General features: G+C 70.1%; 112 protein-coding genes, 1 tRNA gene and 2 pseudogenes (2 of these 115 cut by a window edge). 68 read left to right on the top strand and 47 right to left on the bottom strand.

Features of this window, described 5'->3' with window-relative positions; genetic code table 11:
- Both HJG52_RS07625 and glpK read right to left on the bottom strand, forming a co-directional pair.
- Positions 1–159, bottom strand: the start of a protein-coding gene (locus tag HJG52_RS07625) for a glycerol-3-phosphate dehydrogenase/oxidase (RefSeq protein ID WP_171242849.1). Its footprint begins 1,557 nt before the window's first position; only the first 159 of its 1,716 coding nucleotides appear in the window; it begins with the start codon at positions 157–159; its stop codon lies beyond the left edge, outside the window.
- A 10-nt stretch (positions 160–169) separates the two neighbouring features.
- Positions 170–1,708 carry a glycerol kinase GlpK gene (gene glpK / locus HJG52_RS07620; protein ID WP_171242848.1) on the bottom strand — a complete coding sequence of 513 codons (1,539 nt, stop codon included), beginning with the start codon at positions 1,706–1,708 and terminating at the stop codon, positions 170–172.
- A 171-nt stretch (positions 1,709–1,879) separates the two neighbouring features.
- On the opposite strand from glpK, the gene HJG52_RS21565 reads away from it, so the two are divergent.
- Entirely contained in the window at positions 1,880–2,416 is a 537-nt protein-coding gene (locus tag HJG52_RS21565; protein WP_171242847.1) for a MarR family transcriptional regulator, read from the top strand.
- A gap of 2 nt (positions 2,417–2,418) precedes the next feature.
- Here HJG52_RS21565 and HJG52_RS07610 read toward each other — a convergent pair whose 3' ends face one another.
- The 3 genes from HJG52_RS07610 to HJG52_RS07600 all read right to left on the bottom strand — a co-directional run bounded on the left by HJG52_RS07610 (position 2,419) and on the right by HJG52_RS07600 (position 4,531).
- Entirely contained in the window at positions 2,419–2,937 is a 519-nt protein-coding gene (locus tag HJG52_RS07610) for a MaoC family dehydratase (RefSeq protein ID WP_171242846.1), read from the bottom strand.
- A 72-nt stretch (positions 2,938–3,009) separates the two neighbouring features.
- Positions 3,010–4,053 carry a hypothetical protein gene (locus HJG52_RS07605; RefSeq protein WP_171242845.1) on the bottom strand — a complete coding sequence of 348 codons (1,044 nt, stop codon included), beginning with the start codon at positions 4,051–4,053 and terminating at the stop codon, positions 3,010–3,012.
- Positions 4,043–4,531 (bottom strand): SigE family RNA polymerase sigma factor, encoded by a 489-nt coding sequence (locus HJG52_RS07600; protein ID WP_171242844.1) that lies wholly within the window; start codon positions 4,529–4,531, stop codon positions 4,043–4,045. Before HJG52_RS07600 ends, HJG52_RS07605 begins: the two co-directional genes overlap by 11 nt.
- A 180-nt stretch (positions 4,532–4,711) precedes the next feature.
- Here HJG52_RS07600 and HJG52_RS07595 point away from each other — a divergent pair, with 180 nt between their 5' ends.
- Entirely contained in the window at positions 4,712–5,086 is a 375-nt protein-coding gene (locus HJG52_RS07595; protein ID WP_171242843.1) for a YciI family protein, read from the top strand.
- Between the two features lie 73 nt (positions 5,087–5,159).
- Here HJG52_RS07595 and HJG52_RS07590 read toward each other — a convergent pair whose 3' ends face one another.
- Positions 5,160–5,750: a PadR family transcriptional regulator gene (locus HJG52_RS07590; protein ID WP_171242842.1), complete on the bottom strand. Its 591-nt coding sequence runs from the start codon at positions 5,748–5,750 to the stop codon at positions 5,160–5,162.
- Between the two features lie 67 nt (positions 5,751–5,817).
- Here HJG52_RS07590 and HJG52_RS07585 point away from each other — a divergent pair, with 67 nt between their 5' ends.
- From HJG52_RS07585 to HJG52_RS07565, 5 genes are all read left to right on the top strand, one after another.
- Positions 5,818–8,658: an ABC transporter permease gene (locus HJG52_RS07585; protein WP_240977730.1), complete on the top strand. Its 2,841-nt coding sequence runs from the start codon at positions 5,818–5,820 to the stop codon at positions 8,656–8,658.
- Between the two features lie 4 nt (positions 8,659–8,662).
- Positions 8,663–9,502 (top strand): ABC transporter ATP-binding protein, encoded by an 840-nt coding sequence (locus HJG52_RS07580; protein WP_171242840.1) that lies wholly within the window; start codon positions 8,663–8,665, stop codon positions 9,500–9,502.
- Positions 9,503–9,611: 109 nt separating this feature from the next.
- Positions 9,612–10,463 carry a PHP domain-containing protein gene (locus tag HJG52_RS07575; protein WP_171242839.1) on the top strand — a complete coding sequence of 284 codons (852 nt, stop codon included), beginning with the start codon at positions 9,612–9,614 and terminating at the stop codon, positions 10,461–10,463.
- Positions 10,460–11,077, top strand: coding sequence for a MarC family protein (locus HJG52_RS07570; RefSeq protein WP_171242838.1), 618 nt, complete (start codon positions 10,460–10,462; stop codon positions 11,075–11,077). Before HJG52_RS07575 ends, HJG52_RS07570 begins: the two co-directional genes overlap by 4 nt.
- Before the next feature lie 10 nt (positions 11,078–11,087).
- On the top strand, positions 11,088–12,026 hold the full coding sequence (locus HJG52_RS07565) for a RecB family exonuclease (protein ID WP_346767615.1): 939 nt from the start codon (positions 11,088–11,090) through the stop codon (positions 12,024–12,026).
- On the opposite strand, the gene HJG52_RS07560 is transcribed toward HJG52_RS07565, so the two are convergent.
- Both HJG52_RS07560 and HJG52_RS07555 read right to left on the bottom strand, forming a co-directional pair.
- A complete protein-coding gene (locus HJG52_RS07560; protein ID WP_171242837.1) occupies positions 11,964–12,899 on the bottom strand; it encodes a hypothetical protein in 936 nt (311 codons plus the stop codon). The genes HJG52_RS07565 and HJG52_RS07560 overlap by 63 nt on opposite strands.
- On the bottom strand, positions 12,892–13,818 hold the full coding sequence (locus HJG52_RS07555; protein WP_171242836.1) for a helix-turn-helix domain-containing protein: 927 nt from the start codon (positions 13,816–13,818) through the stop codon (positions 12,892–12,894). The genes HJG52_RS07560 and HJG52_RS07555 overlap by 8 nt, the downstream gene beginning before the upstream one ends.
- Positions 13,819–14,089: 271 nt before the next feature.
- On the opposite strand from HJG52_RS07555, the gene HJG52_RS07550 reads away from it, so the two are divergent.
- Positions 14,090–14,869 carry a ParA family protein gene (locus HJG52_RS07550; RefSeq protein ID WP_346767614.1) on the top strand — a complete coding sequence of 260 codons (780 nt, stop codon included), beginning with the start codon at positions 14,090–14,092 and terminating at the stop codon, positions 14,867–14,869.
- 126 nt (positions 14,870–14,995) lie between these two features.
- Here HJG52_RS07550 and HJG52_RS07545 read toward each other — a convergent pair whose 3' ends face one another.
- Complete coding sequence (locus HJG52_RS07545) at positions 14,996–16,549, bottom strand: DEAD/DEAH box helicase (RefSeq protein WP_171242835.1); 1,554 nt, start codon at positions 16,547–16,549, stop codon at positions 14,996–14,998.
- 245 nt (positions 16,550–16,794) lie between these two features.
- Here HJG52_RS07545 and HJG52_RS07540 point away from each other — a divergent pair, with 245 nt between their 5' ends.
- Positions 16,795–17,487: a ferritin-like fold-containing protein gene (locus HJG52_RS07540; RefSeq protein WP_206069975.1), complete on the top strand. Its 693-nt coding sequence runs from the start codon at positions 16,795–16,797 to the stop codon at positions 17,485–17,487.
- A 90-nt stretch (positions 17,488–17,577) separates the two neighbouring features.
- Here the strand turns inward: HJG52_RS07540 and HJG52_RS20680 are convergent, their stop codons facing one another.
- The 3 genes from HJG52_RS20680 to HJG52_RS07525 all read right to left on the bottom strand — a co-directional run bounded on the left by HJG52_RS20680 (position 17,578) and on the right by HJG52_RS07525 (position 18,993).
- Complete coding sequence (locus tag HJG52_RS20680) at positions 17,578–17,853, bottom strand: GlsB/YeaQ/YmgE family stress response membrane protein (RefSeq protein WP_346767613.1); 276 nt, start codon at positions 17,851–17,853, stop codon at positions 17,578–17,580.
- Between the two features lie 191 nt (positions 17,854–18,044).
- Positions 18,045–18,269: a DUF3107 family protein gene (locus tag HJG52_RS07530; protein ID WP_171242832.1), complete on the bottom strand. Its 225-nt coding sequence runs from the start codon at positions 18,267–18,269 to the stop codon at positions 18,045–18,047.
- 61 nt (positions 18,270–18,330) lie between these two features.
- Positions 18,331–18,993, bottom strand: a complete 663-nt coding sequence (locus HJG52_RS07525; RefSeq protein ID WP_171242831.1) for a TetR/AcrR family transcriptional regulator — start codon at positions 18,991–18,993, stop codon at positions 18,331–18,333.
- A 108-nt stretch (positions 18,994–19,101) separates the two neighbouring features.
- On the opposite strand from HJG52_RS07525, the gene moeB reads away from it, so the two are divergent.
- From moeB to HJG52_RS07500, 5 genes are all read left to right on the top strand, one after another.
- The gene (moeB, locus tag HJG52_RS07520; protein WP_171242830.1) at positions 19,102–20,313 is read left to right on the top strand and encodes a molybdopterin-synthase adenylyltransferase MoeB; all 1,212 of its coding nucleotides are present in this window, start codon (positions 19,102–19,104) and stop codon (positions 20,311–20,313) included.
- A 5-nt stretch (positions 20,314–20,318) separates the two neighbouring features.
- Entirely contained in the window at positions 20,319–20,672 is a 354-nt protein-coding gene (locus tag HJG52_RS07515) for an MGMT family protein (RefSeq protein ID WP_171242829.1), read from the top strand.
- A gap of 146 nt (positions 20,673–20,818) precedes the next feature.
- Positions 20,819–23,971, top strand: coding sequence for a PD-(D/E)XK nuclease family protein (locus HJG52_RS07510; RefSeq protein ID WP_171242828.1), 3,153 nt, complete (start codon positions 20,819–20,821; stop codon positions 23,969–23,971).
- Positions 23,968–27,426 (top strand): UvrD-helicase domain-containing protein, encoded by a 3,459-nt coding sequence (locus HJG52_RS07505; RefSeq protein ID WP_346767612.1) that lies wholly within the window; start codon positions 23,968–23,970, stop codon positions 27,424–27,426. Before HJG52_RS07510 ends, HJG52_RS07505 begins: the two co-directional genes overlap by 4 nt.
- Before the next feature lie 36 nt (positions 27,427–27,462).
- On the top strand, positions 27,463–27,936 hold the full coding sequence (locus HJG52_RS07500; protein WP_240977193.1) for a hypothetical protein: 474 nt from the start codon (positions 27,463–27,465) through the stop codon (positions 27,934–27,936).
- A gap of 94 nt (positions 27,937–28,030) precedes the next feature.
- Here the strand turns inward: HJG52_RS07500 and HJG52_RS07495 are convergent, their stop codons facing one another.
- The gene (locus tag HJG52_RS07495) at positions 28,031–29,686 is read right to left on the bottom strand and encodes a phosphotransferase (protein WP_171242827.1); all 1,656 of its coding nucleotides are present in this window, start codon (positions 29,684–29,686) and stop codon (positions 28,031–28,033) included.
- Positions 29,687–29,817: 131 nt separating this feature from the next.
- Here HJG52_RS07495 and nudC point away from each other — a divergent pair, with 131 nt between their 5' ends.
- Positions 29,818–30,654 carry an NAD(+) diphosphatase gene (nudC, locus tag HJG52_RS07490; protein ID WP_346767611.1) on the top strand — a complete coding sequence of 279 codons (837 nt, stop codon included), beginning with the start codon at positions 29,818–29,820 and terminating at the stop codon, positions 30,652–30,654.
- A gap of 111 nt (positions 30,655–30,765) precedes the next feature.
- Here nudC and HJG52_RS07485 read toward each other — a convergent pair whose 3' ends face one another.
- Positions 30,766–31,032 (bottom strand): mycoredoxin, encoded by a 267-nt coding sequence (locus HJG52_RS07485; protein ID WP_171242825.1) that lies wholly within the window; start codon positions 31,030–31,032, stop codon positions 30,766–30,768.
- Between the two features lie 111 nt (positions 31,033–31,143).
- On the opposite strand from HJG52_RS07485, the gene HJG52_RS07480 reads away from it, so the two are divergent.
- The 3 genes from HJG52_RS07480 to HJG52_RS07470 all read left to right on the top strand — a co-directional run bounded on the left by HJG52_RS07480 (position 31,144) and on the right by HJG52_RS07470 (position 34,199).
- Positions 31,144–31,572 carry a PPOX class F420-dependent oxidoreductase gene (locus HJG52_RS07480; RefSeq protein ID WP_171242824.1) on the top strand — a complete coding sequence of 143 codons (429 nt, stop codon included), beginning with the start codon at positions 31,144–31,146 and terminating at the stop codon, positions 31,570–31,572.
- Positions 31,573–31,636: 64 nt separating this feature from the next.
- Positions 31,637–33,829, top strand: a complete 2,193-nt coding sequence (locus tag HJG52_RS07475; protein WP_171242823.1) for an ATP-dependent DNA helicase UvrD2 — start codon at positions 31,637–31,639, stop codon at positions 33,827–33,829.
- Between the two features lie 130 nt (positions 33,830–33,959).
- Positions 33,960–34,199: a hypothetical protein gene (locus tag HJG52_RS07470; RefSeq protein ID WP_171242822.1), complete on the top strand. Its 240-nt coding sequence runs from the start codon at positions 33,960–33,962 to the stop codon at positions 34,197–34,199.
- Positions 34,200–34,350: 151 nt separating this feature from the next.
- Here HJG52_RS07470 and HJG52_RS07465 read toward each other — a convergent pair whose 3' ends face one another.
- Positions 34,351–34,518, bottom strand: coding sequence for a hypothetical protein (locus HJG52_RS07465; RefSeq protein WP_171242821.1), 168 nt, complete (start codon positions 34,516–34,518; stop codon positions 34,351–34,353).
- A gap of 1 nt (position 34,519) precedes the next feature.
- Between HJG52_RS07465 and HJG52_RS07460 the strand changes: the two genes are divergently transcribed.
- The 5 genes and pseudogenes from HJG52_RS07460 to HJG52_RS07445 all read left to right on the top strand — a co-directional run bounded on the left by HJG52_RS07460 (position 34,520) and on the right by HJG52_RS07445 (position 37,298).
- Positions 34,520–34,807, top strand: coding sequence for a WhiB family transcriptional regulator (locus HJG52_RS07460; protein WP_171242820.1), 288 nt, complete (start codon positions 34,520–34,522; stop codon positions 34,805–34,807).
- A gap of 178 nt (positions 34,808–34,985) precedes the next feature.
- Positions 34,986–35,117, top strand: a complete 132-nt coding sequence (locus tag HJG52_RS21240) for a hypothetical protein (protein ID WP_277352078.1) — start codon at positions 34,986–34,988, stop codon at positions 35,115–35,117.
- A 152-nt stretch (positions 35,118–35,269) separates the two neighbouring features.
- Positions 35,270–35,836: pseudogene (locus HJG52_RS07455) on the top strand (HhH-GPD-type base excision DNA repair protein); the annotation flags it as partial.
- Between the two features lie 122 nt (positions 35,837–35,958).
- A complete protein-coding gene (locus HJG52_RS07450; RefSeq protein ID WP_171242818.1) occupies positions 35,959–36,162 on the top strand; it encodes a hypothetical protein in 204 nt (67 codons plus the stop codon).
- Between the two features lie 74 nt (positions 36,163–36,236).
- Positions 36,237–37,298: a YhjD/YihY/BrkB family envelope integrity protein gene (locus HJG52_RS07445; RefSeq protein WP_346767610.1), complete on the top strand. Its 1,062-nt coding sequence runs from the start codon at positions 36,237–36,239 to the stop codon at positions 37,296–37,298.
- Between the two features lie 82 nt (positions 37,299–37,380).
- Here the strand turns inward: HJG52_RS07445 and HJG52_RS07440 are convergent, their stop codons facing one another.
- The 3 genes from HJG52_RS07440 to HJG52_RS07430 all read right to left on the bottom strand — a co-directional run bounded on the left by HJG52_RS07440 (position 37,381) and on the right by HJG52_RS07430 (position 40,144).
- A complete protein-coding gene (locus tag HJG52_RS07440) occupies positions 37,381–38,715 on the bottom strand; it encodes an AarF/UbiB family protein (protein ID WP_171242817.1) in 1,335 nt (444 codons plus the stop codon).
- Complete coding sequence (locus tag HJG52_RS07435; protein ID WP_171242816.1) at positions 38,712–39,818, bottom strand: hypothetical protein; 1,107 nt, start codon at positions 39,816–39,818, stop codon at positions 38,712–38,714. Before HJG52_RS07435 ends, HJG52_RS07440 begins: the two co-directional genes overlap by 4 nt.
- A gap of 167 nt (positions 39,819–39,985) precedes the next feature.
- Positions 39,986–40,144, bottom strand: a complete 159-nt coding sequence (locus HJG52_RS07430; protein ID WP_091756008.1) for a DUF5679 domain-containing protein — start codon at positions 40,142–40,144, stop codon at positions 39,986–39,988.
- 146 nt (positions 40,145–40,290) lie between these two features.
- Here HJG52_RS07430 and HJG52_RS07425 point away from each other — a divergent pair, with 146 nt between their 5' ends.
- Both HJG52_RS07425 and HJG52_RS07420 read left to right on the top strand, forming a co-directional pair.
- A complete protein-coding gene (locus tag HJG52_RS07425) occupies positions 40,291–41,115 on the top strand; it encodes an enoyl-CoA hydratase/isomerase family protein (RefSeq protein ID WP_171242815.1) in 825 nt (274 codons plus the stop codon).
- 72 nt (positions 41,116–41,187) lie between these two features.
- Positions 41,188–41,775, top strand: coding sequence for a M48 metallopeptidase family protein (locus HJG52_RS07420; RefSeq protein WP_171242814.1), 588 nt, complete (start codon positions 41,188–41,190; stop codon positions 41,773–41,775).
- A 22-nt stretch (positions 41,776–41,797) separates the two neighbouring features.
- On the opposite strand, the gene HJG52_RS07415 is transcribed toward HJG52_RS07420, so the two are convergent.
- Both HJG52_RS07415 and HJG52_RS07410 read right to left on the bottom strand, forming a co-directional pair.
- Complete coding sequence (locus HJG52_RS07415) at positions 41,798–42,406, bottom strand: NUDIX hydrolase (RefSeq protein ID WP_346767609.1); 609 nt, start codon at positions 42,404–42,406, stop codon at positions 41,798–41,800.
- A complete protein-coding gene (locus HJG52_RS07410) occupies positions 42,403–43,830 on the bottom strand; it encodes a zinc-dependent metalloprotease (protein ID WP_346767608.1) in 1,428 nt (475 codons plus the stop codon). Before HJG52_RS07410 ends, HJG52_RS07415 begins: the two co-directional genes overlap by 4 nt.
- 61 nt (positions 43,831–43,891) lie before the next feature.
- Between HJG52_RS07410 and HJG52_RS07405 the strand changes: the two genes are divergently transcribed.
- Genes HJG52_RS07405 through HJG52_RS07395 form a run of 3 tightly spaced genes read left to right on the top strand, consistent with a single transcriptional unit; the run spans position 43,892 to position 46,622 of the window.
- Positions 43,892–45,055, top strand: coding sequence for an NAD(P)H-binding protein (locus HJG52_RS07405; RefSeq protein WP_346767607.1), 1,164 nt, complete (start codon positions 43,892–43,894; stop codon positions 45,053–45,055).
- Between the two features lie 5 nt (positions 45,056–45,060).
- Positions 45,061–45,513, top strand: coding sequence for a molybdenum cofactor biosynthesis protein MoaE (locus tag HJG52_RS07400; protein ID WP_171242811.1), 453 nt, complete (start codon positions 45,061–45,063; stop codon positions 45,511–45,513).
- Positions 45,513–46,622, top strand: a complete 1,110-nt coding sequence (locus tag HJG52_RS07395; RefSeq protein ID WP_171242810.1) for a YlbL family protein — start codon at positions 45,513–45,515, stop codon at positions 46,620–46,622. Before HJG52_RS07400 ends, HJG52_RS07395 begins: the two co-directional genes overlap by 1 nt.
- 13 nt (positions 46,623–46,635) lie before the next feature.
- Here HJG52_RS07395 and HJG52_RS07390 read toward each other — a convergent pair whose 3' ends face one another.
- Complete coding sequence (locus tag HJG52_RS07390; protein WP_171243140.1) at positions 46,636–47,190, bottom strand: PPA1309 family protein; 555 nt, start codon at positions 47,188–47,190, stop codon at positions 46,636–46,638.
- 150 nt (positions 47,191–47,340) lie between these two features.
- On the opposite strand from HJG52_RS07390, the gene HJG52_RS07385 reads away from it, so the two are divergent.
- The 3 genes from HJG52_RS07385 (at position 47,341) to HJG52_RS07375 (ending at position 51,825) form a co-directional block, all read left to right on the top strand.
- Complete coding sequence (locus HJG52_RS07385) at positions 47,341–50,424, top strand: UPF0182 family protein (protein WP_171242809.1); 3,084 nt, start codon at positions 47,341–47,343, stop codon at positions 50,422–50,424.
- Between the two features lie 75 nt (positions 50,425–50,499).
- Positions 50,500–50,576: transfer RNA gene (locus HJG52_RS07380), tRNA-Met, on the top strand.
- Between the two features lie 109 nt (positions 50,577–50,685).
- On the top strand, positions 50,686–51,825 hold the full coding sequence (locus HJG52_RS07375) for an FUSC family protein (RefSeq protein ID WP_240977192.1): 1,140 nt from the start codon (positions 50,686–50,688) through the stop codon (positions 51,823–51,825).
- 40 nt (positions 51,826–51,865) lie between these two features.
- Here HJG52_RS07375 and HJG52_RS21235 read toward each other — a convergent pair whose 3' ends face one another.
- The 3 genes from HJG52_RS21235 to HJG52_RS07360 form a co-directional block, all read right to left on the bottom strand.
- Entirely contained in the window at positions 51,866–51,997 is a 132-nt protein-coding gene (locus HJG52_RS21235; RefSeq protein ID WP_171242808.1) for an MFS transporter small subunit, read from the bottom strand.
- 25 nt (positions 51,998–52,022) lie between these two features.
- On the bottom strand, positions 52,023–53,447 hold the full coding sequence (locus HJG52_RS07365; RefSeq protein ID WP_171242807.1) for an OFA family MFS transporter: 1,425 nt from the start codon (positions 53,445–53,447) through the stop codon (positions 52,023–52,025).
- Positions 53,448–53,731: 284 nt separating this feature from the next.
- Positions 53,732–54,700, bottom strand: coding sequence for a LysR family transcriptional regulator (locus HJG52_RS07360; protein ID WP_171242806.1), 969 nt, complete (start codon positions 54,698–54,700; stop codon positions 53,732–53,734).
- A gap of 92 nt (positions 54,701–54,792) precedes the next feature.
- Here HJG52_RS07360 and HJG52_RS07355 point away from each other — a divergent pair, with 92 nt between their 5' ends.
- A complete protein-coding gene (locus HJG52_RS07355; protein WP_171242805.1) occupies positions 54,793–55,227 on the top strand; it encodes an SRPBCC family protein in 435 nt (144 codons plus the stop codon).
- 34 nt (positions 55,228–55,261) lie between these two features.
- Here the strand turns inward: HJG52_RS07355 and HJG52_RS07350 are convergent, their stop codons facing one another.
- A complete protein-coding gene (locus HJG52_RS07350; RefSeq protein WP_171242804.1) occupies positions 55,262–55,486 on the bottom strand; it encodes a hypothetical protein in 225 nt (74 codons plus the stop codon).
- A gap of 103 nt (positions 55,487–55,589) precedes the next feature.
- Between HJG52_RS07350 and HJG52_RS07345 the strand changes: the two genes are divergently transcribed.
- The 6 genes from HJG52_RS07345 (at position 55,590) to HJG52_RS07320 (ending at position 62,384) form a co-directional block, all read left to right on the top strand.
- Positions 55,590–56,843 (top strand): heparan-alpha-glucosaminide N-acetyltransferase domain-containing protein, encoded by a 1,254-nt coding sequence (locus tag HJG52_RS07345; protein WP_171242803.1) that lies wholly within the window; start codon positions 55,590–55,592, stop codon positions 56,841–56,843.
- Positions 56,844–56,904: 61 nt separating this feature from the next.
- Positions 56,905–58,212 (top strand): NAD(P)/FAD-dependent oxidoreductase, encoded by a 1,308-nt coding sequence (locus tag HJG52_RS07340; RefSeq protein WP_171242802.1) that lies wholly within the window; start codon positions 56,905–56,907, stop codon positions 58,210–58,212.
- Complete coding sequence (locus tag HJG52_RS07335) at positions 58,209–58,931, top strand: DUF1365 family protein (RefSeq protein ID WP_171242801.1); 723 nt, start codon at positions 58,209–58,211, stop codon at positions 58,929–58,931. Before HJG52_RS07340 ends, HJG52_RS07335 begins: the two co-directional genes overlap by 4 nt.
- Positions 58,928–60,262, top strand: coding sequence for a class I SAM-dependent methyltransferase (locus HJG52_RS07330; protein WP_346767606.1), 1,335 nt, complete (start codon positions 58,928–58,930; stop codon positions 60,260–60,262). The genes HJG52_RS07335 and HJG52_RS07330 overlap by 4 nt, the downstream gene beginning before the upstream one ends.
- The gene (locus HJG52_RS07325) at positions 60,259–61,590 is read left to right on the top strand and encodes an SAM-dependent methyltransferase (RefSeq protein WP_171242800.1); all 1,332 of its coding nucleotides are present in this window, start codon (positions 60,259–60,261) and stop codon (positions 61,588–61,590) included. Before HJG52_RS07330 ends, HJG52_RS07325 begins: the two co-directional genes overlap by 4 nt.
- On the top strand, positions 61,587–62,384 hold the full coding sequence (locus HJG52_RS07320) for a DUF1295 domain-containing protein (protein ID WP_171242799.1): 798 nt from the start codon (positions 61,587–61,589) through the stop codon (positions 62,382–62,384). Before HJG52_RS07325 ends, HJG52_RS07320 begins: the two co-directional genes overlap by 4 nt.
- On the opposite strand, the gene HJG52_RS07315 is transcribed toward HJG52_RS07320, so the two are convergent.
- Positions 62,381–62,683, bottom strand: a complete 303-nt coding sequence (locus tag HJG52_RS07315) for a hypothetical protein (protein WP_171242798.1) — start codon at positions 62,681–62,683, stop codon at positions 62,381–62,383. The genes HJG52_RS07320 and HJG52_RS07315 overlap by 4 nt on opposite strands.
- Positions 62,684–62,743: 60 nt before the next feature.
- Here HJG52_RS07315 and HJG52_RS07310 point away from each other — a divergent pair, with 60 nt between their 5' ends.
- The 6 genes from HJG52_RS07310 (at position 62,744) to HJG52_RS07285 (ending at position 69,424) form a co-directional block, all read left to right on the top strand.
- On the top strand, positions 62,744–63,163 hold the full coding sequence (locus HJG52_RS07310; RefSeq protein WP_171242797.1) for an HIT domain-containing protein: 420 nt from the start codon (positions 62,744–62,746) through the stop codon (positions 63,161–63,163).
- 35 nt (positions 63,164–63,198) lie between these two features.
- Positions 63,199–63,696: a methylated-DNA--[protein]-cysteine S-methyltransferase gene (locus HJG52_RS07305; protein WP_346767605.1), complete on the top strand. Its 498-nt coding sequence runs from the start codon at positions 63,199–63,201 to the stop codon at positions 63,694–63,696.
- Positions 63,697–63,908: 212 nt separating this feature from the next.
- On the top strand, positions 63,909–65,066 hold the full coding sequence (locus HJG52_RS07300; RefSeq protein WP_171242795.1) for a lytic murein transglycosylase: 1,158 nt from the start codon (positions 63,909–63,911) through the stop codon (positions 65,064–65,066).
- A gap of 150 nt (positions 65,067–65,216) precedes the next feature.
- A complete protein-coding gene (locus tag HJG52_RS07295; protein WP_171242794.1) occupies positions 65,217–66,653 on the top strand; it encodes an NAD(P)/FAD-dependent oxidoreductase in 1,437 nt (478 codons plus the stop codon).
- Between the two features lie 43 nt (positions 66,654–66,696).
- Positions 66,697–67,980 carry a M16 family metallopeptidase gene (locus HJG52_RS07290; protein WP_171242793.1) on the top strand — a complete coding sequence of 428 codons (1,284 nt, stop codon included), beginning with the start codon at positions 66,697–66,699 and terminating at the stop codon, positions 67,978–67,980.
- Between the two features lie 58 nt (positions 67,981–68,038).
- Positions 68,039–69,424, top strand: coding sequence for a M16 family metallopeptidase (locus HJG52_RS07285; RefSeq protein WP_171242792.1), 1,386 nt, complete (start codon positions 68,039–68,041; stop codon positions 69,422–69,424).
- A 33-nt stretch (positions 69,425–69,457) separates the two neighbouring features.
- Here HJG52_RS07285 and hisN read toward each other — a convergent pair whose 3' ends face one another.
- Positions 69,458–70,252, bottom strand: coding sequence for a histidinol-phosphatase (hisN, locus tag HJG52_RS07280; RefSeq protein ID WP_171242791.1), 795 nt, complete (start codon positions 70,250–70,252; stop codon positions 69,458–69,460).
- 419 nt (positions 70,253–70,671) lie between these two features.
- On the opposite strand from hisN, the gene HJG52_RS07275 reads away from it, so the two are divergent.
- From HJG52_RS07275 to HJG52_RS07255, 5 genes are all read left to right on the top strand, one after another.
- Positions 70,672–72,300, top strand: a complete 1,629-nt coding sequence (locus tag HJG52_RS07275; RefSeq protein ID WP_240977715.1) for a peptide ABC transporter substrate-binding protein — start codon at positions 70,672–70,674, stop codon at positions 72,298–72,300.
- Between the two features lie 253 nt (positions 72,301–72,553).
- Positions 72,554–73,486, top strand: coding sequence for an ABC transporter permease subunit (locus HJG52_RS07270; RefSeq protein ID WP_171242789.1), 933 nt, complete (start codon positions 72,554–72,556; stop codon positions 73,484–73,486).
- A complete protein-coding gene (locus HJG52_RS07265) occupies positions 73,479–74,420 on the top strand; it encodes an ABC transporter permease (RefSeq protein ID WP_171242788.1) in 942 nt (313 codons plus the stop codon). Before HJG52_RS07270 ends, HJG52_RS07265 begins: the two co-directional genes overlap by 8 nt.
- Before the next feature lie 20 nt (positions 74,421–74,440).
- A complete protein-coding gene (locus HJG52_RS07260; RefSeq protein WP_171242787.1) occupies positions 74,441–75,484 on the top strand; it encodes an ABC transporter ATP-binding protein in 1,044 nt (347 codons plus the stop codon).
- A complete protein-coding gene (locus HJG52_RS07255) occupies positions 75,477–76,583 on the top strand; it encodes an ABC transporter ATP-binding protein (RefSeq protein ID WP_171242786.1) in 1,107 nt (368 codons plus the stop codon). The genes HJG52_RS07260 and HJG52_RS07255 overlap by 8 nt, the downstream gene beginning before the upstream one ends.
- An 80-nt stretch (positions 76,584–76,663) precedes the next feature.
- Here HJG52_RS07255 and rsgA read toward each other — a convergent pair whose 3' ends face one another.
- From rsgA to HJG52_RS07240, 3 genes are read right to left on the bottom strand one after another with little or no spacing between them, the layout of a single operon-like run.
- A complete protein-coding gene (gene rsgA / locus HJG52_RS07250) occupies positions 76,664–77,698 on the bottom strand; it encodes a ribosome small subunit-dependent GTPase A (RefSeq protein ID WP_171242785.1) in 1,035 nt (344 codons plus the stop codon).
- 7 nt (positions 77,699–77,705) lie between these two features.
- Positions 77,706–79,028, bottom strand: coding sequence for a 3-phosphoshikimate 1-carboxyvinyltransferase (aroA, locus tag HJG52_RS07245; RefSeq protein ID WP_171242784.1), 1,323 nt, complete (start codon positions 79,026–79,028; stop codon positions 77,706–77,708).
- Positions 79,015–79,554 (bottom strand): DoxX family protein, encoded by a 540-nt coding sequence (locus tag HJG52_RS07240; RefSeq protein ID WP_171242783.1) that lies wholly within the window; start codon positions 79,552–79,554, stop codon positions 79,015–79,017. Before HJG52_RS07240 ends, aroA begins: the two co-directional genes overlap by 14 nt.
- Positions 79,555–79,669: 115 nt before the next feature.
- Here HJG52_RS07240 and HJG52_RS07235 point away from each other — a divergent pair, with 115 nt between their 5' ends.
- Together HJG52_RS07235 and HJG52_RS07230 are read left to right on the top strand one after the other, a co-directional pair.
- The gene (locus tag HJG52_RS07235; protein WP_171242782.1) at positions 79,670–80,563 is read left to right on the top strand and encodes an SOS response-associated peptidase; all 894 of its coding nucleotides are present in this window, start codon (positions 79,670–79,672) and stop codon (positions 80,561–80,563) included.
- Positions 80,560–81,201: an alpha/beta hydrolase family protein gene (locus HJG52_RS07230; protein WP_206069966.1), complete on the top strand. Its 642-nt coding sequence runs from the start codon at positions 80,560–80,562 to the stop codon at positions 81,199–81,201. Before HJG52_RS07235 ends, HJG52_RS07230 begins: the two co-directional genes overlap by 4 nt.
- 10 nt (positions 81,202–81,211) lie before the next feature.
- On the opposite strand, the gene HJG52_RS07225 is transcribed toward HJG52_RS07230, so the two are convergent.
- The gene (locus tag HJG52_RS07225; RefSeq protein WP_171242781.1) at positions 81,212–81,757 is read right to left on the bottom strand and encodes a ferritin; all 546 of its coding nucleotides are present in this window, start codon (positions 81,755–81,757) and stop codon (positions 81,212–81,214) included.
- Between the two features lie 239 nt (positions 81,758–81,996).
- Between HJG52_RS07225 and HJG52_RS07220 the strand changes: the two genes are divergently transcribed.
- Together HJG52_RS07220 and rsrA are read left to right on the top strand one after the other, a co-directional pair.
- Positions 81,997–82,644: a sigma-70 family RNA polymerase sigma factor gene (locus HJG52_RS07220; RefSeq protein WP_171242780.1), complete on the top strand. Its 648-nt coding sequence runs from the start codon at positions 81,997–81,999 to the stop codon at positions 82,642–82,644.
- Positions 82,641–82,925, top strand: a complete 285-nt coding sequence (gene rsrA / locus HJG52_RS07215; RefSeq protein WP_171242779.1) for a mycothiol system anti-sigma-R factor — start codon at positions 82,641–82,643, stop codon at positions 82,923–82,925. The genes HJG52_RS07220 and rsrA overlap by 4 nt, the downstream gene beginning before the upstream one ends.
- A gap of 80 nt (positions 82,926–83,005) precedes the next feature.
- On the opposite strand, the gene HJG52_RS21850 is transcribed toward rsrA, so the two are convergent.
- On the bottom strand, positions 83,006–83,080 hold the full coding sequence (locus HJG52_RS21850) for a 50S ribosomal protein bL37 (protein ID WP_371667504.1): 75 nt from the start codon (positions 83,078–83,080) through the stop codon (positions 83,006–83,008).
- A gap of 303 nt (positions 83,081–83,383) precedes the next feature.
- On the opposite strand from HJG52_RS21850, the gene HJG52_RS07210 reads away from it, so the two are divergent.
- From HJG52_RS07210 to HJG52_RS21560, 3 genes are all read left to right on the top strand, one after another.
- Positions 83,384–83,545: a hypothetical protein gene (locus HJG52_RS07210; RefSeq protein ID WP_171242778.1), complete on the top strand. Its 162-nt coding sequence runs from the start codon at positions 83,384–83,386 to the stop codon at positions 83,543–83,545.
- Between the two features lie 118 nt (positions 83,546–83,663).
- Positions 83,664–85,139 carry an HD domain-containing phosphohydrolase gene (locus HJG52_RS07205; RefSeq protein WP_171242777.1) on the top strand — a complete coding sequence of 492 codons (1,476 nt, stop codon included), beginning with the start codon at positions 83,664–83,666 and terminating at the stop codon, positions 85,137–85,139.
- Entirely contained in the window at positions 85,136–86,431 is a 1,296-nt protein-coding gene (locus HJG52_RS21560; protein ID WP_171242776.1) for an HD domain-containing phosphohydrolase, read from the top strand. The genes HJG52_RS07205 and HJG52_RS21560 overlap by 4 nt, the downstream gene beginning before the upstream one ends.
- Before the next feature lie 146 nt (positions 86,432–86,577).
- On the opposite strand, the gene mctP is transcribed toward HJG52_RS21560, so the two are convergent.
- The 4 genes from mctP to HJG52_RS07180 all read right to left on the bottom strand — a co-directional run bounded on the left by mctP (position 86,578) and on the right by HJG52_RS07180 (position 89,750).
- Complete coding sequence (mctP, locus tag HJG52_RS07195) at positions 86,578–88,296, bottom strand: monocarboxylate uptake permease MctP (RefSeq protein ID WP_171242775.1); 1,719 nt, start codon at positions 88,294–88,296, stop codon at positions 86,578–86,580.
- Positions 88,293–88,586, bottom strand: coding sequence for a DUF3311 domain-containing protein (locus HJG52_RS07190; RefSeq protein ID WP_206069964.1), 294 nt, complete (start codon positions 88,584–88,586; stop codon positions 88,293–88,295). The genes mctP and HJG52_RS07190 overlap by 4 nt, the downstream gene beginning before the upstream one ends.
- A gap of 224 nt (positions 88,587–88,810) precedes the next feature.
- The gene (gene sodN, locus HJG52_RS07185; protein WP_171242774.1) at positions 88,811–89,212 is read right to left on the bottom strand and encodes a superoxide dismutase, Ni; all 402 of its coding nucleotides are present in this window, start codon (positions 89,210–89,212) and stop codon (positions 88,811–88,813) included.
- A 157-nt stretch (positions 89,213–89,369) separates the two neighbouring features.
- Positions 89,370–89,750, bottom strand: a complete 381-nt coding sequence (locus tag HJG52_RS07180) for a S24/S26 family peptidase (protein ID WP_171242773.1) — start codon at positions 89,748–89,750, stop codon at positions 89,370–89,372.
- A gap of 207 nt (positions 89,751–89,957) precedes the next feature.
- Here HJG52_RS07180 and HJG52_RS07175 point away from each other — a divergent pair, with 207 nt between their 5' ends.
- Both HJG52_RS07175 and HJG52_RS07170 read left to right on the top strand, forming a co-directional pair.
- On the top strand, positions 89,958–90,947 hold the full coding sequence (locus HJG52_RS07175; protein WP_171242772.1) for a cell wall-binding repeat-containing protein: 990 nt from the start codon (positions 89,958–89,960) through the stop codon (positions 90,945–90,947).
- 120 nt (positions 90,948–91,067) lie between these two features.
- Positions 91,068–92,072, top strand: coding sequence for a cell wall-binding repeat-containing protein (locus HJG52_RS07170; RefSeq protein WP_171242771.1), 1,005 nt, complete (start codon positions 91,068–91,070; stop codon positions 92,070–92,072).
- A 64-nt stretch (positions 92,073–92,136) separates the two neighbouring features.
- Here the strand turns inward: HJG52_RS07170 and HJG52_RS07165 are convergent, their stop codons facing one another.
- The 3 genes from HJG52_RS07165 to HJG52_RS07155 all read right to left on the bottom strand — a co-directional run bounded on the left by HJG52_RS07165 (position 92,137) and on the right by HJG52_RS07155 (position 95,009).
- Complete coding sequence (locus HJG52_RS07165) at positions 92,137–92,973, bottom strand: amino acid ABC transporter ATP-binding protein (RefSeq protein ID WP_171242770.1); 837 nt, start codon at positions 92,971–92,973, stop codon at positions 92,137–92,139.
- Positions 92,973–93,935, bottom strand: a complete 963-nt coding sequence (locus HJG52_RS07160; RefSeq protein WP_171242769.1) for an amino acid ABC transporter permease — start codon at positions 93,933–93,935, stop codon at positions 92,973–92,975. Before HJG52_RS07160 ends, HJG52_RS07165 begins: the two co-directional genes overlap by 1 nt.
- Positions 93,936–94,088: 153 nt before the next feature.
- Positions 94,089–95,009 carry an ABC transporter substrate-binding protein gene (locus HJG52_RS07155; protein WP_206069962.1) on the bottom strand — a complete coding sequence of 307 codons (921 nt, stop codon included), beginning with the start codon at positions 95,007–95,009 and terminating at the stop codon, positions 94,089–94,091.
- 298 nt (positions 95,010–95,307) lie between these two features.
- Here HJG52_RS07155 and HJG52_RS07150 point away from each other — a divergent pair, with 298 nt between their 5' ends.
- The 3 genes from HJG52_RS07150 (at position 95,308) to HJG52_RS07140 (ending at position 98,105) form a co-directional block, all read left to right on the top strand.
- Positions 95,308–96,471: an NAD(P)-dependent malic enzyme gene (locus HJG52_RS07150; RefSeq protein WP_171242768.1), complete on the top strand. Its 1,164-nt coding sequence runs from the start codon at positions 95,308–95,310 to the stop codon at positions 96,469–96,471.
- Positions 96,472–96,549: 78 nt separating this feature from the next.
- Positions 96,550–97,218, top strand: coding sequence for a PIG-L deacetylase family protein (locus HJG52_RS07145; protein WP_171242767.1), 669 nt, complete (start codon positions 96,550–96,552; stop codon positions 97,216–97,218).
- Entirely contained in the window at positions 97,218–98,105 is an 888-nt protein-coding gene (locus tag HJG52_RS07140; protein WP_171242766.1) for a UDP-3-O-(3-hydroxymyristoyl)glucosamine N-acyltransferase, read from the top strand. The genes HJG52_RS07145 and HJG52_RS07140 overlap by 1 nt, the downstream gene beginning before the upstream one ends.
- Positions 98,106–98,120: 15 nt before the next feature.
- Here the strand turns inward: HJG52_RS07140 and HJG52_RS07135 are convergent, their stop codons facing one another.
- A complete protein-coding gene (locus tag HJG52_RS07135) occupies positions 98,121–99,449 on the bottom strand; it encodes a hypothetical protein (protein ID WP_171242765.1) in 1,329 nt (442 codons plus the stop codon).
- A 149-nt stretch (positions 99,450–99,598) separates the two neighbouring features.
- Between HJG52_RS07135 and HJG52_RS21845 the strand changes: the two genes are divergently transcribed.
- The gene (locus tag HJG52_RS21845) at positions 99,599–100,933 is read left to right on the top strand and encodes a lipopolysaccharide biosynthesis protein (RefSeq protein WP_430413328.1); all 1,335 of its coding nucleotides are present in this window, start codon (positions 99,599–99,601) and stop codon (positions 100,931–100,933) included.
- 1 nt (position 100,934) lies between these two features.
- Here the strand turns inward: HJG52_RS21845 and HJG52_RS07125 are convergent, their stop codons facing one another.
- The 3 genes and pseudogenes from HJG52_RS07125 to HJG52_RS21840 form a co-directional block, all read right to left on the bottom strand.
- Complete coding sequence (locus HJG52_RS07125; RefSeq protein WP_171242763.1) at positions 100,935–102,047, bottom strand: glycosyltransferase; 1,113 nt, start codon at positions 102,045–102,047, stop codon at positions 100,935–100,937.
- A complete protein-coding gene (locus HJG52_RS20670) occupies positions 102,044–102,622 on the bottom strand; it encodes a glycosyltransferase (RefSeq protein WP_240977187.1) in 579 nt (192 codons plus the stop codon). The genes HJG52_RS07125 and HJG52_RS20670 overlap by 4 nt, the downstream gene beginning before the upstream one ends.
- Positions 102,623–102,679: 57 nt before the next feature.
- A pseudogene (locus tag HJG52_RS21840) lies at positions 102,680–103,219 on the bottom strand (glycosyltransferase); the annotation flags it as partial.
- 221 nt (positions 103,220–103,440) lie between these two features.
- On the opposite strand from HJG52_RS21840, the gene HJG52_RS07115 reads away from it, so the two are divergent.
- A complete protein-coding gene (locus tag HJG52_RS07115; protein WP_171242761.1) occupies positions 103,441–104,595 on the top strand; it encodes a DegT/DnrJ/EryC1/StrS family aminotransferase in 1,155 nt (384 codons plus the stop codon).
- The gene (locus HJG52_RS07110) at positions 104,595–105,203 is read left to right on the top strand and encodes a sugar transferase (RefSeq protein WP_171242760.1); all 609 of its coding nucleotides are present in this window, start codon (positions 104,595–104,597) and stop codon (positions 105,201–105,203) included. The genes HJG52_RS07115 and HJG52_RS07110 overlap by 1 nt, the downstream gene beginning before the upstream one ends.
- Before the next feature lie 54 nt (positions 105,204–105,257).
- On the opposite strand, the gene HJG52_RS07105 is transcribed toward HJG52_RS07110, so the two are convergent.
- From HJG52_RS07105 to rfbA, 4 genes are all read right to left on the bottom strand, one after another.
- Complete coding sequence (locus tag HJG52_RS07105; protein ID WP_206069960.1) at positions 105,258–105,950, bottom strand: methyltransferase domain-containing protein; 693 nt, start codon at positions 105,948–105,950, stop codon at positions 105,258–105,260.
- A gap of 2 nt (positions 105,951–105,952) precedes the next feature.
- A complete protein-coding gene (locus HJG52_RS07100; protein ID WP_171242758.1) occupies positions 105,953–107,749 on the bottom strand; it encodes a nucleoside-diphosphate sugar epimerase/dehydratase in 1,797 nt (598 codons plus the stop codon).
- Between the two features lie 105 nt (positions 107,750–107,854).
- Positions 107,855–108,454 carry a dTDP-4-dehydrorhamnose 3,5-epimerase family protein gene (locus tag HJG52_RS07095; RefSeq protein WP_171242757.1) on the bottom strand — a complete coding sequence of 200 codons (600 nt, stop codon included), beginning with the start codon at positions 108,452–108,454 and terminating at the stop codon, positions 107,855–107,857.
- Positions 108,454–109,326, bottom strand: coding sequence for a glucose-1-phosphate thymidylyltransferase RfbA (gene rfbA / locus HJG52_RS07090; protein WP_171242756.1), 873 nt, complete (start codon positions 109,324–109,326; stop codon positions 108,454–108,456). The genes HJG52_RS07095 and rfbA overlap by 1 nt, the downstream gene beginning before the upstream one ends.
- A 43-nt stretch (positions 109,327–109,369) precedes the next feature.
- Here rfbA and rfbB point away from each other — a divergent pair, with 43 nt between their 5' ends.
- The 4 genes from rfbB to HJG52_RS07070 form a co-directional block, all read left to right on the top strand.
- Positions 109,370–110,365, top strand: coding sequence for a dTDP-glucose 4,6-dehydratase (gene rfbB / locus HJG52_RS07085; protein WP_171242755.1), 996 nt, complete (start codon positions 109,370–109,372; stop codon positions 110,363–110,365).
- Positions 110,366–110,367: 2 nt separating this feature from the next.
- Entirely contained in the window at positions 110,368–111,249 is an 882-nt protein-coding gene (gene rfbD / locus HJG52_RS07080; RefSeq protein WP_171242754.1) for a dTDP-4-dehydrorhamnose reductase, read from the top strand.
- A gap of 33 nt (positions 111,250–111,282) precedes the next feature.
- Positions 111,283–112,254, top strand: a complete 972-nt coding sequence (locus HJG52_RS07075) for a zinc-binding dehydrogenase (protein ID WP_171242753.1) — start codon at positions 111,283–111,285, stop codon at positions 112,252–112,254.
- A gap of 72 nt (positions 112,255–112,326) precedes the next feature.
- Positions 112,327–112,565, top strand: the start of a protein-coding gene (locus tag HJG52_RS07070) for an arsenate reductase/protein-tyrosine-phosphatase family protein (RefSeq protein ID WP_206069955.1). Its footprint extends 388 nt past the window's final position; only the first 239 of its 627 coding nucleotides appear in the window; the start codon lies at positions 112,327–112,329; the stop codon falls past the right edge of the window.

The raw sequence follows: 112,565 nt of genomic DNA, 5'->3' as shown, positions 1-112,565 counted from the left end.
GCCGGTGGTGAGGCCGCGGGTGACGGCATCGAGGGCGGCGCCGGTTCCGACCACGCCACCGCCGATGACGAGCACGTCGAGCTCGATGCCGGACGCCATCGCGTCGATGGCTGCCTGGCGTCCCTGCGGGGACAGAGCCCCGGTTGTCGCCCCGGTCATTGCGTGCTTCCTACTCCTCGTCGACGTCGACCCAGTCGAGCGTGCGCTCGACGGCCTTGCGCCACCCGGCATACCCGTCCTCGCGCTGCTTCACGCTCCACGACGGTTCCCAGCGGCGCGACTCCTGCCAGTTGGCCCGCAGCTCCTGGGTGCCCGACCAGAAGCCGGTGGCCAGACCAGCAGCGTATGCCGCGCCCAGAGCCGTCGTCTCGGCGACCCTCGGGCGCGACACGGGCACATCGAGAATGTCGGCCTGCAGCTGCATGCACAGGTTGTTGGCGGTGACGCCGCCGTCGACCTTGAGGACGGACAGCTCCATGGGCACGCCCGCTGCCTCGGTGTCCTTGGTCATGGCGTCGGCGACGTCGCGCGTCTGGTAGCAGATGGCCTCGAGGGTGGCGCGAGCCAGGTGGGCGCCGGTGTTGTAGCGGCTCATCCCGACGATCGCGCCGCGGGCGTCGGGTCGCCAGTAGGGGGCGAAGAGGCCGGAGAAGGCCGGGACGAAGTAGAGCCCGCCGGTGTCGTCGACGGAGGCGGCGAGGCGCTCGACGTCGCCGGCGCCGGAGATGATGCCGAGCTGGTCGCGCAGCCACTGCACGGCCGAGCCGGTGACGGCGATCGAGCCCTCGAGCGCGTAGACGGGCTTGGCGTCACCGAGCTGGTAGGCGACCGTCGTGAGCAGCCCGGACTCGCTGCGCACGATCTGCTCACCAGTGTTGAGGATCATGAAATTGCCTGTGCCGTAAGTGTTCTTGCCCTCGCCGGGGTTGAAGCACACCTGGCCGACGGTGGCGGCCTGCTGGTCGCCGAGGGCGCCGGACAGGGGCACCTCGCCGCCGACGGGCGCACCCTTGCGGGTGGTGCCGTAGAAGGCGGGGTCGGAGCTCGGCCGGATCTCCGGCAGCATCGAGCGCGGGATGTCGAAGAAGCCGAGGAGCTCGTCGTCCCAGTCGAGGGTCTCGAGGTCCATCAGCATGGTGCGGCTGGCGTTGGTCACGTCGGTGACGTGGACGCCGCCGTCGGTGCCGCCGGTGAGGTTCCACAGCAGCCAGGTGTCGATGGTGCCGAACGCGAGGTCGCCCTTGTCGGCGGATTCCCTTGCCCCGTCGACGTTCTCGAGAATCCACTGGACTTTGCCGGCGGCGAAGTAGGCCGCAGGAGGTATGCCGGCCCGCTGGCGAATCGTGTCCCCTCGCCCGTCGCGGTCGAGGGCGCGGGCGATGCGGTCGGTACGGGTGTCCTGCCAGACGATGGCGTTGTGGACCGGGCGGCCGGTGCGGCGGTTCCAGACGACGGTGGTCTCGCGCTGGTTGGTGATGCCGATCGCGGCGAGGTCGCTGGCCTGGAGCCGTTGCTTGGCGAGGGTGGTGGCGATGACGGTCTGGGTGCGCTCCCAGATCTCCAGCGGGTTGTGCTCGACCCACCCGGCGCGCGGCAGGATCTGCTCGTGCTCGAGCTGGTGGCGCGCGACCTCGGCGCCGTCGTGGTCGAACACCATGAACCGCGTGCTCGTCGTCCCTTGGTCCACCGCGCCCACGAAGTCGGCCATGTGCCGACCCTATCCGGGCCGGTGCGGTGACCCAGCCGGAGCTCCACTGTGGTGTTGCCAATTGCGAACCTGGGTTGTGGATATCCGCAACCCAGGTTCGCAATTCGCGCAACGCTTGGTGTGCTCCGGCTGGCGCGAGGTCGGCGAACCGGGCCGGAGGGAGGTGGACTCGTGGACGAGTGGGGCGACGACGGCACGCTCTCCCGTGAGGATCGGCGTTACCAGGCGGAGCTGCGCGCCGAGGCGCAGAAGCGGGAGAAGTCGGAGGCACTGGCGCGAATCGACCGGCTGCCGTTCACGCTGCGCGAGGCGTCACGATCCGTGGACGAGCTGCTGACCCGGCTCCTCGCCCGCCACGACCGGGCGGACCTGTCGCTCAATGCCGTCCATGCCTTGGTCCTGTCGCGCCATCCCATGCCGATCGTGAGCATGGCCCGTCGCTTGCGGATCTCGCCGCAAGCGACCAGCAGGGCGGTGGCCGAGCTCGAGCGGCGGGAGCTGGTCGAGAAGCGACCGAGTCCCAGGGATTCTCGTGCTCTGCTGGTGAGCCGCACCGCCGAAGGCGAGGCGCTGATGCACGAGGTCCGGGAGGACCTGGTCGTCACCGTCTGCATCATGGCGGACGCGCTCAGCGAGGACCGCCTGGGAGAGCTGGCCGACGAACTCGCCGAGCTCGCGTCAGTGGAGGTCGACAACCCGCGCTGGTAGCACTACTCCTTGGGCGCGGGCTCCTGGAGCTCGGGGCGTCCGGGCTGCTCGCCGCCACGGGCGTCGAGGTAGTTCTGCTTGGGCACCATGACCTTGCGGCGGAAGATGCACACGAGCGTGCCGTCCTGGTTGTAGCCCTTGGTCTCGACGTGGACGACGCCGCGGTCGTCCTTGCTCGTCGACTCCCACTTGTCGAGCACCTCGGTCTGGCCGTAGATGGTGTCGCCGTGGAAGGTCGGCGCGACGTGGCGCAGGCTCTCGATCTCGAGGTTGGCGATCGCCTTGCCGGACACGTCGGGGACGCTCATGCCGAGTAGCAGCGAGTAGATGTAGTTGCCGACGACCACGCTCTTCTTGAACTGCGTGGTGTTCTCGGCGTAGTTGCTGTCCAGGTGGAGCGGGTGGTGGTTCATGGTCAGCAGGCAGAACAGGTGGTCGTCGTACTCGGTCACCGTCTTGCCGGGCCAGTGCTTGTACACCGCGCCGACCTCGAACTCCTCATAGCTGCGTCCGAACTGCATGCGCCCCATCGTGCCGGGTCGGGTCGGGCAACGGCAGTGGTATGCCGCGTGCGTTCCCTCACAGCACCGGTGTCAGTTCGCAGCCTGGCGCCATTGCGTCCAGCCCTGCGGCGTGCGGTACCGCAGCATGAGCCGCACCTGCTGACCAGGTGCACCGCGGTACTCCACGGCGAAGGCGCTGTAGTCACCGTCGAGCGGCTTCGTGGTCAACGGGGTGAGGATGGTGGTCCCGTCGGTGAGCCTGGCTTCGAGCGTGCTGGCTGCCTTGGGGGCGACGCCGACGAACCAGCCCTGCTCCACCCCGTCGGTGTCGATGTCGCCCCGGCCGTCGGGCAGGCTGACCATGGCCTGCTGCTGTGCCACAGGGCCGGACTCGGGGAGCGCGGCCGAGGTCGGGCTGGGGTCGCCGCCGACGAGGTACCCGTACAACCCGTCGGTCGAATTGGCCCAGACCGTCACGGGGTCGCCGCCAGCGTGCGGACGGAACTCCACCGTGGGGAGCTCACCGCCGGGGCCATGGACCCTGCCGCCCTCGTCGGCGTAGATGCGACCCCGGAACCTGGCGGCATCGGCCGGCACGTCGTAGACCCGCGCATAGGTGGCATACATCCGTCCCACGACTCGGCCGTCCGCTCCCTCCCAGGCCCCCGAGCCCGCCGAAGCTGCCAGGTCGTCGGCCCGACCGAAGGTGGCCGGCAGGATCCCGAGCACCACGCCCGGGCGGTTCTTCGCCTGCACCCACGCCTGTCCGTTGACGATGGTGGCGCGCTGGAGGTCGACCACCTGCCGGGTGCCCTGCTTCACACGCCCGAACTCGACGACCGTGGGCGAGGCGAGGCGGTAGCTGTAGCGGTCGCCCTTGAGCGGCACCGTGACCGTCGACGACGTCAGCGTGCCGGTGCTCGCTGCGGGAGTCGGTCGCTGTGCATCCCGGGTCAGCTCCGGACCCACGACCAGGCCGGCCGCCACGACCGCAGCGACCCCGAGAGCCGCGCCACCGGTGGTGAGCCGACGGCGGAGGCGACGGCGGCGCCCGCCGGACACCACGGCATACGGATCGATGTGCATGACGGGCGCGCTGGTGCGCTCCAGGACATCGGTGAGGTCAGTGGGCATGCGAGTTCTCCTCTCGCGCAAGGGATTCGCGAAGCTTGGCCAGGCCACGGGAGGCGCTGGACTTGACGGTGCCGAGGCTGATGCCGAGCAGGTCGGCGACGTCGGCCTCGGGGAGTCCGGCGTAGTGGCGCATGACGACGACCTGGCGTTCGCGCAGCGGCAGCGCGGCGAGCAACCGGACGACGTGGTCGGCGTCCTCGGGTCCGCGGTCGGTGACTCCGCGATCGGGGACGTCGTGGGACGGGGCCTCACGCGACGCGCGGCGCCGGTCGTCGATGTGCAGGTTGAGCAGGACCTTGCGGGTGTAGGCGAGCGGGTCGCCGCTGCTGACCCGGCGCCAGCGGACGAAGACGCGCTCGAGGGCCGCTTGGACGAGCTCTTCGGCCTGCACCGGGTCGCCGCTGATGAACCACGCCGTCTTGAGCAGCCGCGGAGACGCGCCGCGGACGAAGTCCACGAAGTCGTCGTCGCTGCTCACCGCCGGCCCCTTCCTGTCGCTGTCGACCCTTCAACGGGGATCGTCCCGCAGAGGTTGAGGCCGGGCGAGAAAAAGTTGTGGATCAAATGTCGAGTGGATGTGGGCAGGCACGTCAGGGTGGTGTCCGGGCCGCGCAGGACAGCAACCGCGGCCACCAGCGACCCGAGAGGGAGCAGCACCATGAAGTACGTCGTCCTCATCCACTCCAACCCCCAGCCGTGGGGTCACCCGACCGGTGACTTCGTCGCCGAGCAGCAGGCCCTGCCCGAGGCTGAGCGCGCCGCCAACAGCGCCGACTTCGACAAGCTCCTGGGCGAGCTGTCCGAGCGCGGCGAGCTCGTCGGCGGCCAGGCGCTCGGCGACCCCCGCGACGCCAGGCTGTTCCGGTGGGAGGGCGGTCGGCGCAAGGTGACCGACGGCCCCTACGCCGAGACCGCGGAGCACTTCGCCGGGTTCTTCCTCATCGACGTGGCCGACCAGGCGCGGGCCGAGGCGGTGGCCGAGCGCATGTCCGGCCCCGGCGAGACGGTGGAGCTGCGCCCCGTCGCCGACTGACCCGAGTCGAGGGGTCACGGCGCGCTGAAGGGACTCGCGATCGTCAGCGTGCCTTGACCCCTCGACCAGCCGGCTACCGCGCGGCGCGCGCCTTCGCGGTCGTGGTGACCGAGGCGGGGGTATGCCGCGTGGCGGGCTTGCGCAGCGTGGCTGGCAGCGAGTCCTCGGCGGACTCGACGAGCTTGAGGTCGGCCTCGACGTGCAGGCGGGCGTTCTTGATGAGCAGGGACACGACCGGGTCGTCGCGGTGCTCGCGCTCGAGGGCGGCGAGGTGGTGGGTCTCGGTCATGAGGTGGCGCCGCTGGGTCGACAGCACCTCGTCGAGGACGCCGCGGTCGCCGGTGCGCACGGCCGCGACCACCTTGAGGAAGAATTCGTCGCGGTAGCCGCCCGCGCGCGGAGCCGGCGTGCCCAGCCAACGTGACAGCTCGGCATACCCGTCGTCGGTGAGCTCGTAAACCACCCGGTCGGGCTTGACGGTCTGGGACTCGCGATGGGTCGTGGCAAGCCCGTCGCGGGAGAGGCGGTCGAGCAGCTGGTAGAGGTGCCCGATGTTGAGCTGCCCCCACTGCGGGCCGACGGCGTCCTCGAAGGCGCCCTTGAGCTCGTACCCGTGGCTCGGACCGTCCGCGAGCAGGGAGAGCACGACGTGGTGCAACGGCATGGTCACAGGGTGCCAGAGAGTCCTTGCATAGTCACTAGGTATCGGGCATGGTGAGCGCGTGCTCCGGATGATCCGCTCCCAGCTCGTGCACCGGGCGAGCCGCACGCTGGCGCTGTTCCTGGGCATGCTCGTCGCGACGACGGCGTTCACGGTGCTCACTGGGGCGTCGGACACGTCGCGGCTCGTGGTTCGCGGCGAGGTGGCCAAGAACTTCCGGCCGGCCTACGACATCCTCGTGCGGCCTTCTGGGGCTGCCACGAAGCTGGAGCAGACGCAGGGGCTGGTGCGCGAGAGCTACCTGTCCGGGCAGTCGGGCGGGATCACCATGGCGCAGTATGAGCGGATCAAGGCGCTCGAGGGGGTCGACATCGCCGCGCCGGCCGCGATCATCGGCTACGCGATGCAGATCGTGCACGTGCCGGTGGACCTCAGTCGGTATGCCGGTGCGCCGGGTTCCGGACGCAAGGTGCTCCGTGTGGACGTGGCAAGGAAGGTCGACTCCGGTCTGACCACGGTGCCGGGCGAGCACACGTTCTTCGTCTACGTCACGGACGACAAGATCACGCTGGTGCCGGCGGACGGGCAGGGCCTCCCGAACCCGTACGGACCCACCGAGGTGGTCGGCGGGAAGAAGGTCACGCTGTGCCCGTGGGACAGCACCGAGACGACCACGGCGGGGGACAGCGTCATCAATGGGCCGTTCAGCGAGTACGTGCGGACCGAGACGACCTGCTGGCAGCGCGGCAAGGTGGGGGTGGTCCAGGGACGCCTCAACCCGGAGAAGGGCAAGGACGTCACGGTCCAGATCCCGCTGTCCCTGCCCTACCTCGTGGCTGCCGTCGACCCTGCGGCCGAGGCCGAGCTCGTGGGCCTCGACGGTGCCGTGACGGAGGGCAGGTACCTGGAGGACGCCGAGCCGTGGAAGGCGGTTGCCGGGCCCTTCGGTGACGGCGGCGGTACGGACGGACCGAGCCTGCAGGAGAAGCAGGTGCCGATCCTCATGGCTTCACGCACCTTCGCCACGGGGTCCGACGAGATCACGGTCAGCGACCTCGGGGCCGCCGGTGTCACGGCGATGACGAAGAACCTGCCTCCGGCCGAGCTGCGGCCGGCCCTGCTCGCCCAGAAGGGCAGAGAGATCGGTTCGACCTCGATCACCGGACAGCAGGCGTTCGAGCGGTTGCCAGGCATCGAACCGCCCGGCACGCAGACCGAGGGCGAGTTCGACTACTTCGGCGACCTGTGGACGGCTAGCCCGCCCACGATCACGCCCAAGGGCCCCAGATCCGTTGCGGTGCAAGCGAAGCAGCTCGACCCGACGACGCTCGACTACTCCAGCTTCTCGTCCCTGTTCCAGCCGTTGTCGGAGACCCTCGACGTGCCGTTCCGGGACCTCGAGCACCACGGTGGCAACAACCAGGGCAAGAAGGGCGACCCCTTCTTCAAGATCCCGCGGTGGGAGGTGGTGGGGCGGTTCGACCCGCTCAAGGTTGACCAGGGCAAGGACCTCGCCGCGGTGCCCCTCAGCCTCTACCGGCCGAGCAGCCTCACCGGCGCCGACGCCGCCGCCCTGGCCGCGCTGAAGGACGGCACCCTAGCTCCGAACGGCAGCATGCTCGGGTACGCGCAGGAGCCGCCGATGATGCTGACCAGCATCGCCGCCATGGACGCCTTCACCGCCAAGGACGCCTACCCGACGATGGCCAAGGCCGCCAAGGCGCCGATCGGCTCGATCCGCGTGCGTGTCGACGGTGTCGTCGGCATCGACCCGATCAGCCGCGAACGCGTCCGCAAGGTCGCCCAGTCGATCACCGACAGCACCGGACTCGACGTCGACATCGTCGTCGGTTCCTCACCCACACCGGTCGAAGTCGCCCTCCCCGCAGGCAAGTTCGGCCGCCCGGCGCTCAACCTCGACGAGGGCTGGGTGCTCAAGGGCGTCGGTGTCGCGCTGCTCCAGGCGGTCGACCGCAAGAGCATGGTCCTCTTCGGCCTGATCCTCGTCGTGTGCTCCCTCTTCTTGGCGAATGCCGCGTCGGCGGCGGTGCGTTCGCGCCGCACCGAGCTCGGGGTGCTGGCCGCGCTGGGCTGGTCGAGACGCATGGTGTTCCGTGCAGTGCTGGGCGAGCTCGCGCTGACCGGGCTGCTCGCCGGCCTTGCTGGTGCCGCGCTGTCGTGGCCCATCGCCGCGCTCGCCGGCATCCAGCTCTCGCCGTGGCGCGCCCTGCTCGCCATCCCGGCAGCGGTGGTGCTCGCCGTACTCGCCGGGCTCTGGCCGGCCCGGGTCGCGGCTCGCTCCCACCCGGCCGACGCGGTTCGTCCCCACGTCACGGCCCCCAAGCGCCCGACCAGGCTGCGCAGCCTGCGCGGCATGGCGTGGTCCAACCTGCGCCGGGTGCCGGGTCGCGCACTGCTCGGTGTCGTCAGCCTCGCCGTCGGGGTCGCGGCGCTGACGGTGCTGCTCGGCATCACCCAGGCGTTCCGCGGGGCTGCTGTCGGCACGCTGCTCGGTGACGCAATCACGTTGCAGGTCAGGGGAGTCGACTACGTCGCGGTGATCGCCACCATCGCCCTCGGGGCGCTCGCCACCGCCGACGTGCTCTACCTCGGGGTGCGCGAACGCGCGGGTGAGTACTCCACCCTGCGCGCCCTCGGCTGGACCGAACGCGCCCTGTCCCGCGTCGTCACCTGGGAGGGCCTGACCATCGGCGTCCTCGGTGCCTTGACCGGTGCCGCCATCGGGGTCGCCGTCACAGCCGTCTTCGCCGCCGACCTGCCACCCGGCCTCGTCACAGCCGGGGCTGTCGCGGCGGGCATCGGCATCCTCGTTACCCTGCTCGCGCTGCTCGTCCCCGTCACCGCCATGCGTCGCCTGCCCACCGCCGCCCTGCTCGCCGAAGAGGAATGACGTCATGACCGACACGTCACGGACCGAGACCACCCAGACCGAGACAACGCAGACCGATTCAGCCCCGTCGCGCCGCGACCGGGCCACCGAAGCCACGGATGCCACCCGGCACGGCGCACCGGTCCGCACGCACAACCTGGTCAAGACGTTCGACGCCGCGGCGGGCAATGTCGTCCCGGCCGTCGACCACGTCGACCTCGACCTGCCCGCAGGCTCGGCTGTCGCGCTCACCGGACCTTCCGGCTCCGGCAAGTCCACGCTGCTCCACCTCATCGGCGCGATCGAGAAGGCCGACGGCGGCACGATCACGGTCGGCGAGACCGAGGTGACGGCGCTCCCGGGAGGCAAGCTCGCGGCATACCGGCGCACTGTCGGGTTCGTCTTCCAGCGCTATCACCTGCTCCCGGCCCTCACCGCCCTCGACAACGTCCTGACGCCCGTCCTGCCGCTCAAGGTCGACTTCGACAAGCAGGCGCGGGCGCGTGACCTGCTGGCGATGGTCGGCCTCGCCGGGCGCGAGCACGACGTGCCGTCGCACCTGTCCGGTGGCCAGCAGCAGCGCGTCGCCATCGCCCGGGCCCTCATCCACGACCCGGCGGTGATCCTCGCCGACGAACCCACCGGCAACCTCGACACGAGGACCGGTGAGGAGATTGTCGACCTCCTGCTCGCGCTGCGCGCCGAACGCGGCACCACCCTCCTGCTCGCCACCCACGACCTCACCCTCGCCGCGCGCTGCGACACGGTCGTCCGGCTGCGCGACGGCCAGGTCATCGAGGTGCAACAGGTCGCCGGCGACCGCTCCACCGCCGAGACCCTCGAGTCGATCGAACGCCTCGGCTGAGCCGAGTCGAGGGGTCACGGCTCGCTGAACGGGCGCGCGATCCTCAGCGCGCCGTGACCCCTCGAACCTCCGGGCACGGTCCGTGCCGGCCAGCCCCTACCCTTGGGCCGTGCGCATCGACCTCCACACCCACTCCACGGCGAGCGACGGCACCCAGCCGCCGCAGGACGTGGTCGCCGAGGCGTCGCGCGCGGGTCTGGACGTCGTCGCGCTCACCGACCATGACACGTATGCCGGGTGGCCGGCTGCCGTGGCCGCGGCACCTGAGCTGGGGGTCACTCTGGTGCCGGGTGTCGAGATCTCATGCAGCCACAAGGGAATCAGCGTCCACCTGCTCGGCTACCTCCCGGACCCTGACCATGCCGCGCTCAGGGCCGAGCTCGACAAGGCGCGCGACTCCCGGGTGACCCGGATCGAACGCATGGTGGAGCGGATGGCCGCGGACGGCATACCGGTCACCGTCGAGGCGGTCCGCGCGCAGGCCGGTGCCGACACGACGCTCGGGCGGCCCCACATCGCTGACGCGCTCGTCGCGGTCGGCGTCGTGCCCACCCGCGACGCCGCCTTCGCCGACATATTGGGCAATGGATCCCGGTACTACGTCTCGCACTACGCGCCCAGCCCGGTCCGCGCGGTCGAGCTCGTCCGCGCCGCCGGGGGAGTGCCGGTGATGGCGCACCCGTTCGCCGCCGCGCGCGGGTGGACCGTCGACGACGACGTCATCGCCGACATGGCGCGGGCCGGCCTCGCCGGGCTCGAGGTCGACCACCGCGACCACACCGAAGAGCAACGCGCCCACGGCCGCGAGCTGGCCGACGAGCTCGGCCTCCTCGTCACTGGTTCCAGCGACTACCACGGCACCGGCAAGCTCAACCGGCTCGGCGAGAACACGACGGATCCGGCTGTCCTGCAAGAGATCGAGCGCCAGGCGACCAGCGGTGTCGAGGTGGTGCGGCCGTGAGCTCGCTCTTCGACCCGCAGCTGTTCGGCTCGGTCTTCGTCACCCTGCTCGTCATCATGGACCCGCCGGGCGCACTGCCGATCTTCCTCGCCCTCACCGGGTCCCTGACCCAGAAGCAGAAGATCGCGGCCGCCCGCCGTGCCTCCCTCGTCGCGCTCGGTGTCATCGCCGCGTTCGCGGTCTTCGGGCAGTACATCCTCAGCTACCTGCACATCTCGCTCCCCGCGCTCCAGGGCGCGGGCGGGCTGCTGCTGCTCATCGTCGCCCTCCAGCTGCTGACCGGAGCCGAGTCCGAGCAGCACGCCGACGCCGGCGTCAACGTCGCCCTCGTGCCGCTCGGCACCCCGTTGCTCGCCGGGCCGGGTGCAATCGTCGCGACGATGCTCGCCGTCCAGAGCTCGACCCGGGCCGGCCAGTACCTCGCGGTCGCCGTCGCGCTCGTGGCCGCGCTGGTCGTCGTCTGGCTCTTCCTGCGGTTCGCCTCAAAGGTGCACGGCCTGCTCAAGGACTCCGGCACCGTCCTGCTCACGCGGATTGCCGGACTGCTGCTGTCCGCCATCGCCGTGCAGATGGTCGCCGACAGCATCCGCGCCTTTGTCACCGGCACCGCCTAGCGTGGGGGCGGTGAGCGAGGGGCAGGTGGGTGTGCAGGGAGAGTTCGCGGGTATGCCGCGGCGCCTCTTCCGCGCGTCACCCTCCAAGCTGCTCGCGTGGGTCGACTGCCCGCGCCGCTACCGGTTGCAGTACCTCGACCGGCCGGCGCCCGTGGCCCGTCCGCAACGTGCGCACACCTCGCTGGGAGTGGCCGTCCACAACGCGTTGCGCGACTGGTGGGACCTGCCGGTGCCCGAGCGCACCCCGGCGGCGGGCGCCGAGCTGGTGCGCACCTCGTGGATCGACGTCGGCTTCCGCGACGCCGGCCATTCGCAGGCGTGGCGCCGGCGCTCGCAGGCCGACGTCACGGCATACCTCGACGACGTCGACCCGGCCACGCAGCCCCTCGGCATCGAGCGCACGGTCTCGCTCAAGACCGGTGCGATCGCCATGTCCGGGCGCATCGACCGGCTCGACGAGCGCGGCTCCGAGCTCGTGGTGGTCGACTACAAGACGAGCCGTGGAGTGCCCACCGACGACGACGCGCGCACCTCCCTGCCGATGGCCTTGTATGCCGCGGCGGCGTGGAAGATGTTCCGGCGCCGGACGACGCGGGTCGAGCTCCACCACGTGCCGTCGGGCACCGTGGCCGCGCACGAGCACACGCCGGAGTCGTTGCAGCGCAAGCTCGCCGAGGCCGAGTCGATCGCCGCGGACGCGCGCAGGGCGGAGGACGACTACGCGCAGTTCGGCATCGACTCGGGGCGTTTCCCGGCACGCGTCGGGCCGCTGTGCCAGTGGTGCGACTTCCGGGCGCACTGCCCGGCGGGGCAGGCTGCCGGACCCGAGAAGTCGGACTGGGCCGCGTTGGAGGACGACCCGCAGGCGGCCACTGCGCCGGAACGGTCACCAGCGCCAGCGGATGCCGAGCGCCCCGGGCCCGAAGTCCTGAGCCAGGTAGACGTGTGAGGTGGAGCGCACGGGCGACTCGTCCTCCGAAATCGTGACGCTGTCGACCACCCGGTAGCGCTGCACGGTGGCCGGCATCCGGTCCGGGTGGAAGCGCACGCAGACCATCACCTCACCGGCCCGCCGCACGGCATACGCCTCGTAGAACTCATCGTTGGACAGGTCACGGGGCAGGTCGATGCGCACCTCGACGATCGTCGTCTCGCCCCGCTCCAGCGGACGGTCGAAGACGACCTCCGCGACGAAGATCCCGTCCTCGCGCCGGTGCACCTCCCGACCCAGGTGACCACCCGCGACGACGTGGAAGGTCGCGTCGTCGCCCGCGGGTTCCTGGGCGACCACCATGGTCGGCATCGCTGCCACGTTGTCGGCCATGGCCCGGATGACCTGGCGGAACGCCAACGTCCTGGGGATGCCTTCGGCGTCGAGCTCGAGCAGGTGCTGCACCGACTCCTCCGTCAGCGGCTGCGGCAGCGGACAGCCCACGTCCGCCAGCGCGGCCTCGAGGAGGGGCTGGACGTCCACCCGGCCGGCGAACGGGGGGATGCGCGACGGCGGCACCCGGCGCGAGGGGCCGAGTCGGTCGGACAGCTCGCCGTGGCGCAGCGCCAGCAGGTCCTCGACCTCGGCGAGGGCGTCGAGCGACGTCGCGCGTTCGGGCTGGCTGCGACCGGAACGCCAGTAGCTCAGCGTCGCCACGCTGACCGGGGTGCCGCGCGCTGCGAGCCGGTCGCGGAGGCCGGCCAGGCTCCAGCCCCGGCGCTCGAGTGCCCACGACAACGCCTGGCTGAAATCGAGGTCGCGCGGTGGCACTGCCCTGCGGTCACCCATCGGCGGCCACCTGTCACCCGAGGTCCAGCGCTCCTCACTCATCGCGATCGACCTCGCTCACATCTCCCATCTCCCACCGGATCCCGAGCGTGCCGGGCCCGAAGCGGTGCTCGAAGACGTGCGCTGACGGTGAACCGTCCTCGAGCCAGCCGTCCAGGATGACGGTGCCGTCGATGGTGCGCTGGTAGGACTGGATGGCCCGCGGCGGGTGCGCCGGGTCGAACCGCACCCAGACCAGGGCGGCGTTGACGCGGCCCCGGGCGTGGTACTCGTGGTAGTGGCCCGCCGACAGCTGGGACGGGTAGACGATCTCGTGCTCGATCACGGTGCGTTCACCCTCGCCGAGGGGGTGGTCGAGCAGCAGCTCCGCGCCGAAGACCCCTTCGTCCGGCCGACAAGCGGTGCGTCCCACGGTGCAGCCGGAAACCTTCGCCACGCTCGGCCGTGCGTCGTCGTCGGACGGGTTGACCAGGGCGAGGACCGGGACATGGCGCACGCCGTCGCGCAGCGCGCGGATGACCCGCCGCGCAGTGATCGCCCGCGTCGCACCCGAGCCGTCGACGTCGACCGCCAGGTGCACGACCTCCTCGACGGCGTGCAGCGGTGGGGCGCAACCCAGCTCGGCCAGAACCGCGGCCTGCACCGTGCACGGGCTGGGCAGGTCGGCGCAGGTCACGAGCCCGGCGAGGGCGTCGTTGGCGGGCGGCACGAAGTGGTCGACCAGCCGGCCGGCGGGCAGGTCGAGGAGACGCTCGAGCACGGCGAGTGCCTCGAACGACTCGGCCCGCTGCGGTTGGCTGCGCCCCGTAGCCCAGTAGCTCAGCGTCGCCGTGCTCACGGTCACGCGGCTCTCCGCAAGCCGCGCCTGGACCTCGTGCAGGCTCAGCCCCTTGTTGGCAACTGCCTGCCGCAGGTCGTCGGCGAACGCCGACCGTCCCGAGGTCTCGTCAACAACCGCCACCAGCGCCCCCTGCTCCGCGCACCGTCACCGGCACCCCTGCAGCACCGGTCATTCATGGTGGGGTGAATCTAACCGTGGGCCGTTCACACACGAACCTGCGGTGTGTGAATGGCGCGTCATTAGGTTGCTGGCTGAGCGAGGTGTCGAGGTACGTGCCGCCGCAGGGGGCGAGGACGGGAGACGGGGACCTCGGCACCTCGCTCGTCGCCCGGCCTGCGACACTGGAGCTGCAGCGCGCACCCAGCACACCCGCACCGAAAGGGCGTCGCCCGTGGCGAGGACACGTAGCAGGACCCCGGCCGTCGTCGCGGTGGCCAACCAGAAGGGCGGCGTCGCCAAGACGACCTCGGTGGCGTCCCTCGGCGCAGCCTTCGCCGAACAGGGCAAACGGGTGCTGCTCGTCGACCTCGACCCCCAGGCGTGCCTGACGTTCAGCCTGGGCGTCGACCCCGACGAGGTGCAGTCCTCGATCAACGAGGTGCTGCTCGGGCAGGCCACGATCGCCGAGGTGCGGGTCAGCTGCGAGGACGGGGTCGACCTCGTCCCGAGCGTCATCGACCTCGCCGGCGCCGAGTCGATGCTGATGCCGCGCCCCGGACGTGAGCACGTCCTCAAGGGGGTCCTGGACGAGGTGGCCGACGACTACGACGTCGTCCTGCTCGACTGCTCGCCGAGCCTGGGCGTCCTCACCCTCAATGCCCTCACGGCCGCCCGCGGTCTGGTCATCCCCATGCCGTGCGAGATGCTCAGCCACCGCGGCGTCGGCCAGCTCCTCGACACGGTCGCCGACGTGCAGCGCATCCTCAACAAGGACCTCCAGGTGCTCGGCATCCTGCCGACCCTGTTCGACGGTCGCAGCAACCACGCGCGCGAGGTGCTCGCCGACGTCGGGGAGCGCTACGACCTGCCCGTGCTCGAGCCACCGATTCCCAAGACGATCCGGTTCGCCGAGGCACCGGCCGTGGGGCGCTCGATCCTGGCGACGTCACGCACCTCCAAGGGCGCCACGGCATACCGCGAGGTCGCCCAGGCACTCGCCAAGCGCCTCTGACAGCAGGCTGGCCCACGCACAACGGCGGTTGCGCGGCCCACCCCCGAGCAATTGCTCCAGGGTTTGTCGCGCAACCGCCGTTGTGTCGGCGTATGCCGCGGAGTCCGGCCCCGCGGCTGCCTCGCTTCAGCCCTGGGTGGACTCGCCGGCCGGCTTGCCGCCGCGGGTGCGGCGGCGGTTGCGGTTGCGACGCGGCTTGGCCGAGCCCTCACCGGACTCGCTTCCGGCCTGCGGGCGGCGACCGCCGTCGCGACCGCCACTGCGGTTGCCACCCTCACGTCCGCCGTCACGGCCACCGTCGCGGCCGCCCTGGCCGCGACCGGACCGGCCACCGCCCTGCGGCCGACGACCGCTGGACTTGCCGGTCTCGCCGAGGTCCTCGAGCACCTCGGCGTCCAGGCCGGCGAGCTTCTGCGCCGACTTGGGGAGCCGACCCTTGGCCTCGCGCGGGATGTCGAGCTGCTCGTAGAAGTGGTCGGAGGAGGAGTAGGTCTCTTCCGGCTCGGGGATGCCGAGGTCGAGCACCTTGTTGATGAGGCCCCAGCGGGGCATGTCGTCCCAGTCGACGAAGGTGACGGCGATGCCGGTGTTGCCCGCGCGGCCGGTGCGGCCGATGCGGTGCACGTAGGTCTTCTCGTCCTCGGGGCACTGGTAGTTGACGACGTGGGTGACGTTCTCGACGTCGATGCCGCGGGCCGCGACATCGGTGGCGACGAGGATGTCGACCTTGCCGTTGCGGAACGCGCGCAGCGCCTGCTCGCGCGCGCCCTGGCCGAGGTCGCCGTGGATCGCGGCCGCGGCGAACCCGCGCTCGGTCAGCTCGTCCGCGACCTTGGCCGCGGTCCGCTTGGTGCGGCTGAAGATGATGGTGAGCCCGCGGTCCTTGGCCTGGAGCATGCGGGCCAGCATCTCGACCTTGTCCATCGCGTGGGCGCGGTAGACGAACTGCTCGATCGCCTTGACGGTGTGGGCGTTCTCCTGGTCGTCACCCATCGCGCGGATGTGCGTCGGCTGGCTCATGTAGCGGCGGGCCAGCGCGACGACGGCGCCCGGCATGGTGGCCGAGAACAGCATCGTCTGGCGCGAGCCGGGCGTCATCGCGAGGAGCTTCTCGACGTCGGGCAGGAAGCCGAGGTCGAGCATCTCGTCGGCCTCGTCGAGCACGACGGACTTGACGTGCGACAGGTCGAGGTGACCCTGCTGGGCCAGGTCGATGAGCCGGCCCGGGGTGCCGACGACGACCTCGACGCCCTTCTTCAGGGTGTCGATCTGCGGCTCGTAGGCGCGGCCGCCGTAGACGGTGAGGACGCGGATGCCGCGCTTCTTGCCGGCGCGCTCGAGGTCGCCGGCCACCTGGACGGCGAGCTCACGGGTCGGTGCGACGGCCAGGGCCTGCGGCTTGCCGGCGTAGGCGTAGGAGTCCCAGGCGTCGTCACCGCGGGCGATGGTGCGGTTGAGCATCGGCACGCCGAAGCCCAGCGTCTTGCCGGTGCCCGTCTTGGCCTGGCCGATGATGTCGTGGCCGGACAGCGCCACGGGCAGCGTCATGGCCTGGATGGGGAAGGGCGTCACGATCCCGGCGTCCCGCAGGGCGGCGACGATGTCGGGGTGGATGTCGAAGTCGGCGAAGGTCGTCTCGGCGGGCACGGGCTCGCTGGACGTGATGGTCTGGTCGGTCATGGAGTTCTCTCGATCGGGGCGCGCCGGCAAGGGGCGCAGCGCGCACGCTGTGGGCCGATCGGAGGTCTTCTCAAGGGGGCGCGGACGTCGGGTCCGCCGCAGATTCGTGCCGACCGGGCACCGTTGACCTCGTCAGTCTACCGGTGCGGGGCGCCGGTCCCGACCACCCGCGGTGGTGAGGGGGTATGCCGCGTGCCCCCGCGGCATACCGACGCCTCACCGAGGTGCCCCCTAGGGTTGGCGCCATGACGACCGAGGACTGGCTCGCTGACCCGCAGTACCGCGAGGCCGTGGGAGACCTGCTGGGCGCGCTCGCGTACGGCGAGCTCACGGCATTCATGCGCCTCGCCGCCGACGCCGACGTGTCGCCGACCCAGCCGCTCAAGGCGTCGGTCGCGGCGCTCGCGGTGGGGGAGTTCCGGCACTACGAGATGCTCGTCGCCCGGCTGTCGGAGATGGGGATCGACCCGGAGCAGGCGATGGCGCCGTTCGTGGCGGCGGTCGACGCGTTCCACGAGCGCACCCGGCCCAGCACCTGGCTCGAGGGCCTGGTCAAGGCCTATGTCGGCGACGGCATCGCGACCGACTTCTACCGCGAGATCGCGGCTTACGTGGACCCCTCGACCCGCGACCTCGTCCACTCCGCGATGCAGGACGTCGGGCAGGCCGAGTTCGTCGTCAAGGTCGTGCGGGAGGCCATCAAGACCGACCCGAAGATCGCCGGTCGGCTGGCGCTGTGGGGCCGCCGGCTCGTGGGGGAGGCGCTGTCGCAGGCGCAGCAGGTCGCGGTCGAGCGCGACGCGTTGTCCTCGCTGCTCGTGGGTGGCGTGGGTGCGCCCGACCGGCCCAGCGCCGACCTCGCCGAGCTGGGCCGCATGTTCGCCCGGCTCACCGACGAGCACACCCGCCGGATGGGACGCCTCGGCCTCGCCGCGTGAAGGGGGCGCACGAGGGACAGCGTGCGGCACGCATGGAAAGGGCCGGCCCCCGCGTGGGGAGCCGGCCCTTCCGGTATGCCGTGTGGCGCGTCAGACGTTGCTGCGTCGACCCGTCACCGCACCGTAGATCGCGATGAGGACCACCGCGACGATGATGCTGATGATCCAGCGGATCCAGTCGATGCCGGAGGTGGCGGCGACGCCGAGGGCTGCGGCCAGGTAGTAGCCGATCAGGACCCCGAGGATGCCCAGGATGATGGTGACGATGATGCCGCCGGCCTGCTTGCCCGGCATGACCAGCTTGGCCAGTGCACCGATGATGGCGCCGGCGATGATGAGACCGATGATCTCCACTTGTTGCCTCACTTTCGTGATGTTTCGAGACACGAAGTACCCGATGCCGTGCATTACCCACTCAACACGCCCCGCACGCTTTTTGCACGGAAGACATGCCGCACCGTGGGTCACGGACTGATGACAACCGGTGGGTAAACCTGCAGGTCAGAGCCGTGCAAGCGGTTCCACCGGCAATGCGCGGACGACCATAACAGGATCGGTCAGATGTTGCCGAAGCCCACGCCGCGCTTCTCGGTCTCGCCGAGCTGGACGTAGCCGATGACGCCCGCCGGGACGAGCAGCTGACGACCCTTCTCGCCGGTCAGCGTCAGGGCGCTGCCCTTCTCGACCGCGGCGGTCACGGCAGCCGCGACCTCCTCGGCGCTGGCGTCGGTGTCGAAGGTGATCTCGCGGGCGACGTTCTGGACGCCGATCTTGACCTCCACAGCGGTGGCCTTCCTTCTCGAAGCTGGGCACGCGGCATACCGCGTGCGTGAGTGCACCAACCTAACGAGCGGGTGCGTCGGTTCCTTCCCCGCCCACCTTGGGGAACGAGCCGAGGCCCCGCCACGCGAGCGCGCCCACGAGCCGGGCCGCCTCCTCCTTGGGGACCTCCGAGCCCTGGGCGAGCCAGTGCCGGGCAGCGACCTGCGCCATGCCGGTGAGGGACATGCCGAGCAGCGAGGCGTCCTCGTCGGTGAGCCCGGTGTCCTCGGCGATGACCTCGGCGACCATCTCCGCGCAGACGAGGCCGACCGCGTCGAGCCGGTTGCGCACGAGCGACTCGTTGGTGAGGTCGGACTCGAAGATGAGGCGGAACGCCGCGCCGTCGCGCGCCACGAAGTCGAAGTAGGCGTTGATGGTGGCGTAGACGCGTTCCTTGTTGTCGCTCGTCTCGGCCAGCGCCTCGCGCACGAGCTCCTCGAGGGCTTCGCTGTGCTTGTCGAGCAGCGCGAGGTAGAGCTCGAGCTTGCCCGGGAAATGTTGGTAGAGAACGGGTTTGGAAACGCCCGCGCGGTCGGCGATGTCGTCCATGGCGGCGGCGTGGTAACCGGACTCGACGAACGCGGCCTGTGCGGCGTCGAGCAGCTGGGCCCGGCGTGCGGAGCGGGGCATGCGCTGGCCCGGCTGGCGGGATCCGGACTCGGTGCGCTGGTCGGCGAGCGACATGGGTGCCTCTCTGGTCGAGCCGTCACGTCGTGGCGTCGGCCGGTGGGCCGGGACGGCGGTGTCGGGGCCATGGTACGCACGGGTATACGCGCGGGTACCGTGACGTCCATGGGCATTCCACCGCTGGTGTCGCCCGGCCCCGAGCTGACCGCCGAGCAGAAGGCGCGCTACGCCAGGCACATCCTGCTGCCGCAGATCGGCCTCGAGGGGCAGCGCCGGCTGGCCAACGCGCGGGTGCTCGTCGTGGGTGCCGGTGGCCTCGGGTCGCCCGCCCTGCTCTACCTCGCGGCGGCCGGTGTCGGCACGATCGGTGTGGTCGACGACGACGTGGTGGACGCCTCGAACCTGCAGCGCCAGGTGGTCCATGGCGTCAAGGACGTCGGGCGGCGCAAGACCGAGTCGGCTGCCGAGACCGTCGCCGGGGTCAACCCGCTCGTGCAGGTCGTGCGGCACGACGTGCGGCTCTCGGCCGACAACGCCCTGGAGATCCTCGCCGACTACGACGTGGTCCTCGACGGGGCCGACAACTTTGCGACGCGGTATTTGGTCAACGACGCCTGTGTGCTGCTGGGGCTGCCGCACGTGTGGGGGTCGATCTACCGGTTCGACGGGCAGGTGTCGGTGTGGTTCGCCGGGGTGGGGCCGTGCTACCGGTGCGTCTTCCCGGACCCGCCGCCGCCCGATGCCGTGCCGTCGTGCGCCACCGGCGGTGTGCTCGGGGCGTTGTGTGCGTCGATCGGGTCGGTGCAGGTGACCGAGGCGGTCAAGCTCATCACCGGTGAGGGTGAGCCGCTGGTGGGACGGCTGCTCGTGCACGACGCGCTGCGCCAGAGCTGGGACAGCCTCACCGTGCGGGCCGACCCGGACTGCCCGGTGTGCGGCGAGTCGCCGACCGTGACGTCGCTCGTGGACTACGAGCAATTCTGCGGTATGCCGGGTGCCTCCGGGGGCGCGGACGTCGACTCCGCCGCCCCGGAGGCCGGTTTCGGTGAGGTCTCGGCGACCGAGCTGGCGACGATGCTCGCCGAGCGCGAGTCCGGGCAGCGCGACTTCGTGCTCGTCGACGTGCGCGAGCCGGGCGAGCGCGAGGTCGTCTCGATCCCGGGAGCCGTCCCCATCCACCTCGACCGGTTCCGCGAGGGGACGGCCGCACCCGAGCTGCCCCGCGGCATACCCGTCGTCGTGCACTGCAAGTCGGGCGCGCGCTCCGCGGAGGCCGCGGGGCTGCTCGCCGCGACCGGACGCGACGACGTCACCAACCTCACCGGCGGGGTGCTGGCCTGGGTGCGCGACGTCGACCCGTCCCTGCCGACCTACTGACGCGGATGGTCACGCGGGACAAGGACTTCGGGCTGCCGGACGAGTTCGCCGACGACGTGCTCGACCTCGTCGACCAGGTGCCCGAGGGGATGGTCGTGACCTACGGCGACCTCGCCGAGATGCTGGGGCGCGGCGGCCCGCGGTCGGTCGGGCGGGTGATGTCGCACTACGGGTCGGACGTGCCGTGGTGGCGGGTGATCCGCGCGGGCGGCTACCCGCCGCAGGGGCTGGAGGACGAGGCGGTGGCGCGCTGGCGCGAGGAGGCGACGCCCCTGGTGGGTGGCGCCCTCGGTCGGCGGGTCGACCTCGAGCTGGCCCGCTGGCAGGGTCCGGAGCCACAGCCCGGATCACCGACCTGAGCCGACCGGCCGGCCTGCCTGCCGCGAACTTTGGGCCAAAGTTCGCCAGTGCTGGGAACCTTCCCGTCCAGGGCGAACTTTGGGCCAAAGTGGGTATGCCGTGGTGTCGCCGGGAGCGTGTCGGCGCCGGGTGATGGGATGGGGTCGTGGTCGTCCTGCGTCGTGCTCCGAGTCTCGTGGTGCAGCCGCCGCCGCTCGACGAGGTCCAGCGCGCCGCGGTGGAGCACCGCGGGGCGGTGCTGCGCGTCCTGGGCGGGCCGGGCACGGGCAAGACCACGACCGCGGTCGAGGTCGTCGTCGACCGGGTCGAGCGGGACGGCCTGCGGCCCGACCAGTGCCTCGTCCTCACCTCCTCGCGACTGGCCGCCGGCGCGCTGCGCGAGCGGGTCACCGCCCGGCTGGACCGCACCTCCACCGAGCCGTTGGCGCGCACCCACCAGGCGTTCGGGTTCGGCCTCCTGCGCCAGGCCGCGGCCCTGCGGGGTGACCCCACCCCGCGGCTGCTGAGCGGCCCCGAGCAGGACGTCATCCTGCGCGAGCTGCTCGCCGGTCACGCGAGCGGTGAGACACCGAGCCCGCCGTGGCCTGAGCAGGTGCGAGAAGCCTTGCCCACCAAGGGATTTCGTGGTGAGCTGCGCGACCTGCTCATGCGCGCCGTCGAGCACGGGCTCGAGGCCGACGACCTGCGCCGGCTCGGCGCCGAGCACGACCGGCCCGCCTGGGTGGCGGCCGCCGACGTGCTCGAGGAGTACGACGAGGTCACCGCGCTCTCAGCCCCCGGCGCCTACGACCCGGCGTGGATCCTGGGTGCCGCTGCCGACCTGCTCGAGGAGACGCCCGAGGCGATGCAGCGGGTGCGGGACTCGCTGCGGCTCGTGGTGGTCGACGACGCACAGGAGCTCACGGCGGCCGCGGTGCGGCTGCTCGAGACCGTCGTCGCCCCCGGCATCGACGTCGTCCTGATCGGCGACCCCGACAGCGCCGTCCAGACCTTCCGCGGCGCCGACCCGCGCTACCTCGCCGACGGCTGGACAGCCCTGGGCGAGGGGCCCACGTTCGTGCTGCCCACGGCATACCGGCTGCCGCAGGCCGTCCACGCGGCGGCCGCCCGCGTGGCTCCCAAGATCGCCGCTCTCGGCGGCGGCGCCCAGCGCCAGAGCCGGCCGGGACGCAGCGGTGGCACGGTCGACGTGCGGCTGCTGCGCGCGGTGAGCCAGGAGGCGGCGCTCGTCGCCGCCGAGCTGCGCGAGGCACACCTGCGCGACGGCGTGCCGTGGTCGCAGATGGCGGTCATCGTCCGCGGGCAGGGGCGCACGTCGACCCTGCGCCGGGTGCTGAGTGCGGCAGGTGTGCCCGTCACCGGTGCCAGCGCCGACCTGCCGGTGCGCGACGAGGTGGCGGTGCGGCCGCTGCTCGCACTGCTGCAGGTGGTGCTCGACCTCGCGCAGGGAGCCACCGACGCGGTGCCCCCGCAGGTGGCGGTCGACGCCCTCGCCTCCCCGCTCGGGGGTGCCGACGCCGTCGGCCTGCGGCGGCTGCGCCGCGCCCTGCGTCGGGCAGAGCTCGAGTCCGGCGGCGACCGCACCAGCGACGAGCTGCTGGCGCAGGCGCTGCTCAACCCCGGCGACCTCCAGGACCTCGGCATGGAGGCCAACCCGGCCCGCCGACTTACCACCGTGATCCGGGCCGGCCTCGAGGCGGCCCGACCGGGTGACCAGCCCGGGCAGCGCTGGGCACCCGGAGTCACGGCCGAGTCGGTGCTGTGGGCCATGTGGTCGGCGACCCGCATCGCCCAGGAGTGGCGCGCGTCCGCGCTCGCCGGCGGGCAGGGCGGGGCGCGGGCCGACCGCGACCTCGACGCCGTGGTGGGGCTGTTCGACGCCGCGGCCAAGTTCACCGACCGGATGCCGGGGCTCGGGCCCGAGGAGTTCCTGCGCCACATCGAGAGCCAGGACATCCCCGGCGACACCCTTGTCGCGCGCTCGCCGTCGGGGGAGTCGGTCGCCGTCACCACGCCGCAGGCCGCGGCCGGGCAGGAGTGGCAGCTCGTCATCGTCGCCGGGGTGCAGGAGGGCGTGTGGCCGGACCTGCGGCTGCGCGGGTCGCTGCTCGGCTCGGAGCAGCTCGTCGACGTTGTCGCCGGGCGGGATTCGCGGTTCCGGGCGGCGCAGGCCGCGGTGCGCTACGACGAGACCCGGCTCTTCCTCGTCGCCCTGACCCGCGCGACGGACCGTGTCGTCGTCACCGCGGTGCGCAGCGACGACGAGCAGCCGTCGGTCTACCTCGACGTGGTCGACCCCGACACCATCGAACGGTCCGAGAACGGCGACCGCGGGTTCACCGAGGTCGGCCGCACCATGACGCTGCCCACGCTCGTCGGTGAGCTGCGCCGCCAGCTCGTCGACGGGCCCACCAAGGACGACCGCCTCACCGCCGTCGCGGCGCTCGCCCGGCTGGCCGACGCGGGCGTCGCGGGTGCCGACCCCGAGCAGTGGTGGGCGATGCGCGTGGTCTCCGACGACCGGCCGCTGCGCGACGAGGACCGGGACGTGCGCGTCTCCCCGAGCAAGGTCGAGTCGTTCGGGCAGTGCGGGCTGCGTTGGCTGTTCAGCACGGTCGGTGGCGACGGGCCGCGCGTCGGCGCTGCCGACATCGGCACCCTCGTGCACGACATCGCGGCCGAGCTGGGCGACGTCGACGCCCAGACGCTGGCTGCCGAGGTCGACGCCCGGTGGGCGAGGCTCGGTATGCCGCGTGGCTGGGTCTCGGACCGCAAGCGCGCCGAGGCGCACGAGATGGTCGGCCGGCTCGCGGGCTACTTCGACGAGGCGCGGGCCAAGGGCTGGGAGAAGGTCGGGGCCGAGGTCGCGATGAAGGTCGTCCTCGGCCGTGCCGTCGTGAGCGGGCGAGTCGACCGGCTCGAGCGCGCCACCGACGGGTCCGGTCTGCGCGTGGTCGACTACAAGACGGGCAGCAGCAAGCCCAAGTCCGACGACCTGCCGCTGCACCCGCAGCTCGGGGTCTACCAGCTGGCGGTGGAGCGGGGTGCTTTCGGCGAGGAGAAGCGGTCCACGGGCGCCGCGCTGCTCCAGATCGGCAAGGCTGCGGGCAAGAACCACCAGGTGCAGCCCCAGCCGCCGTTGGCCGAGGCGGACGACCCGACGTGGGCCGAGCAGTTGGTCGCGTCGACGGCGGACGAGATGTCGCGACCGGTGTTCCTCGCCAAGGTGGGCGACCACTGCAAGCTCTGCGCGGTCAAGGCTGCGTGCCCGGCGCAGCCCGAGGGGAGGGTCCTGTGAGCGAGCCGACCGGTGAGGTGGGCGCGGTGGCAGCCCCGCGGCATACCGCTGCGTCGTTGGCCGACGCGCTCGGGCTGCCCCGCCCGACTGCCCAGCAGACGGCGGTCATCGAGGCGTCGCCCGATGACCCGTTGCTCGTCGTCGCGGGCGCCGGGTCGGGCAAGACCGAGACGATGACGAGCCGGGTCGTGTGGCTGGTCGCGAACGGGTTCGTCGACCCCGACCAGGTGCTGGGTCTGACGTTCACGCGCAAGGCCGCGACCGAGCTCGCCGAACGAATCGGGTTGCGGCTGAGGCAACTTCAGGCGCGTGGCGTGTGGGAGCCGCGCGCGCACGACGACGAGACCGGCGCCGAGGTGCTCGGCGGCACCCCGACCGTGTCGACCTACCACTCGTATGCCGGCCGGCTGGTGCGCGAGCACGCGCTGCGGCTGGGGTACGAGGGGGAGTCGCGGCTGCTGTCCGAGGCCGCCGCGTGGCAGTACGCCGCCGAGGTGGTCGCCGCCTACGACGGCCCCATGGACGACGTGGCGGGCGCCGAGGCGACCGTCATCGGTGCCGTCGTCGACCTCGCCGGCGAGCTCGCGGAGCACCTGCGCACGCCCGCTGACGTCACGGCCTACGTGGACCGGGTGGAGGCGGCGCTCGCCGCCCTGCCGCAGGGGGCGACCAAGACCGTCGGGCTGATGGCGGAGTCCAAGAAGGCGCTGGACAACCTGCGCGCCCGGGCGGGGGTGATGCCGATCGTGGAGCGCTACCTCGCGATGAAGCGGGAGCGGGACGCGATGGACTTCGCCGACCAGATGGCCCTCGCGGCGCGGCTGGCGCGGGGGTTCGACGACATCGGGGCGATTGAGCGGGACCGGTTCCGGGCGGTGCTGCTCGACGAGTTCCAGGACACCAGCGACGCCCAGCTCCAGCTGCTGCAGGCCCTGTTCGTGGCGCCGGGGGAGCCCGTGCCGGTGACGGCGGTCGGTGACCCGCACCAGTCGATCTACGGGTGGCGCGGGGCGAGCGCGACCACCCTGTCCGCCTTCCGGCACGCCTTCCGCCGCACCGAGGCGCCGGTGACCCAGGTGCCGCTCACCACGAGCTGGCGCAACGACGCGCGGGTGCTCGAGGTGGCCAACCTGGTGGCCGCCCCACTGCGCGACCGGTCCAGCGTCCCGGTCGAACCACTCGACCCGCGCCCCGGCGCCGGGCCGGGTGTCGTCGAGGTCGCTCGGCTCGAGACGATTCGTGACGAGGCTGACGTCGTCGCGAACTGGCTTGCGGCACAAGGGGAGTCCGGAGCCAAGACGCGGGCGGTGTTGTGCCGCAAGCGGTCCCTGTTCGCTCCCGTGATCGACGCGCTCGAGCGTCACGAGATCCCCTACGAGGTCGTCGGGCTCGGCGGCCTGCTGCTCACGCCCGAGGTCGAGGACATCACCGCCCTGCTGCACGTCGTCCATGACCCGACCCGCGGCGACCAGCTCATGCGGCTGCTGACGGGCCCCCTGTGCCACCTCGGCGCGGCCGACCTCGACGGGCTCATGGCGTGGGCGCGCCACCAGCAGGAGGTGCGGTTGGGGCACGGTCGGCCCGAGCAGGAGGCCGCGGATGCCGACGCCGCCGAGGGCGGTTCGCCCGAGCTCGGGGACGGCGGTGACGAGGCGGTGGTCGGGCGTGTGCGCGACCAGGCCCCCGATGCCGCCGACACCGCGAGCATCGTCGAGGCGGTCGACGACCTGCCGCCCGCGGGCTGGGTGAGCTGGGACGGCCGGCGCATCGGCGCGGTCGCGCTCGAGCGGCTGCGCGACCTGCAGCACACGATCCGGCGGATGCGGGGGCTGACCGCGCTGCCGCTGGCCGACCTGGTTGGTGAGGCCGAGCGGGCCCTGGGTCTCGACATCGAGGTGCTCGCCCGACCGGGATACACGCCGTCCGCGGCGCGCGCCCACCTGGACGCGTTCGCCGACGTGGCAGCCAACTTCTCGGTGAGCGCCGACCGGCCGAACCTCGGGGGGTTCCTGGCCTGGCTCAAGGCCGCCCTCGACGAGGAGCGCGGCCTCGACAAGGGGTGGACCGAACCCCGCGAGGACGCCGTGCAGGTGCTCACCGTCCACGCGGCCAAGGGCCTGGAGTGGGATGCCGTGGCCGTGCCGGGGCTCGTCGAGGCGACGTTCCCCGACCTGTCGTCGGCCGTGACCACGGCGAAGAACGGCGAGTGGACCACCTCGGTGCCGAAGGACCGTGGCTGGCTCGGTGGGCTGTCCGGTGGCGGCATTCCCTATGCCCTGCGGGGCGACTCGGCCGGGCTGCCGCTGCTCGACTGGGAGGGCGCGACCGACAACAAGGACTTCAACACCAAGGTCGAGGACTTCTACCTGCGCGGTGGTGAGCACGCGATGCAGGAGGAGCGTCGGCTCGCCTACGTCGCCTTCACACGGGCCCGGCGGGCGATGCTGCTCACGGCGCACGTCTGGGGCACGGCGAAGTCGCCGCGGGTGACCTCGCGGTTCCTGCTCGACGTGGCGGCCGGCGCCGGTGAGGTCGCGGGCGACCCGGCCGTGCGTCGCCTCCAGTGGGTCGACCTGCCCGACCCCGACGACCCGGACATCACCAACCCGCTCGAGGCCGAGCAGGTCGTCGTGCAGTGGCCCGCCGACCCGCTGGCCGAGCGTCGTGCGTCCCTTTCCCGGGCGGCGGCCGCCGTGCGTGAGGCCATTGACGCGTATGCCGCGGGCGCGCCCCCCGCTCTGGCGCAGGCTCCCGAGCAGGGCCTGCTGCCCGTCCCCGGTGAGGGGGTCAGCGTGCTGCACGAGGTCGACCTGCTCCTGGCGGAGCGACGCCGGCTGGCCGAGCGCAGCGAGCTCGTCGTGGAGATGCCGCGCCACCTGTCGGCCTCCGCGGTGGTGGCGCTCGCAACCGACCCTGAACGGTTCGCGCTGGGGCTGCGACGGCCGATGCCCGAGGCGCCGGCGCTGGCAGCCCGGCGAGGCACCGCATTCCACGCGTGGATCGAGCAGCACTACGCGCGAGCCGCGATGGTCGACCTGCTCGACCTGCCCGGCAGCGCGGACGAGGAACCGGCGGACGACGACCAGCTGCCGGCGATGAGGGAGAAGTTCCTCGCCAGCGAGTGGGCAGATCGCGTGCCGACCGAGATCGAGATTGCGGTCGAGACGGTGCTCGACGGGATCGCGGTGCGCGGCCGCATCGACGCGGTGTTCCCCCGGGAGGGCGGCGGGTTCACGATCGTCGACTGGAAGACCGGTGCCAAACCCACCGGCGAGGTGGCACGCATCCGCGCACTCCAGCTCGCGGCATACCGGGTCGCCTATGCCCGGCTGCGCGGACTGGAGGTCGACGAGGTGGACGGCGCGTTCTACTACGCCGGGTCCGGTGAGACCGTGTGGCCCGATCTGCCCGGTGAGGCCGACCTCGTCGAGCTGCTGGGCACCGTCCCCGACTGACGGGGTAACCGGGGATTGGACGACGAAGGAGCGGCAGTGGCAGGGATCGTGTGGACGCAGGTCACCGACGCGGTGGCGCTCACCCAGAGCGGTGAGGTGCAGGCGGGCAAGGCTGCGCTCGAGGAGTGCTGGGCCGCCACCTCGTCGGACGACCACGCGGTGAGGTGCGTGGTGGCGCACTACCTGGCCGACCTGCAGGATGACCTCGACATCGAAATCGCTTGGGACGAAAGGGCGCTCGCCGAGCTGCCGCACCTGCGTGACGAGGACGTCGCTGGCCTGGGCATCACCTCGGTTGCCGGGTTCGCACCGTCGCTGCACCTCAACCTCGGCGACGGCTACCTGCGACGCGGTGACCTGGGCAGGGCGCGCGAGCACCTCACCCGGGGACGAGCGACGCTCGGTGCCTTGGCCGACGACGCCTACGGAGTCATGATCCGGCGCGGATTCGACCGCTTGGGCGCGCGGCTCGACGACCCGGACGGAACGCCGCTGCGACGTCGTCCCTGACGGCTCGCTGCACTTGTTGCCGGTGGCTCGGCACGGGGGGCCCGGTTTCGGGGGTGTATGCCGTCTGGCCGGCAACGAGTGGGGGCGGTTCGCCTCAGGGACGGTAGCCGGGCTCGAACTCGGGGCCGGGGTCCTCGCCCTGGACGTTGGTCGTCGGGTCGTGGGTCGGCGGCACGCGCAGGCTCTCGAGGTCGATCTCGGTGGTGACCTCCGCAGCGCCCGCCGAGGACCTGGGCAGCTCGTCACGCCGCGTCGCCGTGTCCTGGACCGGGTCGCCATCCGCAGGCGCGTCGTCGGTGGGTTCGTCGTCGGCGGGCATGTCCTCGGCTGGTGCATCGTCGGCAGGCTCGCCCGCTTCGTCGGATGCGCGAGTCGCCCCGCTGGCCGCCTGGCCGGAGCCGCCTTGCGGGATCTCCTGGGTCGCATGCCCATCGGTCGCGCCGCCACCAGCGCGGGAGGTGTCGTCGGCGAAGGAAGCGTGGTCGGACGTCTCGGAGCGGTCAGCCGCATCGGACTGCTCGGCGCCGTCGGAGCCTTCTCCCACATCGGAGTGATCGACCTCGTCGGAGTGATCGGCGGACTGATCGGCCTCGCCGGACCGATCGGCCTCGTCGGTCCGGTCGACGTTGCCCGACCGTTCGGCCCGGTCGGACTTCTCCGGCGCGTCCGGCTCGTCCGGTCCAGCGGCAGTCGGGGCGAACATCACCTCGACGTCGTCCTGGGCGTCGTCGTCCTCGTCGTCGACGACGACCGGTGGGACGGCGACCGGCGCCTTGGGCCGGGCGGGCGTGATCGAGTCGCGGCGGTAGTCGTCCTTGGCCGCCTCCTCCTCGTGCACGCGGTCGTCGAGGCGCCGCAGCGCCACCGAGTGCCGCTCCACGAGCAGTCGGTCCCCGCCGGCCACCGCGGTCATCAGCGCGGACAGCACCTGCATCTCGCCCGAGAGCCGGGCCCGCTGCAGCAGGTTCGGGTCGGGTCGCTCCGACCGGGCGTGGGCATAGGCCTCGAGCACGGTCTCGACGGCACCCTCCGGCGCCTCGGCCACGAGCGCGGCGAAATCGTCGGCTGGGTCGGCCACCTTGGCGTCCTCCCACCCGGTGAACGCCTTCACCCGCCCGGTCGAGGCGTCATCACCGTCGAACACGACGAGCACCTGGTCGCCGGTGAGGTCGCCATGGGTCGGGGTCGGCGCGAACCGCCACAGCGTGACGTCCTCGAGCTGACGCTCCCAGCGCGAGAGCAGCGTCGTCGGCACGTGGCCCGTCGCGGCGGCGCGGTCGAGCTCGCTCAGCCGACGGGTGCGGTAGGTGTCGGCGTCGTAGGCCGGCATGCCCGCCTCGTCGAACAGCTGGTGGTCGGCGTTGTGCAGCGCGGCGATCGCCCGCCCCAGCTCGGCCGCGAGCCCGGGCCCGCCCGGCAGCCGCGAGAAGTCGAGGTTCTGTCCCGGCAGGTACGGGTAGATCGCGGCACGGCCGCCCTCCTTCAACGCGGCGTACCCCTTGGGCACCGGCACGCTGAACGGCAACCGCCGCGCCAGCAACGTCAGCAGGCTGAACGTCGACTCCATCTGGGCCGACGCGGCCTGGCTGCGCGGGACGCGCACGACCCAGCGCCGGTGTTGGGTGTCCTGGACGAACGCGACGTCGTAGTGGTGGTCGGGCGCGCCGGGGAGCGCCTCGACGCTCGCCGGGTCGAGTCCCGGCACCGCGGCGCTGGCCAGGGCGGCGAGGAAGAGGGGGCTGCGATCCACCCCTTCACCGTATGCCGTGTGGGCGCGCCTAGGGTGGAGGCGTGGGCCGCTCCGCCGAAACTCTCGCAAATCTGACATTCACCGGACCCGGCCCGGACCGTCGCGCCGACCTTCGGACCGACCCCGAGCTCGTGCCGAAGCTGCTCGCCGATCCCGCCACCCGCGTCTTCGAGCTGCACGGCGACCGGGTCGCCGTCGACGACACCCCGGGCGGGCTCCGACTGGCCCTGCGACCACCGGAGCCGGACGACGCGAGCCGCCTGGGGCTCTACCTCGGCAGCGACGGCGACGGCACGGCATACCTCGCCGTCGTGGGCGACCGACCCGTCGAAGGGGACGAGACCCCGGGGGAGCGCACGATCCGCCAGGCCGCGGCCGACCTGGCCGACTTCGACGCCAGCCTGTTCGCCACGGCGCTCGCGCTCGCGAACTGGCACGGCGCCCACGGACACTGCTCGCGCTGTGGTGCACCGACCGAGCCGACCCACGCGGGGTGGCTGCGGCGGTGCACCGTCGAGGGCAGCGAGCACTACCCGCGCACCGACGTCGCCGTGATCATGTCCGTCGTCGACGAGCAGGACCGGCTGCTCATGGCGCAGGGTGCCGGCTGGGGGCCGGGGCGCTACTCGGTGCTCGCCGGTTTCCTCGAGCCCGGCGAGAGCCTCGCCCAGGCGGTCGCCCGCGAGGTCGAGGAGGAGGTCGGGCTCGAGGTGACGGACGTGGCCTACCTCGGGGACCAGCCCTGGCCGTTCCCGACCTCGTTGATGGTCGGGTTCACCGCCCGGGTCGCGGGCAACGGTCCGACGACGTTCCAGCTGCAGGAGAGCGAGATCGCCGACGCGCGCTGGTTCACCCGCGACGAGCTGCGCGCGGCCGTCGCGGACGGCTCGGTGACGGCGTCGGGCCGGCTGTCGATCTCACGCCGGCTCGTCGAGCACTGGCTCGGCCACCCGCTCGACGTGGCGTGAGCAGCGCCCGTTGGTCTCCGCGCGCGCTCGGCAAAACGGCGGTTGCGAGCATAAAACGGGGGGAAATAGGGCCCGTTTCATGTCAGCAACCCCCGTTTTGCGGGAGGGCGCTCAGGAGGCGAGGCGCTTCTTGACCTCGTTGATCGACGGGTTCGTCGCGGCCGAGCCATCCGGGAAGAGCAGGGTCGGGACGGTCTGGTTGCCGTCGTTGACCTCCATGACGAACGCCACGGCCTCCGGCTCCTGCTCGATGTTCACCTCGGTGAACGGGATGTTCTCGCGGCCCATCTGGGCCTTGAGCCGGTTGCAGTAGCCGCACCACGACGTCGTGAACATCGTGACGCTGCCGGGGGCGGGGGCCTGCGGGGTGTTGCTCATGAGGTGCCTGGGTCCTTCGTCTCGGGTGCGACGTCTCGTCCTGGACCGTCAACGCGCGCGGAGCCCCGGATCTTCCGTGCGGACCGCTGCCGGTCGTGTCCATGATGGCGCATGCCCTTCGACCAGTCCCTCCTCGCCCTCGCCGCCAGCCGCGACATCGGCACCCTCGCCACGCTCAAGCGCGACGGCCGGCCGCAGCTGTCCACGGTGAACTTCACCTTCGACCCCGCCACCGCGACCGCTCGCGCGTCGGTCACCGACGGGCGCGCCAAGGTCGCCAACCTGCGTCGCGACCCGCGGGCGTCATTGTTCGTGTCGTCGCCCGACGGTTGGTCGTATGCCGTCCTCGAGGGTGACGCGGACTTCTCACCGGTCGCGTCGGCCCCCGACGACGAGGCGGTGGAGGAGCTGGTGGAGGTCTATCGCACGATCCGCGGGGAGGAACACCCCGACTGGCAGGAGTACCGCGAGGTGATGGTCGCCGACCGTCGCCTCGTCCTGCGGCTGCACGTCACCAAGGTCTACGGCCTGGTCCAGTAGCAGCCGCCCCGTGGGGCAGGCGTCGGCGCAACCGACGTCAGGCCCGCGTGACAGGATCGCCGCGATGCCCACCCAGCCACACGGCATACCGGCGCTCGTCGGTGAGCTGACCCCTGACGCGATCCTCGACGCGCTCGACCCCGAGCAGCGCGAGGTGGCGGCGCAGCCGCTCGGGCCCATGTGCGTGCTCGCGGGCGCCGGCACGGGCAAGACCCGCGCGATCACCCACCGCATCGCCTACGGCGTCCGGTCCGCGGCCTACCAGCCGCAGCGCGTGCTGGCCGTGACGTTCACGGCGCGCGCGGCGGGCGAGATGCGCACCCGGCTGCGTGCGCTCGGCGCCGGCGGGGTGCAGGCGCGCACGTTCCATGCCGCCGCGCTGCGCCAGCTCCACTACTTCTGGCCGCAGGCCGTCGGCGGGGCAGCGCCAGAGGTGATGGCGCACAAGGCAGCCGCCGTCGCGCAGGCCGCCGCGTCGCTGCGCCTCGACCTCGCGCGCGACCGCACCGCTATCCGTGACCTCGCCGCCGAGATCGAGTGGGCGAAGGTCTCGATGCTGACGCCGGAGACGTATGCCGCGGGCGCGCGCGCCGCGCGCCGCGAACCCCCCGGTCTCGACGCCACCGCGATGGCCCGGGTGCTCGACGCGTACGAGCAGGTCAAGACGGGGCGGGGGGCCATCGACTTCGAGGACGTGCTGCTGCTGACCGTCGGGATCCTGCAGGACCACGACGAGATCGCGCGCGCCGTCCGGTCGCAGTACCGCCACTTCGTCGTGGACGAGTACCAGGACGTCAACGCGCTCCAGCAACGGCTGCTCGACCTGTGGGTGGGGGAGCGTCACGACCTGTGCGTCGTCGGTGACCCGGCGCAGACGATCTACTCCTTCACCGGTGCCTCACCGCGCCACCTGCTCGAGTTCCCCCAGAACCACCCGAAGGCACAGGTCGTGCGGCTGGTCCGCAACTACCGCTCGACACCGCAGGTCGTCGAGCTGGCCAACCTCGTGGTGCGCGGCCCGTCGGGGTCGATGCGCAGCAACGCCGTGGTCCTCCAGGCACACTCCGAGGCGGGTCCGACGCCGGCGCTGACGTCGCACTCCGACGACCCGGCAGAGGCGGCGGCCGTCGCGGCCGAGGTGGCCGAGCGGGTCAAGGCTGGTGTGCCGCCCTCACAGATGGCGATCCTGTTCCGCACCAACGGCCAGAGCGAGGCATTCGAGTCCGCGCTCGCCGAGCGCGACGTGCCCTACCTCGTGCGTGGCGGCGAGCGGTTCTTCGCCCGCACCGAGGTGCGCGAGGCGGTGCTCCTGCTGCGCGGGGCGGCGCGCTCCGACGACGGGTCGAAGCCGATGCCCGAGCTGGTCCGCGACGTCCTGCTCGGGGCCGGGTGGACCCGGGAGGCGCCGAGCTCCGGTGGGGCGCAACGCGAGCGCTGGGAGTCGCTGGCCGCGCTCGCGACCCTGTCCGACGACCTCGTGGCCGTGACGCCCGAGGCGCGGCTGCCCGACTTCATCCGCGAGCTCGACGAGCGGGCGTCGGCCCAGCACGCGCCCTCGGTCGAGGGCGTGACCCTGGCGTCGCTGCACGCGGCCAAGGGCCTGGAGTGGGACGTCGTGTTCCTCGCCGGTGTGTCCGACGGCTACCTGCCGATCACCATGGCCGAGACGCCGGAGGCGATCGAGGAGGAACGGCGGCTTCTCTACGTCGGCGTGACCCGCGCGCGGCGCGAGCTCCGGCTGTCGTGGGCCGGTGCGCGCACGCCTGGAGCGCGGGCCACGCGCCGCCCCTCCCGGTTCCTCGACGGTGCCGCGTCGGTGCTCGGTGAGGGTGCGCGCTCGCAGCCGAAGTCGAAGTCCTCGGTGGGTGGACGCCGAGGTGGCAAGCCCGCCCGGCCGGTGCTCCCGGCATACTGCCGCGGTTGTGGCACCGAGCTGACGACGGCCGGCCAGCGCAAGGTGGGGCGATGCGACGACTGCCCACCGACCTACTCCGAGGCGACCTTCGAGAAGCTGCGCGAGTGGCGGCTGGCCGTCGCGCGTGAGGCCAGCGTCCCGGCATACGTCGTCTTCACCGACGCGACGCTCACCGCGATCGCCGAACGCGAGCCGTCGTCGGAGGGCGAGCTGGCGCAGGTGTCCGGCGTCGGGGCGCGCAAGCTCGCTCTCTACGGCGCCGACGTGCTGGCGCTCCTCGGCGGAAGCCCGGTTGAAGACGTTCTCGAAAAGCGTTCTGCCACAACAGAATCCGATGAATGACGAAAGTTCACGAAGAAAAGTTCCAGAAATCCCGTTAATTGCGTTGCTGGCGTCGGGGACGGTCCCCTACTCTTGACAACGCACAGCCGGCCGGTCCGAAGGACCGAGATCCGGGCCGAACGAGCAGTAGATGAGGAGGGTGGTCCCAGTGGAGAACAACACGATGACGATCGACGCGATGCACATGTCCCGCGTCGCTTCCGTGTGCCCGCAGGACGGCCGTCACCTCCTCGCGCCCATCGGTAGCTGGATCAAGGGGACCGCTGTGCCCGCTTCTGTCGTCATCCCGGATGGCCCGGCCTACGCCGGCGCCTTCGGCACCGACGCCACGGATCTCGAGTTCCGACCCTTCGGAGAACCACCTGTCTAGGCACCAGCCACCAGGTCTCTCCGAAGGCCGCGGAACCCGAAATCCGGGATCCGCGGCCTTTCTGTTTGTCCAGAACAGGTTTGACCTGGCCACGGCGTCCGGCGCAGTCAGCCACCGAGACGGACCCGATGAGTTTCTTCCGGTTCGACAGTCACCGAAGGAAGCACCACCAGATGAACAGCACGACACCGCGTTGCAGGACCACGAGTAGCACGACACCGAAGAGAAGTGGCCGGCCCTCCACCGAGGACCAGCCGGCCGGACCGATACCGAGAGCAGCCGCCACCACCGTGGCGGGGACGAGAAGGGGAGGTGACACGATGCAGTTGAGCGCACTTCACGACCTGAACGAGCAGGCCGCGATGGCAGGTTCGGGCATCCCGTGTCGAGACAACGACGCCGAGATGTGGTTCGCCGAGAGCCCGGCCGACGTCGAGTTCGCCAAGTCGCTGTGCCGTACGTGCCCGGCCGTCGAGGCGTGCCTGGCCGGCGCGCTCGACCGGCGTGAGCCGTGGGGCGTGTGGGGCGGTGAGCTCTTCATCCAGGGAGTCGTCGTCGCCCGCAAGCGTCCGCGTGGCCGACCGAGGAAGAACCCGGTCGCCGCATGAGGCCCGTCGCATGAACCTCGTCACCACGCCCGAGTCGGTCGTGACCGTCGTGACCCCGTCCGCGGGGATGCCAGAGGGGGCGCCCGTGGGACCGGTGCGCATTGACACCGGTCCCACGGGCCGGACTCCAGTCCGCCCTCGTTTCATCCAATGTCGTTCTGAACACAGGAGATTCACCATGTTCCAGGCCCTGTATGCCGACCTGGCGCGCGCCCATCAGCGGCGTCGCCAGCGCGAGCACCAGCGCCGGCTCGAGGCAGCGGCCCAGCACGAGATGCTGGTTCACGCGCCTCGCATGCTGGCCCGGTGACGCGTCACCACGGACCCGCCGCGACCCCCTGCCGAGGGAGTGTCCCGGCGGGTTCGTCATGCCCGGGTGCCTGCGAGTCTTCGGAAACATCCCTACGTTCCAACGTGCACATTGTTCCGAAGACTCGCAGGCGCGGGTTCTAGGCTGCACCCATGGCCACGCAGATCCGGATCGCCCAGGACCCCGACGCCGACGCGGTGCTCAGCGAGGACCCGTTCGCCCTGCTGGTGGGGATGTTGCTCGACCAGCAGTACCCGATGGAGCACGCGTTCCGCGGGCCGTGGAAGATCAAGAGCCGTTTCGGCAACCTCGATGTCGACGCGATCGCGTCGGCCGAGCCCGAGGCCTTCGCCGACCTGGCGGCCACGCCGCCGGCGATCCACCGCTACGGCCGGTCGATGGCGGGGCGGGTGCAGCAGCTCGCCGCCGTGGTCCGCGACGAGTACGGCGGCCGCGCCGAGCGGATCTGGACCGAGGCCAAGGACACCGACGAGCTCCTCGACCGGCTGCGCAAGCTGCCCGGCTACGGCGACCAGAAGGCCCGGATCTTCGCCGCCCTCGTCGGCAAGCAGCTCGGGGTGCGCCCGGCGGGGTGGCAGGAGGCCATTGGCCCGTATGCCGAGGACGGCTCCTACCGCTCGGTGGCGGACGTCGTCGACGCGGAGTCGTTGCAGAAGGTGCGCGAGTTCAAGCAGGCCGCCAAGGCCGAGGCGAAGGCCAAGGCCGGCGCCAAGCCGGCCACGAAGAAGGCCGCCACCGCGAAGGCAGCTACGACGAAGGCGACGGCGAAGAAGACCGCAACGAAGAAGACCACCGCGAAGCGCACGGCCAGGGCCTGACCATGGGCGAGCCACGCGGCATACCGGACGACGGCGCCGACGCAATGGTGTGCGCCACCTGCGGGACGACCCCGGACGAGGAGTCGCTGGCCAGGCTGACGTGGACCCGCGGCACCGAGAACGGGCGCGACGTGTGGACCTGCGAGCGCTGCAGCCGCGAGCACCTGCGCAGCATCGAGGGCAAGCTCGACTCGTCCTGGTGGTGACCCGGGCGCCCACATGACGCGCCACGCGGGGTGAGCACACGGCATACCCGCAGGTCATGTGATGGGATCACGACGTGTCCAAGGTCGTCCGTTGGCTGGACCGGTTCCAGCGCAAGCACCCGGTCGTCGGCTACCCGATCGCGGTCCTCTACAAGTTCTTCGACGACCAGGCCGGCTACCTCGTCGCGCTGATCGCCTACTACGCGTTCCTGTCGTTCTTCCCGTTGCTGCTGTTGCTCACCACGGCGCTGAGCTTCGTCCTTGCCAACGACACGCGGCTGCAGCAGCAGATCCTCAACTCGACGCTGTCGGAGATCCCGCTCATCGCGGACCAGATCGGCCGGCCGGAGAGCCTGCGCGGCAGCCCGACCGGCATCGTCGTCAGCAGCCTCGTCGCGCTCTACGGTGGGCTCGGCGTCGGGCAGGCGTTCCAGTACGCCATGAACACCGTGTGGGGCGTGCCCCGCAACTCGCGCCCGAACCCGTTCAAGGCGCGCGGCCGCAGCTTCCTGCTGCTGCTCACGATCCTGCTCTTCGTCATCCTCACGACGGCCATCTCGATCCTGCAGGCCAACCTGTCCGACGACTTCCCGGCGGCGACCCGGATCCTCGTGTTCGTGGCGACGTTCCTCGGGACCGCGCTGGTCTTCGGGCTCGGGATGCGGCGCGCGGTGGCGCTCGACCTCGGGCTGAAGGACGTCGCGGTGGGCGCGTTCGGGGCCGCCGCGACGTGGCAGGTGCTGCAGTACTTCGGGGTGGGGCTCGTCGAGCGCGCGAGCAGCTCGGCGTCGGCGACCAACAGCGTCTTCGGCATCGTCATCGGCCTCTTCGCGTTCCTGCACCTGGCGGCGATGGGCACGGTGTTCTTCGCCGAGGCCGATGTCGTGCGCGCCCGCAAGCTCTACCCGCGGGCGCTGCTCACGCCGTTCACCGACAACGTGCGCCTCACCGACGGTGACCGCCGCGCCTACGCCCAGCAGGCGCGGATCGGCCGGTTCAAGGGCTACCAACAGATCGAGGTCGACTTCACCAAGCGCCCGAATGCCGCGGAGCCGGCTGGGGCGTCCGAGGCCGGCGAGGCGCGTGGTGACTCGTCCCGCCCGGCGCAGGCCAAGGACCTCACACCGGAAGACTGAGGTTCGCTCGGTCTACTGAGGCGAGCGAAGCCAGCTTTCCCGCGTCACGCGGAAAAGCTGGGACGGGTGGGGGCGTTGGGGATCAGGTCGGCGGGGGCAGGGGGCGCAGGCGCATCCCGGGCATGTGCTCGACCACGATCGAGCGGGCCGGCACCGTGCCGCCGAGCTGGCACAGCACGCCGATCCCGCCCAGCCAGACCCGGTGGATGAGCAGGTAGGACGGCGGCAGGTTGAGCTTCATACCGACGAGGAACTCCGGCCGCCGGACGTCGTTGACGTGGGTCGCGACCGAGCGCAGCCACGGCCGGCTGAAGGTGAACTCCTCGTGCGTGAGCGGCTCGATGAACGGCGCGAGGTAGTCCAGCAGCGCCCGGGCGTCGATCGACATCGACGGCTTGATGAAGCCCTCGGCCCGCAGCCCTGCCTCGAGCTCGTCCGCCTCACCCGACAGGGCGGCCGACACCAGCCGCCCCATCTCCGAGGGCAGGCCGTCGGGGAGCCGGTTGACCGCGCCGTAGTCGATGACGCCGAGCCGCCCGTCGGGCAGGAGCCGGAAGTTGCCCGGGTGCGGGTCGGCGTGCAGCAGCCCCGACCGCGCGGGCCCGACGAGCAGGAACTCCATGTACCGCTGGCTGGCGGCGTCGCGCTGCGCCTTGGTGCCCGAGGAGACGATCTTGGACAGCGGCAGGCCGTCCATCCACTCCGAGACGATGACGTGCTTGCTGTGCACGAGGACGTCCGGCACCGCGAAGTGCGGGTCGTCGCGGAATGCCTTGGCGAACCGGCGCTGGCTCGTCGCCTCGAGGTCGTAGTCGAGCTCCTCGGTCATCCGCGACTTGAGCTCGTCGGTGATGGGCTTGATGTCCATCCCCGGGATCCAGCCGCCGGCGACCCGCGCCACCCGCGCCAGCTGGTTGAGGTCGGAGATCAGGGCCTCGCCGGCGCCCGGGTACTGGATCTTCACCGCGACCTCGCGCCCGTCGCGCCACACGGCCCGGTGCACCTGCCCGATCGACGCAGCCGCGGACGGCGTGTCGTCGAACGACTGGAACTTCGAGGTCCGCCACCGCGGGCCGAGCTCCTCGGCGAGCACCTGGTGCACGGTGGCGGCCGGCATCGGCGGCGCGGCCTCCTGCAGCTTGGTCAGGGTGGCCCGGTAGGGGGCGGCGAGCTCCTCGGGCATGGCGGCCTCCATGACCGACATGGCCTGCCCGAACTTCATCGCCCCGCCCTTGAGCTCGCCGAGCACCTTGAACAGCTGCTCGGCCGTGCGGGCCTGGAGCTCGGCGGCCACGGCCTCGGCGGGCTTGCCGCCCACGCGCTTGCCGAAGCCCACCGCGGTGCGCCCGGCGAAGCCCAGCGGCAGGCTGGCGAGCCGGGCCGTGCGGCTCACGGCGCGGCGGGGGAGGTCACTCACCCCGCCATTCTCACCTGTCCCTCTGCGCTGGCGTCGGTGGGTCGCCCCGCCGTGTCGCGACCGCCGCACCGGCAGCGCGGGTGGACCGGCCAGTCCCGCTGCCGCACCCCCGGCCAGGGCAGCCCCGCCTCGAGCGAGCGCCCGACCGGTTGCGGCTGGCCGTCGAGCCACCCGAGCGTCACCATCGCGGCCATCGCGGACGCCAACGCCACCAGCGACTCCTCACCCCCGACCTCCTCGCCGGCCCCGACGGCCGGTGCGGTCAGCTGCGCCAGCAGTGTCGGCCAGGCCGGGTCGAGGTCGGTGCGGGTCTGGTCGAGGCAGTCCAGGCAGGGCCGGTCCGCGCCCGCCACCAGTGGCCCGACGACCGTCTCGGTCGCGCCGATGACGACGGGCAGCAGGGGTATGCCGTGTCGTCGCCACCCGCGGCCCTGCCGCGGGTCGACCACGTGGCGGCCGCACAGGACGACGAGGTCCGGTCGGTCGCCCACGGGGGAGTCCGCGGGGTCCGGGGCCAGCAGGGCGGTCGCCTCGTCGCCGTCGATGTGGTCGTGGTCGAGGTCGCGGTGGTTGCCGTTGTGGCCGAGGTCGTGACGGGCGCCGTCGTGGTCGACGGCGTCGTCGCCGACCGCGTCGTGCTCCCAGTCGGAAGCGGCCTGCGCACCCGAGCGCACGTCACCCACGCCGGCGCGCCGCAACACGGTCGCGACCCCGTCGGGCACGGCGCCGCGCCCCACGACGAGGACGCACGCGTCCGCGCGCGCCGCGGCCGCGGCATACCCCTGCGGTGGTGTGCTGGTGACGCGCAGCAGGCCGCGCGTGTCCTCGCGCCCCAGGGCGGACGCCGCGCCGGCCTGGACCGTCGTGGAGCCGTCGACCACCAGACCCGCCCGCACGAGCAGCGCGAGGAGGGCCTGGCCCTCGGGCGTGGCGAGGGCGGCGGGAAGGGTCCGCGTGCCGTCGAGCGCGCGCAGCGCGTCCAGCTGGGCCGGTGGGGGCCCGTCGAGGACGACGGACCGGCCAGGTTCGACCCCGACCTGCACCCGGCCGTCGCCGCGGTGGAGCAGGGGACCGAGGAGCTTGGGGAGGAAGGGCTGGCTCACCGGTTCAATCTGGCACAGGCAATCCGGGGCAAAAGCGGTCATCCACAGGTGAACCGCTCCAACACGGGGTCGATGCGTCTGGTGGGGCGCAAGTGGTCTGCGGGAAACAGCGAGGGGCGGACCCGACCGGCTGGTCGGGTCCGCCCCTCGCGATGGGAAAGCCTGCGTCAGGCCTTGCCGAGAATGCGGTTGAGGTTGGTGCCACAGACCGGGCACACACCCTTGGCCATGCGGCGGCCGTTGGTCTCGACGACCTTGCCCTCGGCCTCGCGCTTCTCCTTGCACTTCACGCAGTAGAACTCGCCCTTGTAGGTCTCGTCTGCCATCGCCATGTCTCCTTGTCGATCGCGCCGCACGGTTGCGGCGCCGGACTCCGGCCAACTTAGACCATGCTGAGCACAAAATCGCGCAAGGGGGGTGCTCAGCGACCGCGGGTCGCGTCGTGCTCAGCCGCCCCTTAGGGTTCGCTCCCATGAGCACGCAGCCCTGGTGGGAGACCGACCTGACCGACCTGCGGGCCGAGCGGCGCGACTCCAGCGGGCGCCGGATCGCGGTCGTCACCCTCGACCTGCCGGAGCGCCGCAACTCGATGAGCACGCCCATGACCGAGTCCTGGGGGCGGCTCATGCCGGCCCTTGCGGCCGACCCCGAGCTGGCCGCCGTCGTCGTCACGGGTGCCCCGCCGGCCTTCTGCGCGGGTGGGGACCTGTCGTGGATCGTCAAGGACAAGGACGCCTCGGTCAGCGACCTGCGCGAGCGGATGCTGACCTTCTACCGCACCTGGCTCACGATCAGGGACGTTCCGGTCCCGACGATCGCTGCGGTCAACGGGTCGGCCATCGGCGCGGGCCTGGCGATCGCGCTCGCCTGTGACATCAGGTATGCCGCCGCTGACGCCAAGCTGGGCGTGCCGTTCACCTCGCTGGGGCTGCACCCGGGGATGGCGACCACTTGGTCGCTGCCGGACGTCGCGGGCATGGCGGTGGCGCGCGACCTGCTCCTCACCGGACGCATCGTCACCGGCGAGGAGGCGGTCGGGCTGGGACTGGCGTCCGCGGCATACCCGGCGGGGGAGGTGCTCGACCGCGCACTGGAGGCGGCCGACCGGGTGGCAGCCACGGCTCCCATCGCGAGCCGGCTCACCGTGCAGGCGCTCCGGGGCGGCGGCCACGACAGCCACGAGACCGCGCTGCAGTGGGAGGCGCTGGCCCAGGCGACGACGCTCGCTACCGAGGACCTGCACGAGGGCATCGCTGCCGCAGCTGCCAAGCGGGCGCCGGTTTTTCACAGTCGCTGAGGCGGCGCGTCTCGTCCACAGGCACGGCTCGTGCTGCTCGGGAATGTCCGCGTGCTCGCCTATCGTGGAGGAATGAGCGACATCGAGGTCCGACGCAGCCGCAGGCGGCGTCGCACCGTGAGTGCGTACCGCGAGGGCGGCCGCACGATCGTGCTCATCCCCGCGCGGTTCACCAAGGCTGAGGAGCGGCAGTGGGTCGCGACCATGGTCGAGCGGCTCGAGAAGGGCGACCGACGCCGTCGCCCCAGTGACGCCGAGCTGTCCACGCGCGCGGCCGATCTGTCGGGGCGCTACCTCGGCGGGCTCGCCAAGCCGGCCAGCATCCGCTGGGTCACCAACCAGAACTCCCGCTGGGGGTCGTGCACGCCGAGTGACCGCACGATCCGCATCTCGCACCGGGTCAAGGGCATGCCCGCCTACGTCCTGGACTACGTGATCCTGCACGAGCTGGCCCACCTGCTCGCGCCGGGTCACGGGCCAGAGTTCTGGCAGCTGCTCGCCGGCTACCCGCGGCTCGAGCGCGCGCGTGGCTACCTCGAGGGCGTCGCCCATGCAGCCGGGCTCGACCTGTCCGACGACGTCGAGAGCCCGGGTGGTGAGCCGGCGGAGCGGGGCGAGCCGCACCAGGCCGCGCTCGACTTCGGGCCGAGCGACGACTGAGGCCGTTCGCCGGGCGGCAGCCTCAGCCCAGCAGCCGCAGCGCCGCGGCGACCATCGGCGCGATCTCGTGCGCACTTTCGGGTGGCAGGGCGTCGACCGGCCACCACGCCACGTCGAGCGACTCGTCGCTCACGGCGAACGCGGCGTCGTCGGGGACGACCGCGGCATACCGGATGTCGAGGTGCTCCTCGCACCGGCCGAAGCCGGCCGCCAGCAGCCGGTGCCGGTGCAGCTCGACGATGCGCGGGTCGAGCACGAGGTCGGCCAGGCCGCTCTCCTCGCGTGCCTCGCGCGTGGCCGCCGCGTGCACGCTGCGGTCCTCGGGCTCGAAGTGACCACCGAACTGCAGCCACATCCCGGCCTTGGCGTGCAGGGTCAGCAGGACCTGGTCGAGTGACTGGTTGAGGACGATCGCCCCGGCCGTGAGGTGCTGGGGCGGGCCCTGCTTCCACATGGCGCCGGGGTGGACCTCCAGGTGGGCGAGCAGCTCGCGCCGCCACTGCTCCTGCTGGTCGTCGAACGCGTCCCACGCGCGCAGCGTCGCCATCGCGTCGTCGCGCAGGGCCAGGTATGCCGCGGGCACGCCAGCCTGCGCGTCCGGCTCCGCGGACGCGGTGGCGGGGTCGGTCACTGGTCGCCCTCGCGCAGGATCTGGTCGAGCGCGGCGTCGAGGTCGGCGTCGGAGCCGTCGGTGGAGCCGACCTTCTCGACGTAGCCGAGCGGGTCGTCCAGGTCTGCGGCGGTCGGTGCGACGTCCGGGTGCCCCCACGCGCCGTCGCGGCCGGTGATGCCGTGCTTGGCCTCCAGCGCCGCCCACAGGTTGGCGGCGTCACGCAGCCGGCGCGGGCGCAGCTCGAGGCCGACCAGGCCGGAGAACACCTTCTCGGCCGGACCGCCGGTGGCCCGGCGGCGGCGCACCGCCTCGGCGAGAGCGGCCGCCTGCGGCAGGTGCTGTCGGGTGGCGCGCTCGGCGACGACGTCGACCCAGCCCTCGACGAGGGCGAGGTAGGTCTCGAGCCGGGCCAGCGCGGCCCGCTGCGCGGGGCTGGGGTCGGGCCGGAACAGCTGGTCCTGCAGCGCGGACTGCAGGGCGCTCGCGTCGCTGGGGTCGACCGACTGCAGGGCCGTCTCGATGCGGTCGGTGTCGATGGTGATGTCGCGGGCGTAGTCCCGCACGGCCGTCACCAGCTGGGGACCGATCCACGGCACCCGCGCGAAGAGCCGCACCCGGGCGGCCTCGCGGACCGCGAGGTAGAGCCGCACCTGGTCCAGGTCGACGCCAAGTCCCTCGGCGAAGGCGGCGACGTTGGCCGGCAACAGCGCCACCGACCGGTCGGACACCAGCGGCAGACCGACCTCGGTGCCGCTGACGGTCTCGGCGGCCAGCGCCCCCACGGCCTGCCCGACCTGGAGCCCGAACATCGAGCCGCTCATCTTCGCCAGCATCGGCTCCATCTGGCCGAGCATCGCGGCCGGGTCCATCCCCGGCGGCAGCAGGCCCTCGGGAACCGCGCCCTCGGGCAGGTCGCCGAGCTCGCCGATCTGGGCGCGCATCGCGGTCGAGACCGCACGGCCGACCCCCTCGGCCACCGGTTCCACGAGCTGGCGCCACATCGGCATGGTCTCCTCGACCCACTCGGCGCGGCTCCAGGCGTGGGTGCTGATGCCGGGGGCGGAGAAGGCGGTTACGTCGTCGAGCCACAGCTCGGCCACCTGGGCGGCGGTGTCGAGCTGGCGTCGCTCGGCCTCGCTCACGAGGGCGTCGCCGCCGGCGGCCACGGTCTTGCGGGCGGTGTCGGTCGCCAGCGCCACGTTGAACGCCTCGTCGGACGGGCCGCCGGCGAACATCGCCTGCACCTGGCCGGCCATCATCGACAGCATGGCGGGGTCGACCTGGTCGACGCCCATGTCCTTGAGGGCCTTGACCATCTGCGGGTCGAGCTGCTGGCCGCCGGTCAGCTGGCGCAGCACCTGCTCGAGCTCGGGTGGCAGGCCCGTGCCGTCGTCATCGCCCGGCTGGTCGGGCGACTGGGGCAGGTCGGGGTGGTCGGGCACAACAGCTCCTGGTGGCTCCTGAGAGGATGACGTCCACCCAGACAACCACGCGGAGGCCGAAGTGAGTTCCCCTGCGCGCGCCCCCAAGGGCGCCGTTCGCTCGCGGCGTAGCGCCGTCGACGTCGCCGTGGTGGCGAACGGCGACGCCGCGAGCCGGGCGGTGCTGCGCGCGCTGGCCTCTGCGTCCACCCGGTCCGCACCCATCCGACCTGCATCGACCCGTGGCACGGACCGGCCGGCTCCCGCCCCGATCGGCAGCGTCCGCGCCATCGGGCTCGAGCCACCGGGAGTCGAGGGTGTCGAGTTCAGCCGCTGCGACCCGGCCGACCCGGCACTGGCGCAGGCCCTGCGCGGAGCCGACGTCGCGGCATACGTCGCCGTCAGCACCGATCTGGCGGCCGACCTGGCCCTCGGCACCCGCGCCCGCCGCGAGCGCAGCCTGCGCCGGGCCCAGACCGTCGTGACGGCTGCCGCGGCAGCCGGGGTGCGGCACCTGGTCGTCGTGACGAGCGCGCAGGTCTACGGCGCCGAGGCGGACAACCCCGTGCCGCTGCCCGACGACGCGCCGCTGCGCGCGCCCAGCGACGGCGGCCAGGTCGGCGACCTCATGGACGTCGAGCAGCTCGTCGCCGTCGCGCGTGACGTCCACCCCGGCCTGCGCCTGTCCGTGGTGCGCCCGGCGGCCCTCGTGGGGGAGGGCGTCGACACGGTCCTCACCCGGCACTTCGAGGCACCCCGGCTGCTCACCGTCCGGGGCGCCGCGCCGGCCTGGCAGTTCTGCCACGTCGACGACCTCGGCACCGCCGTTGCGCTCGTCGTGGCGACCGGCATGGAAGGTGTCGTCCCGGTCGGAGCGCCGGGCCACCTCACCCACGCCGAGCTCGAGCGGCTCACCGGGATGCGGCCGGTGTCGCTGAGCCTGTCCTCGGCCATGGGAACCGCCGACCGGCTCCACCGCGTTGGGATGCTGCCGGCACCCGCCAGCGACCTCACCTTCGTCGTCTTCCCCTGGGCCGTGTCCTCGCAGCGGCTGCTCGAGGCCGGGTGGGAACCGGTGCACGACAACGAGACCTGCCTCGGCGTCCTGCTCGGGACCATCGCAGGATCACACGCGGTCGCAGCCCGCCGGCTCGACCGCAAGGACGCCGCCCTCGGGGCGGCCAGCGCCGCCGTCGCCCTCGTGGGCACGGCGGCAATCGTGCGGCGCCGCCGCAGGAAGGCCTGAAAGCGATGTCGGACCGTTCGACCCAGCTCACCGACCCCGCCGAGGTCGTGCTCGCCGATATCCGCGAGGCGCCCCTGTCGGTCGACGAGGCGCTCGCGGCCGTGCAGCACCCGCGGTGTGGCGCGGTGTCCCTCTTCGTGGGTGTCGTGCGCGACCACGACCACGGCGAGGAGGTGGCCGGCCTGGACTACTCCGCGCACCCGAGCGCCGCGGACGAGCTGGCGCGGGTATGCCGTGAGGTCGCCACGCGGCATACCGTCGCCAAGGTGGCCGCCGTCCACCGCAGCGGGCGGCTCAAGGTCGGGGACCTCGCCGTGGTGGCCGCCGTCTCGGCGCCGCACCGCGCGCAGGCGATCGAGGCCTGCCGCGACCTCATCGACACGCTCAAGGCGACCGTGCCGATCTGGAAGCACCAGGAGTTCACCGACGGCACCGACGAGTGGGTGGGGCTGCCCTGATGAGCCAGCACGACTCCGCGCCCGACCACTGGGGGCCGGGCCCGGTCGAGGGTGATCCCTACCGCCTCGGCCGACGTTCGGTCGCCACCCTCGTTGGTGGCTTCCTCGTCATCGCGTTCGCGGCCCTGTCGACGATGGTCGGCCTGCCCTACATCGTCCTCAAGCCGGGCCCCGTCACCAACACGTTGGGCAAGCTCGACGACAAGCAGCTGATCACCGTGTCAGGGGCCAAGACGTACCCGACCGATGGCGCGCTCGACTTCACCACCGTGCGCGTCGCCGGCGGGCCCGGGCTCAAGGTCACCGTCTGGGACCTGCTGCACGCGGCGATCAGCCGGAGCGAGGAGATCGAGCCGGAGGAGGCGTACTTCCCCAAGGGCGTCACCAGCAAGCAGGTGCAGGAGGAGAACGCCGCCGAGATGGTCGACTCCCAGCAGGAGGCGATTGCCGTGGCACTCAAGGCCGTTGGGGCCGACGTGAAGTCGCACATCGTCGTCGGCCAGGTCACCAAGGACAGCCCGAACCAGTCGCTCCTCAAGGCGGGCGACCGGATCGACACCATCGACGGGAAGCCGGTCGCGAACACCGAGGCCGTCCGCACCGCCATCGGCAAGCACAAGCCGGGCGAGAAGGTCCGGCTCGGGCTCGTCCGCGACGGCAAGCCCGTCACGGTCGAGGCGGCGACCAAGGAGAACCAGGGTCGCACCACGATCGGGGTCTTCCTCGGGTTGACCTTCGACTTCCCCTACAAGGTCACCATCGACGCCGGTGACGTCGGAGGCCCTTCTGCCGGAACGATGTTCGCGCTCGGGCTCTACGACACCCTCACCCCGGGCGCCCTCACCGGCGGGCAGAAGATCGCCGGCACCGGGACCATCGACTACACCGGCGCGGTGGGCCCGATCGGCGGCATCCGGCAGAAGCTCGTGGGTGCGCGCGACGGGGGAGCGAAGTGGTTCCTCGCCCCGGCCGACAACTGCTCCGAGGTCGTCGGCCACGTGCCGGACGGGCTCAAGGTGGTGCGGATCGCGACCTTCGACGAGGCCAGGTCGTCGGTCGAGTCGATCGCCGCCGGCAAGGGTGGATCGCTGCCGACCTGCACCCGCTGAGGCGACCGCCGCGCTAGTCCTGCAGGGTCGCCCGCAGGGCGTGCACCAGACCGGGCGCGATGTCCTCACCCGCCGCGACCTGGTCGTCGCTGTCGTGGGCGCGCTGGCGCAGCAGGCACCGCGCCTGGCCGTCGCGGGTGACGGCGACCAGCAGCCGCACGTCCTGCCGCTGCGGATGGTTGGCCAGGGCCTCGACGGCCTTCTCCGGGTCGTCGGGCAGGTCGCTGTCGGCGCCCGGTGGCACCACGATCCGCTCGATCGCCAGCGCCGCGCCGACGACGGCCTCGGGCCAGCTGATGCCGCCGAGGAGAGACTCGAGGTTAGACGTGGGGGGCAGGTTGTCCTGCTCGATCGCGCTCAGCGCGCCCTCGGCGAGGTCGGAGCCGTGCAGACCCGGCCGCAGGTGCGGCTCGCGGGCGACGAGATCGGCGGTCGGCACGAGCGCGAACAGCCGCGGGTTCTGCTCCCACCCGCCGGCCGCGACGTGGCGTTCGGTGTCGAGGGCGGCGATCGAGAGGGGGTCGGTGACCTGGCGGCGTTCGGGGGTCTGCGATGTCACGCGCCCCATGGTGCCGTATGCCGCGTGCCCACCACCCGGCATACCCGCGCCGGGTCGGCGTCGGCGGGACCTCGGCGGCGGGAACCACAGGGGCGGTCGGTAAGTTGGACCCCCTACCAGCGGGTGGCGAAGGCATCCGCGCGGCAGATCGGGCACGGCGTGAGTTCTTCTGAGTGGTTCGGTCCCGGCGAGCGCCCGGGCGAGGGCGGCCGGCCGGGGCGGCCCGCGCAGCCCGGTGGCTCCGGGGGTGCCGGCGGTCGCCGCCCGCCGAACCTCTCCTTCGGACGTCGCCGCGGACCGCTCGCGCCGACCATCGCGATCCTCATCGTGCTGGGCTTCCTCGTCACGATCTTCGCCTCGCTGTGGACCGAGGTCCTGTGGTTCGGCTCCGTCGGCTACACCGACGTCTTCACCAAGCAGCTGTGGACCAAGGTGCTGCTGTTCGTCGTCGGTTTCGTGGTCACCGCAGCGCTGGTCGGCTCGAGCCTGGTCATCGGGTGGCGCACCCGGCCGATCTACGCGCCCGTGACGGCCCAGCAGCAGAACCTCGACCAGTACCGCGAGGCGATCGAGCCGCTGCGCAAGATCGCCATGGTCGCGATCCCCGGCGTCCTCGGCCTGCTCGCCGGGGCGGGCGCGGCTGGACAGTGGAAGACATTCCTGTTGTGGCGCAACGGAGTTCCGTTCGGCACCAAGGACCCGCAGTTCAAGATGGACATCTCGTTCTTCGTCTTCACGCTGCCGTGGATCCGGTTCGTGCTGGGCTTCCTCACGATGGCGCTCGTCATGGCGTTGGTGGCCGCGGCGTTCACCCACTACGTCTACGGCGGTCTGCAGATCCAGAACCGTGGCGAGCGGACGACGCGTGCGGCGCGCACCCACCTCGCGGTGCTCGCGGCGGCCCTCGTCCTCGTCCGCGCCGCGACCTACTGGTTCGACCGCTACTCCCTGGCCACGTCCGCCAACTCCGGACCGGTGGAGACGGGAATCAACTACACCGCGGCCAACGCAGTGCTCCCGACCAAGGTGATCCTCGCGGTGGCCGCGATCATGACCGCCGGGCTGTTCATCGCGGCCATCTGGACCCGGTCGTGGCGGCTGCCCGTCATCGGCCTCGGCCTGCTCGTCGTCACCTCGGTCGTGGTTGGCAGCATCTACCCCGCACTGGTGCAGCGCTTCCAGGTCAAGCCGTCGGAGAAGTCGCTCGAGCAGCCCTACCTGCAGCGCAACATCGACGCCACGCGCAAGGCCTACGCCATCGACAAGGTGGAGGTGCAGCCCTACACGGCGACGACGGAGGCGAGCCCCGGCCAGCTACGCGACGACGCCGAGACCGTGCCGGGCATACGCCTCGTCGACCCCAACGTCGTGTCGCCGACGTTCAAGCAGCTGCAGTCGGTGCGCAACTACTACGCCTTCCCCGACTCTCTCGACGTCGACCGCTACACCGTCGACGGCCAGACGCGCGACACCGTGGTCGCGGTGCGCGAGCTCGACCTTGCCGGTGTGCCGGAGCAGCAGCGCAACTGGCTGAACGACCACACCGTCTACACGCACGGCTTCGGCATGGTCGCGGCATACGGCAACCAGCGCACGGCCGACGGTGAGCCGGTCTTCTACGCCCAGAACATCCCCCAGTCCGGCAAGCTGCCGAAGTTCGAGCCACGCATCTACTTCGGTGAGGAGTCGCCGCAGTACTCCATCGTCGGTGGCCCGTCCGGTGCGGCGCCGCGGGAGTTCGACTACCCGAGCGAGGGTGGCCAGGAGAACAACACCTATGCCGGCAGCGGCGGTGTCGACGTGGGCTCGTTCCCGCGCAAGGTGGCCTACGCGCTGAAGTACCGCGAGCTGAACTTCCTGCTCTCCAACGCAGTCAACGGGGACAGCAAGATCCTCGACCACCGCCAGCCGCTCGAGCGCGTCGAGCGGGTGGCCCCGTGGCTCACGACCGACGGCAACCCCTACCCGGCGGTCGTCGACGGACGCGTGCAGTGGATCGTCGACGGCTACACGACGACGGCCGACTACCCGTACTCGAGCCTGACCGAGATCGACAACGCCACGTCCGACTCGGTGACGGCCCGGTCGAGCGCCGTGCGCGCCATCGGCAGCGGCAAGGTCAACTACATCCGCAACTCGGTCAAGGCGACGGTCGACGCCTACGACGGCACCGTCAAGCTCTACGCCTGGGACGCGAACGACCCGCTGCTCAAGGCCTGGAACAAGGCCTTCGACGGCACCGTCCGCCCGATGAGCGAGATCGACGCCGACCTCATGTCGCACCTGCGCTACCCCGAGGACCTGTTCAAGGTGCAGCGCCAGCTGCTCACCCGGTTCCACGTGACCGACGCGGACTCCTTCTACGGCGGCCAGGACTTCTGGGAGGTGCCGGAGGACCCGTCCGCGGACAACCCCGTGGACCAACCGCCCTACTACCTGACCCTCAAGCTGCCGGAGCAGGAGAGCGCCAAGTTCTCGCTGACGACGACGTTCAAGCCGCGTGGTGACCGGCAGGTGCTGACCGGGTTCCTCGCCGTCGACGCCGACGCGGGCAAGACGGCCGGCAAGCCCGACGCCGACTACGGCACCATGCGTCTGCTCGCCCTGCCCAAGGACACCCAGGTGCGTGGCCCCGGGCAGGTGCAGAACGACATCAACTCCTCCAACCAGACCTCGCCGGCGTTCAGCCTGACCTTGAGCCAGTTCCTCAACAACGCCCGGCAGCAGGGATCCAACGTGACCCTTGGCAACCTGCTGACCCTTCCGGTCGGTGGCGGTCTGCTCTACGTGCAGCCGATCTACGTTGCAGCACAAGGGACTTCGGCGTTCCCGCTGTTGCGGGCGACCGTGGTCGCGTTCGGTGACAAGCTCGCCTGGTCGGACACCCTCGACGGGGCGCTCGACGGGCTCTTCGGTGGCAACTCCGGCGCCACTGCAGGGGATTCGGGCACTGGCGGTGGCGGTGACGGCGGGACGACCCCGCCGACGACACCCACCACGCCCACGACGCCCCCGAGTGGGGCGACGGACCCGGCGGCGCTCGCCAAGGCGCTCACCGACATCCAGGCCGCCTACGACGAGGGGCAGAAGGCGCTGCGTGACGGCGACTTCGCGGCATACGGCGCAGCTCAGAAGAAGCTCGACGACGCCATCAAGCGCGCGGTCGCGGCCTCGCCCAAGGGCGGCACCGCGACGGTGAAGCCGACCCCGACCCCGACCGGCACCGCGACGAGCACGCCCTGACGAGCGCGCGAGTCGGTATGCCGCGTGGCCGATTTGGTCGCGCCGGGGAACGTCACGTAAAGTAGGGGTTACCGACGCGGGGTGGAGCAGCTCGGTAGCTCGCCGGGCTCATAACCCGGAGGTCGCAGGTTCAAATCCTGCCCCCGCTACCAACGCGTCAACGACGAAGGCCCGGACCACACGGTCCGGGCCTTCGTCGTGCTGGGACACGGGGGTGTGGCAGCGTCTCGGCGGGGAGTGGGGTCTGACACCCTTGGCCCCATGTCAGCGGTCGGTCCCCGGGGGAGCAGCGCTCGGAAGGGCATGCGCTCCAGGGCAGGTTCGCCCGCGGCATACCTGCGCGACCGCGCCGACGTGCGGCACGCGGTCCGCGTGGCCCTCGGCCTGCTCGTGCCCGGCCTCGGCCTCATTGCCGTCGGCCGGCCCGAGCTCATGCTCTACGTCGTCTTCGGCTCGTTCACCGGCATGTACGGGCGGCTCGAGCCGTGGAAGGACCGGCTGCGCCACCAGTTCCACGGCGCGGGCATGATCGTGACCGGTGTCGCGACGGGCGTCGCGCTGGCGCACAACCGCGCGTCGGCGGCCACGGTCGTCGTCTGCGTCACTGCCTTCGCCACCATCGCCTCGGTCGTCACCGACTGGTTGCGGCTGCGACCCGGCGGCCCGTTCTTCGGCATCTTCGCGCTCGGCGCCACGGCCACGGTCGGCGCCGACCTCGTGTCGTGGTGGCACGCGGTTGCCCTGTGCGCGGGCACCGCCGCGTTCGCCATGCTGCTCGGGGTCGTCGTGTCCGTCACGCGCGGCGGCGGTGGGCCGGCGTCGTCCCCGCGGACGTGGGCCGGGTCGGCGCGCAGCCGGGTGACCCAGCGGCCGGCGTCGTGGCGCCGTGGCCTCCCAGCCGGGTCGGGGACACACGCGTTCCGGTATGCCGTCGCGACGGCCGGTGCGGGCCTCGCCGGGCTGCTCCTCGGCGTCGACCACGCCAATTGGGCGATGGCGTCGGCCGCGGTGCCGCTGGCGGTCGTCGTCGGCGGGGAGCGGCTCGAGCTGCGGGCGGTGCTGCACCGCGCCCTGCACCGGTTGACGGGGACGGCAGCCGGGCTGGTCGTGACCGCGGTGCTGTTGTGGCCGCGACCGGGTGCGGTCGTCCTGGCCGTGGCCGTGATGGTGCTGCTGTTTCCCACCGAGCTGTTCATGAGCCGGCACTACGGCGTGGCCCTGGGGTTCTTCACGCCCGTCATCATGATCATGACCGAGCTGGCCGAACCCACGTCACCGTTGACGATGATCGTCGCGCGCGGCGTCGACACGGCGATCGGCGTCGCCGCGGGTGTGGCGTCGGCGGCGTTGATCCCGGGCCGCGTCAAAGGGCAGGCGCAGGCCGGCCCCGGACCGCGCTGAGTGCGCGACCCGGGGCCGGGACTGCTTGGTCCGGCTGCTGCTACTGGGTGAAGAGCTTCAGCGCGGACTTGAGGGTGTTGTAGAGCCCGTAGGCCAACGGAATCACCGGGACCAGCCAGGCGAGGACGATGCGCGCCGTCGGCGTGGTGGTCGTGGTGGTGGATTCACTCATGGGTTCGTCCTTTGCCGTCAGGGTGTCACTTGGCGGGGACCGTGTCGGGGTCGGCCGAGTTGTCGTCGTCGATGAAGTGGTGCTCGACCTTCTCGTGGAAGCGCGAGTCGACCGGGCGGATCAGCAGGTTGGCGATGAACCCGACGGCCAGGACGCCGACCATGATGAACAGCGCCGGGCGGTAGTCGCCGGCCACCAGCTTGCCGGGCTCGCCGCGCGAGTCGAGCACCCGGTTGATGATGAGCGGGCCGGCGACGCCCGCCGCCGACCACGCGGTCAGCAGTCGGCCGTGGATCGCGCCCACCTGGTAGGTGCCGAACAGGTCGCGCAGGTAGGCCGGCACGGTGGAGAAGCCGCCGCCGTAGAACGAGATGATCACCGCGCACAGCAGGACGAACACCGCGGTGTGGGTCGAGCCGAGCAGTGCGAGCAGCACGTAGCAGACGATCCCCACACCGAGGTACATGATGTAGTTGTTCTTGCGGCCCAGGTAGTCCGACGTGGTCGACCAGACGAACCGGCCCGCCATGTTGAACAGCGACAGCACGCCGACGAAGCCGGCGGCGGCTGCCTTCGACACCTCTGAGGTGTCCCCGTTGCGGAAGAAGTCCTGGATCATCGGCGCGGCCTGCTCGAGGATGCCGATACCCGCGGTGACGTTGCAGAACAGCACGATCCACAGCAGGTAGAACTGCGGCGTCCGGATGGCGTTGTTGGCCGAGACGTTGTTGGTCGTCACCATGGCCTTCTGCTTGACCGTGGAGGGGTCGAAGCCGTCGGGCTTCCAGCCGTCGGCGGGGACGCGGATGGTGAAGACGCCGAACATCATGACGATGAAGTAGACGATCGCCAGGGTGATGAACAGCTTGGCCACGGCGCTGCCGGGCACGGTGCTGGTGGCGAGGGAGGCCTTGTCGAGGCCGGAGTAGCGGGCCAGCAGCTCGCTGGACAGCGGCGACGCGACGAGCGCACCGCCACCGAAGCCCATGATGGCCATGCCGGTGGCCAGACCCGGGCGGTCCGGGAACCACTTGATCAGGGTCGACACGGGCGAGATGTACCCGATGCCGAGCCCGATGCCGCCGATGACGCCATAGCCGAGGTAGACCAGCCACAGCTGCTTGCTCGAGATGCCGACGGAGGCGACGAGGAAGCCGGCCGCCCAGCAGCAGGCCGCGGTGAACATGGCGCGTCGGGGGCCGCCGGTGTCGACCCAGGTGCCGAACACCGCGGCCGAGACGCCGAGCATGACGATGGCGATCGAGAAGATGATGCCGATCGACGTCAGGCTCGTGTTGAAGTGCTGGACCAGCGCCGCCTTGTACACGCTCGTGGCGTAGGCCTGGCCGATGCAGATGTGGACCGCGAGGGCGGCCGGCGGGATGAGCCAGCGGCTGTAGCCGGGTGGGGCCACGGTGTGCTTGCGGTCGAGGAACGAGAGTGCAGCCATGCACGCCTCCTTGGGTGCGGTGTGGCGATGACGTCCGCGCAGGTGGGCCCGTGGGCGAGACGTGGTCCAGCCGTGCGTCGCAGGCGACCAAGTCTAGGTGTCAGGCCGTCATCACACCCGTCGGCCGGGCCAGGGGTGAGGCGGCCCGCCACCGGGTCCTGGCGGTGGTCCGGTCGGCACGGGCTGCGTGCACCCTAGGGGTGGTGGGTGATAGTCAGCCAAGAGAAAATGTCTATCGCTTGACAACTACCGTCAATCACCCGCGCAGGCTCGCGACGGCCGGCCTAGCGGTCGGCGGAGGGGTCGGCGGCGGGCTCGGCCGGCTCCAGCTCGGCGAGGAGACGCCGCATCGCGGTCCCGAGCTGCCGGTCGAGGTCGAGCCCCTGCGCGGTCTCCACGAGCGCGCTCGTCAGCAGAGACTCCCGCCCCCGGCCGGCGAGCACCAGCCCGACATGGCGGGCCCGCCGGGGTCGGGGCAGCCGCAGCACCATGGCTCCCGGCGGGGGGCCGAAGCTCTTGATCCACGAGAACGGAGCGATGGTCGACAGCTTCATGACGGCGAGGTGGGCGTACATGGCCGAGACGGTGTCGGTCTCGACGACGGGCGTGACGCTGAGCCCGTGGTCGGCGAAGTAGCCGTCGATGATGCGCCGGTTCTGCATCGACGGCACGAGCAGGCACAGCGGGGTGTCCGCGGCCTCGGGCCACGTCACCGAGGTCCGGCCGGCGAACGCGCCATCGACCGGGGTCAGGAACACGTACCGCTCCCGGTAGAGGGGGATGACGCGCACCCGGCCGAGGGGCTCGCCGTCGACGTAGGTGAGGCCCACGTCGATGTCGAAGTCGTTGAGCTTGGCCACGATCTCGCGCGACGTCAGGGACTCGATCGAGAACCGCACCAGCTCGTGGGCGGCGCGCAGCGGTGTGGTCAGCTGGGCGGCGATGCCGAGCGCCGTCGGGATGGCACCGATGCGCAGCGTGCCGGTGAGCCCGGTGCGCATGGAGGTCAGCGTCTGCTGCAGCGCCTCCTGGTCGGCGACCACCCGTTGCGCCCACCGCAGCACCTCGAGCCCCTCGGGGGTGAAGCCCTCGAACCGCTGCCCCCGCAGCACCACCTGCACCCCGAGCTCGGACTCGAGCTTGCGGATGCCGGCCGACAGCGCCGGCTGAGAGACGTGGCAGGCCTCGGCAGCACGGGCGAAGTGCCCCTCACGTGACAGTGCCACCAAGTACTCGAGCTGGCGCACAAGCATGCGAGATGTCTATCGCACCTGCGTCCCGGGCGTTTGCGGTCGCCTTGTCGCGGGCATGGGGCTGAGGACGTCGAGGTCGGAGGAGGGTTGTCGTGGCCACAGTCCGTCGCCACTGCGCTGCGCCACGGGATGCGGTCTGGGCGGTGCTCGCCGACCCGTGGTTGTACCCCAGCTGGGTCGTCGGCGCGTCCCGGATCCGCACCGTTGAGGGCCGTTGGCCCGACGTCGACGCGGTCATCCACCACTCGGTGGGGGTCTGGCCGCTGCTGCTCAACGACACCACGAGTGTCGTCGAGTCCAACCCCGGCACCCGGCTCGGGCTGCGCGCCCGGGGCTGGCCGCTCGGTGAGGCCGATGTCGTCGTGAACCTCGAAGACGATGCCGGCGGCTGCCTCGTCACCATGCGTGAATGGGCGGTGCGCGGTCCCGGGACCCTCGTGCCCGCGCCCGTGTTCGAGCCGGTGGTGCACTGGCGCAACGTCGAGTCGCTGCGCCGGCTGGCCCTCATCGCCGAGGGCCGTTCCTGAGCGCGGCGTCAGGCCACCGGGCCGGGCGTCATGCTCACTCCTCGAGTGACTCCTGCGCGCGCTCGAGGCTGTCCAGACCGGTCGTGTAGTCGGTGCTCTCGGCGGACTCGGTGGGGTCGATGTCCTCGTCGTCGCCGCCCTGGACCGAGGGGTCCGGCGGCGGGTTCTTCGCCAGCGCCTCCTGCTCGTGGGCGATGTCGGCCTTGCGGTCCTCGTCGGAGAGCACGGGCTCGCGTTCGTAGTTCGTGTCCGGGGTCATGCCTTCACGCTAGACCGGTCGTCGGCCGTTGGCAGGCCGAGTCGCGACGTCAGGGGGCCGCGGCTTTCGCCCGCGCTTCGGGTTTCGTTGACACGATGGGGTCATGGCCGACGCCGCCGCTCCACCGCGGCCCCTCATCCCCGAGGTGCCCCCGCGGCGCATCGTGGGCGTCGACGTGGCCCGCGCCCTCGCGCTCGTGGGAATGATGGCCACGCACATCGTCCCCGGCCGGGTGGGCAACGACGTCACCGTGGTCCAGCAGCTGGCCGGCGGGCGCGCGTCCGCGTTGTTCGCCGTGCTCGCGGGCGTGAGTGTCGCCCTCGTGACCGGCCGGGCGACGCCGCTGCGCGGTCGCGAGCGGTATGCCGCGTCGGTGCGCCTCGTCGTGCGGGCGCTGCTCGTGTTCGGGCTCGGGTTGCTGCTCGGCGCGCTCCCGACCTGGATCGCGGTGATCCTCAGCTACTACGGGGTGCTGTTCCTCCTCGCCCTGCCGTTCCTCGGGTTCGGCGCCCGGGCGCTGGCCGTGCTCGCCGCCGGCTGGGCACTCGTGGCGCCCGTGGTGTCCCAGCTGCTGCGCCCCCACCTGCTCGCCCACACGACCGGCAGCCCGTCACCCTCGGACCTGGCGCATCCCCTCGACCTCCTGAGCCAGCTGCTCTTCGTCGGCTACTACCCGGCCTTCACGTGGGTGGCCTACCTCCTGGCCGGCATGGCGCTCGGCCGGCTCGACCTGCGCCGTCGTGGCACCGACCTGGCCCTGCTGGTCGGGGGCTGCGCGCTGGCCGTGACCAGCACCGTCGCGTCGCGGATCCTCCTGTCCGGCAGCGGTGCCCGCACCGCCCTGGCCACCACCTACCCGGACGCGGCCAACCCTGACCCCACCCTCCTGTCCGACCCCGGCGCGCTGGACGCCACGCTCACCGAGGGCCTGCACGGCACGACCCCGACCGGTTCGTGGTGGTGGCTGGCCACGGTGGCGCCGCACTCCGGCACGCCGCTCGACCTGGCCCAGACCATCGGCAGCGCGCTCGCGGTCCTCGGGCTGTGCCTCCTGCTGACCCGCATCGGTCGCAACCTGTGGGCCGCCGTGTTCGGGGCGGGCGCCATGACCCTGACGCTCTACAGCCTGCACGTCGCGGTGATGGCGCAGGGCTACTGGCCGCACTGGGAGCGGCCGGAGGACTACCCCAAGCAGGTCGTCCTCGTGCTGGCCGTCGGTGCCTTCTTCGCCTTGGTGCCGCTCAAGGGACCGCTCGAGACCGTCGTGGCCCGGCTCGCTCAGGTGGCGGGTTCGGCCGTCGTCGGCCAGCCTTCAACTCGGGTGCCGGACCCATCGCAACAGGCCAGCCACCGCTGACCCATCCGTCGTCGCACCGGCCCCGAACCACCAGTGTCCGGATCACGACGGAAGGAGCCCCATGTCCGCCACGCGTCGCGCCGTCATCGGCAGCGGCATCGCCGGCCTTGCCGCAGCCCACGTGTTGCAGGGCCACGGCCCGGTGACGCTGTACGAGGCCGACGACCGTCTCGGCGGCCATGCGGACACCCACGAGGTGCAGGTCGGCGACCGCACGATCGGCATCGACACGGGCTTCATCGTCCACAACGACCGCACCTACCCGACCCTCCTGCGGCTCTTCGCCGAGCTCGGCGTCGCCACCCAGGACTCGGACATGAGCATGTCCATCCGCACCGACTCCAGCGGGCTCGAGTACGCCGGTGCCAAGGGGGCGCGCGGGCTGTTCCCGCGGGCACGCAACCTGGCCGACCCGGCATACCTGCGCATGCTCGTCGAGGTGCGCCGCTTCCACCGCGAGGCGAGCACCCTCCTGGAGCGACCGGCGACGGCCGTCGACCGGGACGAGCCGCTGCGCGCGTTCGTCGAGCGCTGCCGCTTCACCGACTACTTCGCCGATCACTTCCTCGAGCCCCTGGTGGCGTGCGTCTGGTCGTGCGACCCCGCGGACGCGCTCGACTACCCGGCCCGCTACCTCTTCGAGTTCCTCGACCACCACGGCATGCTCACCGTCTTCGGGTCACCGACGTGGCGCACGGTCGTGGGCGGCTCGGCGCGCTACGTCGAGGCCGTGGCCGCGGGCATCGACGACGTGCGGGTATGCCGCCCGGTCACCTCGGTCGAGGACCGTCCCGACGGGGTCGTGGTCACCGACGCGACGGGTGAGTCCGACGTCTACGACCAGGTCGTCATCGCGACCCACCCGCACCAGGCGCTCACCATGCTCACGGAGCCGACGGTGGCCCAGCGCGAGGTCCTCGGCTCGATCCACTACTCCCGCAACGTGGCCCAGCTGCACACCGACGAGTCGGTGCTGCCGCGCTCGTCCGGTGCCCGCGCCTCGTGGAACTACTGGCGGCGCGACGTCGACGGGGCCGGCGTGCTCGTCACCTACGACCTGTCGCGGCTCATGCGCATCGACCTCCCGGACCGGCGGTTTCTCGTCACGCTCAACGGCGTCGACGTCGTCGACCAGGCCAAGGTCATCGACACCATGCACTACGAGCACCCGCTCTACACCCCGGAATCCGTTGCGGCACAACGTCGTCTGCCCGAGCTCACCACCGGTCGAGTCGCCTTCGCCGGCGCCTACCACGGCTGGGGCTTCCACGAGGACGGCGCCCGCTCGGGTGTGGCCGCTGCCCGGGCCCTCGGCCACGAGTGGGTCGCACCCAGTGTGGAGCCCGTCATGCTGGGGAGTGCAACGTGACCCGGCCGCGGATCTACCGCACGGTGGTCCGGCACGCCCGCACCTCGCCGATCCGCCACGCGTTCCGGCACCGCAGCCACGCCTGGCTGGTCGATCTCGACGACCTGCCGCGGCTCGGCATCCTGTCGCCGCTGGCCCGGTTCGAGTCGCGCGACCACCTGGGCTCCCCTGACCGCACCCTGCGCCAGAACCTCGACACCTACCTCGCCACCGAGGGAATCGACCTGCACGGCGGCCGGATCCTCATGCTCGGGATGCCGCGGGTGCTGGGCCTGGTCTTCAACCCGATGAGTGTGCACTGGTGCCACGACCCGCAGGGCCGGCTCGTCGCCACCGTCGTCGAGGTCCACAACACCTACGGCGACCGGCACGCCTACCTCGTGCGCACCGACGAGCGCGGCCGAGCCCAGGTCGACAAGGCCTTCTACGTCTCACCGTTCAACGACGTGTCCGGCAGCTACGACCTCAAGCTGCCCGAGCCCGACGACCGGCTCAGCCTGCACGTCGTGCTCCACCGGCCGGGACAGCACCCGTTCGTCGCCACCGTGTCGGGCGCCGCCGAGCCGGTCACGCGCCTGACCGTCCTGCGCCTCGCGCTGACCCAGCCAATCGAGCCACTGGCCGTCATGGCCCGCATCCGGTGGCACGGCATACGCCTCTGGGCCCGCAGGCTCCCGATCCAACCCCGTCCCCACCACCGCCAGGAGGCCGTCCAGTGACCACCGCCGATCTCCGCCTTGCGCCGCGGCCGTCGATCGACCCGCGTCGCTGGCCCGACCTCGCGGCCTCACGCCGGCGGGCTCGCCGCCGCGTCGAGGCCAAGGTGGCCGAGCAGATCTTCCGAGCTGCCGTGCGCCGGCTCGCGGTGCGTGTGGAGCTGGGTGACACCGTCCTCGGTGGTGCCGCGACCGACCCGGACGCCCCGGTCATGCAGATCGCCCGACCCGACGCGTTCTTCGCGGCCGTCGGCGCGAGCGGCCTCATCGGGTTCGGTGAGTCCTACATGGCCGGTGACTGGGACTCGCCCGACCTCGCCTCCCTGCTCGAGGTGTTCGCCGCCCAGGTCGCGACGCTCGTGCCCGCTCCGCTGCAGCGGCTGCGCGCGTTCTACGTCGCGAAGAACCCACGGGCAGAACGGAACTCGACGCGCAACACCCGCAACAACATCGCACGGCACTACGACCTGTCTAACGACCTGTTCGCATCGTTCCTCGACGAGACGATGTCCTACTCCGCGGCGTTGTTCGAGGGTGAGACGTCGCCCGGGGCCTCGGTCGCCGACGAGCAGACGACGGTATGCCGTCCGGTCACCCGACCGGGCTGGGCCGACCTCGTGCCCGCCCAGCAGCGCAAGGTCGACCGCATCCTCGACGCGGCCGGCGTGGGGGAGGGCACCCGGGTCCTCGAGATCGGCACCGGGTGGGGCGAGCTGGCGATCCGCGCAGCCGGGCGCGGGGCCACGGTGCGCAGTGTCACGTTGTCGAGCGAGCAACTCGAGCTGGCCCGGCAGCGGGTCGCCGACGCCGGCCTGTCGGACCGGGTGCAGATCGACCTGCTGGACTACCGGGCGGTCGAGGGCCAGTACGACGCCGTCGTGTCGGTCGAGATGATCGAGGCGGTCGGCCACCAGTACTGGGGCGAGTACTTCCGCACCATCGACCGCGTCCTGGCGCCGGGCGGCGCTGTCGCGATCCAGGCGATCACGATGCCGCACGACCGGATGCTGGCCACCCGCAACACCTACACGTGGATCAACAAGTACATCTTCCCCGGCGGCTTCCTGCCCTCCACCGAGGCGCTCGAGGAGCGTAGCCGCACCCACAGCGGCCTGCGCCTGACCGAGCGGCTGTCGTTCGGTCAGCACTACGCGCAGACCCTGCGGCTGTGGGACGAGCGATTCGTCGGCTCCCTCGAGCGGGTGCGCGAGCTGGGGTTCGACGAGGTGTTCGACCGGATGTGGCACTTCTACCTCGAGTACTCCCAGGCTGGGTTCCGGTCAGGTTACCTCGACGTCCAACAGCTCGTCTTCCGCCGGGAGGTCCAGGCATGACCACACTCGAGATCAAGCCGGCCAAGTCGGCCGGAAAGTCCCCCAGCACAACGGGTTCCGGTCTCGCCGCGCAGTTCGCGCGCGCCCTGGAGCCTGTCGTGGGCGGGGCGCTTCCGGTCCACCTCACCCTCTGGGACGGCAGCAGCGCCGGCCCGGCCGACGCCCCTCGGGTCGTCGTGCGGTCACCGCGCGCGCTCCGCCGTCTGTTCTGGCACCCGGGCGAGCTCGGTGCCGCCCAGGCCTACGTCACGAGTGAGCTGGAGGTCGAGGGTGACCTCGACGAAGCCCTCACCCACGTCTGGGGAGTGGCCCACGAACGCGGGCTCAGCGGCATACGCCTCACGCCGTCGGCGCTGGCCGACCTGGCCAAGCTGGCCCGATCGGCCGGTGTCCTCGGGCGGCCGCTGTCGCCGCCCGCCAGCCAGGCGGTCGTCCGAGGACGGCTCCACAGCCTGGGCCGCGACCGTGCCGTCATCAGCCACCACTACGACCTGTCCAACGACTTCTACGCGCTGATCCTCGACCCGCACCTGTCGTACTCGTGCGCCTACTGGCGCTCCGACGACCCGGACTACACGCTCCAGGACGCGCAGCGCGACAAGTTCGAGCTGGTGGGGCGCAAGCTCGGCTTGCGGGAGGGGTCGCGCCTGCTCGACGTCGGCTGCGGTTGGGGTTCGATGAGCCTGTATGCCGCGGAGCACTTTGGTGCCCAGGTCACCGGCGTGACCATCTCGGCCGAGCAGAAACGCTTTGCCGACAACAGAATTCGCGAGCGCGGTCTGGAGGACCGGGTCGAGATCCGGTTGCAGGACTACCGCGACGTGCGCGAGGACGGTTTCGACGCGGTCGTGTCGCTCGAGATGGGCGAGCACGTGGGGGAGAAGAACTACGCGACCTACGCACGGGTCCTCCACGACGCGGTGCGCCCCGGTGGACGTGTGCTGGTGCAGCAGATGTCGCGTCGCGGCCGTCACCCCGGTGGCGGTCCGTTCATCGAGTCGTTCATCGCGCCCGACATGACGATGCGTCCCGTCGGCGAGACCGTGGCACTGCTCGAGGACGCAGGGCTCGAGGTGCGTGATGTGCACGCCCTGCGCGAGCACTACGTGCGCACCGTCGCGGCGTGGCACGACACGTTCGAGGCCAACCATGACCGGGTCGTGGAGCTCGTCGGTGAGGAGGTCGCCCGTGTCTGGCGGCTCTACCTCGTCGGTGGTGCCATGGCTTTCCGGGACGGCCGCATGGGCGTCGACCAGATCCTGTCGGTGCGCCCCCACCCGAATGGCGCAGCCGACGTCGAGCCGGCGCGTCCGCAAGGGTGGTCATGACCTTCGACCTGTCGAACTTCATTGCAGTGAGCGGATTTTCGCTGCTCGCCGTAGTGGTGCTGATGGCCCTGACGGCGCGTGAGGGGCGCCGTCAGGGCCGGGTCAGCGTCGTCGACACCACGTGGGGCCTCGGCTTCGTCGTCATCGCTGCCGTGGCCGCCGTGGTCGGTGACGGCATGGCGTGGCGGCGGCTCGTGCTGCTCGTCCTCGTGGCCGTGTGGGGACTGCGTCTCGCCCGGCACATGCATCGCCGCAACGCCGGCAAGGGTGAGGACCCGCGTTATGCCGCGATGCTCGAGAAGGAGGGCGGCAACCCGACCTGGGTGGCGGTCCGCAAGGTGTACGCCGTACAGGGCGTGGCTCTGTGGTTCGTGTCCCTGCCGATCCAGGTCAGTGCTGCCGCCGGCCCGGGCGTCCCGGCCGTCGCGGTGGTCGGGATCCTGCTCTGGCTGGTCGGGTTCGTCTTCGAGGCGGTCGGTGACCGCCAGCTCGCCGCGTTCAAGGCCGACCCGGCCAACCACGGCAAGGTCATGGACCGGGGCCTGTGGGCGTGGACGCGGCACCCCAACTACTTCGGTGACTCCAGCGTCTGGTGGGGCCTGTGGCTGGTCGCCGCGAGCGCGTGGCCGGGCGTCCTCACGATCCTGTCCCCGGTCGCGATGACCTACTTCCTCGTCTTCGCCACGGGTGCCCGGCTCCTCGAGCAGCACATGGCCCAGCGGCCGGGTTACGAGGCGTACCAACGCCGCACGTCCTACTTCCTGCCGCGACCGCCGAAGCGTGGGGCCGCCTAGCCCCCGTCGGTGTAGGTGACCGGCTTGCCGGTCTCGGTGGCGTAGGCGATCTCGCCGCGCGTGGACTCGCCGACGTAGCCGCCGGGGTTCACGACCAGGACCCGGTCGGCCAGGTCGATCTTGCGCCGGTGCAGAGCGTCGAGCGCCGCCTTCTGCTCCGTCGTGATCGTCGTTGCACCGACCTCGCCCGGTGCGAGGACGATGACACCCGCGAAGGTCAGGTCACGGTTGGCCGCCTTCATCTCCTCGGCGAACCGCATCGAGCCACAGATGCAGACGATCTCGGGTCGGTCGGTCACGCAGCTCCTTGGGTTGGCGGGCGACACGGGTGAGGGACCAGTCACTCTAGGCTGCCCTGCGTGGAGTGCCTCTTCTGCGACATCGTCGACGGCCGCGTGCCGGCCACCGTCGTGGTCGACGAACCGTTCGTGCTCGGGTTCCTCGACACCCGCCCGGTTTTCAAGGGCCACGTCCTGCTCGTGCCGCGCATCCACGTCGACACGCTCGTCGACCTCCCCGCCGAGCTGCTGCCGCCCCTCATGGGTGCCGTCCAGCGCACCGCGGCCGCCGTCGTGACCGGGCTCGGCGCGCAGGGCTCGTTCGTCGCCTGCAACAACGTGGTCTCACAGTCGGTGCCGCACCTGCACTGGCACGTCGTGCCCCGCACCAAGGGTGACGGGCTGCGCGGCTTCTTCTGGCCGCGCACCAAGTACGCCTCCGACCAGGAGGCGCAGGAGTATGCCGCTCGCGTCGCCGGCGCCCTGGCGCCGCCGGCATGAGCGGTGCTGTCGCAGCGGCGCGGCAGGATGGCGGGGTGCGCACCCACACCGTGATGGACTCCCCGGTCGGTCACCTCACCATCGTGTCCGCCGAGGGCGCCGTCGTGCGGCTCCACATGGACTGGGACGAGCCCGCGCACGACCCGGCCGAGGTGGGGGAGCGCGACGACGAGGCGGGCGCGGAGGTCGTGCGGCAGCTGACCGAGTACTTCGCGGGCGAGCGCACCGACTTCAACGTCCCCCTGGCACCCGAGGGCGACGACTTCAAGCAGCGGGTCTGGGGCCTGCTGCGCGAGATCCCCTACGGCCAGACCCGCAGCTACGGCGACCTCGCGCGCCAGCTCGGCGACGTCAACCTCAGCCAGGCCGTCGGTTTCGCCAACGGCCGCAACCCGATCGCGATCATCGTCCCGTGCCACCGTGTGATCGGAGCCGATGGCTCCCTCGTGGGGTATGCCGGTGGGCTCGATCGCAAGCGCATCCTCCTCGCGCTCGAGGAGCCGTCGGCCGACGACGGCGGCCGCCTCTTCTAGGAGCACCGAGTCGAGTGCCTGAGACCGACCCAGAGGGCGGTGTCAGGCACTCAACTTGTCCCGTGCTGTTACTGGTGTGGCCACAGTGGTAGATGACGGCTTTGGGGGTCGTCAGTTCGTCCGGTGTTCGCCGCTGTCGGGGTGCGTCACGGCGCCCCGTCGCCCACGATGGGTGAGGGACGACATCGATCGCGGGGGTGAAGGTAGTGCGCGTGACCAGGCTGGCGGTTGCCGCCACCGTCGTCGCTGCCGTGGGCAGCCAGACCTCGTCGATCCCGCACTCGACCGACCCGCGGCCAGCTGCCGACCCGCGCCGGGCCCTGGCCGCATGGTCGGCGCCGGTGCCCGGCCCGTTCGCACCCGACGACCTACGACCCGGGTCGCTGCGCCCGCGCCCGGTGACCACCACGGCAGTCGTCAAGGCTGCACCGGCGGTGAAGAAGAAGCCCGCGGCCAAGCCGGCCAGGGCCAAGCGGCCGCAGGACCTGCCGGCCTCGGGCACCTCGCAGTACGAGCTGGCACTGGCCTACCGGAACGCCGTCGCGAAGGCCCCGAAGGGCTGCAACATCACCGTCTTCCACCTGGCCGCGATCGGCCAGGTCGAGTCGGGGTCGATCGGGGGCCGTGAGGTCACCAGGGACAAGGTCGTCACGCCGGCCATCTACGGGCCGCTGCTGGACGGCGGGCCGTTCGCGGTCGTCCACGACACCGACGGAGGCTCCGTCGACGGCGACGGCTCTTTCGACCGCGCGGTCGGGCCGCTGCAGTTCATCCCAGGCACCTGGTCGTGGGCCGGCGCCGATGGGGACGGTGACGGTCGCCGTGACCCGCAGAACGTCTACGACGCCGCCCTCGGCACCGCCAACTACCTGTGCCATGGCGGTCGCGACCTGGCGCGCGCCGCCGACCTGCGCGCGGCGATCCTGTCCTACAACGGGTCCAGCGACTACCTCGACGCGGTGCTGGGGTGGGTCGACTACTTCACGCAGAACGGCCTCAAGTCCCTCGACCACGTCGCCTTCAAGGTCGCCTCGGGCGGGCGCGGCAGCGACCTGGCCGAGCCGGTGAAGCCGCCCAAGCCGCCGGCCGCCGGGCCCGACTCCAAGGCGACGGCCAAGCCCGGCACCGCCACCCCCACCTCGACACCCACCTCGCGCCCCACCACACCGCCCACGGGCTCGACCACCAAGCCGACCACGACACCGACCGGACCGGCGCCCACGACCACCACTGAGCCCGCACCCACCCCCACGACGACGAGCACCCCACCACCGCCCACCACGACGAGCGACCCGCCCCGCAGCACGGCGCCGGCCCCCACCTCGACCTCGGCCGCGGCAGCCGAGACCGCCCCCACGTCCGCCCCGTGATCCCGGTCGCATCGGGCGCACGACGGCGCGCACGCGGCATACCTGCGGGTCTAGGGTGGTTGGAAGAAGAGGAAGAGCACGACGTCACCGAGGACGGCACCCAGCTGCACAGGGTGACCGTCCTCCTTGTTTGACGAGGAGAGTGTGCGCATGACGTCGCACGAGACCGGCACGACAACCGCCCGTGAGCCCGGCCGCCGCCGCGTGGTCGTCATCGGCTCCGGCTTCGGTGGCCTGTTCGCCACGCAGGCGCTCAAGCACGCCGATGTCGACATCACCCTCATCGGCAAGACGACGCACCACCTGTTCCAGCCGCTGCTCTACCAGGTGGCCACCGGCATCCTCTCCGAGGGCGAGATCGCGCCCGCGACGCGTGAGGTGATCGCCCACCAGAAGAACGCGCGCGTCATCCTCGGCACGGTCACCGACATCGACCTCAAGGCGCAGACGGTCACCTCCCGCATCCTCGACCGCGACACGGTCACGCCCTACGACGACCTGATCGTGGCTGCGGGTGCAGGCCAGTCCTACTTCGGCAACGACCAGTACGCCGAGTTCGCCCCCGGCATGAAGTCGATCGATGATGCCCTCGAGCTGCGTGGGCGCATCTTCGGGGCATTCGAGTACGCCGAGCTCGCGAGCACCCCCAAGGAGATCGAGCGCATCATGACGTTCGTCGTCGTGGGCGCCGGACCGACGGGTGTCGAGATGGCCGGACAGATCGCCGAGCTCTCGCGCCGCACCCTCAAGAACGACTTCCGCAAGATCGACCCGGCCAACGCCCGCGTGATCCTGCTCGACGCCGCGAACCAGGTCCTCCCGTCGTTCGGCGACCGCCTCGGAGCGCGAGCAGCCAAGCGCCTGGCGGACATTGGCGTCGAGGTCCAGCTCGGGGCCAAGGTCGTCGGGGTCGACCAGACGGGCATCGACATCGAGGACGCCGACGGCACGCGTCGCCGGATCGAGGCCGTCACCAAGGTCTGGGCCGCGGGTGTGCAGGCTTCCGAGCTGGGGGAACAGCTGGCCGAGCAGTCGGGCGCCACGCTCGACCGCGCCGGCCGGGTCGAGGTGAACGACGACCTCACCCTGCCGGGCTACCCCAACGTCTTCGTGGTCGGCGACATGGCGGCCCTGAAGGGCTACCCCGGTGTCGCCCAGGTCGCGATCCAGGGTGCCCGGTATGCCGCGAAGGTGATCAAGGCGCGCATCGCCGGCAAGCCCGTCCCGGGCCCGTTCGAGTACCACGACAAGGGCTCGATGGCGACGATCTCCCGCTTCAGTGCGGTGGCGTCCATCGGCAAGTTCCGGTTCAGCGGCTTCGTCGCCTGGTTCCTGTGGCTGGCCGTGCACCTCGTCTACATCATCGGGTTCAAGCACCGCATCACCACGCTGCTGCACTGGGCCGTCAGCTTCCTCGGCCGCGGCCGCTCCGAGCGCACCGTGACCGAGCAGCAGACGTTCGCCCGCAACGCGATCCAGCAGCTGGGCGACCAGTACTCCCCGTCGCTGCCACGGGTGGCCGCCGACAAGAAGCCCGCGCCGCAGTCGGTCGGGCAGGCACGCGAGGAAGCCAGCCGCCGGGCGTGAGAAGTCCCTGCGGCACCGCAGCGCGTCACCTAGGGTGAACCGCATGCCGCTGGACTACCCGATCCACCGTACGACCCTCGGCAACGGCCTCACGGTGGTCGTCTCGCCCGACGCCAGCGTGCCCATGGTCACGGTCAACCTGTGGGTCAACGTCGGCTCCCGCCACGAGGCGCAGGGGCGCACCGGTTTCGCGCACCTCTTCGAGCACCTGATGTTCCAAGGGTCACGCCACGTCGCCAGCGGTGAGCACTTCAGCCGGCTCATGGCCGAGGGTGGGCGGCTCAACGCGACCACGTGGTTCGACCGCACCAACTACTTCGAGACCGTGCCCAAGGGGGCCTACGAGCTGGCGCTGTGGATGGAGGCCGACCGACACGGCCATCTCCTCGACGCGGTCACGCAGGAGAACCTCGACAACCAGCGCGACGTGGTCAAGGAGGAGAAGCGCCAGCGCTACGACAACGTCCCCTACGGCAAGGCGTTGATGGAGGTGTATGCCGCGGTGTTCCCGCCCGAGCACCCGTACCACCACCCGACGATCGGGTCGATGGAGGACCTCGACGCGGCGAGCCTGGCGGACGTGCACGACTTCTTCCGGCGCTACTACGGGCCCAACAACACGGTGCTCACCCTCGTCGGCGACCTCACCCCAGAGGAGGGATTCGCCGCGGCCGAGAAGTACTTTGGGTCGCTGCCCGCCTCCGCCGAGGAGCCGCGCGCCAACCTCCCGCAGCTTCGGCCCATCGAGTCGCCGGTGCGGGTCGACCGACCCGGTGACGTGCCCAACGACCGGCTCCACATCGCCTTCCGGCTGCCCGTCGACAACACCGCCGACTACTACGCGTCCGCGCTCGCGCTCGACATCATCGGCGGTCTCAGCACCTCGCGGCTCGTGCAGCGCCTCGTCCGCCGCGATCAGGTGGCCAACTCCGTGCAGGCGCACACCATGGGGTTCGTCGACGGCGCCTCGCTCGGCTTCCTCGTCGTCGACGTCGCCGATGGGCAGGACCCGGAGGTGCTCGAGGCCGAGGTGCTCGAGGAGCTGGAGCGGTTCGCCCAGGAGGGCCCCACGGAGGTCGAGCTCGAGTCGGCGCTCGCGCAGTCCGAACGCGGCTGGCTCTCCGCGCTGGCCGGGCAGGAGGAGCGCGCCGACCTGCTCAGCCAGTACACCCTGCTCCACGACGACCCCCAGGTCGTCAACACCTTCCTCGACCGGTTGCGCGAGGTCGGTGCCGAGGACATCCAGCGGGCCGCGGCCACCTGGCTCACCCCGGACCACCGCGCCGTCGTCCGCCACCTCGCCCTCGCGGAAGAGGACGCCGCATGAGAACCCCTCGAAGTTCTTCCCCCGCTGCGCTCCTCCAGATACTTCGTGGGGACCCCGCATGAGCGACACCACCACCCAAGGCGGCCAGCCCGCCCCCGAGGTGCCTCGTCCGGACGTCACCCCGCCGGGTCCGTGGGAGTTCGCCACCCCGCGGGAGCACACGCTCGACAACGGGCTGCGGCTGCTGACCTACGACATCCCCGGTCAGTACGTCGTGTCGGTGCGCACTGTGGTGCCGTTCCCGTTGTCCGCGGAGCCGCGTGAGGTCGAGGGTGTCGCCGCCATCATGGCGCGCATGCTCGACGAGGGAACAGCCGAGCACAGCTCCGAGGAGTTCGCGGAACTGTTGGAGCGCAAGGGGATTGCCCTTGGCGCCGGCGTCAACGACGCGGGCCTCGCGGTCGACCTGGACGTGCCGAAGGGCAACCTCGAGGAGGCGCTCGACCTGCTCCGCCAGGTATTGGCCGACCCGGTCTTCCCGCAGCCCGAGCTCGACCGGCACCTGCGCACCCGACTCGCCGAGATCGAGCAGGAGCGCGCCCTCGGCCCGCAGCGCGCGGCCCGCGAGCTGATCGCCACGATCTTCGACCCCTCCGACCGCGGCTCGCGTCCCACCGCTGGTGCGGCCGAGACCGTCAAGGCGATCACCCGCGAGCACCTGGCGGCCTTCCACGCCGAACGCGTCGGTCCCCGTGGCGCCACCGTCGTCATCGCCGGCGACCTCACCGGGCTCGACGTCGCGGCCCTGGCCGGCCGCACGCTCGGCTCGTGGAGTGGTGGGCGCCAGGTCGACCCGGGCCAGCCGGACGCACCGGTCTGGGCCCCCGACCGGGCCCGCGTCGTCCTCGTCGACCGGCCCGGCGCGGTCCAGTCCGAGCTGCTCGTCGCCGTCCCCGGTCCCGACCGGCGCGCCGACGGCGGCTGGGCGGCATACCCCGTCCTGGGTTTTGTCGTGGGTGGGGCGCCCAACGCGCGCGTCGACGCGGTGCTGCGCGAGGAGAAGGGCTACACCTACGGGATCCGGTCGGCGTTCCGGCCGCGGCGCGTTGGCGGGCTGTTCATCACCTCCGGGTCGGTGCGCGCCGACTCGACCGTCGACTCGGTGCGGCTCCTGCTGGAGATCCTCGACAAGGCCCGCGACGGCTTCACCGACGAGGAGGTGCGGGCCGGCGTCGACTTCATCAGCAAGACCGCGCCCGGCCGGTTCGCCACCGCAGACGCGGTCGCCGACGAGGCGTCGATGCTCGCGCTCGAGGGCCTCACGACGCAGTTCACCACCGACAACCTCGAGGCGATGCGGGCACTGACGCCCGAGCAGCTCGCCGAGGCGTGGCGCCGGTGGGTGACGGGGGAGTGGACCGTCATCGTGGTCGGCGACGCCAGCACGTATGCCGACGCGATCCGTGACCTGGGCGTCGGCACCGTGAGCGTCGTGCCTGCCTGAGCGGTCCAGGTATGCCGCGTGGTCGTCGTTCGCTCAGGCGCGTGCGTCGGTGCCGATGCGGGACAGGACCTCGTCGTGCAGCAATCCGTTGGTGGCCAACGCGTTTCCGCCCCACGGGCCCTCGCGCCCGGCGAGGGACGTGAACCGGCCGCCGGCCTCGGTGACGATGGGGACCAGTGCCGCCATGTCATAGACGGCGAGCTCCGGCTCGGCGGCGATGTCGGCCGCGCCCTCCGCCACCAGCATGTAGGACCAGAAGTCGCCGTAGGCGCGCGACCGCCAGCACTCGTCCGTCAGGGACAGGAACTCGTCGTAGCGGTCCACGCCGCGCCACGACCGCACGCTGGAGTAGGACAGTGACGCGTCGCTGACCGCCCCGACCTTCGAGACGTGGATCTGCTTCGCCGACGCGAGGCTGCGGCCCGACCAGGCGCCGGACCCGTTGGCCGCCCACCAGCGGCGACCCAGGGCGGGCGCGGCCACCAGCCCGAGCACGGGGGCCTCGTCGTCGACGAGCGCGATGAGGGTCGCCCACACCGGCACGCCCCGCACGAAGTTGTGGGTACCGTCGATGGGGTCGATCACCCAACGGCGCGGCCCGTGACCGGTGGTCTCGAACTCCTCGCCCTCGACCGCGTCACGCGGACGTGTCCGCTTCAGCTGGGCCCGGATGAGCTCCTCGGCGGCGGTGTCGGCGTCGCTGACCAGGGTGAGGTCCGGCTTGGACGACACCGCCAGGTCCTCGGACCGGAACCGCGCGGTCGTGATGCGCTCCACCGCGTCCGCAAGGACGTGGGCGAGCCGCAGGTCGTCGTCGTAGCGGGGCACGCCGTCACGCTAGCCGGTTGCGGCCCGGTTCAGGCGCAACGCCACGTCGGCGGACCCGGCCGGCGACACCTCGCCGGCCCCGCCCCCGCGGGAGCCGCAGGTATGCCGTCCAGCCGACCGTGCGGCATACCCCCACCCTCTCCTGACCAGCACGGACGCCGCCTCACGGAGGTTCCCGAGGGTGGCGCCGCGGCGCCCCGCTCTCGACATGGACGCGGGACGATCACGTTTTTGTCTCGGCTTGCTCCAGATCGTCGCCTTTACCGACTCCTTGCTCTTTCATGGGTGCCACACGACGACGCCTTGTGCGTTGTAGGGCTGCGCTCCAACCGGTGGGCGGCCCGGCCAGACCTCGTCCATCCGGGCGGGTAACCCCAAGTAGGAGGACATCAATGCGAGGAATTACTCGCACGGTGACCATGGTTGCTGGCATCTCCGCCGCTGCGCTGCTCGCTGCAGCCTGTGGCGGCGGCGACAGCGGCAGTGGTAACAACGCCAGTGGTGGCGGCGGCGGCAAGACCGGCGGCGCTGTGACGGTCCGAGGGTGCAACCCCCAGAACACCCTCATCCCCAGCAACACCACCGAGACCTGTGGTGGAAACGTGCTCGACGCCATCACGGCCAAGCTCGTCCACTACAACCCCGAGAACGCCGCGCCCGAGAACGACATCGCGGACAAGATCGAGACCTCGGACAACCAGAACTTCACCGTCACCCTCAAGAAGGGTTACAAGTTCCACGACGGCACCGAGGTCAAGGCGAAGAACTTCGTCGACGCCTGGAACTACGCGGCATACGGCCCGAACGCCCAGTCCTCCGGGTACTTCATGGAGCCGATCGAGGGCTTCGCCGACATGCAGTGCGCCGACGAGAAGTGCACCGCCAAGCCCAAGGCAGACAAGCTCACCGGTCTGGCCGTGAAGGACGACTACACCTTCACCATCAAGACCTCCGAGAAGGTCTCGAACATGCCGGTCCGTCTCGGCTACTCGGCGTTCTCGCCGCTGCCGGACTCGTTCTTCAGCGACCCGAAGGCCTTCGGTGAGAAGCCGATCGGTGCGGGCCCGTTCAAGTTCGACAGCTGGGCCAAGAACTCCGAGATCAAGCTCAGCAAGTTCGCTGACTACTCGGGCAAGTTCGGTGGCAAGCTCGACGCCATCACCTTCAAGATCTACCAGGACGACGGCGCCGCCTACAACGACGTCATCGCCAACCAGCTCGACGTGACCGACTCGATCCCGTCCTCGGCGATGATCGACGACAAGTACAAGACGGACCTGCCCGACCGGAACGCCCAGCGCGCCGTCGGTGTCATCCAGACGATCACGTTCGCGCCGGTCAAGACCGACCCGAACTACGCTGACCCGAAGATCCGCCAGGCGATCTCCATGGCCATCGACCGTGCGACGATCATCAAGCAGATCTTCAACAACACCCGTCAGCCCGCCACCGGCTGGGTCTCCCCGGTCGTGGACGGCTACAAGGCCAACCAGTGTGGCGAGTGGTGCACCTACGACAAGGCCAAGGCCAAGGCCAAGCTCGACGAGGCCGGTGGCTTCAAGGGCGGCAAGATGACCCTGTCGTACAACGCGGACGCCGACCACAAGCCGTGGACCGAGGCGACCTGTAACTCGATCAAGGGCGCCCTGGGTGTCGACTGTGTCGCCACCCCGGTCGTGGACTTCGCCACCTTCCGTTCGCAGATCGCGGACAAGAAGATGAAGGGCATGTTCCGCACCGGCTGGCAGATGGACTACCCGTCGATCGAGAACTTCCTCGCCCCGATCTACAAGACCGGCGCGTCCTCCAACGACGGTGACTACTCCAACCCGGAGTTCGACAAGCTGCTCAACGAGGCAGCTGCCGAGTCCGACGCGGCTGCCGCCAACGCCAAGTACCAGCAGGCTGAGGCGCTCCTCGCGAACGACATGCCGTCCATCCCCATGTGGTACTCCACTGCGACCTTCGGCTGGTCCGACAAGGTCACCGGTGTGAAGATCACCGCGTTCGGCACGATCGACTTCTCGAGCCTGGCTCTGAAGTCCTGACGTGAGTGGGGCCCCGGGCACGCTCGTTCCCGGGGCCCCGCCACCAGATAGAGTCGTCGGCCTGCCGGCCTTGAAAGGTCGGCAGGCCGACGCCCTGTCCGGGGTCGGTTTCACCTCGTGAACCTGCCCCACGTATGGTCCATACGACTATCTTGGGTCGAGGACTGCGGACGCCATCCGTGGCTGCCGGGCCCCGACCAACGACGCCTCGGGAAGCAACCCGGATCGAGGCGTCCAGCGACTAGGAGGTGACGTGTACAAGTACGTCATTCGACGCCTGCTACAGATGATCCCGGTGCTCATCGGCGCCACGTTCATCATCTTCTACATGGTGTTCTCGATGCCGGGCGACCCCACCGCCGGCATGTGTGGTGACCGAGGCTGTTCGCCGGCCTTCGTCGCCCAGTTCCGCGAGGAGCACAACCTCGACGACCCGTTCCCGCTGCAGTACGCGAAGTACCTCGGCAACGTCGTCCAGGGTGACCTCGGGACCAACTTCCGCAACCAGTCCGTCGGCTTCGAGCTGGAGCAGCGGTACCCGATCACGGCCAAGCTCGCACTGATGGCCATCGCCTTCGAGGCGGTCATCGGCATCATCGCCGGTGTGCTGGCGGGCGTACGCAAGGGCAAGTTCATCGACAACCTGGTGCTGGTCAGCACCCTCGTCGTCATCTCGATCCCGGTGTTCGTCATCGGCTCGGTGCTCCAGTACTACCTGGGCGTCAAGATGGGCGGACAGATCTTCCCGGTGACGTACGACTCGGCCCGGCCACTCCAGTCGCTCATCCTCCCGGCCTTCGTGCTCGGCAGCGCCTCCATCGCCTACGTCGCGCGCCTGACGCGCACCAACCTCGTGGAGAACCTGCGCGCCGACTACCTGCGCACCGCGATCGCCAAGGGCCTGACCCGGTCCCGCGCGATCGGTGTGCACGCGCTGCGCAACTCGTTGATCCCGGTCGTCACCTTCATCGGTGCCGACTTCGGTGGCCTGCTCGGTGGCGCCATCGTGACCGAGCGCATCTTCAACATTCCGGGTGTCGGTGGGTTCCTCTTCACCGGCATCCGCAACCACGACGGCGTGTCCGTCGTGGGCACGGTCACCGTCCTGGTGCTCGTCTTCCTCCTTGTCAACCTGCTCGTCGACCTGTTGTACGGCGTGCTCGACCCGAGGATCAGCCATGACTGAGGCATCGACGATTGCAGTCTCCGCGGAGACCGGTGCCGCTCCCGGGGGCGACGTCCAGCAGGACAAGCCCCGTTCGCTGGCGTCGGACGCCTGGCGGCAGCTGAAGAAGAACCCGATCTTCTGGGTCTCGGTCATCCTCATCGCACTGTTCGTGCTGATGGCGGTCGTGCCGCAGCTGTTCACCAGCACCGATCCCAACGAGGCCATCCTCCAGCAGGCGCGCGAGCGTCCGAGCCTGGACGGCCCATGGTTCGGCCGCGACATCCAGGGCTACGACATCTACGCCCGCACCATCCACGGTGCCCGTGCCTCGATCCTCGTCGGTGTCTTCGCGACCCTGTCGACGCTGATCATCGGCACGGCCCTGGGCATCATCGCCGGCTTCTACGGCGGCTGGATCGACGCCATCGTCTCCCGCCTCACCGACATCTTCTTCGCGATCCCGCTGCTGCTCGGCGGCATCCTGTTCATGTCGGTGATGCCGAACGACCAGAACACCCCGTACCTCGTGGTGGTCGGCAAGGTCGTGGTCGTGCTCGCCATCTTCGGCTGGCCGGGCATCGCCCGACTGATGCGGTCCAGCGTGCTTCAGGTCAAGCCGAACGACTACGTGCAGGCGGCCCGTGCCCTCGGTGCGAGCCCGTGGCGGATCATCCGGTCGCACGTCCTGCCCAACGCGATGGCCCCGGTCATCGTGGTGTCCACGATCAACCTCGGTGTCTACATCGCGGTGGAGGCGACGCTGAGCTTCCTCGGTATCGGCCTCACGCCGCCCGCGGTCTCGTGGGGTGTCGCGATCTCCGACGCACTGGTCGGCATCCGCACCACGCCGCACATGCTCCTGTTCCCCAGCCTCTTCCTCAGCCTGGCGGTCCTGGCGTTCATCATGCTTGGTGACGCCATCCGTGACGCCTTCGACCCGAAGTCGCGCTGAGCGGGAAAGACGACACACACATGACGACAGACACGCAGACGAGGAAGTCGGAGACCCCGGCGACCTCGCAGTACAAGCCGGTCGACGGCCTGCTGCTCGAGGTGGAGGACCTCCGCGTCGAGTTCCACACCGAGGACGGTGTGGCCAAGGCCATCAACGGCGTCAACTTCGACCTGCACGAGGGCGAGACGCTCGCCATCCTCGGTGAGTCGGGGTCGGGCAAGTCCGTGACCGCACAGGCGATCATGGGCATCCTGGACATGCCCCCGGCGGTCATCCCCGGCGGTCAGATCCGCTACTGCGGCCAGGACCTGCTGACGATGCCCGAGGAGCAGCGGCGCAAGACCCGCGGTCCGGAGATCTCGATGGTCTTCCAGGACGCGCTCTCCTCGCTCAACCCGGTCTTCCCGGTCGGGTGGCAGATCGCGGAGATGTTCCGCAAGCACCGCGGCATGAACAAGTCCGACTCCCTGGAGCGGGCGGTCAAGCTCATGCAGCGGGTGCAGATCCCGGCGGCCAAGGAGCGGGTGAAGGCCTACCCGCACCAGTTCTCCGGTGGTATGCGTCAGCGCATCATGATCGCGATGGCCATCGCGCTCGACCCGGCGGTGCTCATCGCCGACGAGCCGACAACCGCCCTGGACGTGACCGTCCAGGCGCAGATCATGTCCCTCCTGCAGGAGCTGCAGGAGGAGCGCCAGATGGGCCTCATCCTCATCACGCACGACCTCGGTGTGGTCGCCGACGTCGCCGACAAGATCGCGGTCATGTATGCCGGCCGGATCGTCGAGCGCGCCGACGTCTTCGACCTCTACCGGCAGCCGGCCCACCCGTACACCAAGGGCCTGCTCGAGTCGATCCCGCGGCTGGACCAGAAGGGCCAGCAGCTCGCGGCGATCGGCGGCCTCCCGCCGAACCTCATGCGGATCCCGGCCGGCTGCGCGTTCAACCCGCGCTGCCGCTACGCCCAGGACATCTGCCGTGAGGAGCGTCCCGAGCTGCTGACCGTCGCCCCCGGCCGCGAGTCCGCGTGCCACTTCGCCGAGGAGGTCCTCCATGGCTGAGCCGATCCTGACCGCGACCGACCTGGTCAAGCACTACCCGATCAAGGGCGGTGTGCTGCGGCGCACCGTCGGGCACGTCAAGGCCGTCGACGGTGTCAGCTTCGAGCTGCTCAAGGGTGAGACGCTCGGCATCGTCGGTGAGTCCGGATGTGGCAAGTCCACGCTGGGCCGCCTGCTGATGCGCCTGGAGGAGCCCACGTCGGGTTCCGTCGTCTTCGACGGGATCGACATGTACTCCCAGCGGGGTCGTGCGATGCGCAAGCTGCGTCGCGACATCCAGATCGTGTTCCAGGACCCGTACACGTCGCTCAACCCGCGCAAGACGGTCGGCGACATCATCGGTGAGCCCTTCGACATCCACCCCGACGTGGTGCCGAAGAACGGCCGCCGCAAGGCGGTCCAGGACCTGCTGGACATGGTCGGCCTCAACCCCGAGCACATCAACCGCTACCCCCACCAGTTCTCCGGTGGCCAGCGGCAGCGCATCGGCATCGCCCGAGGCATCGCACTCAACCCCAAGGTGCTGATCTGTGACGAGCCGGTCTCCGCGCTGGACGTCTCGGTGCAGGCGCAGGTCGTCAACCTGATGGAGAAGCTGCAGGACGAGCTCGGCCTGTCCTACATCTTCATCGCGCACGACCTGTCCGTCGTGCGCCACATCTCCGACCGGGTCGGCGTCATGTACCTCGGCAAGATGGCCGAGCTGGGCGAGGAGGACGAGATCTACGGTCGTCCCACCCACCCCTACACGCAGGCCCTCCTGTCGGCGGTGCCCGTGCCCGACCCCACGCTGCGCGACAAGAAGGAGCAGATCGTCCTCAAGGGCGACGTTCCGTCGCCGGCGAACCCGCCGTCGGGCTGCCGGTTCCACACCCGGTGCTGGAAGGCGCAGGACAAGTGCAAGACCGACGTCCCACTGCTCGAGCTGCGGCCCGACGGTGTCGGCGAGCACCCGTCCGCGTGCCACTTCGCGTCGCCGCGTGAGGTCATCGAGACGGTCGACGTGTCGGACCAAGAGGTCGTGTTCAAGGCCGAGGTCCGCGACCAGGCGTCCTTCGAGCAGCCCCAGCGGGTCGGCGAGGGCACCCAGGAGAGCTGACGTCGAGAGCCGGCCAGCCGGCATACGACAACGATTGCGCCGCCACCCCACCGGGGGTGGCGGCGCGATCGCGTTGCGGCTCAGTCGGATTCGCCCGAACGCGCCCGCAGCAGGCGCCGCAGCGACTCCAGGCGCGACGGCCCGGCCGGGCCGGCCTGGCCGGACGCAACCCACTCGTCGAGCGCGCACTCCGGTTCGTCATGGGTGCATCCGCGAGGACATCCAGCCGTGCCGGGCTCGAGGTCGGGGAAGTGGTCGATGATGCGGGCGAGGTCGACGTGCGCCAGCCCGAACGAGCGCACGCCCGGGGTGTCGATGACCCACCCGTCGCCGTCGGGGAGGCGCAGGGCCACGGCCGAGGTGGAGGTGTGCCGCCCACGACCGGTGACGTCGTTGACGTCACCGGTGGCGCGGTTCGCGTCGGGGACCAGGGCGTTGACGAGCGTCGACTTGCCGACGCCCGAGTGGCCGACGAACACGCTGACCCGTCCCTCGAGGTGGTCGAGCAGCTGCTCCAGTCCGAGGAAGTCGTCCTCGCTGGAGGTCACCACGTGGGGCACGTCGAGGGGCGCATAGGTCTGCAGGAACGGGGCCCGGTCGGCGAGGTCGGCCTTGGTGAGGACCAGCAACGGGTCGAGGTCGGCGTCGTATGCCGCGACGAGGCACCGGTCGATCAGTCGAGGGCGGGGCTCGGGGTTGGCGAGGGCGGTGACGATGACCAGCTGGTCGGCGTTCGCGACGATGACCCGCTCGACAGGGTCGGTGTCGTCGGCGGTGCGCCGCAGTACCGAGGTGCGCGGTTGCACCCGCACGATGCGCGCGAGGGCGTCCGGTCCGCCGCCGACGTCACCCACGAGGTCGACGTTGTCGCCGACGACGATGCCCTTGCGGCCGAGCTCGCGCGCCTTCATGGCCATCACGACGCGCTCCGGAAGTCGTTTGCCACCAACGCCTTTGGCGACGAGCACGGTGTAGCGGCCGCGGTCGACGGCGGTGACGAGCCCGGGCACGGCGTCGTCGTGGGCGGGCCGGTCCTTCGAGCGTGGGCGGGAGCCGCGGCGGCTGGGCCGGATGCGGACGTCGCTCTCGTCGTAGTCCGACGCGCGCCGGCTCATGCGGGTCTCATTGGTGGGCCGGGCCCGTCGACGACAGCATCCGCTCCCAGAGCGTGGTGAACTCCGGCAGGGTCTTGGCGACGGTGCCGGAGTCCTCGACGACCACGTCCGGCACCCGCAGCCCGAGGACCGCTCCCGCCATCACCATGCGGTGGTCGGCGTAGGTGTGGAAGGTGCCGCCGTGCAGGGGCGCGGGAGCGATCCGCAGGCCGTCGTCGGTCTCGGTGACGTTGCTGCCCAGGGTGCCGAGCTCACGGGCGAGAGCGGCCAGGCGGTCCGTCTCGTGACCGCGGATGTGCGCCACGCCACGGATCACGGACGGGGAGTCGGCGAGGGCGGCGATCGCGGCCACGACCGGGGTGAGCTCGGAGGCGTCGTGCAGGTCGAGGTCGACGCCGTTGACCTCACCGGTGCCGGCCACCGTCAGGCCCTCGCGGGTGAGCGTCACGTCGGCGCCCATGGCGTCGAGGATGTCGCGCACGGCGTCGCCGGCCTGGGTGGTGTGCTGCGGCCAGGCGGGCACGGTGACCCGACCGCCGCAGACGAGGGCGGCGGCCAGGAAGGGGGCAGCGTTGGAGAGGTCGGGCTCGACCTGGACGTCCAGCCCGCTGAGCTCGGACGGCTCGACCCGCCAGGTGTTGGCGTCGCTGTCGTCGACGAAAGCCCCTGCGTCCCTCAGGGTTTCGACCGTCATGGCGATGTGGGGCTCGGAGGGCACGGGCTTGCCGTCGTGGTGCACGGTGACGCCCTCGGCATACCGTGCCCCCGCCAGGAGCAGGGCCGACACGAACTGCGAGCTCTCCGACGCGTCGAGCGTGACGTCGCCTCCGCGCACCGAGCCGTTGCCCCGCACCGTGAACGGCAGGGTGCCGCGTCCGTCGTCGTCGATGGTGACGCCGAGGGTGCGCAGCGCGTCGAGCACCGGGCCCATGGGCCGCACCCGCGCCTGCGGGTCGCCGTCGAACCGCACCTCGCCCGATGCCAGCGCGGCCACCGGCGGGACGAACCGCATGACGGTGCCGGCCAGTCCGCAGTCCACGGTGGCGCCGCCGACCAGCTCGGCCGGTGTGACGAGCCAGTCCAGCGAACCCCCTTGGGCGGGGGAGTCCTCGATCCGCGTGCCGAGGCTGCGCAGGGCCTGTGCCATGAGCAGCGTGTCGCGCGAGCGCAACGGTGCCCGCAGCATCGACGGGCTGTTCGCCAGCGCGGCGAGCACGAGGTAGCGGTTGGTCAGCGACTTGCTGCCGGGCAGGGTGACCGTGGCGTCGACGGCGTGGCCCGGGGTGGGTGCGGGCCAGTCGACCCGCGCTGCTGGGTCAGGTGAGGGCATCGTGCGCCTGGGTGGCGGCGAGCTTGGCCTCGCGCCGGGCGGCCTTCGTGGCGATCTTGGCCTCACGCTTGGCGCGCTTGGCGGTCCGGCGGGCGGAGTCCTCCGCCATGCCGACGCGGTAGGCCAGGCCGGGCTTGCCCTCGGTGTCGACAGAGGCGAGGAGTAGTCCGCCGATCAGGCTGATGTTCTTGAGGAACTGGATGCGCTGCATGCGCCGCGCGGTCGGGTCCTTCTCCTCCCAGAACGCGTGGCCGACATAGGTGGTCGGGACCATCGAGCCCGCCAGCACGAGCGACGCGATCCGCGGGAAGTTGCCAGTCGCGAGCATCGCGCCCGCACCCATCATGGTGGCGCCGTTGGCGCGCACGAGCAGCTCCGGGTCGTTCGGCACACCGAGCGGCGCCAGCTTCTGCGCGAACGGCTCGACCTTGGGCTTCATCACCCCCGGCTGGCGCAGCTGCTGGTAGCCCTGGATCACGAACAGGGCGGCGAGCATCGGGCGGGCAACTCGTCGGACCAGCGTCATGTCCACTCCTCGGTGGTGAAGTCGCAATGCTGAAGTCGGAAACCTGAAGTCGGAAAAGGCCTCGGCTCCTTCCTACCGTATGGGCGGGTCGGTGGCGCTGCGTACCCTGTCCACCATGTGCGGGAGATATGCGGCAACCGCGAACCCCGATGAGCTGGTCGAGGAGTTCGAGGTCGAGGACGACCGGTCGGTCGAGCCGGTGCGCAGCATCCTCAAGAACCCCCAGTCGCCGCCCCCGGGCCAGCCCGACTGGAACATGGCCCCCAGCAAGCAGGCCCCCGTCGTCCTCACCCGGGTGCCCCGGGAGCAGCGCGAGGAGGGGTATGCCGGTGAGCCGGCTCCCGTGCGCCAGCTGCGGTTGCTGACGTGGGGCCTCGTGCCGAGCTGGGCCAAGGACGTGAAGATGGGCATGCGGATGATCAACGCCCGCGCGGACTCGGTGCTCGAGAAGCCGTCCTTCACCAAGGCGGCTCTGTCGCGGCGGTGCATCGTCCCGGCGCAGGGCTGGTACGAGTGGCAGAAGTCGCCGGTGGCCACCGACGCCAAGGGCAAGCCGCGCAAGCAGCCGTTCTTCATGCACCGCGCCGACGGGGAGCCCGTTGCCTTCGCCGGGCTCTACGAGTTCTGGCGCGACCGCGACATCGAGGACAAGGACGACCCGGACGCCTGGCTCACGACCTTCACCATCATCACCACCGACGCCGAACCAGGCCTCGACCGGATCCACGACCGGCAACCACTGGTCCTGGAGCGGGAGGACTGGGCGACCTGGCTCGACCCCACCATGACCGACCGCGACGAGGTGGCACGGCTGCTCGCCTTCAGCCGGCCCGGCCGTTTCGACGCCTACCCCGTGGGAGCTGCCGTCTCCTCCAACCGCAGCAACGGCCCGAGCCTGGTCGAGCCCGCCGGCATCGACGAGCTCGACGGCGTCGTCGACCCCACGACCGGCGAGATCATCGGCGGGGGAGCGGGCGCCCCCAGCACCGACGGGCCAAACTCGAAATGACCACCTCCAAAGCCACGGTGATCGAGGTCGACACCCCGATGGGGCCGGCCCGCATCCGCCTGAGCCGGCCGGCCGACTCGACCGGGCTGCTCGTCCTCACCCACGGAGCCGGCGGCCGGCTCACCGCCTCGGAGTTCGCGCCCATCCGGGCAGCCGCGACCGAGGACGGGTGGGCGGTGGCGCTCGTCGAGCAGGCCTGGGTCGTCGCCGGTCGCAAGATGCCGCCCCAGCCACCGACCCAGGACCCGGCCTGGCTTCCCGTCGTGGCCGCGCTGCGCTCGGGGCGCCGCCGCCTCACCGGGCCGCTGGTGGCCGGCGGCAAGAGCAACGGGGCACGCGTCGCCTGCCGCACCGCCCACGACACCGGTGCCGACGGCGTGCTGTGCCTGTCCTTCCCGCTGCACCCGCCCGGCAAGCCCGAGGTGTCGCGAGCCGAGGAGCTGCGCACGCCGCTCGCACACGGCATACCCCTGCATGTCGTCCAGGGGCGCACCGACCCGTTCGGCACGCCCGCGGAGGTGCGGGCCGAGCTGCCGTCACCCGACCTCGTGACCGAGGTGAACGGGGCGCACTCGTTCCCGCGCAACCCGGCCGACGCGGTCACCGCAGCGCTCGGGTTCTTGGCGTCGGTGCGCTAGCGCGCTGCGCTCAGAGCGCGCCGCCCGCCGCCGCCGGCGCGGACGAGTCGTCGCCGCCATCGCCGACAGCCTCGCGCGCGAGGTGGTCCTCGATCTGGAACCAGTCGGTGCCGGCGCGCTGGGCGATGGTGAGCAGCGTGTTCATCGCCGCCACCTCCTCGACCTGCTCCTTGAGGAACCAGAGCATGAACTGCTCGCCCAGCACGTCGCCCTCGGAACGGGCGGCGCGGAACAGCGCCTCGATCTGGCCGGTGACCGCCTTCTCCTGGGCCAGGGCGAGCTCGATCGGCTCGACCGGCTTGGCGAAGTCGCCGCGCACGTCGTCGATGCCGGGGACCTGCACCGGCCAGTCGCGGTCCAGCATGTACTGGACGATCATCATCGCGTGGTTGCGCTCCTCGACGCTCTGCGCGTAGAAGTGCGCGGCGAGGCGGGGCAGGTCGTGGGCGTCGTACCAGACGGCGATCGCGACGTACTGCTGGCTGGCCGTGAACTCGTGCCGCACCTGCTCGGTGAGCAGCTGGACGAACGACCCGGGCTTGGTGGTGCGAGGCATGGCCCCACGGTATCGGGAGGGAATGACGCCACCCGCGACATGGTTGAAACCGGCGTATGTCAACTTCCCAGGAGCCATCCGTGCACACCGCCACCACCGACGCCGGGCCACGCCTCGTGGACCTGACGACGCCTGCCGCCTGGGGCCCGGCCGCACCGCCGTCCGCACGGCCCACCGCACGGCCGACCGCACCCGACACCAAGGCCTCCCGCGCAGGTAGCGGGTTAGGCTGGAGGGTAATGACCGAGACCCCTGCCACCGACGCAGCCGCCCGCGCCACCAGCGACGACACGACCGTCGACGTCGCCACGGAGAGCCCGACCGAGCGCCAGGCCCGCTTCGAGCGTGAGGCCATGCCGCTGCTGGACCAGCTGTACTCCGCCGCGCTGCGCACCACGCGCAACCCGGCCGACGCCGAGGACCTCGTCCAGGAGACCTACACCAAGGCCTTCGCGGCGTTCCATCAGTACAAGCCGGGCACCAACTTCAAGGCGTGGATGTACCGCATCCTCACCAACACGTACATCAACAGCTACCGCAAGAAGCAGCGTGAGCCGCAGCAGTCCGACGCCGCGCAGATCGAGGACTACCAGCTGCACCGGGCCGAGTCCCACACCTCCTCCGGGCTGCGGTCCGCCGAGGTGGAGGCGCTCGACCACCTGCCCGACACCGAGGTGAAGCGGGCGTTGCAGCAGCTGCCGGAGGACTTCCGCATGGCCGTCTACCTCGCCGATGTCGAGGGCTTCGCCTACAAGGAGATCGCGGAGATGATGGACACCCCGATCGGCACCGTGATGTCACGACTGCACCGTGGCCGGCGCCAGCTGCGTGAGCTGCTGACCGAGTATGCCGCGGACCGCGGCTTTGCCAAGGCGGCGGACCGATGAGCTGCGGGCGCGGGACGGGCGAGGACCCGCTCGAGGGCACGGACTGCTCCGAGGTGCTGTTCCGGGTGTTCGAGTACCTCGACGGCGAGATGACCGCCGACGACACCGCGAAGATCAAGGCCCACCTGCAGGAGTGCGGGCCGTGCCTGCACGAGTACGACCTCGACCAGGCGCTCAAGGCGCTGGTCAAGCGGTCGTGTGCGGGGGAGACGGCGCCGGTGGCGCTGCGGACCCAGATCATGGCCCGCATCACCACGATCCGCTACGAGATCAGCGAGTAACACGCAGCCGCAGGTGACATGACGAAGGGGCGGGACCGACAACTGTCGGTCCCGCCCCTTTCTCGTGCGTCGGACGCGGCTCAGGCGTTCGGGCGACGGCCGTGGTTGGCCGCACTGCCCTTGCGCGAGCGGCGCTTGCGGGCGCGCTTGCTCATCGTGATCTCTTCCGTCGGGGTAGGCGCACCCGAAGGGTGCACCGCAAACGGCACCCATTCTCGCACACGCCCCGGGGGGACCTGACCTACTCACGGGTATCACCACCAACGCAGGCAAATCGCGCCCAAAGGAATGACTGAATTTCCAAGACTTGGTCAAGAACCAGTAAGGGCCGATGCAAGAACGCTGGTTGCGGGCATCATAGTCCTGCTGACCAACCGCACCCCTGGCTGTTGGCGGCTAGTACTAGCTCGACCCGTCCAAAGGGACGATGCACAAGTCGGGCATTAGGAGCATTAGTCATGAAGGCCATCACCACCCTCTTCGAGTCCATCCTCTCCACCGACGAGTCGATCGTCTGGCGCCCCACCGACGGCCCGACTGAGTACTCCCGCGGCTGGAAGTGGGACCCGGCTGCGCCGGCTGCGCGCGGCTGGAAGTGGGACCCGATCGACGCCGCCTGACCCCAGCTCGCACGGGGCTCACGCGGCCCAGCCCGAATCGTCTGCCGCCGACCGGCTCAACCCGGTCTGTCGCAATGGTTCCGCTGTGCGCTGTCCGGTTGAGCCGTAGATTTGCCCCGTGAACGAGGACTCGGGGCGAGACGTCAAACCATCTCGCCTGGGCAGCGCATCCACCGTCGCGTTTGCGATCGCGACGGCGACATTGGCCGTGCTGCTCCTTGCCGTGGGCTGGTGGCAGACCGGGCCGCCGCATGACTGGCTCGCGATCCTGGTCCTGTCCTCGTTCGGTCTCAGTGCCTGGCTGCTGCGTGAGTCCCACGTCGGAGCGCGGGTCCAGCTGAACTTCATCAGCATCATCCTGCTCGCCGCAGCCGTCATCGTCGGCCCGGTCGGTGCAGGACTGGTAGGGGCAGTGGCCCTGGTCCTCAACTTCGACCGAGCTCCATGGGTGGCCCAGGTATTCAACATCGCGATGTTCTCCAGCGTCGGTTCGCTGGGCGGTTTGGTGTACCTGTGGTCCGGCGGCATGGACGAGATCGGTCGCAGCTCTGGGGTCGGCCAGTTGCTTCTGGGTGTCGGGCTGCCCCTTATGATCGCCGACGTCGCGCAGTGCATCCTGAACGCAGTCCTGATCGCTGGGATCCTGCGGGTGTCGGGCGGGACCCCACTGCGGTCCTCCATCGTTCAGCTGCTTGGAAACAGTGGCTTGGCCTACGTCGGCTACGGGGTTGTCGGGTTCCTGTTCGTCGTGCTGTGGATTCCCGCCGGGGTCGGCTGGTTCAGCGCGGTCCTGGTCTTGGCCCCCTTGTTCGTGGCCCGCTGGGCTTTCGAGCAGTACGGCGAGGAGTTCCGGGCGCACGAACGCACCCTGCGGGCACTGGTCAGCGCTGAGGAGAAGAAGGAAGCGGGCAACATCGGTCACAGCGAGCGAGTTGGTCAGCTGAGTGAGTGGATTGCCGAGGCAATCGGGTTGGGGCACAAGGAGACTCAGGACGTTCGTACGGCTGGCATGCTGCACGACGTCGGGACGGTCGCTGTGCCGAGTCGGCTGCTGCGGGGCCGCGAGCCACTGACCGACGCCGGGATGGTCGAGCTTGCCGCGCACGCTCGCGCCGGGGTGCGACTGGTCGAGGGCATCGGGTTCCTCCGAGACTCGCTCGAGGGCATCGCCCACCACCACGAACGCTTTGACGGCCGGGGCTACCCATCAGCCCTGGCTGGGCAGGAGATCCCAATGGCGGCGCGGATCGTGGCGGTCGCCGACACCTTCGATGCCCTCACCACACCTCGCCCATATCGTGCTGCGCACACCACCGTCGAGGCGCTCCGGATGATCCACGAACGGGCCGGCGTGCAGTTCGATCCGGTTGTGTGCGACGCCCTGACCAAGGCTCTGGCCCGCCATCCGTGGGCACACCGAGGTGGCGAGTCGGTCGCATCGGGCTCGGCGGATGCGGTGATGCACTACGATGAGCCAGAGTTCTCGGACTTGCTTGCCGAGCGCGCCGATCTCCGGGCACTGGTCCGGGACAGGGAGATCGGCGCGAGCACCGCACGCCAGGCAGCGGGCAGGGCCGGAATGAGGGTGCCGTGACGAGGCGCTGGCGTGGTGCGGCGGTCCTCAGCGCCGTCATCGCCCTGGTCGGCGCGAGCGTGGTTCTGGTGTCCACTGCTCTGGCCGCCCCCGAGCTGAAAGTGCTCAGCAGTGCCGTCGTTGGGCGGCTGGCCCTGTTCTTCGTCGTCATCTCGCTCGGCGAGCTGGCTCGCGTCACCATTCTCACGGGTCGCGAGTCCGCGCCGATGTCGACTGCTGCTGCCCTCGGGCTTGCCACGTCCACCCTCATCGACCCGGGTGACGCGCCCGTCTCCAGCGCGGTGATCACCTGCACCATCTCCTGGGCCATGCTCGTCGGGGCCATCCTGCGCCGCACCCGGACTCGCGCCCAGTGGGGCGACACGATGGCGCGGATTGCGGGGGCGGCGATGGCTCCGCTCCTGTATCGCTGGGTCGAGTACGACGGGCGCACCCTGGTCGAGTGGCAGCAGGTATGGGAGCACAAGCGGTGGCTCGTGGCGTTGGCCATGGTCGCAGTCGGTGGCGTCGCCATGGCAGTCGACCTCATCCTGGAGGCAACCATGCGGGCAGGGCGCCAGGACGCACCTCTCCTGCGCAGCATCGCCGACGAGTTCCGGTCGGCCGGGGGCCTGGCCACCGCTCTGGCCACGTCCGGCGCGCTCATCTCCCTGGGCGAGTACGCCTTGGGAATGTTGGCTCTGCCGCTGTTCCTGTTCCCCCTTGCGCTGACCTACTTCGCGGTGCAGCGATTCGCCTCCATCCGCCGCACCTACCGGCAGACGATCGGTGCGCTGTCGTCCCTCACCGACGTCGCGGGGTACACCACCGATGCGCACGGCAGCAGGGTCGCCGAGCTCTCCACCGCGATCGGACGTGACCTCGGCATGAGTGCGAATGACCTGACCGACCTGGAGTACGCCGCGCTGCTGCACGACCTGGGGCAGGTCGGCCTGCGGGAGCCCATTCCGCACGGGGCGACCGTCATGGCTGCTCCCGCCGACCAGCGGCGCATCGCGCTCGACGGCGCGGAGATCGTGCGGACGACGGGCGTGCTCGACGAGGTCGCTGCCGTGCTGGAGGCTCAGACGACGCCGTACCGGCAGGTGCGCGAGTTCGGTCAGGATCTTCCGCTGTCGAGCCGAATCATCAAGGTGGCCAACGCCTACGACGACCTCGCCGGTCCCGACGGGATCGGCGACGAGAGAGCGATGGAGCGCATCCACCTCGGCCTCGGGTACGAGTACGACCCCAGGGTCGTGGAGTCGCTCAGCCGGGTGCTCGCCCGACGTCGACGCACGTCCGGGAACTGATCCACACCGCCGGCGGTCCGGGGCGGACAGGTGGCCTGCCCGCGGAGGTGAGCACGCGGCATACCGGCGGGTGGTCTCGGTGACCGCACGCGAAGGGGCGGGGCCGACGAACGGCCCCGCCCCTCAAGGGTTCTCGCGAGGTGCGACTAGGTGACGGGACCGGCCGTGAGCTGGTCGTCCATGTCACGGTGCTTCTCGACGCGGGGGTCGCCCGCATCGGCGAAGTAGTCACCCTTGATCGTGTCGTCGCGGCCGTTGGACACCTTGAGCGCATTGAGGATCACGGTGATGATCACGGCCACGAGGATGTTGATGACGAAGGCCGACATCGCGATGTAGCCCAGCTTGCCGATGACCGGCATGTTCGCCAGCGAGCCACCGAAGTGCTTGGTGGCGGGGGAGGCGACGTTGTATGCCGCGTACGTGCCGTAGATCATGCCGACGAGCCACCCGACGAACAGCGCACGGCGGTGGAACCACCGCGTGTAGAGGCTGAAGACGATGGAGGGGAACGTCTGCAGGATCCAGATGCCACCGAGGAGCTGGAAGTTGATGGCGTTCTGCTTGTCGAGCGTCAGCACGAAGATCAGCGCAAAAGCCTTGACCAGCAACGAAACCAGCTTCGACACCTTGGCCTCCTCGGCGTGCGAGGCGTTCGGCTTGATGAGGTCGCGGTAGATGTTGCGGGTGAAGGTGTTGGCCGCAGCGATCGACATGATCGCCGCCGGCACCAGCGCGCCGATCGCCACAGCGGCGAAGGCCACGCCGGCGAACCAGCTGGGGAACATGTCCTCGAACAGCTGCGGGATCACCAGCTGCGCGTTCGGCTTGCCGTCGAGCCCGATCGGCTTGGTACCAGCGGCAATCGCGACCCAACCGAGCAGCGCGAGCAGGCCGAGCACGAAGCTGTAGGCCGGCAGGATCGAGGCGTTGCGGCGGATGGTGTTGCGGTTCTGGCTGGAGAGGGTCGCCGTGATCGAGTGCGGGTACATGAACAGCGCCAGGGCGGAACCGAGGGCCAGGGTGGCGTACGCCCAGTGCTGCGCAGCGCCCGGGATGAACGCGCCCGTGGGCTTGCTCGGGTCGGCCAGGCTCGGTTTGGCCATCTTGGCCTCGGCCGCACCGAAGATCGCGTCCCAGCCGCCGGCGATCTTGCCGGGCAGGTAGATGATCGCGACGATGATGACGAGGTAGATCAGCGTGTCCTTCACGAACGCGATGACCGCCGGCGCGCGCAGCCCACTGGAGTAGGTGTACGCCGCCAGCAGCGCGAACGCGATGAACAACGGCGCGTCCTTGGCGATGATGTTCTGCGAGCCGCCCACACCCGCGACCTCGAGCACCGCCTGGATGCCGACGAGCTGCAGGGCGATGTAGGGCATCGTCGCCAGGATGCCGGTGACCGACACCGCGAGCGTGAGGAGCTTGGAGTTGTAGCGGCCCTTGACGAAGTCGGCCGGCGTGACGTAGCCGTGCCGGTGACTGACCGACCACAGCCGCGACATGAAGATGAAGATGATCGGGTAGAGCACGATCGTGTACGGGACGGCGAAGAAGCCCGCGACCGCGCCCGTGGCGAACATCGCCGCCGGCACCGCGACAAAGGTGTATGCCGTGTAGAGGTCGCCACCGAGCAGGAACCAGGTGACCCACGTGCCGAAGCGGCGGCCACCGAGACCCCACTCGTCGAGGGACTCCATGCTGTCGGCGCGGCGCCAGCGGGTCGCCCAGAAGCCCAGGCCCGTGACCACGAGGAACAGCACGATGAGCACGGTGAGTGCGACACCGTTGACGCCGGTGCCGGTGGCCGCCGGCGTGGCCGCTGGCGTGGCCGTCGGGATGGCTGCGAGGGCGGCGGTGTTCATCGGGCCACCTCGTCACCGTCGCGGTCGGCCTCGCGGTGCATGGGCCGGTGCGGCCGCGCCTTGAGGACCAGCCGGTATGCCGTGTAGGTCATGGCCGAGCACAGGAACACCCAGAGGAACTGGTACCAGATGAAGAACGGCCAGCCGCCGAGCTTGGGCTCGACCTTGGCGTAGCTGCTCACCCACATCAGGGCGATGATCGGGATGGCCAGCAGGACGCCCGCGGCGGCGAGCAGTCCTTTGTTGGCTGGTGGGATGGTGTCGTGGTCGACTTCTCGGTCGTTGCTCACGTCGTGAACCTCCGCGTGCGTCAGGGGCTGCCTCCGCGCAGTCCGCTGAGCACCGTAGACCCGACCAGCCGGTAACTGGGGGATGTCACATGCGTCACTTCGGTAACAGAGGTCGCAGCAGCTACCGAGGCGAGACGCAGAAATGGCCGGTTCTCGGGTCCTTGGTCGGGATACCGACCACAGGTCCGAGAACCGGCCACCTCGTGCTGGAGACCGCGGGGGCGTCAGCCCTTCTTGGTCTCTTTGAAGATGCGGTCGACCTCGTCGATCTTGGCGAGCAGCTCGTCGGCCACGGACTCGTCGAACGAGCCCTTGGTGCCCGACGCGCCGGCCAGCTTGGTCGCCTCGTTGATGAGGGTGTTGAGCTCGGGGTACTTCTCGAAGTGCGGCGGCTTGAAGTAGTCGGTCCACAGGACCCACAGGTGGTGCTTGACCAGCTCGGAGCGCTGCTCCTTGATGATCATCGCGCGCATGCGGAAGTCGGGGTCGTCGGGGTTGTCGGCGACCTTCTTGTCGATGGCCTTGATCGACTCGGCCTCGATGCGGGCCTGGGCGGGGTCGTAGACACCACAGGGCAGGTCGCAGTGGGCGCTGACCTCGGTGGTGCGGAAGAAGCGGGAAAGCATGAAAATCCCTTCTGCGAGATGGATGATCACGTGCTCCCTCAACCTACCCCCGCGCCCGCGGCGACGCACCGGTGGGCCCTGTGCCACACGGCATACGGACAAGGCGTTGACGGTATGCCGCGTGGTCGCCTCGGCGACCGCGCGCCCGTTGGCCTCGCTAACGTGCCTTGTGCGGGGGTTGGCGTCGGCGGCGTCCGGGCCACCGCAGCCGGTGCGGCAGCCGGAACAACACGAGAGCACGGATCTGGTCACGTGCGAGCGAACCGATGCCATAGGTCCACGAGTCGGCCACGCCGAGCTCGCCCTGGTTGTCGGCCTCGACCCAGTACCGGGTGGGGTCCTCTGGGTCGAGCATCGTGACGCGCTTGATCGCGAGCGGGCGCGGCATACCGGCATCGTCCGGGGGGAGGCGCACGATGGCGAGGCGTCCGAGCTTCGGGGGAGCGCCGCGCAGGACGACGAGGCGGTCGCCGGTGTGCAGGGTGGGCTCCATCGAGCGACCGCGGACGCGGACGAGGCTGAGGCCGAGACGGGGCACGGGTCGTTCTCCTGAGTGGACGCGAGGGGGCGCGAGGGGCGCCATGCCGGGGCCCATCATGCTCGCCGGACGAGCGTCGACACCACCGCCAGATGCCCGGACTTCCTGACGTCTGCCGGAGTCGCGGTGACAGGGCTACGATCCGAAGGTTGGAGCGCGCCGGGCAGAGCCGCTCGGGGGAGACTTCGACCTTGCCAGGGGAGGGCAATGATGTTCCGACGTTCACTGGTCGCGCTGACGACCGCGGCCCTGTGCGCCATGACCGCCGTCGCGCACGCCGACACCACGCCGATCGCCGAGACCGGGAAGGTCCGGTTGTCCGGGGCGGACCGCTACGCCACGTCGGTCGCGATCTCGCGCAAGACGTTCACCACCCCGCAGGACCGGGTGGTGATCGTCTCTGGCGAGGACTGGCCCGACGGTCTGGCGGCGGGTCCGCTCGCGGCACGGTGGAAGGCACCGGTGCTCCTGGTGTCGCGCAAGGGAGTGCCCGCTGTGGTGCGCGCCGAGTTGCAGCGACTGCATGCCCGCCAGCTGATCGCGGTCGGTGGGCCGGCAAGCGTCCCGGAGTCGGTGATGCGTGAGGCCGCGCAGTGGTCGAGCTCGGCCGCGCGCGCGTCGGGCGCGAACCGCTACGAGACGGCCGAGGCGGTCGCCCGCTCGATGACATCGGTGGACGCGGTCTACCTGGCGTCGGGCACGAGCTTCGCCGACGCGCTGAGCTCGGGGGCGGTGGCGGCCGCCGAGAACGGCGCGGTGCTGCTCACCACCACGTCGGCGTTGCCGGCAGCAACCAAGCGAGCCCTGAGCGACACCGCGCCGTCCAAGGTGGTCATCGTCGGTGGCCCGAGCGTCATCTCGCCGGCCGTCGAAAGCCAGGTGCGGGCAGCCCTGCCCGGCGCGACGGTGACCCGCGTCTACGGCTCCGACCGCTACTACACGGCCTTCCTGCTGGCCATGCCGCGGTGGGGTGCAAGGGAGGGCGGGAGCAACATCTTCTACGCGTCGGGCACCTCGTTCGCCGACGCGCTCTCGGGTGCGCCTGCGGCATACGTCAACGACGCCCCGATCCTGCTGACCCGCGGCACCTGCACCCCCGGGCCGACGGAGTTCATGGACCAGGAGGTCACCATCAAGCTCAAGGTGTTCCTCGGCGGCCCCACCGTTACGTACTCGGGCTCGCGCATCTGCCCGTGACCTGACGCGGTCGAAAGGCCAGCCCAAATCGGGCATTTCGCTGTTCGGCGGGACGTCCAGCTCGTACGCTTCGCCTGCACTGTCCGGATGCCCCGGACCTTCCACCGAACGGACCCACAGATGAACAGACGTCGTTCCCTTGTCACCGCCGCGCTGGTCTCGGCTGTCACCGCCGGACTCGCCCTGGCCGGCGCGGGCGGCGCCTCGGCCACGTCGACGCCGATCACCCAGACCGGGGCCGTACGGCTCGCGGGCGCCGACCGCTACGCCACGGCCGTCAAGGTCTCGCAGCGCACGTTCAAGGCTCCCCAGACCAACGTGGTCGTGGCCTCGGGGGAGTCGTGGCCGGATGCACTCGCGGCCGGCCCCTTCGCGGCATCGCTGGATGCGCCGTTGCTGCTCGTGCGCAAGAACAGCGCACCCCAGGTGGCCATCGACGAGCTGAAGCGGCTGCGACCCAGCAAGATCTACCTCATCGGTGGCCCCGGCGCGATCTCCGATGCGACCTGGTACAAGCTGATGGACCAGGTGACGTGGGAGAGCTCCGCGGAGCGGATCGCGGGGCGCGACCGCTACGCCACCGCCTTCGAGGTGCTCAACCGGATGGACGGGCTCGGCGCCGTCTACGTGGCCTCGGGTGCCACGTATGCCGATGCGCTGGCTGGCGGTGCGGCCGCGGCCGTCGAGGGGGGCGCGCTCGTGCTCACCCCTCCGACCAGCCTCTCGTCCGGTGCCGCCAGGGGAGTGGGGCGCACCAACCACGTCGTGATCCTCGGTGGAACGGGCGCTGTCTCGGCAGGCGTCGAGCGACAGATCAGGTCCGCCGCCGGTGGCGCAACGGTCGACCGCGCCGACGGCGCCAACCGGTACGAGACCGCTGCGATCGTCGCCGACGCCCTGTGGGGGTCGACCGGTGCGGACGCGGTGTTCTTCGCCTCCGGCACCAGCTTCCCCGACGCGCTCGGCGCGACGCCCGCGGCATACGTCAACGACGCACCGGTGCTGCTCACCAGGGGCACCTGCACGCCGGAGCCGACCGCGGTCATCGAGGAGCAGCTGGCGCCGAGGACCGGCGTCTTCCTGGGTGGGTCGTCGGTGACCTACTCGGGTGCCCGCCTCTGCTGAGCCGGTAGACACGACAAGGGCCGGCCCGGGAGGCAACTCCCGGGCCGGCCCTCGTCGTGTGTGTTCAGGCCGAAGGGGTGGCTTCCGCGTCGTCCTCCTCCTGGCGCATGCGACGCAGGAACGACTTGGTGCGCTCGTGCTGCGGGTTGTTGATGACGTCCTTGGGCGCGCCCTGCTCGACGACGACACCGCCGTCCATGAAGACGACCCGGTCGGCGACCTCGCGCGCGAACGACATCTCGTGGGTGACGACGATCATCGTCATGCCGTCCTGCGCGAGCTGGCGCATCACCTTGAGCACCTCGCCGACGAGCTCGGGGTCGAGCGCGGACGTGGGCTCGTCGAAGAGCATCAGCTTGGGGTCCATGGCCAGGGCCCGCGCGATCGCGACGCGCTGCTGCTGGCCGCCGGAGAGCTGCGCGGGGTAGGCGCTCGGTTTGTCCTTGAGGCCGACCTGGTCGAGGAGCGCGAGCGCGCGTTCCTTGGCCTTGGCCTTGGACTGGCCGGCGACCTGGACCGGCGCCTCCATGATGTTCTCGAGCGCGGTCATGTGCGGGAAGAGGTTCCAGCGCTGGAAGACCATGCCGATCTCGCGGCGCTGCGCGGCCACCTGCTTGTCGCTGAGGTGGTGCAGGTGGCCGTTCTTCTCGGCGTAGCCCATGAGGTCGCCGTCGACCCAGATGCGTCCGCCGTCGATCGACTCGAGCTGGTTGATGCACCGCAGGAACGTGGTCTTGCCCGACCCGGATGGGCCGAGGAGGCAGACCACCTCACCCTTGGCGACGTCCATGTCGATGCCCTTGAGGACCTCGTTGCCGTGGAACGCCTTGGTGACGTTGACGGCGTGGACGAGCGGGTATGCCGTGGTGCCAGTTGCCGTCGTCGGTTGCGTTGCGCTCATCAGGCTCCTCCCGCTCCGGCGCGGAAACGCAACTTGGCCAGCATCGAGGTATCGCCCCGCGCCGGGCCCGTGCCGAAGCCGCGGCCGAACCGCTTCTCCAGGTAGTTCTGCCCGACCATGAGGACCGAGCAGACGATGAGGTACCACAGGGTCGCGGCCACCATGGTCGGCATGATCTGCAGCGTGCGGGTGCCGATCGCCTGGGTCTGGAAGAACAGCTCGGTCGTGACGGGCAGTGCCAGCAGGAGCGAGGTGTCCTTGACCATGGCGATGGTCTCGTTGCCGGTGGGCGGCACGATGACGCGCATCGCCTGGGGCAGCACGACGCGGCGCATGGTCTTGCCGCTGGACATGCCGAGGGCGTGGGCGGCCTCGGTCTGGCCCTTGTCGACGGACAGGATGCCGGCGCGGGCGATCTCGGCCATGTAGGCGGCTTCGGACAGGCCCAGGCCGATGATGCCCATGGCCAGGGTGCTGCTGAACTGGTTCACGTCCAGGGAGAAGAACGTGAGGTCGTTGCTGAGCCCGAGGAGCCCGGCGATCTGCTTGCCGAAGGGCACGCCGATGTCGAACGTGCTGTAGAGGTAGCCGAGCCCGGTGCCAAGGATCGTCAGCAGCACGTAGCGGGGGATGGCCCGGAAGAACCACGTGTAGACGAATGACACTCCGCGCAGGACCGGGTTGGTCGAGAGCCGCATGATGCCGACGATGATGCCGAGACCGACGCCGAGCACCATCGCGCCGACGGTGCCGAGGATGGTGCCCTTGACGAGGCCGTCGAGCACCGGGTTGTAGTTCATGACCCGCAGCGCGAACGGGAAGTCCCACTTGTCGTTGGTCACGAACGAGCTGATCATCATCGCGACGAGGATGGCGATGACCACGAGGGCCACCCAGCGCCACGGGTGGGGGACGGGCCGGGCGTTGATCGGCCCCGGCCGCTCGTCGGTGGTGTCTGTCATGTGCACCTCACCTCGGGGGTCGCGTCGTGGCGACCACGTGTCGTGCCCAGCAGGTCCTGGTCGTCGAACCGCTGGGGGAACCGTACTCCGCGAGCGCGCGACGGGCGCCGAACCCGTTGGTCCGACGCCCGTCGCGAGCGTGTCGTCAGCGCGTCACGGGTTGACCTGGAAGTCCCCGATGGCGCCGGAGGCGTTGCCCCACTTGTCGAGGATCTTGTCGTAGGTCCCGTCCTCCTTCAGCGCCTTGAGCGCGACGGCGAAGGACTGGGCAAAGTCGGTCTCGTCCTTGGGGATCACGACGCCGTAGGGGGCGGCGTCGTAGATCTCGCCGAGTGCCTCGAGCTGACCCTTGGTCTGCTGCACGGCATACAGGCCGACGGGGGAGTCGGCGAGCATGGCGTCGGACTTGCCGGAGACGACGCTCGCGGTGACCTTGCTCTGGTCGGCGTCGACGATCTGCTTGATGGCGGGCTTGCCCGCGTCGGTGCACTTCTTGGAGCGGGCCGTCAGGTCGTCGATCTGGACGGTGCCCTTCTGGACGCCGATGTTCAGGCCGCAGGCGTTGTCGGGGTCGACCTTCTTGGGGTTGCCCTTCTTGACGGCCCACTGGGTGCCGGCGTTGAAGTAGCTCACCATGTTGACCTGCTTCTTGCGCTCGTCGTTGATGGTGAACGAGCTGACGCCGATGTCGAACTTGCCCGACTTCACGCCGAGGATGATGGTGTCGAAGCCGGCGTTCTGGAACTCCGCCTTGAGCCCCATCTTCTGCGCGACGGCGGTGAAGATGTCGACGTCCATGCCGACGACCGTCTTGCCGTCGGTGTCGAGGAACTCGTTGGGCGCGTAGGACGCGTCCGAGCCGATGACAAGCTTGCCGGCCTGCTTGATCTTGTCGGGCACGCCGGCGGCGAGCTGCGGGTCGACGGCGGCGGAGGTGGAGCTGGAGCTGCTGGAGCCGCTCGAGGAGCTGGAGCCGCTGCCGTCGAGGGAGTCGGAGCCGCAGGCCGACAGGGCCAGTCCGGCGGTGACCATGCCGGCCAGCAGCATCGTGGTCGAGCGGAGTCGGGGAGTCATTCGGGTCGTTCCTTCCAGGTATGCCGCGTGGTCCCGGCGGCGCGGCCGCCGGGTCGGTGCCAGGCGCGGTCGGCGCCCCACAGTGCGTGGGTGACTGAGCGGCATACTGCCACCTCACAAGGCGACACGGGTCACACTCGCGTCACGACGGTGGTCAACATCCTCCGTTCGTGCAAACATGTGACCAGCGGGTAACCCCCGCTCTCGCGATCAAGGCCACACCCCGGCTGTTCCACTGACCAGCGACCGTGCTGGTGTGACCCGCGCTCCACCCCTCCCTTCCCTGAGGTGACTCGTCATGTCTGCGAACCCGTCGTACCCGCTGTTCGACCCGAGCGACCCGGTCTTCCGGGCGCACGAGGGCGGCAAGCTCGGGGTACACGCCACGCAGCCGTTGCGGGACCGGGCCGACCTGTCGCTCGTCTACACGCCCGGTGTGGCCGACGTGTGCACGGCCATCGCCGCCGACCCGACGCTCGCGGCGGCATACACCTCGCGCGCCAACACGGTCGCGGTGGTGACCGACGGCACCGCCGTCCTCGGGCTGGGTGACATCGGGCCGTTGGCCGCGCTGCCGGTCATGGAGGGAAAGGCGGTGCTGTTCAAGCACTTTGGCGGGGTCGACGCGGTGCCGGTGTGCCTGGAGACGGGCTCGGTGGACGAGCTGGTCGAGGCGATCGTGCGGATCGCGCCGACGTACGGCGGGATCAACCTCGAGGACATCTCGGCGCCGCGGTGCTTCGAGATCGAGAAGCGGCTCCAGGAGCGGCTGGACATTCCGGTGTTCCACGACGACCAGCACGGCACGGCGATCGTGACGCTGGCCGGGCTGATGAACGCCGCAACGGTGGTGGGCCGTGAATTGTCGTCGCTGCGGGTGGTCGTGTCGGGCGCTGGTGCGGCCGGTGTCGCCGTGACGCGGCTGCTCGCCCGCGCCGGCGTGACGGACATCGTCGTGTGCGACTCGCGCGGTGTGCTGTCGACGTCACGGTCGGATCTCGGTGGTGCGCCGCACAAGCGGCGGCTGGCGGCGACGACCAACCCGCGTGGCGTGGTCGGCGGGCTCAGTGACGCGCTCATGGGGGCGGACGTCTACATCGGTGTCTCGGGCGGGCAGGTGCCCGAGGCCGACATCGCCCGGATGGCGCCCGACGCCATCATCTTCGCGCTCGCGAACCCCACGCCCGAGGTGCCGATCGAGGTCGCCCACCGGTATGCCGCGGTCGTCGCCACCGGGCGCTCGGACCACCCGAACCAGATCAACAACGTGCTGGCGTTCCCCGGGGTGTTCCGGGGTGCGCTGGACTCGGGCGCGGCTCAGGTGACCGAGGCGATGAAGCTGGCCGCCGCGTCAGCGATCGCCGGCCTGGTGGCTTCGCCCACGGCTGACGAGATCGTGCCCTCGGTCTTTCAGGAAGGCGTCGCCGACGCCGTCGCGCAAGCCGTCGCCAATTTGACCTAGGGACGTCTGCGATCGGCAGGTGCGGCTCGGTGCCATGGGACGCCTGATGGCCCGGTCTGTCCCGCTATCGTGTGCTCCATGTCTGGGACCGTGAGCGTGGGCCGCCCACTGCGATATGAACGAGTTTTGGCCCTTGGGGCCCACACCGATGATATCGAGTTGGGGTGCGCCGCATTCTTGAGCCGGTTGGTTCGCCAAGGCGCAGAGGTCGCGGTTGCTGCCTTCTCCAGAGCTGAGCTGAGCCTGCCGGACGAGTTCCCACGAGACACGTTGGAGTTGGAGTTCCGCAACTCCATGAAGCACATAGGCGTTTCGGATCAGCTATATATGGGTACGCTGCCGGTGAGGGCCTTTCCGACGCACCGCCAAGAAGTCTTGGACGAGCTTGTCAAGATCAACCGCGAATTCGACCCGGACCTCATATTGACCATGAACAGCAAGGACACTCATCAGGATCACGAGGTCGTCCACAACGAGAGCGTGCGCGCTTTCCGCGGCAAGACCCTGTTGGGGTACGAGATCCCATGGAACCAGCAACAGAACATCATCAACCTGTTCGTAGAGGTATCCGAAGAGGACATCTCAACGAAGATCGCCATGTTGCAGGAGTACAAGAGTCAAGTCGCGTTGAACCGACCGTATGTGAACCAGGACTTCGTGCGTAGCGCGGCGGTATTCAGAGGCTTCCAAGCTCGCAAGCCCTTGTCGGAGGCCTTCGAGGTGATCACCATGAGTTGGGATCTCTGATGCACACCTTTGGCGACGTCGCACGAGTTCTTGGCACGACTAGCCGACGCCCTGATGCGTCGATCCTCGGGGTGTCGGCGTCGTCATCGCCGGAGCCTGGGACACTGTCGTTCATTCAGGCCGAGTCAGTTCCGTTCGAGGCTGTATCGGCCTTTCCTGACACGCTGTTCCTCGTGCCCAACGGGTCAGAAGCGGCCCAGAGCGACAACACCATCGAAGTCGCAAACCCGCGTTTGGCGTACGCACTCGTTTTGCGAGACCTCTTGGTAGAGGAGCACGAAACGCAAATTGCCCCGACTTCTGTCGTCGGTCAGGGAGTTGCCATAGGTGAGTCCGTGACGATCGGAGATTTCTGCGTCCTTGAGGACGGGGTCCAAATCGGTGACTATGTTGTGATTGGCCCGCACAGCGTGCTGCGCTCGGGCGTGCGAGTAGGTCCTTATACCCGGATCGGGAGCCACGCCAGCATCGGAGGCCCGGGGTTCGGCTTCGAAATGGACGAGAGCGGTAGGCCGATTCGTATCGGACACCGTGGTGGTGTTGACATCGGCGCGCACGTGGAGATCGGACAGCAGGTCTCGATTGCGCAGGGCACTATCGAACCAACGGTGATTCGCGATCATGTGAAGATCGACGACTGCGTCTTCATAGCCCACAACGTCAGCATTGATGAGAACTCGTTCATCATCGCAGGGGCAGAAATCAGCGGCAGTGTCCGAATCGGCCGTGGCGTCTGGATCTCGCCCGAGGTAACCGTGATCAACAAGGTCTCAATCGGTGACGAGGCTCTCGTCGGTATCGGAGCTGTCGTGGTGCGCGACGTAGAGGCCAACACGATCGTGGCAGGCGTCCCGGCCAAACCGCGTGGCCAGCGTCGAGCTGAATAGAGGACACTGACGCCGTCAGCCACTGCCCACTTGAATGGGTTGACTGGGGCCCCGGCTCGATCGTGCCGGCTTTGGTCGCCGGGTTGACCAATCACTGGGCAATACGAGGGCAACCACGATCGCGGACAGAAAGCCGCCGGTCAGGGTAGCCGTGAAAATGCTGCTGTTGGTTATCCCAACGATCGGCATCACGAACAACAACGCAGCAGAGCCCAGGCTGTGGCGTTGCGTGACGGTGTTAGCTGCGACCAAGAGTAGGCCGAAAAAGAGGCCCTCGACAGCCATTCCCGCATAGCCAGCGTTAAGAAAGCCGTGCCCGAAGAAGTTTACGACCGCGTTTGAATGTGGGTCACCAATAAACGCCCCTCCCACGATGCTTCCCGGCGACTGCGTCTGATAAGGGTTGTCCAGAAAGGGTAGGAGGTCCTGCGAGAAGTTCAATTTGGCCGCGTCTTGGAAAACCCAGACATACGCCCCTACCAAGGCGCCAGGGAGGATCAAGAACCGTCGCACAAACAGAGAAGTGAAGATTTCCGAGCCGAGCATCCAGTCCAGCGCAATTGCCATGAGCGTAAGTGTGGTGATGCCCAACACAAGGCGTCCCGGACCGGGCCGTCTCCCGCGCAGGAGAGCGGCCGTTAAGACGACGGCGCCAATGGAAAGGAGCACAATTTTCTCGCCCGTGGTTAGGTAAATCAGCAATTGACCCAGCACGCCGGCCACGAGGTAAACCCAGCGTCGTTGATAAAGACCCCGCGCCATCAGCAGGGGGTTCAGCACGTTCGATAACGTCGGCACGAGGTACCCAAGGATCGGCGCAGCACCCGCTGATTCCGAGTAGTTCGCTCTTACCGAGTAGACATCTGAGAACGTCAGGTACTGAGTGCGGATACCAACAGCGATCGCCAGGTAGAGGTAGATTCCTATAACGATGACGCTCAGCAAATACCAAAGTAGCGCAGGTGGGGAGCGGATCTCAAATGTCTCCAGGAACCGGACGCGTGCCAATTGACCGATGCCTATTGTTATCCCGGCGATAGTCAAGATCGTCATCCAGCGGGATGAACCCGCGACAGTTCCGCCGAACAGGATGGCCACGGTGGACGGAATCACAGATATTACGTACACCATCCAGACGCCGAACTCCCCGACGCGTCGGAAAGTTGTCGGCAGACTCCAGGCAACGGCGATCAGCAGCAGGAGGACCAGTATGTATTCGGGCCGGGCGGCATCTTCGTATCGCAGACCGGCGTAACTGTAGACCGGCGCAATCTTGAGCTTAAGGATCAGGCGCAAGGTCTCCGCATATCCAGTGACCATCATCGCAATGCCCACGAACGCCAAGGGGGTGCGCCTTTTGTGACTTGATTCCGGGAAGGACAGACCCACCGGCTCCGCCAAGCTGGAGTTTGGCACCCGCATCCTCGCTGTAGCTGATTCCCGACCTGACAGACCAGTCTCAACCGGCATCTTCTGGTGCCAGGCGCCAGGAGATGCCGCCGACTAGCGACTCAGACTGTGCCACACTACCGTCGCCGCGTGCATCACGGCGCGTGTGGACAAGTCGGCGTAGAGGGCGGAAAGTGACGACAGCAGGGTCGGGGTTTCGTCGCGCTGGACTGACTCTGCTCGCTGGAAGCGCAGGCGGCAACTTGGTTGCACTGGCGCTCGCGCCCGTTCTTACGCGGGTTTTCGATCCGACGTCCTTTGGTGCCTTCTCGACGGTCATGGCCACTGCTTCACTGATGGTCGGGTTCTCGTCATTCCGCTTCGAGTTGTTGGCTCAGCGGGTTCCGCGCGAGACGGGTGAGAGCCTCTTCAGGTTGGCACTCTGGTCAATTTTGGCTGTGGGGCTCGTCGTCACAGGGGCGTCGTTTGTGGCATGGAAGCTTGGGGCCGAGCCGATCTGGCTGATGTGCGGCGCTCTCGGCGTCGCTGGCTCCGTCCCACTGGTCTCGTCTGCGATCGCGACATGGGAGAGCAGGTACCGCTGGCTGGCATCGATGAATTTTGCCCAAGGCGCTCTGACTCCCATTGCCCAGATCACCTTGGGCCTAGCGTCTGCCACAGGCGGCGCCTTAGCTGCTGGATTCACAGTCGCTCGGCTTGGCTGGCTCATAAATCTGCGCGCTCTGCGTGGTAGCGGCGAGGCCGCCCCGGCACCTCCCGCACGCCTTCACGACATACTGCGCCTCGACGTACTCCGCTTTGGACTCATCGGGGGCGCGAGTGCTCTTGTCAATGCCGCGGCATCGCAAGCGCCGATTCTTCTGGTGGCCTTCCTGTACGGGCACACTGAGGCGGGCCTATTCGCAATGGCGTTCCGGCTGATCGTTGCGCCATTGGGCTTGGTTGCCCAAGCCGCCTCAGGAGCAGTCGTGGGCGAGGTCGGGAGGTCCGTTCGCGAGCGGCGGTCCGGGATTCACGAACTGATCAGTCATGCCATGCGCGACCTTGCCATGCTCGGCCTCGCGCCAGCTGCCGCGGCTGCGTTGCTGGCCCCTTACCTCGCGCCTCGCATCTTGGGAGAGGCCTGGGCGGACACAGGATGGCTCATAAGTGCTCTTGCTGTGGGTGCGTTGGCGCAGCTGGTGGCTGCTCCATTCGGGCAAGTTCTCATCCTGACCCACCATCAGCGCTGGCTGCTGATCTGGGATGTCTTACGACTGACTCTCACATGCGCAGCCCTCGTGATCCCGCGCGCTCTCGGATGGCCGGTCCTGGCCGGCGTAGGTGCCCTTTCCCTCGGCCAAGCGGTCATGTACGGCGCCTTAGTGGCTCTGGTGCGACAGGCGTCACGGAGCCACGACACGGACAGTGGGGCTTAGCTCACGAAATGACCCGCCGCGTGGCGTCCACCAGCGTGGCTGCTTCGTTTTCGAAGCTGTACTGCTCCCGCGCCAGCGACCGTCCGCGCTCTCCCATCCGGCGCGCCTCATCAGGATCACGGGCTAATTGATCCATCGCAGCTGCCACCGCACGCGTGTCGAATGGATCAACAAAAAGCCCGCATTGATGTTCTTCGAGCATCTCGCGCCACATCATGAAGTTTGAAGCGATGAAGGGGCGGCCGCTAGCCATGTATTCGAAGAGCTTGGTTGGCTGCCCGACCACGTAGTGCTTGAGCGGATGAGCCAGGATGAGCCCGCCGAGTGACTCAGCGATCACGTCTGGAACGTAAGCAGGCGCAATTCGGCCCAGGTAGTCGATATCCGCGCCCGTGCTGCTCATGTCTGCAATGAGGGATGTTGGGCTGGCGATCCCAGCCAGTGCAATGGTTGGGTGGCTCTGCGCCTGCGCACCGCCCTTGGCCATTTCCATCGCTCCGCGGATATCGGTAATCGATCCCACATAGCAGAAAGTTGGCCGTTCGATTAGGGATGGGAACGGTTTCGTCGTCTCGTACTCGCGAAACCACGGAAAGTTTTGAACCAGAATTGTTGATTTGCTCGAGAACGTGCGCGCTATAGCGGGGGTGGCGGCTACCACCACGTCTGCATGGCGGTCTGCGAGATATACCAGGGCCTTAGCGACGAGCGTCGCGATGCGCCGCCTAATCGGCGTCAAATACGGCTTTGCAGTGACCTGCTCAGGAAGATCCTCATGAGCGTCGTAGATGAACGAAACCCGCAGGACGTACTTCACGGCGATCGCAAGTGGTATGAGTTCAGGGTCGTGAATGTGCAAGACTTTGGGACGAGCAGCCAAGAGGTGTCGAAGGATGCCGACCGACCCCGTGAGTGCCCTGAACGCCCTGTTGCCAGTCGCTGGGAGGGCATACACGGGTACGCGGGTGTCCGGCATGTCACCGCTGGTCGGGGCTATGAGAGCTACGTCTAGCCCAGCCTCCTCAAGCGCGCGACACTCCTTCCAGAAGATACGGATATCGCTGGCGACATGGGCGCTCGTCGCGTGAAGAACCTCATGCTTATGACGCGTCATTGGTGTTGCCTTGCACTCATCACGCGCGCAAGGACGGCCTCCAGACTGAGTGCAAGGTGATCGATGTTGTGGTTGGCGGCCACGAAATCTCGTCCAGACATACCCATGGCCGTGCGATCGGCCGGGTCCAAGGCCCGCAGCTTGAGGATTGCGTCGGCCATCGCCTCGGGTTGATCTGGCTGTACGGTGACCCCCGCGCCCGCAGCTCGAACAGGGTCGTGCTCCGAGTGCAGGGCGATGACGACCGGGCGTCCGGCCGCGAAGTAGTCGAACAGTTTGTTGGGGCTGATGCCATGGCGATAGATCGCCTTGTCGGGTACCGGAAGGGCCAGAACATCGGCGCTCTGGAGAGTCCCGTGAACCGCCGCCTTGGGGACGGCCGGGCGAAACTCAGTGTTGGAGAGCCCCAACTCCGCAGCAAGTGCCATCAGAGCCGCCTTGTTCTTTCCGTCACCAACGAGAAGAAATCGGGTTTGCTGGGATGGCGTGAGGGACGACTCGGCGGTTTGCACGAGTGCCGCCGCCCTCAGGAGGTTGTCGAGATTGTTCGCCACTCCGTGGGCGCCGGCGTACATGACAGTAAAGGCCCTTGAGGATTCGGCCGGTCTGGGCATGGGGAGCCGCCCAAGGTCTGCTCCGTTGGGGATGTACGTCACCTCTGGGGCCCGGCTGGATACTGTCCGTACGTGGTCGGCAGTGCCGGGTAGAAGCCCCACGATCGCATTGGCGCTCGCGTAGAGATGCCTCTCGATAGCCCGCAGGACCACGATAAGTGGGTGACGAGGACCGAATCCCATTAGGTCGATCAGCGAGTCTGGCCACAGGTCCCGGACTTCAAGAACGAACGGGACCCGATACCTTCGTGATAGCGCCAGAGCGGATAGGGCGGCGAACGGGTGTGGGCTTGAGCCAACAATTACATCCGGTTCCCGAACCCCGGCCGGACGACGAATACCGACCTGAAGAACCTTGATAGCGAAGCCCACCATGCTGAGTACGCGCCGTACACCATTGGTGACGTGAGTCGCCGTCCGTAGTCGGACAAAGGTCGCCCCCGCGGAGGTCTCCATAGACACGCGTGCGGCCGCGGGTTCCGAAAGGTTCCAGTAGTGCGCGGCTGAGGTAAAGATGAAGGGACGCCATCCAGCTTGGGAAAGTTTTGCAGCGAACATCGCGTGGCGTGTGATCCCCGCAGCTTCAGCCGGTAGGGCGTACTGATTTATCACCCACACCACGGGCTCCCGGGCGGCCAAGTCAGGCCTGCTTTCGGCGTGGGGGTCCTGCAATGCCAACATCGATCCTCTGCTCGGGCCAGTTTTGCTGCTTGTAAGGTAACAGCAGTCCGGCGAGCTCCTAGGCCGTCCGGCCGGATACCTCAGGAGGCCACCAGTCCATGCCCCAAGAACACCTCCCTTTTGCGCTGCCGGACATCAGTGAGGACGAGATCGAGGCGGCCGTCGAGGCGATGCGCAGCGGTTGGCTGACCACCGGCCCACGCGTGGCGGAGTTCGAGCGGGAATTCGCCAACTTTCTCGGCGGTGGGGATATCCAGGCCGTGGCCGTGAACAGCGCCACTGCCGGCTTGCACCTCGCCCTCGAGGCAATCGGTGCTGGCCCGGGTGACGAGGTGATCGTGCCGACCTGGACCTTCACGGCCACCGCCGAGGTGGTGCGATATCTCGGTGCGACTCCTGTCCTCGTCGACGTCAACCCGTCGTCGCTCAACCTCACGGCTGCGAGTGTCGAGGCCGCAATCTCGCCGCGGACTAAGGCGCTGATGCCCGTGCACTTCGCCGGCCTCCCTGTCGACCCGGCGGTGCGCTCCCTGGCCGCAGCACGCGGCATACCGGTCGTCGAGGACGCGGCCCACGCGTTCCCCGCGGACGACGGGACGGGGCCGGTCGGGGCGGGCGACGCCGCCGCCACAGTGTTCAGTTTCTACGCCACCAAGACGATCACAACCGGTGAGGGTGGCATGGTCGTTACGCGAGACCCCGCGCTGGCCCAGCGGATGCGGACGATGCGCCTGCACGGGATCAGCCGCGACGTATTCGACCGCTACCGCAGCACCGCCCCGGCATGGCGCTACGAGGTCGTGGCCCCCGGTTACAAGTACAACCTGACCGACCCTGCTGCCGCCATGGGCCTAGTGCAGCTGCGACGGGCGCGCGCGATGCGCGATCGTCGAGCAGCGATCGCGCAGACGTACCTCGACGCGTTCGCCGACCTGCCCGTCGACCTGCCCGCCCGAGGCGGACGCGAGGTGCTTCACGCCTGGCACCTGTTCGTCATCCGGATGCGTACGGAGGGAGGCAGGTCCCGTGATGCCTTCATCGAGGAGATGGCGAAGGCAGGGGTGGGGTGCAGCGTCCACTTCATCCCGCTCCACCTCCATCCATACTGGCACGACAGCCTCGGAGCACGCCCCGACGACCTGCCGGTCGCGAGTGCCGAGTTCGAACGGGTCGTGAGCCTTCCGGCCTTCTCTGCCATGACCGACGCGCAGGTCGAGCGGGTCGTGGGGGCTGTTCGCCGGGTGCTCACTTGATGGGTTCGGGGGACCTCGACGCCAAGCGGGTCTTCGACCTCGTCGTGAGTCTTGCGCTGCTCGCCGGGCTGTGGCCGCTCCTCGTCGTGATCGCCGTTGCCGTGCTGGTGGACAGTCGTGGGCCTGTGATGTTCCGGCAGGAGCGTGTGGGTCTGGGTGGGCAGTTGTTCCGGATCCACAAGTTCCGGACCATGACCGTGACCCATGACGGCGTCCTGGTCAGTGCTACGGGAGACCGACGGGTCACCCGCGTCGGGCGCGTGTTGCGACGCACCAAGCTGGACGAGCTTCCGCAGCTCCTGGACGTGGTCGCGGGGAACATGAGCCTGGTGGGTCCCAGGCCGGAGGTCCCCTCGTATGCCGCGTTGTGGCCGGCCGAGAGCTACTCCCTCATCGTGTCGGTCCGGCCGGGGGTCACCGACCCGGCCAGCATCCGGTTCCGCAACGAGGCGGACCTGCTGGCCGCGGTGGACGACCCGGACGCCTACTACCGCGACGTGATCCTGCCGGAGAAGGCGCGGATCTACGTGGACTACGTCCGTCGCCGCACCTTCACCGGTGACCTCGGCATCCTTGCCCGCACGGTTAAGTCCGTGCTGCGGCACTGACCCATCTCACCGACGGCATCGTGTCACCCGCCGTCCTTGAAACCAGGGTTTGGCTCAGGTCGGCTTGCTGATCAGCGCAACGACGTGAGTCCTGAGGAACGGCAAGGCCTCAAGGGCGGAGAATGCCGGCCCCAGCCGGGCTGCTCGGCGGGCAATGGGCGGTGCCAAGGTCACCCGTCGCGTCGTCACCATTCCCTCGGGGAACAGTTGCCTGAGCCTACTCACGGGGACCTTGCGAACATCGGGGTTGCGCGGGTTGTCGAACACGAAATCGTAGGACAGTACGACACCTCCCGGACGCGTGAGCTGCCACATGCGGTCGGCCACGGACCGCTGCACTTCGTCGTCGAGGATCGAGGACAGCACCGTCGACTGGTAAACGATGTCGAAGGGCCCACCATCGTCGAGGTCACGGGCATCACCGGCGGTCAGGGTGACGTCCCGGGGAAGGACGCGGCGGGCCTGCTCGACCCGGTCTGCAAGCAGGTCGTTGCCGACCAGGTTTTCTGGCCGAAACCCCCACCTGAGGAAACGCAGCAGGTTACCGCCCGTGCCGCATCCGACCTCCAACAGGCGAAGGCCGGCAAGGTCCGTCAGACCCGCACCGACGAGCAGAGACATGGTGGCGCGGTCGACCGACTGGACGCCGCGAAGCACCTCCGGGCGGGTGAAGCTGTACAAGTCGGGTGCGAGCGTCTTGCGACGCTCGTAGCGCTCCCTGATGTGGTCCAGTTCTTCGTCGGTCACGGTCAGATGCCTGCGACCTGGTTCTGTGAGTATCGTGCCTGGTGCTTCATCCATTGAGCGGTCGCGTCCGCGGAGACATGGGCCACGAGCGCAATCTCCTGAGCATCGAGTGCTGGCACCTGCACAGTCGAGACCAGGGAGTGGGCTGTCTCCCGGCGCTCCTCGTCAGGGGAGAAGAGCTCCTCAGCGAGCTTCTCGCCGGGACGCAGGCCGGTGTAGGTGATCTCGATGTCCCGCCGACCCGACATGCGGATGAGGGTGCGTGCCACGTCGACGATCTTCACCTGCTCGCCCATCTCGAGCACCATCACCTCACCGTCGGAGCCGATGGACGCGGCCTCGAGCACGAGCTGGCAGGCCTCGGGGATGAGCATGAAGTAGCGCCGTACGTCGGGGTGGGTGACGGTGATCGGCCCGCCGCGCTCGATCTGCGCGGTGAACGCGTGGACCACCGAGCCGCGTGACCCGAGGACGTTGCCGAAGCGCACCGACACGTAGCGACCGGGCTCCTGCCGCGCGAAGTCCGCCGTCAGCCGCTCGGCAATCCGCTTGCTGTAGCCGAGCACGCAGGTCGGGTTGGCCGCCTTGTCGGTCGAGATGTTGACGAACGTGCCCACGCCGACGGCAGCAGCCGCGGCCAAGACGTTGTGAGTGCCGATGACGTTGCTCTTCCAGGCCTCCATCGGGTTCGCCTCGAGCAACGGCAGGTGCTTCAGCGCCGCCGCGTGGAACACCAGGTCGGGCCGGGTCGAGGCGAAGACCTCGTGCATGCGCTCGACGTCGCGGATGTCGGCCAGCACCACGGTCTCGTCGTTCAGCAGGCCGTGCCCGGCGAGGCTCATCTGCGTCGCCTGCAGGCCCGACTCGTCACGGTCGAGCAGGAACAGCTCGGCAGGACCGAACCTCGCGATCTGACGGCACAGCTCCGAGCCGATCGAGCCACCGGCCCCGGTCACGAGCACTCGCTTGCCCGCGATCTGTTCGGCGATGACCGCCATGTCGAGGTCGACCGGGCGGCGCCCGAGCAGGTCGGTGAGGTCGACGTCGCGCAGGTCGTGCAGGGTCGGCTTGCCGCCGATGATCTCGTTGACCGACGGCAGCGTCAGCACGCGCAAGCCGGCAGCCACGCCCGCCTCGGTCAGCTCGCGGATCGTGCTCGCGTGCGCGAGGGGGAGCGCGATGATCAGCGTCGAGGCGTCGTACTTGCCCGACACCTTCGTCAGGTCGGAGCGGGTGCCGCGCACCCGGATTCCTTCGATCTTGAGTCGGTGCTTGGTGCGGTCGTCATCGAGCAGTGCGACCGGCGCATACCCACTGTCGGCGTCGCGCAGCAGGCTCCGCGTGAGGCGACGTCCGGCCTCCCCCGCGCCGAAGACGATGGCCGGCTCACGGTTGGCCTCGGTCTGCCGCCGGTTCGTGGTGCGCCAGGCCCGCACGAGGAACCGCACGGCGAACATGCCGACGAGAGCCAGCACGGAACCGGTGAAGGGCACGCTGCGAGGGACGGTGACCCAGTTGGTGGCGAGCACGATGACGATGAGCACGACCGCGGTCACACCGACCGACTTGGCGAGGTCCTCGGTCTCCTCGAACGAGCCGCGCTCATGACCCACGGCATAGGGCCCGATCAGCGCGCCCGATGCGACGTGCACGACCACCGCAACCAGGCACAGTGCGAGCAGCCCGCGCATGGCGATGTCCGAGAAAGCGAAGTCGTACCGCAGCCAGTCTGCGGTCCCGAGTGCGACGGCGTAGATCGCGGCGTCGACCGCCGCCCACATCCATCTGGTGATGCGCATTCGCCTGGTTGGCGTTGCTCGCACGGCACCCTCCCTCCGCCCGCGGAGAGTTTAGCGGTCAACGAGCCCCCCGAAGTCACATTGAGTTAACTTCTGCCCCAACTCTCACAGCTGCACTTGCGCGTACCACGCCTGGCACTCACCATACGCAGGCAATAACTGCAGGTCAGAGGCCTGCGCGAGGCTCGGGGCGGCCGCATCCTTGGCTGAGACGATCGGCTCGATTCCGGCAGGCAGCGTCAGGGAGACATCGGGGTCGAGCGGGTGTATGCCGTGCTCGCGCCCGGGCGCGAAGCCCTCCGAGCAGAGGTAGAGGGCGGTGGAGTCGTCCTCGAGGGCGAAGAGCGCGTGCCCGAACCCCTCTGGCACGAAGACCGCCCGGCGCTCGACCGTGTCGAGCCGGACGGAGTCCCACTGCCCGAACGTCGGCGACCCCACTCGCAGGTCGACGACGAAGTCGATCAACGCCCCGCTCACCGCCGTCACGTACTTCGCCTGCGACGGCGGCACGTCGGCATAGTGGATGCCACGCAGGGCGCCTCGCCGTGACACCGACACGTTGGTCTGCTTGACGGTGAGGTCGCGCCCCGTCGCCTCGCGAAAGGCCTCGAGCTGGAAGGGGGCGGTGAACAGGCCGCGTTCGTCGGGGAACTGCGGGGCGGTCACCTCGAACGCGTCGCGGACGGTCAGCTCGCGGAACTCCATCAGCGCCGCCCGTCCTGCAGCAGCCCCTCGAGGTAGGTGCCGTACCCGCTCTTGGCCAGTCCCGCGGCGAGCTCGCCGAGCTGTTCGTCGTCGATCCAGCCGTTGCGCCAGGCGATCTCCTCGACGCACCCGATCTTGCGACCCTGCCGCGCCTCCACCACCTGCACGAACTGCGATGCGTCCATGAGCCCCTCGAACGTCCCCGTGTCGAGCCACGCCGTTCCCCGCTCGAGCACCGTCACCGTCAGCTGGCCGCGCTCGAGGTATGCCGTGTTGACACCGGTGATCTCGAGCTCACCTCGCGCGCTGGGCTGCATGTCGCGGGCGATCTGCACGACGTCGTTGTCGTAGAAGTAGAGGCCGGGCACGGCATACGACGACTTCGGCTCGGCCGGCTTCTCCTCGATCGACAGCACCTTGCCGTCGTCGCCGAACTCGACCACGCCGTAGGCCGAGGGCTCGGTCACGTGGTAGGCGAACACATGCCCGCCGGTGACGTTTGCGTTGCCGCGCAACGCAGTTCCGAGCCCCGTGCCGTAGAAGATGTTGTCGCCGAGGACGAGCGCCACCGAGTCGTCGCCGATGAAGTCGGCACCGATGAGGAACGCCTGGGCGAGGCCCTCCGGTCGCGGCTGGACGGCATACTCCAGCCGCAGGCCCCACCGCGACCCGTCGCCGAGCAGCCGCTGGAACTGCTCCTGGTCCTCCGGTGTCGTGATGACCAGCACCTCACGGATGCCGGCCATCATCAGCGTCGACAGCGGGTAGTAGACCATCGGCTTGTCGTAGATCGGCATGAGCTGCTTGCTGATGCCGAGCGTGATCGGGTGCAGCCTCGTGCCCGTGCCCCCCGCGAGAACGATCCCCTTCATGGGCATGACGCTATCGGTTCGCGTGGCCGTTACCCTCGTGCGAGTGAAGGTGTTGGTCACGGGGGCAGCCGGGTTCATCGGGTCGAACTTCGTCATTCGGGCGCGCCAGGTGCGACCCGACTGGCAGCTCACGGTGCTCGACGCCATGACGTATGCCGCCAACGTCGCCTCCCTCGACCCCGTCGCCGACGACGTGGCCGTCGTCAAGGGGTCGGTGACTGACGCCGACCTCGTCGACGAGCTGGTCGCCGCCCACGACCTCGTGGTGCACTTCGCGGCCGACTCGCACAACGACAACAGCCTCGACGACCCGTGGCCGTTCATCGACACCAACATCATCGGCACCTACCAGCTGGTCCAGGCAGTGCGCCGCCACGACAAGCGGATCCACCACGTCTCGACCGACGAGGTCTACGGCGACCTCGAGCTCGACGACCCCACGAGGTTCACCGAGAGCACCCCGCTCAACCCGTCGAGCCCCTACTCGGCCAGCAAGGCCAGCGCAGACCTGTTGGTACGAGCGTGGATTCGCTCGTTCGGGCTGAAGGCCACGATCTCCAACTGCTCCAACAACTACGGACCACGCCAGCACCCCGAGAAGCTGATCCCGCGGCAGATCACCGGCATCATCGACGGGGTGAAGCCCAAGCTCTACGGCGAGGGCCGCAACGTGCGCGACTGGATCCACGTCGACGACCACAACGACGCCGTCATCGCCATTATCGAGCAGGGCCGCCTCGGCGAGACCTACCTCATCGGCGCCGACGGCGAGATGAACAACCGCGACATCATCGGGCTCATCCTCGAGCTGATGGACAAGCCCGCCGACTGGTACGAACACGTGCCGGACCGCCCCGGCCACGACCTGCGCTACGCCATCGACGCCTCGAAGCTGCGCGCCGAAACCGACTGGCGCCCAGCGCATCCCGATGTCCGCACCGGTCTCGCCGACACGATCGCGTGGTACCGCGACAACGAGGACTGGTGGCGCACCGCCAAGGTCGTCGCCGAGACCCGCTACGAGAAGCTGGGCCGCTGACGATGCGCTGGGGGATCACCGGTGCCGGTGGACAGCTCGGCCTCGACCTGCAGGTGGCGCTCGCAGTCTCCGGCGTCGACCTGGAGAAGGAGGTCACTGCCTGGAAGCGCAAGGACCTCGACGTCACCGACGCCGACGCCGTGCGCGACGCGGTCCGCGGCCACGACGTCATCGTCAACACCGCGGCATACACGAAGGTCGACGACGCGCAGACCCACGAGGGTGACGCCTTCGCTGTCAACGCGATCGGCGCGGCGAACGTCGCAGCCGCGTGCCGCGAGACCGGCGCCCGCCTCGTGCACGTCTCGACCGACTACGTGTTCTCCGGCGACGCCGACGAGCCGTATGCCGAGGACGCACCGTTCGCTCCGCGCTCGGCCTACGGGCGCACCAAGGCTGCGGGGGAGTGGGCCGTGCAAGCCCACTGTCCGACCGCGTGGATCGTGCGGACGGCGTGGCTCTATGGCGGTGGCGGGCCGAACTTCGTCAAGACCATGGCCCGTCTCGCGCAGGAGCGCGAGACGGTGTCCGTCGTCGACGACCAGCGCGGCCAGCCCACGTGGACCATGGACGTCGCCGACGCGATCCTGCGGCTCGTGACCGACGACGCGCCCGCCGGCACGTGGCACGCCACGAGCCAGGGCGAGACGACGTGGCACGGGTTCGCCCGGGCGGTGTTCGAGGGCCTCGGCCACGACCCGGCGCGGGTGCTGCCGACCACGACCGCCGGATTCCCCCGGCCGGCCCCGCGGCCGGCATACTCCGTCCTCGGCCACGACGCCTGGCGGATGGCCCGGCTGCCCCTGCTGCCACGCTGGGACGAGAGCCTCGCGCGCGCCCTGCCCGACGTCGTGGCACCGAAGTCAGACGAGTCACACGACTGACCACCGGCACAGCGGCGCCGTTAGGGTCGAACCATGCTTGCCGCCTACGCCGAGTCCATCTCCGCTGACGACCCGCTGTCCGGCCTGGTGGTCGGCGAACGACCCGAGCCCGAGCAGCGGGACGGCTGGACCACTGTCACCGTCAAGACCGCCGGCCTCAACCACCACGACGTCTGGTCGCTGCGTGGCGTGGGCCTGCCGGCCGACCGGCTGCCGATGATCCTCGGCTGCGACGCGGCCGGGGTGGACACCGACGGCAACGAGGTCATCGTCCACGCCGTCGTGCCGAGCGACGGCTGGCGCGGTGACGAGACCCTCGACCCCAAGCGGTCGCTGCTGTCCGAGCTGCACCAGGGCACCCTCGCCGAGCAGGTGAGCGTCCCCGCGGCCAACCTCGTGCCCAAGCCGGCCGACCTGTCGTGGGAGCACGCCGCCTGCCTCTCGACGGCCTGGCTCACGGCATACCGGATGCTGTTCACCAACGCGGGCCTCACGCCCGGCGCGACCGTGCTCGTCCAAGGCGCCGGCGGAGGCGTGGCCACGGCGCTGGTGCAGCTGGGCGCGGCCGCGGGCTACCGCATGTGGGTGACGACCCGCGACGAGGCCAAGGGGGAGCGGGCCGTGCAGATCGGCGCCGACCGCGCCTTCGCCAGCGGGGAGCGGCTGCCCGAGCGCGTCGACGCCGTGATGGAGACCGTCGGCGCCGCGACCTGGTCGCACTCGGTCAACTCGCTCAACCCCGGCGGCGCCATCGTCATCTGCGGCGCGACCTCCGGTGACGCACCGGCCAAGGCCGAGCTGACCAAGATCTTCTTCAAGCAGCTGCGGGTGCTGGGCTCGACGATGGGCACGCGTGGCGAGCTGGAGCGGCTCGCGAAGTTCGTGGCGCAGCACGGGATCGAGCCGGTCGTCGACTCGGTCATGCCACTGGCCGACGCCCGCGACGGGTTCGCGAAGATGGCCGGCGGCGACGTCTTCGGCAAGATCGTCTTCTCGGTCTCCTGAGGCGCTCCTTTCTGAGGTGTTCGTGCGGCGGTCTGCGGTCCGTCGGTATGCCGCACGGCTAGCATCAGGGCCGTGCCAGTCCCCACGACGCCAGACCCGGCGGGGCCCCCGAGCGGGAACCCCGTGCGGATCCTCACGGTGTGCACCGGCAACGTGTGCCGCTCACCGTTCCTCGAACGTGCCCTGCAGCGCGGGCTCGACCAAGCCTGGGGGCCGGGACGGTTCGAGGTCCGCAGCGCCGGGACCGGTGCCCTCGTCGGTGAGCCGATGGACCCGCGCGCTGCGGCGCAGCTGGGCGACCTCGGTACTGC

Source organism: Knoellia koreensis (genome assembly GCF_013041615.1).
In the GTDB taxonomy this organism is placed as follows: domain Bacteria; phylum Actinomycetota; class Actinomycetes; order Actinomycetales; family Dermatophilaceae; genus Pedococcus; species Pedococcus koreensis.
This window is presented reverse-complemented; position numbering and strand designations above follow the sequence as displayed.

Coding starts and splice junctions, on each gene's coding strand:
- glpK (WP_171242848.1), bottom strand. CDS start 1,708: ATGGCCGACTTCGTGGGCGCGGTGGACCAAGGGACGACGAGCACGCGG.
- HJG52_RS07610 (WP_171242846.1), bottom strand. CDS start 2,937: ATGCAGTTCGGACGCAGCTATGAGGAGTTCGAGGTCGGCGCGGTGTAC.
- HJG52_RS07605 (WP_171242845.1), bottom strand. CDS start 4,053: ATGCCCACTGACCTCACCGATGTCCTGGAGCGCACCAGCGCGCCCGTC.
- HJG52_RS07595 (WP_171242843.1), top strand. CDS start 4,712: ATGAAGTACGTCGTCCTCATCCACTCCAACCCCCAGCCGTGGGGTCAC.
- HJG52_RS07590 (WP_171242842.1), bottom strand. CDS start 5,750: ATGCCGTTGCACCACGTCGTGCTCTCCCTGCTCGCGGACGGTCCGAGC.
- HJG52_RS07585 (WP_240977730.1), top strand. CDS start 5,818: ATGATCCGCTCCCAGCTCGTGCACCGGGCGAGCCGCACGCTGGCGCTG.
- HJG52_RS07580 (WP_171242840.1), top strand. CDS start 8,663: ATGACCGACACGTCACGGACCGAGACCACCCAGACCGAGACAACGCAG.
- HJG52_RS07560 (WP_171242837.1), bottom strand. CDS start 12,899: ATGAGTGAGGAGCGCTGGACCTCGGGTGACAGGTGGCCGCCGATGGGT.
- HJG52_RS07545 (WP_171242835.1), bottom strand. CDS start 16,549: ATGACCGACCAGACCATCACGTCCAGCGAGCCCGTGCCCGCCGAGACG.
- HJG52_RS07540 (WP_206069975.1), top strand. CDS start 16,795: ATGACGACCGAGGACTGGCTCGCTGACCCGCAGTACCGCGAGGCCGTG.
- HJG52_RS07525 (WP_171242831.1), bottom strand. CDS start 18,993: ATGTCGCTCGCCGACCAGCGCACCGAGTCCGGATCCCGCCAGCCGGGC.
- moeB (WP_171242830.1), top strand. CDS start 19,102: ATGGGCATTCCACCGCTGGTGTCGCCCGGCCCCGAGCTGACCGCCGAG.
- HJG52_RS07515 (WP_171242829.1), top strand. CDS start 20,319: ATGGTCACGCGGGACAAGGACTTCGGGCTGCCGGACGAGTTCGCCGAC.
- HJG52_RS07485 (WP_171242825.1), bottom strand. CDS start 31,032: ATGAGCAACACCCCGCAGGCCCCCGCCCCCGGCAGCGTCACGATGTTC.
- HJG52_RS07480 (WP_171242824.1), top strand. CDS start 31,144: ATGCCCTTCGACCAGTCCCTCCTCGCCCTCGCCGCCAGCCGCGACATC.
- HJG52_RS07475 (WP_171242823.1), top strand. CDS start 31,637: ATGCCCACCCAGCCACACGGCATACCGGCGCTCGTCGGTGAGCTGACC.
- HJG52_RS07470 (WP_171242822.1), top strand. CDS start 33,960: ATGAGGAGGGTGGTCCCAGTGGAGAACAACACGATGACGATCGACGCG.
- HJG52_RS07460 (WP_171242820.1), top strand. CDS start 34,520: ATGCAGTTGAGCGCACTTCACGACCTGAACGAGCAGGCCGCGATGGCA.
- HJG52_RS21240 (WP_277352078.1), top strand. CDS start 34,986: ATGTTCCAGGCCCTGTATGCCGACCTGGCGCGCGCCCATCAGCGGCGT.
- HJG52_RS07450 (WP_171242818.1), top strand. CDS start 35,959: ATGGGCGAGCCACGCGGCATACCGGACGACGGCGCCGACGCAATGGTG.
- HJG52_RS07430 (WP_091756008.1), bottom strand. CDS start 40,144: ATGGCAGACGAGACCTACAAGGGCGAGTTCTACTGCGTGAAGTGCAAG.
- HJG52_RS07425 (WP_171242815.1), top strand. CDS start 40,291: ATGAGCACGCAGCCCTGGTGGGAGACCGACCTGACCGACCTGCGGGCC.
- HJG52_RS07420 (WP_171242814.1), top strand. CDS start 41,188: ATGAGCGACATCGAGGTCCGACGCAGCCGCAGGCGGCGTCGCACCGTG.
- HJG52_RS07400 (WP_171242811.1), top strand. CDS start 45,061: ATGTCGGACCGTTCGACCCAGCTCACCGACCCCGCCGAGGTCGTGCTC.
- HJG52_RS07395 (WP_171242810.1), top strand. CDS start 45,513: ATGAGCCAGCACGACTCCGCGCCCGACCACTGGGGGCCGGGCCCGGTC.
- HJG52_RS07390 (WP_171243140.1), bottom strand. CDS start 47,190: ATGGGGCGCGTGACATCGCAGACCCCCGAACGCCGCCAGGTCACCGAC.
- HJG52_RS07375 (WP_240977192.1), top strand. CDS start 50,686: ATGTCAGCGGTCGGTCCCCGGGGGAGCAGCGCTCGGAAGGGCATGCGC.
- HJG52_RS21235 (WP_171242808.1), bottom strand. CDS start 51,997: ATGAGTGAATCCACCACCACGACCACCACGCCGACGGCGCGCATCGTC.
- HJG52_RS07365 (WP_171242807.1), bottom strand. CDS start 53,447: ATGGCTGCACTCTCGTTCCTCGACCGCAAGCACACCGTGGCCCCACCC.
- HJG52_RS07360 (WP_171242806.1), bottom strand. CDS start 54,700: ATGCTTGTGCGCCAGCTCGAGTACTTGGTGGCACTGTCACGTGAGGGG.
- HJG52_RS07350 (WP_171242804.1), bottom strand. CDS start 55,486: ATGACCCCGGACACGAACTACGAACGCGAGCCCGTGCTCTCCGACGAG.
- HJG52_RS07345 (WP_171242803.1), top strand. CDS start 55,590: ATGGCCGACGCCGCCGCTCCACCGCGGCCCCTCATCCCCGAGGTGCCC.
- HJG52_RS07340 (WP_171242802.1), top strand. CDS start 56,905: ATGTCCGCCACGCGTCGCGCCGTCATCGGCAGCGGCATCGCCGGCCTT.
- HJG52_RS07325 (WP_171242800.1), top strand. CDS start 60,259: ATGACCACACTCGAGATCAAGCCGGCCAAGTCGGCCGGAAAGTCCCCC.
- HJG52_RS07320 (WP_171242799.1), top strand. CDS start 61,587: ATGACCTTCGACCTGTCGAACTTCATTGCAGTGAGCGGATTTTCGCTG.
- HJG52_RS07295 (WP_171242794.1), top strand. CDS start 65,217: ATGACGTCGCACGAGACCGGCACGACAACCGCCCGTGAGCCCGGCCGC.
- HJG52_RS07290 (WP_171242793.1), top strand. CDS start 66,697: ATGCCGCTGGACTACCCGATCCACCGTACGACCCTCGGCAACGGCCTC.
- HJG52_RS07285 (WP_171242792.1), top strand. CDS start 68,039: ATGAGCGACACCACCACCCAAGGCGGCCAGCCCGCCCCCGAGGTGCCT.
- HJG52_RS07275 (WP_240977715.1), top strand. CDS start 70,672: ATGGTTGCTGGCATCTCCGCCGCTGCGCTGCTCGCTGCAGCCTGTGGC.
- HJG52_RS07265 (WP_171242788.1), top strand. CDS start 73,479: ATGACTGAGGCATCGACGATTGCAGTCTCCGCGGAGACCGGTGCCGCT.
- HJG52_RS07260 (WP_171242787.1), top strand. CDS start 74,441: ATGACGACAGACACGCAGACGAGGAAGTCGGAGACCCCGGCGACCTCG.
- HJG52_RS07255 (WP_171242786.1), top strand. CDS start 75,477: ATGGCTGAGCCGATCCTGACCGCGACCGACCTGGTCAAGCACTACCCG.
- rsgA (WP_171242785.1), bottom strand. CDS start 77,698: ATGAGCCGGCGCGCGTCGGACTACGACGAGAGCGACGTCCGCATCCGG.
- aroA (WP_171242784.1), bottom strand. CDS start 79,028: ATGCCCTCACCTGACCCAGCAGCGCGGGTCGACTGGCCCGCACCCACC.
- HJG52_RS07240 (WP_171242783.1), bottom strand. CDS start 79,554: ATGACGCTGGTCCGACGAGTTGCCCGCCCGATGCTCGCCGCCCTGTTC.
- HJG52_RS07235 (WP_171242782.1), top strand. CDS start 79,670: ATGTGCGGGAGATATGCGGCAACCGCGAACCCCGATGAGCTGGTCGAG.
- HJG52_RS07230 (WP_206069966.1), top strand. CDS start 80,560: ATGACCACCTCCAAAGCCACGGTGATCGAGGTCGACACCCCGATGGGG.
- HJG52_RS07225 (WP_171242781.1), bottom strand. CDS start 81,757: ATGCCTCGCACCACCAAGCCCGGGTCGTTCGTCCAGCTGCTCACCGAG.
- HJG52_RS07220 (WP_171242780.1), top strand. CDS start 81,997: ATGACCGAGACCCCTGCCACCGACGCAGCCGCCCGCGCCACCAGCGAC.
- rsrA (WP_171242779.1), top strand. CDS start 82,641: ATGAGCTGCGGGCGCGGGACGGGCGAGGACCCGCTCGAGGGCACGGAC.
- HJG52_RS07210 (WP_171242778.1), top strand. CDS start 83,384: ATGAAGGCCATCACCACCCTCTTCGAGTCCATCCTCTCCACCGACGAG.
- mctP (WP_171242775.1), bottom strand. CDS start 88,296: ATGAACACCGCCGCCCTCGCAGCCATCCCGACGGCCACGCCAGCGGCC.
- sodN (WP_171242774.1), bottom strand. CDS start 89,212: ATGCTTTCCCGCTTCTTCCGCACCACCGAGGTCAGCGCCCACTGCGAC.
- HJG52_RS07175 (WP_171242772.1), top strand. CDS start 89,958: ATGATGTTCCGACGTTCACTGGTCGCGCTGACGACCGCGGCCCTGTGC.
- HJG52_RS07170 (WP_171242771.1), top strand. CDS start 91,068: ATGAACAGACGTCGTTCCCTTGTCACCGCCGCGCTGGTCTCGGCTGTC.
- HJG52_RS07165 (WP_171242770.1), bottom strand. CDS start 92,973: ATGAGCGCAACGCAACCGACGACGGCAACTGGCACCACGGCATACCCG.
- HJG52_RS07160 (WP_171242769.1), bottom strand. CDS start 93,935: ATGACAGACACCACCGACGAGCGGCCGGGGCCGATCAACGCCCGGCCC.
- HJG52_RS07155 (WP_206069962.1), bottom strand. CDS start 95,009: ATGACTCCCCGACTCCGCTCGACCACGATGCTGCTGGCCGGCATGGTC.
- HJG52_RS07150 (WP_171242768.1), top strand. CDS start 95,308: ATGTCTGCGAACCCGTCGTACCCGCTGTTCGACCCGAGCGACCCGGTC.
- HJG52_RS07145 (WP_171242767.1), top strand. CDS start 96,550: ATGTCTGGGACCGTGAGCGTGGGCCGCCCACTGCGATATGAACGAGTT.
- HJG52_RS07140 (WP_171242766.1), top strand. CDS start 97,218: ATGCACACCTTTGGCGACGTCGCACGAGTTCTTGGCACGACTAGCCGA.
- HJG52_RS21845 (WP_430413328.1), top strand. CDS start 99,599: ATGCCGCCGACTAGCGACTCAGACTGTGCCACACTACCGTCGCCGCGT.
- HJG52_RS07125 (WP_171242763.1), bottom strand. CDS start 102,047: ATGACGCGTCATAAGCATGAGGTTCTTCACGCGACGAGCGCCCATGTC.
- HJG52_RS20670 (WP_240977187.1), bottom strand. CDS start 102,622: ATGTACGCCGGCGCCCACGGAGTGGCGAACAATCTCGACAACCTCCTG.
- HJG52_RS07115 (WP_171242761.1), top strand. CDS start 103,441: ATGCCCCAAGAACACCTCCCTTTTGCGCTGCCGGACATCAGTGAGGAC.
- HJG52_RS07110 (WP_171242760.1), top strand. CDS start 104,595: ATGGGTTCGGGGGACCTCGACGCCAAGCGGGTCTTCGACCTCGTCGTG.
- HJG52_RS07100 (WP_171242758.1), bottom strand. CDS start 107,749: ATGCGCATCACCAGATGGATGTGGGCGGCGGTCGACGCCGCGATCTAC.
- HJG52_RS07095 (WP_171242757.1), bottom strand. CDS start 108,454: ATGGAGTTCCGCGAGCTGACCGTCCGCGACGCGTTCGAGGTGACCGCC.
- rfbA (WP_171242756.1), bottom strand. CDS start 109,326: ATGAAGGGGATCGTTCTCGCGGGGGGCACGGGCACGAGGCTGCACCCG.
- rfbD (WP_171242754.1), top strand. CDS start 110,368: ATGCGCTGGGGGATCACCGGTGCCGGTGGACAGCTCGGCCTCGACCTG.
- HJG52_RS07075 (WP_171242753.1), top strand. CDS start 111,283: ATGCTTGCCGCCTACGCCGAGTCCATCTCCGCTGACGACCCGCTGTCC.